Source organism: Hyphomonadaceae bacterium BL14, assembly GCA_027627705.1.
In the GTDB taxonomy this organism is placed as follows: domain Bacteria; phylum Pseudomonadota; class Alphaproteobacteria; order Caulobacterales; family Maricaulaceae; genus Oceanicaulis.
On sequence record CP091242.1, the window covers coordinates 2,317,200 to 2,426,828 of the forward strand.

The 109,629-nt window shown below is 66.6% G+C and carries 114 protein-coding genes and 1 tRNA gene (1 of these 115 cut by a window edge); 59 read left to right on the forward strand and 56 right to left on the reverse strand.

The window, feature by feature from the left end:
• On the forward strand, nt 1–4 hold the end of the coding sequence (locus tag L2D00_11280) for an undecaprenyl-diphosphate phosphatase (protein ID WBQ12425.1). It extends 797 nt beyond the left edge of the window; only the last 4 of its 801 coding nucleotides appear in the window; its start codon lies beyond the left edge, outside the window; it ends in the stop codon at nt 2–4.
• A gap of 9 nt (nt 5–13) precedes the next feature.
• Here the strand turns inward: L2D00_11280 and L2D00_11285 are convergent, their stop codons facing one another.
• Entirely contained in the window at nt 14–865 is an 852-nt protein-coding gene (locus L2D00_11285; GenBank protein ID WBQ12426.1) for a LytTR family transcriptional regulator, read from the reverse strand.
• Nucleotides 866–1,053: 188 nt separating this feature from the next.
• Here L2D00_11285 and L2D00_11290 point away from each other — a divergent pair, with 188 nt between their 5' ends.
• Entirely contained in the window at nt 1,054–2,193 is a 1,140-nt protein-coding gene (locus L2D00_11290) for an acyltransferase (protein ID WBQ12427.1), read from the forward strand.
• Here L2D00_11290 and L2D00_11295 read toward each other — a convergent pair.
• Entirely contained in the window at nt 2,190–2,987 is a 798-nt protein-coding gene (locus L2D00_11295) for an outer membrane lipoprotein carrier protein LolA (protein ID WBQ12428.1), read from the reverse strand. The genes L2D00_11290 and L2D00_11295 overlap by 4 nt on opposite strands.
• A 221-nt stretch (nt 2,988–3,208) precedes the next feature.
• Here L2D00_11295 and L2D00_11300 point away from each other — a divergent pair, with 221 nt between their 5' ends.
• The 9 genes from L2D00_11300 (at nt 3,209) to L2D00_11340 (ending at nt 11,484) form a co-directional block, all read left to right on the forward strand.
• Nucleotides 3,209–3,781, forward strand: coding sequence for a DUF2244 domain-containing protein (locus L2D00_11300; protein ID WBQ12429.1), 573 nt, complete (start codon nt 3,209–3,211; stop codon nt 3,779–3,781).
• A 16-nt stretch (nt 3,782–3,797) separates the two neighbouring features.
• Nucleotides 3,798–4,676 carry a bifunctional helix-turn-helix domain-containing protein/methylated-DNA--[protein]-cysteine S-methyltransferase gene (locus L2D00_11305; protein ID WBQ12430.1) on the forward strand — a complete coding sequence of 293 codons (879 nt, stop codon included), beginning with the start codon at nt 3,798–3,800 and terminating at the stop codon, nt 4,674–4,676.
• A gap of 9 nt (nt 4,677–4,685) precedes the next feature.
• On the forward strand, nt 4,686–5,282 hold the full coding sequence (locus L2D00_11310; protein WBQ12431.1) for a hypothetical protein: 597 nt from the start codon (nt 4,686–4,688) through the stop codon (nt 5,280–5,282).
• Nucleotides 5,283–5,293: 11 nt separating this feature from the next.
• A complete protein-coding gene (locus L2D00_11315) occupies nt 5,294–5,761 on the forward strand; it encodes a VOC family protein (protein ID WBQ12432.1) in 468 nt (155 codons plus the stop codon).
• Nucleotides 5,762–5,867: 106 nt separating this feature from the next.
• Nucleotides 5,868–6,158 carry a hypothetical protein gene (locus L2D00_11320; GenBank protein WBQ12433.1) on the forward strand — a complete coding sequence of 97 codons (291 nt, stop codon included), beginning with the start codon at nt 5,868–5,870 and terminating at the stop codon, nt 6,156–6,158.
• Between the two features lie 121 nt (nt 6,159–6,279).
• Entirely contained in the window at nt 6,280–9,054 is a 2,775-nt protein-coding gene (polA, locus tag L2D00_11325) for a DNA polymerase I (protein WBQ12434.1), read from the forward strand.
• Between the two features lie 204 nt (nt 9,055–9,258).
• Entirely contained in the window at nt 9,259–10,326 is a 1,068-nt protein-coding gene (gene hrcA / locus L2D00_11330) for a heat-inducible transcriptional repressor HrcA (GenBank protein WBQ12435.1), read from the forward strand.
• Between the two features lie 45 nt (nt 10,327–10,371).
• Nucleotides 10,372–11,037, forward strand: coding sequence for a nucleotide exchange factor GrpE (gene grpE, locus L2D00_11335; GenBank protein WBQ12436.1), 666 nt, complete (start codon nt 10,372–10,374; stop codon nt 11,035–11,037).
• A 120-nt stretch (nt 11,038–11,157) separates the two neighbouring features.
• Nucleotides 11,158–11,484 (forward strand): hypothetical protein, encoded by a 327-nt coding sequence (locus tag L2D00_11340; GenBank protein WBQ12437.1) that lies wholly within the window; start codon nt 11,158–11,160, stop codon nt 11,482–11,484.
• Nucleotides 11,485–11,561: 77 nt separating this feature from the next.
• Here the strand turns inward: L2D00_11340 and L2D00_11345 are convergent, their stop codons facing one another.
• Entirely contained in the window at nt 11,562–11,930 is a 369-nt protein-coding gene (locus L2D00_11345) for a YMGG-like glycine zipper-containing protein (protein ID WBQ12438.1), read from the reverse strand.
• Nucleotides 11,931–12,075: 145 nt separating this feature from the next.
• Nucleotides 12,076–12,726 (reverse strand): alpha-ketoglutarate-dependent dioxygenase AlkB, encoded by a 651-nt coding sequence (locus L2D00_11350; protein WBQ12439.1) that lies wholly within the window; start codon nt 12,724–12,726, stop codon nt 12,076–12,078.
• Between the two features lie 294 nt (nt 12,727–13,020).
• Here L2D00_11350 and dnaK point away from each other — a divergent pair, with 294 nt between their 5' ends.
• From dnaK to queG, 5 genes are all read left to right on the forward strand, one after another.
• Nucleotides 13,021–14,937 (forward strand): molecular chaperone DnaK, encoded by a 1,917-nt coding sequence (gene dnaK, locus L2D00_11355; protein ID WBQ12440.1) that lies wholly within the window; start codon nt 13,021–13,023, stop codon nt 14,935–14,937.
• Nucleotides 14,938–15,023: 86 nt separating this feature from the next.
• Nucleotides 15,024–16,217 (forward strand): molecular chaperone DnaJ, encoded by a 1,194-nt coding sequence (gene dnaJ / locus L2D00_11360; protein ID WBQ12441.1) that lies wholly within the window; start codon nt 15,024–15,026, stop codon nt 16,215–16,217.
• An 80-nt stretch (nt 16,218–16,297) separates the two neighbouring features.
• Nucleotides 16,298–17,119, forward strand: coding sequence for a 4-hydroxy-tetrahydrodipicolinate reductase (gene dapB, locus L2D00_11365; protein WBQ12442.1), 822 nt, complete (start codon nt 16,298–16,300; stop codon nt 17,117–17,119).
• Nucleotides 17,116–17,805 carry a glutathione S-transferase family protein gene (locus L2D00_11370; GenBank protein ID WBQ12443.1) on the forward strand — a complete coding sequence of 230 codons (690 nt, stop codon included), beginning with the start codon at nt 17,116–17,118 and terminating at the stop codon, nt 17,803–17,805. Before dapB ends, L2D00_11370 begins: the two co-directional genes overlap by 4 nt.
• A 156-nt stretch (nt 17,806–17,961) precedes the next feature.
• A complete protein-coding gene (gene queG / locus L2D00_11375) occupies nt 17,962–19,089 on the forward strand; it encodes a tRNA epoxyqueuosine(34) reductase QueG (protein ID WBQ12444.1) in 1,128 nt (375 codons plus the stop codon).
• Nucleotides 19,090–19,107: 18 nt separating this feature from the next.
• On the opposite strand, the gene L2D00_11380 is transcribed toward queG, so the two are convergent.
• The gene (locus tag L2D00_11380) at nt 19,108–20,565 is read right to left on the reverse strand and encodes a penicillin-binding protein activator (protein WBQ12445.1); all 1,458 of its coding nucleotides are present in this window, start codon (nt 20,563–20,565) and stop codon (nt 19,108–19,110) included.
• Nucleotides 20,566–20,676: 111 nt separating this feature from the next.
• On the opposite strand from L2D00_11380, the gene L2D00_11385 reads away from it, so the two are divergent.
• The 4 genes from L2D00_11385 to L2D00_11400 all read left to right on the forward strand — a co-directional run bounded on the left by L2D00_11385 (nt 20,677) and on the right by L2D00_11400 (nt 23,222).
• Nucleotides 20,677–21,066 (forward strand): YraN family protein, encoded by a 390-nt coding sequence (locus tag L2D00_11385; protein WBQ12446.1) that lies wholly within the window; start codon nt 20,677–20,679, stop codon nt 21,064–21,066.
• 102 nt (nt 21,067–21,168) lie between these two features.
• On the forward strand, nt 21,169–21,828 hold the full coding sequence (locus tag L2D00_11390) for a BON domain-containing protein (GenBank protein ID WBQ12447.1): 660 nt from the start codon (nt 21,169–21,171) through the stop codon (nt 21,826–21,828).
• 128 nt (nt 21,829–21,956) lie between these two features.
• The gene (locus L2D00_11395; protein WBQ12448.1) at nt 21,957–22,727 is read left to right on the forward strand and encodes an ATP-binding protein; all 771 of its coding nucleotides are present in this window, start codon (nt 21,957–21,959) and stop codon (nt 22,725–22,727) included.
• A gap of 165 nt (nt 22,728–22,892) precedes the next feature.
• Nucleotides 22,893–23,222 (forward strand): hypothetical protein, encoded by a 330-nt coding sequence (locus L2D00_11400; protein ID WBQ12449.1) that lies wholly within the window; start codon nt 22,893–22,895, stop codon nt 23,220–23,222.
• A gap of 153 nt (nt 23,223–23,375) precedes the next feature.
• Here the strand turns inward: L2D00_11400 and L2D00_11405 are convergent, their stop codons facing one another.
• The 4 genes from L2D00_11405 to L2D00_11420 all read right to left on the reverse strand — a co-directional run bounded on the left by L2D00_11405 (nt 23,376) and on the right by L2D00_11420 (nt 27,749).
• Nucleotides 23,376–23,864, reverse strand: coding sequence for a translation initiation factor 2 (locus L2D00_11405; GenBank protein ID WBQ12450.1), 489 nt, complete (start codon nt 23,862–23,864; stop codon nt 23,376–23,378).
• 165 nt (nt 23,865–24,029) lie between these two features.
• Nucleotides 24,030–24,692, reverse strand: coding sequence for a recombinase family protein (locus tag L2D00_11410; protein ID WBQ12451.1), 663 nt, complete (start codon nt 24,690–24,692; stop codon nt 24,030–24,032).
• A 432-nt stretch (nt 24,693–25,124) separates the two neighbouring features.
• Nucleotides 25,125–25,895, reverse strand: coding sequence for a hypothetical protein (locus tag L2D00_11415; GenBank protein WBQ12452.1), 771 nt, complete (start codon nt 25,893–25,895; stop codon nt 25,125–25,127).
• Nucleotides 25,896–26,060: 165 nt separating this feature from the next.
• The gene (locus L2D00_11420) at nt 26,061–27,749 is read right to left on the reverse strand and encodes a recombinase family protein (GenBank protein WBQ12453.1); all 1,689 of its coding nucleotides are present in this window, start codon (nt 27,747–27,749) and stop codon (nt 26,061–26,063) included.
• 105 nt (nt 27,750–27,854) lie between these two features.
• On the opposite strand from L2D00_11420, the gene L2D00_11425 reads away from it, so the two are divergent.
• On the forward strand, nt 27,855–28,769 hold the full coding sequence (locus tag L2D00_11425; GenBank protein ID WBQ12454.1) for an ATP-binding protein: 915 nt from the start codon (nt 27,855–27,857) through the stop codon (nt 28,767–28,769).
• Between the two features lie 48 nt (nt 28,770–28,817).
• Here the strand turns inward: L2D00_11425 and L2D00_11430 are convergent, their stop codons facing one another.
• Nucleotides 28,818–29,951 (reverse strand): beta-lactamase family protein, encoded by a 1,134-nt coding sequence (locus L2D00_11430; protein WBQ12455.1) that lies wholly within the window; start codon nt 29,949–29,951, stop codon nt 28,818–28,820.
• 77 nt (nt 29,952–30,028) lie between these two features.
• Entirely contained in the window at nt 30,029–31,657 is a 1,629-nt protein-coding gene (locus tag L2D00_11435) for a PfkB family carbohydrate kinase (GenBank protein ID WBQ12456.1), read from the reverse strand.
• A gap of 24 nt (nt 31,658–31,681) precedes the next feature.
• Between L2D00_11435 and L2D00_11440 the strand changes: the two genes are divergently transcribed.
• Both L2D00_11440 and arsC read left to right on the forward strand, forming a co-directional pair.
• Nucleotides 31,682–32,581 (forward strand): CoA ester lyase, encoded by a 900-nt coding sequence (locus L2D00_11440; protein ID WBQ12457.1) that lies wholly within the window; start codon nt 31,682–31,684, stop codon nt 32,579–32,581.
• 6 nt (nt 32,582–32,587) lie between these two features.
• Complete coding sequence (arsC, locus tag L2D00_11445; GenBank protein ID WBQ12458.1) at nt 32,588–32,929, forward strand: arsenate reductase (glutaredoxin); 342 nt, start codon at nt 32,588–32,590, stop codon at nt 32,927–32,929.
• Nucleotides 32,930–33,108: 179 nt separating this feature from the next.
• Here arsC and moeB read toward each other — a convergent pair whose 3' ends face one another.
• Nucleotides 33,109–33,855, reverse strand: coding sequence for a molybdopterin-synthase adenylyltransferase MoeB (moeB, locus tag L2D00_11450; protein ID WBQ12459.1), 747 nt, complete (start codon nt 33,853–33,855; stop codon nt 33,109–33,111).
• Nucleotides 33,856–33,957: 102 nt separating this feature from the next.
• Here moeB and L2D00_11455 point away from each other — a divergent pair, with 102 nt between their 5' ends.
• The 3 genes from L2D00_11455 (at nt 33,958) to L2D00_11465 (ending at nt 35,676) form a co-directional block, all read left to right on the forward strand.
• Nucleotides 33,958–34,380: a hypothetical protein gene (locus L2D00_11455; protein WBQ12460.1), complete on the forward strand. Its 423-nt coding sequence runs from the start codon at nt 33,958–33,960 to the stop codon at nt 34,378–34,380.
• Between the two features lie 367 nt (nt 34,381–34,747).
• A complete protein-coding gene (locus tag L2D00_11460; protein ID WBQ12461.1) occupies nt 34,748–35,377 on the forward strand; it encodes a hypothetical protein in 630 nt (209 codons plus the stop codon).
• A complete protein-coding gene (locus L2D00_11465) occupies nt 35,377–35,676 on the forward strand; it encodes a transcriptional regulator (protein ID WBQ12462.1) in 300 nt (99 codons plus the stop codon). The genes L2D00_11460 and L2D00_11465 overlap by 1 nt, the downstream gene beginning before the upstream one ends.
• 153 nt (nt 35,677–35,829) lie before the next feature.
• On the opposite strand, the gene sucD is transcribed toward L2D00_11465, so the two are convergent.
• The 10 genes from sucD to L2D00_11515 all read right to left on the reverse strand — a co-directional run bounded on the left by sucD (nt 35,830) and on the right by L2D00_11515 (nt 45,729).
• Nucleotides 35,830–36,738 (reverse strand): succinate--CoA ligase subunit alpha, encoded by a 909-nt coding sequence (sucD, locus tag L2D00_11470; GenBank protein ID WBQ12463.1) that lies wholly within the window; start codon nt 36,736–36,738, stop codon nt 35,830–35,832.
• 23 nt (nt 36,739–36,761) lie between these two features.
• Nucleotides 36,762–37,172: a PIN domain-containing protein gene (locus L2D00_11475; GenBank protein WBQ12464.1), complete on the reverse strand. Its 411-nt coding sequence runs from the start codon at nt 37,170–37,172 to the stop codon at nt 36,762–36,764.
• The gene (locus tag L2D00_11480) at nt 37,162–37,413 is read right to left on the reverse strand and encodes a DUF6364 family protein (protein WBQ12465.1); all 252 of its coding nucleotides are present in this window, start codon (nt 37,411–37,413) and stop codon (nt 37,162–37,164) included. The genes L2D00_11475 and L2D00_11480 overlap by 11 nt, the downstream gene beginning before the upstream one ends.
• A complete protein-coding gene (locus L2D00_11485) occupies nt 37,410–37,649 on the reverse strand; it encodes a hypothetical protein (GenBank protein WBQ12466.1) in 240 nt (79 codons plus the stop codon). The genes L2D00_11480 and L2D00_11485 overlap by 4 nt, the downstream gene beginning before the upstream one ends.
• 85 nt (nt 37,650–37,734) lie before the next feature.
• On the reverse strand, nt 37,735–38,928 hold the full coding sequence (gene sucC, locus L2D00_11490) for an ADP-forming succinate--CoA ligase subunit beta (protein ID WBQ12467.1): 1,194 nt from the start codon (nt 38,926–38,928) through the stop codon (nt 37,735–37,737).
• 129 nt (nt 38,929–39,057) lie between these two features.
• The gene (locus L2D00_11495; GenBank protein WBQ12468.1) at nt 39,058–39,396 is read right to left on the reverse strand and encodes a hypothetical protein; all 339 of its coding nucleotides are present in this window, start codon (nt 39,394–39,396) and stop codon (nt 39,058–39,060) included.
• Nucleotides 39,393–40,664: an MFS transporter gene (locus L2D00_11500; GenBank protein WBQ12469.1), complete on the reverse strand. Its 1,272-nt coding sequence runs from the start codon at nt 40,662–40,664 to the stop codon at nt 39,393–39,395. The genes L2D00_11495 and L2D00_11500 overlap by 4 nt, the downstream gene beginning before the upstream one ends.
• A gap of 109 nt (nt 40,665–40,773) precedes the next feature.
• Nucleotides 40,774–41,310, reverse strand: a complete 537-nt coding sequence (locus L2D00_11505; protein WBQ12470.1) for a hypothetical protein — start codon at nt 41,308–41,310, stop codon at nt 40,774–40,776.
• A 116-nt stretch (nt 41,311–41,426) separates the two neighbouring features.
• Nucleotides 41,427–42,683, reverse strand: coding sequence for a 2-oxoglutarate dehydrogenase complex dihydrolipoyllysine-residue succinyltransferase (gene odhB / locus L2D00_11510; GenBank protein ID WBQ12471.1), 1,257 nt, complete (start codon nt 42,681–42,683; stop codon nt 41,427–41,429).
• Nucleotides 42,684–42,732: 49 nt separating this feature from the next.
• Entirely contained in the window at nt 42,733–45,729 is a 2,997-nt protein-coding gene (locus L2D00_11515; protein WBQ12472.1) for a 2-oxoglutarate dehydrogenase E1 component, read from the reverse strand.
• A 229-nt stretch (nt 45,730–45,958) separates the two neighbouring features.
• On the opposite strand from L2D00_11515, the gene L2D00_11520 reads away from it, so the two are divergent.
• Both L2D00_11520 and L2D00_11525 read left to right on the forward strand, forming a co-directional pair.
• Nucleotides 45,959–46,201, forward strand: a complete 243-nt coding sequence (locus L2D00_11520) for a hypothetical protein (GenBank protein ID WBQ12473.1) — start codon at nt 45,959–45,961, stop codon at nt 46,199–46,201.
• Complete coding sequence (locus L2D00_11525) at nt 46,198–46,695, forward strand: BLUF domain-containing protein (protein ID WBQ12474.1); 498 nt, start codon at nt 46,198–46,200, stop codon at nt 46,693–46,695. Before L2D00_11520 ends, L2D00_11525 begins: the two co-directional genes overlap by 4 nt.
• On the opposite strand, the gene L2D00_11530 is transcribed toward L2D00_11525, so the two are convergent.
• Nucleotides 46,658–47,194, reverse strand: coding sequence for an NUDIX hydrolase (locus tag L2D00_11530; protein ID WBQ12475.1), 537 nt, complete (start codon nt 47,192–47,194; stop codon nt 46,658–46,660). The two genes, L2D00_11525 and L2D00_11530, sit on opposite strands and share 38 nt — an antisense overlap.
• Before the next feature lie 124 nt (nt 47,195–47,318).
• On the opposite strand from L2D00_11530, the gene L2D00_11535 reads away from it, so the two are divergent.
• Entirely contained in the window at nt 47,319–47,867 is a 549-nt protein-coding gene (locus tag L2D00_11535; protein ID WBQ12476.1) for a MarR family transcriptional regulator, read from the forward strand.
• 105 nt (nt 47,868–47,972) lie between these two features.
• On the opposite strand, the gene L2D00_11540 is transcribed toward L2D00_11535, so the two are convergent.
• The 8 genes from L2D00_11540 to L2D00_11575 all read right to left on the reverse strand — a co-directional run bounded on the left by L2D00_11540 (nt 47,973) and on the right by L2D00_11575 (nt 54,719).
• Nucleotides 47,973–48,536: a DsbE family thiol:disulfide interchange protein gene (locus tag L2D00_11540; GenBank protein ID WBQ12477.1), complete on the reverse strand. Its 564-nt coding sequence runs from the start codon at nt 48,534–48,536 to the stop codon at nt 47,973–47,975.
• Entirely contained in the window at nt 48,533–48,727 is a 195-nt protein-coding gene (ccmD, locus tag L2D00_11545) for a heme exporter protein CcmD (GenBank protein WBQ12478.1), read from the reverse strand. Before ccmD ends, L2D00_11540 begins: the two co-directional genes overlap by 4 nt.
• Entirely contained in the window at nt 48,724–49,470 is a 747-nt protein-coding gene (locus tag L2D00_11550) for a heme ABC transporter permease (protein WBQ12479.1), read from the reverse strand. The genes ccmD and L2D00_11550 overlap by 4 nt, the downstream gene beginning before the upstream one ends.
• A 75-nt stretch (nt 49,471–49,545) precedes the next feature.
• Nucleotides 49,546–49,986 (reverse strand): large conductance mechanosensitive channel protein MscL, encoded by a 441-nt coding sequence (gene mscL / locus L2D00_11555; protein WBQ12480.1) that lies wholly within the window; start codon nt 49,984–49,986, stop codon nt 49,546–49,548.
• A gap of 189 nt (nt 49,987–50,175) precedes the next feature.
• The gene (locus L2D00_11560; protein ID WBQ12481.1) at nt 50,176–50,460 is read right to left on the reverse strand and encodes an integration host factor subunit beta; all 285 of its coding nucleotides are present in this window, start codon (nt 50,458–50,460) and stop codon (nt 50,176–50,178) included.
• 140 nt (nt 50,461–50,600) lie between these two features.
• Nucleotides 50,601–52,313 carry a 30S ribosomal protein S1 gene (gene rpsA, locus L2D00_11565; protein ID WBQ12482.1) on the reverse strand — a complete coding sequence of 571 codons (1,713 nt, stop codon included), beginning with the start codon at nt 52,311–52,313 and terminating at the stop codon, nt 50,601–50,603.
• 267 nt (nt 52,314–52,580) lie between these two features.
• Complete coding sequence (locus tag L2D00_11570; protein WBQ12483.1) at nt 52,581–53,918, reverse strand: hypothetical protein; 1,338 nt, start codon at nt 53,916–53,918, stop codon at nt 52,581–52,583.
• 138 nt (nt 53,919–54,056) lie between these two features.
• Nucleotides 54,057–54,719 (reverse strand): DUF1134 domain-containing protein, encoded by a 663-nt coding sequence (locus L2D00_11575; protein ID WBQ12484.1) that lies wholly within the window; start codon nt 54,717–54,719, stop codon nt 54,057–54,059.
• A 466-nt stretch (nt 54,720–55,185) separates the two neighbouring features.
• Between L2D00_11575 and lepA the strand changes: the two genes are divergently transcribed.
• The 3 genes from lepA to accD all read left to right on the forward strand — a co-directional run bounded on the left by lepA (nt 55,186) and on the right by accD (nt 58,888).
• On the forward strand, nt 55,186–56,994 hold the full coding sequence (gene lepA, locus L2D00_11580; GenBank protein WBQ12485.1) for a translation elongation factor 4: 1,809 nt from the start codon (nt 55,186–55,188) through the stop codon (nt 56,992–56,994).
• A gap of 139 nt (nt 56,995–57,133) precedes the next feature.
• The gene (trpA, locus tag L2D00_11585; GenBank protein WBQ12486.1) at nt 57,134–57,928 is read left to right on the forward strand and encodes a tryptophan synthase subunit alpha; all 795 of its coding nucleotides are present in this window, start codon (nt 57,134–57,136) and stop codon (nt 57,926–57,928) included.
• Between the two features lie 81 nt (nt 57,929–58,009).
• The gene (gene accD / locus L2D00_11590; protein WBQ12487.1) at nt 58,010–58,888 is read left to right on the forward strand and encodes an acetyl-CoA carboxylase, carboxyltransferase subunit beta; all 879 of its coding nucleotides are present in this window, start codon (nt 58,010–58,012) and stop codon (nt 58,886–58,888) included.
• A gap of 165 nt (nt 58,889–59,053) precedes the next feature.
• On the opposite strand, the gene L2D00_11595 is transcribed toward accD, so the two are convergent.
• The 4 genes from L2D00_11595 to L2D00_11610 form a co-directional block, all read right to left on the reverse strand.
• Entirely contained in the window at nt 59,054–59,392 is a 339-nt protein-coding gene (locus L2D00_11595; GenBank protein WBQ12488.1) for a hypothetical protein, read from the reverse strand.
• A gap of 232 nt (nt 59,393–59,624) precedes the next feature.
• On the reverse strand, nt 59,625–60,422 hold the full coding sequence (locus tag L2D00_11600; protein ID WBQ12489.1) for a DUF1295 domain-containing protein: 798 nt from the start codon (nt 60,420–60,422) through the stop codon (nt 59,625–59,627).
• Between the two features lie 670 nt (nt 60,423–61,092).
• Nucleotides 61,093–61,560, reverse strand: a complete 468-nt coding sequence (locus L2D00_11605; protein WBQ12490.1) for a YeeE/YedE family protein — start codon at nt 61,558–61,560, stop codon at nt 61,093–61,095.
• 8 nt (nt 61,561–61,568) lie between these two features.
• The gene (locus L2D00_11610; protein WBQ12491.1) at nt 61,569–61,997 is read right to left on the reverse strand and encodes a YeeE/YedE family protein; all 429 of its coding nucleotides are present in this window, start codon (nt 61,995–61,997) and stop codon (nt 61,569–61,571) included.
• A 156-nt stretch (nt 61,998–62,153) separates the two neighbouring features.
• Between L2D00_11610 and L2D00_11615 the strand changes: the two genes are divergently transcribed.
• Both L2D00_11615 and L2D00_11620 read left to right on the forward strand, forming a co-directional pair.
• Nucleotides 62,154–62,534 carry a metalloregulator ArsR/SmtB family transcription factor gene (locus L2D00_11615; GenBank protein WBQ12492.1) on the forward strand — a complete coding sequence of 127 codons (381 nt, stop codon included), beginning with the start codon at nt 62,154–62,156 and terminating at the stop codon, nt 62,532–62,534.
• Between the two features lie 2 nt (nt 62,535–62,536).
• On the forward strand, nt 62,537–63,418 hold the full coding sequence (locus tag L2D00_11620) for an MBL fold metallo-hydrolase (protein WBQ12493.1): 882 nt from the start codon (nt 62,537–62,539) through the stop codon (nt 63,416–63,418).
• Between the two features lie 172 nt (nt 63,419–63,590).
• On the opposite strand, the gene L2D00_11625 is transcribed toward L2D00_11620, so the two are convergent.
• The 3 genes from L2D00_11625 to uvrB all read right to left on the reverse strand — a co-directional run bounded on the left by L2D00_11625 (nt 63,591) and on the right by uvrB (nt 69,622).
• Complete coding sequence (locus L2D00_11625; GenBank protein WBQ12494.1) at nt 63,591–64,376, reverse strand: hypothetical protein; 786 nt, start codon at nt 64,374–64,376, stop codon at nt 63,591–63,593.
• 1,141 nt (nt 64,377–65,517) lie between these two features.
• A complete protein-coding gene (locus L2D00_11630) occupies nt 65,518–67,299 on the reverse strand; it encodes an SIR2 family protein (GenBank protein WBQ12495.1) in 1,782 nt (593 codons plus the stop codon).
• A gap of 127 nt (nt 67,300–67,426) precedes the next feature.
• Nucleotides 67,427–69,622, reverse strand: coding sequence for an excinuclease ABC subunit UvrB (uvrB, locus tag L2D00_11635; GenBank protein ID WBQ12496.1), 2,196 nt, complete (start codon nt 69,620–69,622; stop codon nt 67,427–67,429).
• A 104-nt stretch (nt 69,623–69,726) separates the two neighbouring features.
• On the opposite strand from uvrB, the gene L2D00_11640 reads away from it, so the two are divergent.
• Nucleotides 69,727–70,230, forward strand: coding sequence for a response regulator (locus tag L2D00_11640; protein ID WBQ12497.1), 504 nt, complete (start codon nt 69,727–69,729; stop codon nt 70,228–70,230).
• 12 nt (nt 70,231–70,242) lie between these two features.
• On the opposite strand, the gene L2D00_11645 is transcribed toward L2D00_11640, so the two are convergent.
• Both L2D00_11645 and L2D00_11650 read right to left on the reverse strand, forming a co-directional pair.
• A complete protein-coding gene (locus tag L2D00_11645; GenBank protein WBQ12498.1) occupies nt 70,243–70,797 on the reverse strand; it encodes a lipocalin family protein in 555 nt (184 codons plus the stop codon).
• Between the two features lie 69 nt (nt 70,798–70,866).
• Nucleotides 70,867–71,886, reverse strand: coding sequence for a beta-eliminating lyase-related protein (locus tag L2D00_11650; GenBank protein WBQ14509.1), 1,020 nt, complete (start codon nt 71,884–71,886; stop codon nt 70,867–70,869).
• Between the two features lie 113 nt (nt 71,887–71,999).
• On the opposite strand from L2D00_11650, the gene L2D00_11655 reads away from it, so the two are divergent.
• Nucleotides 72,000–73,175, forward strand: coding sequence for an acyl-CoA dehydrogenase family protein (locus L2D00_11655; GenBank protein ID WBQ12499.1), 1,176 nt, complete (start codon nt 72,000–72,002; stop codon nt 73,173–73,175).
• A 60-nt stretch (nt 73,176–73,235) separates the two neighbouring features.
• Here L2D00_11655 and L2D00_11660 read toward each other — a convergent pair whose 3' ends face one another.
• On the reverse strand, nt 73,236–74,927 hold the full coding sequence (locus tag L2D00_11660) for a hypothetical protein (protein WBQ12500.1): 1,692 nt from the start codon (nt 74,925–74,927) through the stop codon (nt 73,236–73,238).
• Nucleotides 74,928–75,084: 157 nt separating this feature from the next.
• Here L2D00_11660 and L2D00_11665 point away from each other — a divergent pair, with 157 nt between their 5' ends.
• The 4 genes from L2D00_11665 to L2D00_11680 all read left to right on the forward strand — a co-directional run bounded on the left by L2D00_11665 (nt 75,085) and on the right by L2D00_11680 (nt 78,196).
• Nucleotides 75,085–75,789 (forward strand): response regulator transcription factor, encoded by a 705-nt coding sequence (locus L2D00_11665; protein ID WBQ12501.1) that lies wholly within the window; start codon nt 75,085–75,087, stop codon nt 75,787–75,789.
• Between the two features lie 4 nt (nt 75,790–75,793).
• Nucleotides 75,794–77,401: a sensor N-terminal transmembrane domain-containing protein gene (locus tag L2D00_11670; GenBank protein WBQ12502.1), complete on the forward strand. Its 1,608-nt coding sequence runs from the start codon at nt 75,794–75,796 to the stop codon at nt 77,399–77,401.
• Between the two features lie 121 nt (nt 77,402–77,522).
• The gene (locus L2D00_11675; GenBank protein WBQ12503.1) at nt 77,523–77,927 is read left to right on the forward strand and encodes a PTS sugar transporter subunit IIA; all 405 of its coding nucleotides are present in this window, start codon (nt 77,523–77,525) and stop codon (nt 77,925–77,927) included.
• A complete protein-coding gene (locus L2D00_11680) occupies nt 77,924–78,196 on the forward strand; it encodes an HPr family phosphocarrier protein (protein ID WBQ12504.1) in 273 nt (90 codons plus the stop codon). The genes L2D00_11675 and L2D00_11680 overlap by 4 nt, the downstream gene beginning before the upstream one ends.
• Here the strand turns inward: L2D00_11680 and L2D00_11685 are convergent.
• On the reverse strand, nt 78,173–78,724 hold the full coding sequence (locus L2D00_11685; GenBank protein WBQ12505.1) for an HAD-IIIA family hydrolase: 552 nt from the start codon (nt 78,722–78,724) through the stop codon (nt 78,173–78,175). The two genes, L2D00_11680 and L2D00_11685, sit on opposite strands and share 24 nt — an antisense overlap.
• A gap of 178 nt (nt 78,725–78,902) precedes the next feature.
• Between L2D00_11685 and L2D00_11690 the strand changes: the two genes are divergently transcribed.
• Genes L2D00_11690 through L2D00_11700 form a run of 3 tightly spaced genes read left to right on the forward strand, consistent with a single transcriptional unit; the run spans nt 78,903 to nt 81,804 of the window.
• Nucleotides 78,903–79,904, forward strand: coding sequence for an RsmB/NOP family class I SAM-dependent RNA methyltransferase (locus L2D00_11690; GenBank protein ID WBQ12506.1), 1,002 nt, complete (start codon nt 78,903–78,905; stop codon nt 79,902–79,904).
• A complete protein-coding gene (locus tag L2D00_11695; protein ID WBQ12507.1) occupies nt 79,904–80,989 on the forward strand; it encodes a queuine tRNA-ribosyltransferase family protein in 1,086 nt (361 codons plus the stop codon). The genes L2D00_11690 and L2D00_11695 overlap by 1 nt, the downstream gene beginning before the upstream one ends.
• Nucleotides 80,986–81,804, forward strand: coding sequence for a hypothetical protein (locus L2D00_11700; protein WBQ12508.1), 819 nt, complete (start codon nt 80,986–80,988; stop codon nt 81,802–81,804). The genes L2D00_11695 and L2D00_11700 overlap by 4 nt, the downstream gene beginning before the upstream one ends.
• Here L2D00_11700 and rsmI read toward each other — a convergent pair.
• Nucleotides 81,750–82,529, reverse strand: coding sequence for a 16S rRNA (cytidine(1402)-2'-O)-methyltransferase (gene rsmI, locus L2D00_11705; GenBank protein ID WBQ12509.1), 780 nt, complete (start codon nt 82,527–82,529; stop codon nt 81,750–81,752). The two genes, L2D00_11700 and rsmI, sit on opposite strands and share 55 nt — an antisense overlap.
• A gap of 130 nt (nt 82,530–82,659) precedes the next feature.
• On the opposite strand from rsmI, the gene L2D00_11710 reads away from it, so the two are divergent.
• Complete coding sequence (locus L2D00_11710) at nt 82,660–83,301, forward strand: inositol-3-phosphate synthase (GenBank protein ID WBQ12510.1); 642 nt, start codon at nt 82,660–82,662, stop codon at nt 83,299–83,301.
• A 13-nt stretch (nt 83,302–83,314) separates the two neighbouring features.
• Here L2D00_11710 and L2D00_11715 read toward each other — a convergent pair whose 3' ends face one another.
• The 5 genes from L2D00_11715 to L2D00_11735 all read right to left on the reverse strand — a co-directional run bounded on the left by L2D00_11715 (nt 83,315) and on the right by L2D00_11735 (nt 87,671).
• On the reverse strand, nt 83,315–83,830 hold the full coding sequence (locus L2D00_11715; GenBank protein ID WBQ12511.1) for a hypothetical protein: 516 nt from the start codon (nt 83,828–83,830) through the stop codon (nt 83,315–83,317).
• Nucleotides 83,831–84,662: 832 nt separating this feature from the next.
• Nucleotides 84,663–84,929: a ParD-like family protein gene (locus L2D00_11720; GenBank protein WBQ12512.1), complete on the reverse strand. Its 267-nt coding sequence runs from the start codon at nt 84,927–84,929 to the stop codon at nt 84,663–84,665.
• A gap of 165 nt (nt 84,930–85,094) precedes the next feature.
• On the reverse strand, nt 85,095–86,036 hold the full coding sequence (locus L2D00_11725; GenBank protein WBQ12513.1) for an FAD-binding protein: 942 nt from the start codon (nt 86,034–86,036) through the stop codon (nt 85,095–85,097).
• Complete coding sequence (locus tag L2D00_11730; protein WBQ12514.1) at nt 86,036–86,785, reverse strand: electron transfer flavoprotein subunit beta/FixA family protein; 750 nt, start codon at nt 86,783–86,785, stop codon at nt 86,036–86,038. The genes L2D00_11725 and L2D00_11730 overlap by 1 nt, the downstream gene beginning before the upstream one ends.
• 277 nt (nt 86,786–87,062) lie before the next feature.
• The gene (locus L2D00_11735) at nt 87,063–87,671 is read right to left on the reverse strand and encodes a YceI family protein (GenBank protein WBQ12515.1); all 609 of its coding nucleotides are present in this window, start codon (nt 87,669–87,671) and stop codon (nt 87,063–87,065) included.
• Between the two features lie 172 nt (nt 87,672–87,843).
• Here L2D00_11735 and L2D00_11740 point away from each other — a divergent pair, with 172 nt between their 5' ends.
• Complete coding sequence (locus L2D00_11740; protein WBQ12516.1) at nt 87,844–88,155, forward strand: autorepressor SdpR family transcription factor; 312 nt, start codon at nt 87,844–87,846, stop codon at nt 88,153–88,155.
• Complete coding sequence (locus L2D00_11745) at nt 88,152–88,571, forward strand: hypothetical protein (protein ID WBQ12517.1); 420 nt, start codon at nt 88,152–88,154, stop codon at nt 88,569–88,571. Before L2D00_11740 ends, L2D00_11745 begins: the two co-directional genes overlap by 4 nt.
• A gap of 11 nt (nt 88,572–88,582) precedes the next feature.
• Here the strand turns inward: L2D00_11745 and L2D00_11750 are convergent, their stop codons facing one another.
• Nucleotides 88,583–89,158 carry a cob(I)yrinic acid a,c-diamide adenosyltransferase gene (locus tag L2D00_11750; GenBank protein ID WBQ12518.1) on the reverse strand — a complete coding sequence of 192 codons (576 nt, stop codon included), beginning with the start codon at nt 89,156–89,158 and terminating at the stop codon, nt 88,583–88,585.
• Between the two features lie 90 nt (nt 89,159–89,248).
• Between L2D00_11750 and L2D00_11755 the strand changes: the two genes are divergently transcribed.
• Nucleotides 89,249–90,301, forward strand: coding sequence for a beta-lactamase family protein (locus tag L2D00_11755; GenBank protein ID WBQ12519.1), 1,053 nt, complete (start codon nt 89,249–89,251; stop codon nt 90,299–90,301).
• Here the strand turns inward: L2D00_11755 and L2D00_11760 are convergent.
• Nucleotides 90,298–90,468, reverse strand: a complete 171-nt coding sequence (locus L2D00_11760) for a twin transmembrane helix small protein (protein ID WBQ12520.1) — start codon at nt 90,466–90,468, stop codon at nt 90,298–90,300. The genes L2D00_11755 and L2D00_11760 overlap by 4 nt on opposite strands.
• 214 nt (nt 90,469–90,682) lie before the next feature.
• Between L2D00_11760 and L2D00_11765 the strand changes: the two genes are divergently transcribed.
• A complete protein-coding gene (locus L2D00_11765; GenBank protein WBQ12521.1) occupies nt 90,683–91,315 on the forward strand; it encodes a TetR/AcrR family transcriptional regulator in 633 nt (210 codons plus the stop codon).
• On the opposite strand, the gene L2D00_11770 is transcribed toward L2D00_11765, so the two are convergent.
• Nucleotides 91,302–92,243: a DMT family transporter gene (locus L2D00_11770; GenBank protein ID WBQ12522.1), complete on the reverse strand. Its 942-nt coding sequence runs from the start codon at nt 92,241–92,243 to the stop codon at nt 91,302–91,304. The two genes, L2D00_11765 and L2D00_11770, sit on opposite strands and share 14 nt — an antisense overlap.
• A gap of 151 nt (nt 92,244–92,394) precedes the next feature.
• Here L2D00_11770 and L2D00_11775 point away from each other — a divergent pair, with 151 nt between their 5' ends.
• Nucleotides 92,395–93,807, forward strand: a complete 1,413-nt coding sequence (locus tag L2D00_11775; protein ID WBQ12523.1) for a sodium/proline symporter — start codon at nt 92,395–92,397, stop codon at nt 93,805–93,807.
• Nucleotides 93,808–93,825: 18 nt separating this feature from the next.
• Here L2D00_11775 and L2D00_11780 read toward each other — a convergent pair whose 3' ends face one another.
• A complete protein-coding gene (locus L2D00_11780) occupies nt 93,826–95,616 on the reverse strand; it encodes an ABC transporter ATP-binding protein/permease (protein ID WBQ12524.1) in 1,791 nt (596 codons plus the stop codon).
• Between the two features lie 338 nt (nt 95,617–95,954).
• Here L2D00_11780 and L2D00_11785 point away from each other — a divergent pair, with 338 nt between their 5' ends.
• The 3 genes from L2D00_11785 (at nt 95,955) to L2D00_11795 (ending at nt 97,229) form a co-directional block, all read left to right on the forward strand.
• Nucleotides 95,955–96,590, forward strand: coding sequence for an LON peptidase substrate-binding domain-containing protein (locus L2D00_11785; protein ID WBQ12525.1), 636 nt, complete (start codon nt 95,955–95,957; stop codon nt 96,588–96,590).
• Nucleotides 96,591–96,655: 65 nt separating this feature from the next.
• Complete coding sequence (locus tag L2D00_11790) at nt 96,656–96,865, forward strand: Trm112 family protein (GenBank protein WBQ12526.1); 210 nt, start codon at nt 96,656–96,658, stop codon at nt 96,863–96,865.
• Between the two features lie 4 nt (nt 96,866–96,869).
• On the forward strand, nt 96,870–97,229 hold the full coding sequence (locus L2D00_11795; protein ID WBQ12527.1) for a DUF971 domain-containing protein: 360 nt from the start codon (nt 96,870–96,872) through the stop codon (nt 97,227–97,229).
• 19 nt (nt 97,230–97,248) lie between these two features.
• Here the strand turns inward: L2D00_11795 and L2D00_11800 are convergent, their stop codons facing one another.
• Complete coding sequence (locus L2D00_11800; protein WBQ12528.1) at nt 97,249–98,301, reverse strand: pilus assembly protein; 1,053 nt, start codon at nt 98,299–98,301, stop codon at nt 97,249–97,251.
• Between the two features lie 237 nt (nt 98,302–98,538).
• On the opposite strand from L2D00_11800, the gene L2D00_11805 reads away from it, so the two are divergent.
• Complete coding sequence (locus tag L2D00_11805; protein ID WBQ12529.1) at nt 98,539–99,771, forward strand: lytic murein transglycosylase; 1,233 nt, start codon at nt 98,539–98,541, stop codon at nt 99,769–99,771.
• On the opposite strand, the gene L2D00_11810 is transcribed toward L2D00_11805, so the two are convergent.
• A complete protein-coding gene (locus L2D00_11810) occupies nt 99,768–101,078 on the reverse strand; it encodes an MFS transporter (GenBank protein ID WBQ12530.1) in 1,311 nt (436 codons plus the stop codon). The two genes, L2D00_11805 and L2D00_11810, sit on opposite strands and share 4 nt — an antisense overlap.
• Nucleotides 101,079–101,099: 21 nt before the next feature.
• Complete coding sequence (locus L2D00_11815) at nt 101,100–102,545, reverse strand: hypothetical protein (GenBank protein ID WBQ12531.1); 1,446 nt, start codon at nt 102,543–102,545, stop codon at nt 101,100–101,102.
• Nucleotides 102,546–102,982: 437 nt separating this feature from the next.
• Here L2D00_11815 and L2D00_11820 point away from each other — a divergent pair, with 437 nt between their 5' ends.
• The 6 genes from L2D00_11820 (at nt 102,983) to L2D00_11845 (ending at nt 109,379) form a co-directional block, all read left to right on the forward strand.
• Nucleotides 102,983–104,296 (forward strand): ATP-grasp domain-containing protein, encoded by a 1,314-nt coding sequence (locus tag L2D00_11820; protein WBQ12532.1) that lies wholly within the window; start codon nt 102,983–102,985, stop codon nt 104,294–104,296.
• Nucleotides 104,289–105,026 carry a gamma-glutamyl-gamma-aminobutyrate hydrolase family protein gene (locus tag L2D00_11825; GenBank protein WBQ12533.1) on the forward strand — a complete coding sequence of 246 codons (738 nt, stop codon included), beginning with the start codon at nt 104,289–104,291 and terminating at the stop codon, nt 105,024–105,026. The genes L2D00_11820 and L2D00_11825 overlap by 8 nt, the downstream gene beginning before the upstream one ends.
• Nucleotides 105,027–105,135: 109 nt before the next feature.
• Entirely contained in the window at nt 105,136–106,002 is an 867-nt protein-coding gene (gene motA, locus L2D00_11830; GenBank protein WBQ12534.1) for a flagellar motor stator protein MotA, read from the forward strand.
• A gap of 56 nt (nt 106,003–106,058) precedes the next feature.
• Nucleotides 106,059–107,939 carry an FAD-dependent 5-carboxymethylaminomethyl-2-thiouridine(34) oxidoreductase MnmC gene (gene mnmC, locus L2D00_11835; protein ID WBQ12535.1) on the forward strand — a complete coding sequence of 627 codons (1,881 nt, stop codon included), beginning with the start codon at nt 106,059–106,061 and terminating at the stop codon, nt 107,937–107,939.
• A 61-nt stretch (nt 107,940–108,000) separates the two neighbouring features.
• On the forward strand, nt 108,001–108,843 hold the full coding sequence (locus tag L2D00_11840; GenBank protein WBQ12536.1) for a WecB/TagA/CpsF family glycosyltransferase: 843 nt from the start codon (nt 108,001–108,003) through the stop codon (nt 108,841–108,843).
• 56 nt (nt 108,844–108,899) lie between these two features.
• Nucleotides 108,900–109,379: an acyl-CoA thioesterase gene (locus L2D00_11845; protein ID WBQ12537.1), complete on the forward strand. Its 480-nt coding sequence runs from the start codon at nt 108,900–108,902 to the stop codon at nt 109,377–109,379.
• 8 nt (nt 109,380–109,387) lie between these two features.
• Here L2D00_11845 and L2D00_11850 read toward each other — a convergent pair.
• Nucleotides 109,388–109,464 (reverse strand) — tRNA-Val (locus L2D00_11850).
• Between the last annotated feature and the right edge of the window lie 165 nt (nt 109,465–109,629).

The window sequence follows — 109,629 nt, forward strand, 5'->3', positions numbered from 1 at the left end:
CTAGAGGCAGGCGTCAAAGGCTCGCACGGTAGCGCCGGCTCACAGGCAATTCCTGGCCGCCGGACAGGCGCACCCGGGCGCCGCCATCGGCGCCGGGGATGATTTCGCGGATGGCGGCCCGGGTGGCCAGGTGCGAGCGGTGCAGGCGCACCGGATCGGCGCCGGCCTCCTCCAGCATGACAGCGAGCTCCGACAGCGGGATGCGGGCCAGATGCACGCCGCTTGCGGTGCGCACCTGCGCGTAATTGCCTGCCGCGCTCGCCGACACGATCTCGCCTGCCGGCAGGCGGATTTCCCGTCCGCCGCAGCGCAGCGAGACCAACCCGCCTTCGCGGGCGTCGCGATGCATGGCCGCCGCCGCCATGCGCGCGCGCGTCAGGGCGCGCAGCAGCATGAGCACGGCCTGAAAGCTGATATAGGACAAAGCGTCCTTGCGCAGCTCATAGATGAAGGTCTGCACAAGCGGGCCAAAGCCCTGATAGGGCCGATCCAGAAGCAGCGGCCAGAGCAGGCTTCGAAACCCTGTCATCAGTCCCGTGTGAAGGGCGGCGAAGGCGAGAAGGCCGGCGCCATGCACGACCAGGCTCATGCGCCAGCGTCCCGGCTCCAGAGGGAAGGCTGCGCCCAGCGTCAGAGCGGCGGGCAGAAGCAGCAGGATCGCCGCGCCGCTGGCGCCCTCCAGAACATAGGGGTAGAGGCCCGGCGCGCCGCCGCCGCGGGCCATCTCGTCGGCCAGTGACAGGGCGTTGATGGTCACCGCCGCCACCACGCCGATGGCGCAGGTTCCCAGCGCCATGAGCCAGGCGTGCCGGTCGGCGGCCCGGTCGCGGTCATGATCCTGACGTGTCAGCTGGTTGAGGCGCATGGCGCCACAGTGTGCCGCGACGGCGCAACGCGCGCCAGTGGCGTTCATCCCCTGAGTGCGGCGTTTCGTCCCGGATAGCGGCGTCAGCCGCCGCCGCCCGTCACGCCGGGCTGGCGCCTGTCCCCGGGGGCGCGACCGGGGCGGCGCCGCGGGGCAGATTATCGTCGCTGACACTTCCGGAGCCCGTGATGACGCCGCCAGAGCGCAGACCTGATCTCGACGCCTTGCGCGTCTTCGCCTTCGCCGTCCTGATTTTTTATCACACAGGCATGGGATACGTGACCTGGGACTGGCACGTGAAGAGCGTCTATGCCGGGCCCGTGCTGGAATCTGTGATGGCGCTGTCCAGCCCCTGGCGCCTGCCCCTCTTGTTCTTCATCTCCGGCGTGGCGATGGCCAGCCTACACGCAAAGCTCGGCGCCGCCGGGTTTGCGCGCGACCGCGCAGCGCGTTTGCTGGCGCCGCTGCTCCTCGCCATGGCCGTGATCGTGGTCCCCCAGGCCTATGGCGAGCTGCGCCAGTCGGGCGAGATCGAGGCGGGATATCTCATTTTCTGGGCGCGCTATCTGTCATTCCAGGGCGGGTTCTCCATCATCACTCCGACTTGGAACCATATGTGGTTCGTCGCCTATCTGGCGGTCTATGCACTGGCGCTGGCGCCGGTGATCGCGATGCTCAGCCGGGCGGGCGCCCGCGCGCTGGATTCCTGGCTCACAGGACGGCGCGCCGGGTGGGTGATGCTCATGGCGCCGATTGCGCCGCTCCTCCTCATCCGCTTTACCCTCTCGGAATTCTTTCCCGTCACCCATGATCTGGTGAATGACTGGGCGACCCACGCCTTCAGCCTGACCTTTGTCCTCTATGGAATCGCCATCGCCCGCTCGCACTCCGCCTGGCGGGCGGTGGACCGGATCGGCCCGGCGGCGGGCGCCTTGTGCCTTGCCGCCGGGGCGGCGCTGACTGTGGTCTGGCAGAACTGGGATGTGATCGCCGCCCAGCCGCTTCAGGCCGCGGGCTGGCGCGCCCTCCGGCTCGCCTATGCATGGTGGGTGATTCTCGCCCTGTTATGGCTGGCGCGCCGTCTGGTGCGCCGCAGCGGGCCGGTCCTGCAGCGCATGAGCGCCCTGATATTTCCGGTCTATCTCATCCACCAGACCATCACGGTGACGGCGATATACTGGGTCACATCGGCAGGCTTGCGCCTTGGCGCGGTCGCGGAGTTCACGCTGGTGGCTGGGGCGACGCTTCTGGGCTCGATCGTCTTTGCACTGGCCGCTGAGCGCACCGGCCCCTTGCGGGTCTGGTTCGGGCTGAAGCCGCGGTCCTAGCGGCGGCGGCTGCGGCGGCGCTCGGGGATCACGTCCTCGTCATCCAGGACGAACAAGCGCGGCTCCAGAGCCACGCCGGTCTCCACATCGCTGAGCAGCACTTCGGTCAGGCCGCCCATGGCGTCCACCGCGTACCAGCCGGCCAGCTGCAGGGTTTCGGCCGGCAGGGCGGGGTCCGGATCCTCGAACACCAGGGTCAGGCGCACATCGGTTTCGCCATCGGGATCATTGAGGGTGATGTACAGGCGCCCGCGGCTGTGGCCCGCATCGGTCACGGCACCGGTCTCGCTCAAGGCCGGGCCGGCCCCCAGCACATAGCGCAGCGGGGTGGATGCGATCGGCGCGCGGTCAATCGTTTCCAGATCGAAATCGGCGATCGCCACGGTGGACCCGTCAGCCACCATCAGCACGGGCGTGGGCGCATCATAGGCGAAACGGGCCCGGCCCGGCTTGCTCAGCGCCACATTTCCGGTGGTCAGGCTGCCGTCCGGTGCGATCTGTTCAAAGCGGGCGCGCAGGGTGGTCAGACCCTCAAACCAGGCTTCGGCGCGGGCGACGCTGTGGGCGCGCTGTTCTGCGCCCGTCGCGTCCACTCCGGACGGCAAGGGAACGATGGCGTCAGAGGACGGGTCCGGTTGGGCCACATAGACATAGGACCCGCGCACCGGAATCGCCGCCGCGGCCGGCGCTTCCAGCGGTGCGGCGGCGCGCGGGGCCAGAGGTGCAGGCGGTGCGCTGGCGGCGAAGGCGGCCGCGCTCAGGGCGGTGGCGGTCAAAAGGGCGGACAGGGTCATGGCATCGGGCCTTGATCTGATTGGGACGCGACCGGAGATGCGTTAGACTGCTCCCGGTCGCCATGAAAACAAGTTTCACTGCTGATTTTGGCGCGAGAAAGGCGTGTGCGTTCATATTGCATGCAGCATGCAGCGCCCCGGGAAGGACGGCGGCCCAGCGGCATGAGACGCGCGGTCGCAGCCTCTGTGCGCTCACGGCTGATCGCACTATTGTTCGCCTCATGGAGCATCGCCGCATCTACGAAACCTGGCCGGCCGAACCTGCACCGCCGCCCCTGGGGCCGGATGACGAGGTCGTGTTCAACGCCGAAGTCCGGCCCAATCGCTCCCTGCCCAATACGGGTTTCTACGCGCTCATGACTGCCATAGCGCTGGTCAGCTTCACCGCCGGGATCGCCTTCATGCTGGCCGGCGCCTGGCCGGTCCTGGGCTTTTTCGGCCTCGATGTCTTGCTGGTCTGGCTGGCTTTCCGCTTTTCCTACCGCGACGGGCGGCGGCGGGAGACCATAGAGATCACGCGCCGTGAGATCCGCGTGGGCCGGTGCTACCCGACCGGCCACCAGACCTGGTTCCGCCTGCCCAGCGCCTGGACGCGCGTCTCGCTGGCCGGGGCGGGCGAACCGGATGTGCAGGCCCATCTCACCGCCATGGGCAAGACGCTGATCATCGGTGCCATGCTGTCGCCCAAAGAGCGCGAAAGCCTGGCTGCTGCAGTGCGCGAGGCGCTGGAGACGGCGCGGCGGCCCGGCATTGCCCGGGAGGCGCAAGAATCAGGTGGCGGCACCCCGGCCTGACGGGCAGGTTGCGCTCATGAGCGATTCGCGTGCCCTCGCCCGCCCCGATGCGCCCGCCTCGCTGGATGAGCGGGCACGCGACTATCCGCGCATTGTCGCGGCGCTGGATTTTCTCAATGCGCACTGGCGCGAGCAGCCGGACCTGGCGGCGGCTGCAGCGGCCGCCGGCCTGTCGCCGGGCCATTTCCAGCGCATGTTTACCCGCTGGACCGGGGCCAGCCCCAAGCGCTTTGTCCAGGCGCTGACCCATGCCAGCGCGCGGCGCCTGCTTGTAGACGGGGCGAGCGTGCTGGAGGCCGCACTGGACACCGGCCTGTCCGGCCCGTCACGCCTGCATGACGTGTTTATCGCCGAAGAAGCCGTGACCCCGGGTGAGGCCAAGGCGGGCGGCAAAGGCATGGAATTTCGCTGGGGCCAGGCACCGACGCCGTTCGGCGCGGGTGTGTTTCTGTTGGCGCCGCGGGGCCTGTCGGCGCTGGCCTTTGCGTCGCCGGAGAGACTCGACGACGCCTTCGCCGATCTGGCGGCGCGCTATCCCGGTGCAAGGTTCGAGCGTGATGATGCGCTGGCGGACGACTGGGCGGGTCGGATTTTCGATGCCCACGCCGGCGAGGCGGCCCTGCCGCTGGCGCTCTATGGCACGCCCTGGCGCCGCCAGGTCTGGCGGGCGCTTCTGCGCATCCCGTCCGGGTGCACGGTAAGCTATGGTGACATTGCCCGCGAAGTCTGCACGGCCGGCGCCAGCCGGGCGGTCGGTGCCGCCGTGGGGGCCAATCCGGTCAGCTGGCTCATCCCGTGTCACCGGGTGCTGGCGGGAGATGGGCGGCTGACCGGCTATCACTGGGGAATCGAGCGCAAGCGCGCCATGCTCGCCTATGAGGCCGCAAGGCGCTAAAACGCCCCCATGACCGATATCAATCCCGGACTGCTCCTGATCGCCGCCGTTATCGCGGCCTTTGTTCTGGTCTGCCTCGTGCGCTGGGGCCTGGCCGTGCGCGCGCTCGGTGCGGATGCCCGGGCCGAATATGCCGAGCGCCTGCGCGACAAGCCCGGCAGCGTCGCGGGATTGAGCGAAGCCGATTTCACGGCGCTCTATGTCACCAGTTTTCAGCCGCGCTGGGCGCTCTACGCCGCCATTGCGGCCGGTGCCGCGCTGGTGGTGACGCCGGTGGCGCTGACGATTGCGGGGTCCGCCTATGAGCTGATCTGGCGATCGGTCGGGGCACCTGAATGGGGCGGGCCCATCGGTTATGTTTATCAGTTCTCGCTATTCTTCGGGACCATTGCCATCCTGGCGGTGATCGCCGGGGTGGTGGCGCGCGCCTATTGGCGCCGGGCACCCGAGCCCTGGACCCATGCGCTCGCGCGGGCGCGCGGCGAGCCGATCCCGGAGGAAACCGGCTGGCGGCGCCGGCCGAAATGGGCGCGGCGCGCGCGGCCGGACGGTGACGACCGCGACGACGACAACCGCACAGGCACAGGCCCGGACGCAGCCCGCTAAAGGAGACGGATATGGAATACCTGCACGCCATGGTGCGCATTCGCGATGTGGATGCGTCCCTGCACTTTTATTGCGACGGGCTGGGCCTCAAGGAAATCCGCCGCAAGGACAGCGAGGCGGGGCGTTTCACCCTGATCTTCCTGGCCGCCTCCGATGATATTGCCCGTGCCGGGCCGGCGGACCTTGCCGAGGGCCCTCTGCCGGCCGGCCTGCCGATGATCGAGCTGACCCATAACTGGGATGCCGAAGATTATGGGAGCGGTCGCAATTTCGGCCATCTGGCGTTCCGGGTGGCGGACATCTATGCGCTCTGCGCCCGGCTGCAGAGCCTGGGCTATGTCATCAGCCGCCCGCCGCGTGACGGGCACATGGCCTTCGTACGCAGCCCGGACGGCATCTCCATCGAGCTCCTCCAGCGCGGTGAGGCGCTGGCGGCGGCCGAGCCCTGGGCGAGCATGCAGAATACCGGGTCCTGGTAGGGCGCACCGGGCGCCCGCTTCGGGGACGCGCACCGGAACATTAAAGGAACATCCTTGACAGGCGGGCATGTTCCACCTATGTTCTGCTCACAGAAGGAGCAGAACCATGCGCTACGCCCCTCATTCGACCGGATACGCCCGCAATGCCGGCACGCGCTGGCGGGTCGAGGATCTCGCCAAGCTGCGCACGCTGGCGCGCAATGGTGTCCCCGTCCGCCTGATCAGCCTGCGTCTGGGCCGTCCCGACAGCGCCATTCGCGCCAAGGCAGGCGAGCTGGGTCTGACGCTGTCCAGTGCGGAGCCGGTGGTGGCACCGCCGCCCATGCGTACGCTCACACGCACACCGCGCGCGTCTGCGCCGCTGGTGGCGCAAGGCGATCTGTTCGCCCATGCCTGACAGAATGGCGTGTCGTGGTGCTTTCGGGCCGTGCCCGGACGGGTGCCGCTCGCGCATTGCCCCGGCCCGCGGCCGGGCCTAGCTTGGCGGCTCTCATGCAAGAGCCAGCCGGAGCCTGACCATGGCCGTGACCCGCCCCGTTGACGCCCAGTCCCATGTCTATCTGGTGGACGGGTCGGGCTTCATCTTCCGCGCCTATCACGCCCTGCCCGCCCTGACCCGCACCGACGGCCTGCCCGTGGGGGCGGTGCAGGGTTTTTGCGCCATGGTGTGGAAGCTCTTGAACGATCTGCGCGGCGAAGATGCGCCGACCCATCTGGCGGTGATCTTCGATCATTCCGCCACGACGTTCCGTAACGCGCTCTATGACGGCTACAAGGCCAACCGGCCCGAACCGCCCGAGGATCTGGTCCCCCAGTTTGCGCTGATCCGTGAGGCGACCGAGGCGTTCAGCCTGCCCTCCATCGAGATGGACGGGTTCGAGGCGGACGATCTGATTGCCACCTATGCCCGCCTGGCTGCCGAGGCCGGAGCGCGCGTCACCATTGCGTCGTCCGACAAGGATCTGATGCAGTTGGTCAATGACCAGGTGACCTTGCTCGATCCCATGAAGGTGCGCCGCATCGGACGCGAGGAGGTGATCGAGAAATTCGGCGTGCCGCCGGAAAAGGTCATTGATGTTCAGTCGCTCGCAGGCGACAGCGTCGACAATGTCCCCGGCGTGCCAGGGATCGGCATCAAGACCGCCGCCCAGCTGATTGGCGAGTATGGCGATCTCGACACCCTGCTGGCCCGCGCCGGTGAAATCAAACAACCCAAGCGCCGCGAATCCCTGATCGAGCATGCGGATCATGCGCGCCTGTCGCGCGAGCTCGTGACCCTGAAGCTGGATGTGGATGTGGAGACGGGCCTGGACGCTTTCGGTGCCGCCGAGCCCGATGGCGAACGCCTGCTGGGCTTTCTGCGCACCATGGAGTTCCGGACGCTCACGCGCCGGATCGAGGAGGCACTGGGGGCCGGACCCGCTGACGAGACGGGCGATGCCACCGCGCCGATCGATCGTTCGTCCTACGCCACCATCCAGACCCTGGATCAGCTCGACGTCTGGATCGCCAAGGCCCGCGCTGCCCGTGTCATCGCGGTGGATGTGGAGACCGACGCCCTCTCGGCCAGCGCCGCCCGGTTGGTCGGCATATCGCTGGCCGTACGGCCGGGCGAGGCCTGCTACATCCCGCTGAACCATCTGGGCGGCGATCTCGCCGACGGGGGCGGACGGCCCAAGCAGATGTCAGAGGCCGACGCACTGGGGCGGCTGAAGCCGCTGCTGGAAGACCCGGCGATCCTGAAGGTCGGCCAGAATTTCAAATATGACCTGGCGGTGTTCGCCCGCTATGGCGTGTTCCCGACGCCCATCGATGACACCATGCTCCTGTCCTATGTCCAGCACAGCGGCCTGCACGGCCATGGCATGGACGAGCTGTCCGAGTTGCATCTCGGCCACAAGCCCATGAGCTTCAAGGACGTGTGCGGGACCGGCAAGGCACAGAAATCCTTCGCCGATATCGATCTCAAGACCGCCACCGAATATGCCGCCGAGGACGCGGACGTCACCTTGCGCCTGTGGGAGATTCTCAAACCCGCGCTGGCCACGGGCGGCCTGGCCACTGTGTATGAAACCCTGGAGCGGCCCTTGCCGGCAGTGCTGGCGCGCATGGAACTTCACGGCGTGAAGGTGGATGTGGCCCAGCTCTCGCGCCTGTCGTCTGTCTTCGCGCAGAAAATGGCCGAGGCCGAAGACGCCGCGTTCGAAGCGGCGGGCACCCGCTTCAACCCCGGCAGCCCCAAGCAGATCGGCGACATATTGTTCGGCGGTATGGGCCTGCCCGGCGGCAAGAAGACCAAGTCGGGCGCCTGGTCCACCGATGCGGCCGTGCTTGAGGAGCTGGCCGCTGCCGGCCATGCTCTGCCGCGCGCTTTGCTCACCTGGCGTCAGTTCGCCAAGCTGAAATCCACCTATTCCGATGCCCTGAAAGAGGCGATCAACCCGGTCACAGGACGGGTGCATACCAGCTTCTCGCTGGCGGCCACGTCCACCGGGCGGCTGTCCAGCTCGGAGCCCAATCTGCAGAATATTCCCATTCGCACCGAGGAGGGCCGCAAGATTCGCGAGGCCTTCGTGGCCGAGCCCGGCCATGTGATCGTGGCGGCGGACTATTCCCAGATCGAGCTCAGGCTGCTGGCCCATATTGCCGGTGTGGACGCGTTGAAAGATGCCTTCCGCGCCGGACAGGACATTCACGCGATGACGGCATCGGAAATGTTCGGCGTACCCATCGAGGGCATGGACCCGATGGTGCGCCGCAACGCCAAGGCCATCAATTTCGGCATTATCTACGGCATCTCAGCCTTCGGTCTGGCCAATAATCTGGGCATTTCGCGCGATGAGGCCAAGACCTATATCGAGAGCTATTTCAAGAAATTCCCCGGCATCGCCGACTATATGGAAGCGATGAAGCGCGAGGCGCGCGACCGCGCCTATGTGGAGACCTTGTTCGGCCGGCGCATTCATCTGCCCGGCATTCGCGACAAGAATCCGGCCATGCGCCAGTTCGCCGAGCGTCAGGCGATCAATGCGCCCATTCAGGGCACCGCCGCCGATATTATCCGCCGCGCCATGGCGCGCATGGATGCGGCCATCGACCAGGCCGGCCTCAAGGCGCGCATGCTCTTGCAGGTCCATGACGAACTGGTGTTCGAAGTCCCCGAAGCCGACGCTGCGGCCCTGATTGCGCTGGCGGGCGAAGTGATGAGCCAGGCCGCTGCGCCCGCAGTGGCCCTGTCGGTGCCGCTGGACGTCGACGCGCGCGCCGGTGCCACCTGGGGACAGGCCCACTAGGGACCCGGCCCAGTTTCGGCGCGGTGCCCACAGGGCTGTCGCAATTGGGCTTTGAGCGCTTAACCCCAAACCCCCGAGGGGGGAGGGAGAAGACAGCCCGGGCTGCCCCAATCGGACAGCACGCGTCCAAATGCGATCGCCCGGCGGGTGGCGATGGGGGCCTGCCCGATTGCGCCTGACCGCCATCGTGCCTAATTGAACGCCATGACCGGGTTTCCTCCGACAAACACCACGTCTCTGGCCGAGCTCGATGCGCGCTCGCGCGATATCTTCCGCGAGCTGGTGGAGGCGTATCTGGACACGGGCGAGCCGGTCGGCTCGCGCACCCTGTCCAAGCGGTCGGCCCTGAACCTGTCACCAGCCTCGATCCGCAACACGCTGGCCGATCTCGCCAGCGCCGGTTTGCTCTCGGCACCCCACACCTCGGCCGGGCGCATGCCCACCCATGCAGGCCTGCGTCTGTTCGTGGATGGTTTGCTGCAGATCGGCGATCTCGATTCCGATGACCGCAAGGAAATTGACGACCGGGTCGCCGCCGTGGGCCGCCGCACCGAAGATGTGCTCAGCGAAGCCTCGACCTTGCTGTCGGGGCTGGCCGGCGGTGCTGGCCTTGTGGCGGCAGCGGCCAGCGAGGCCCCTTTGCGCCATGTTGAGTTTGTCGCGCTTGCCCCCGGCGAGGTGCTGGCGGTGCTGGTGAGCGAAAACGGCTCGGTGGAGAACCGGCTGATGCGCGCGCCGGTGGGCATGCCGCCGGCGGCGCTGATCGAGGCCGGAAACTTCCTGTCTGCCCGCCTGCGCGGTCGCACGCTGGCCCAGGCGCTGAGCGAGATCCAGACCGAGATCGCCGAACGCCGCGCCCAGCTGGACGAGGCCGCATCCGAGCTGGTGCGTCAGGGCGTGGCCGACTGGACCGGGCCGGAAACCCGCCAGCTGATCGTGCGCGGTCAGGCCCGGCTGCTGGAATCGGTGCAGGCGGTGGAGGATATCGAGCGCATCCGCATGCTGTTTGACGATATCGAGCGTAAGGAAGGCCTTCTGGCCCTGCTGGACGAAGCCCGCGCGGGCCAGGGCGTGCGCCTGTTCATCGGATCGGAGAACCCGTTATTCTCGCTGTCGGGCTCCAGCGTGATCGTGTCGCCCTACCGCAACAGTGACAACCGTATCATTGGCGCCATCGGCGTCATCGGACCCACCCGGCTCAACTATGCCCGGGTGATCCCGCTGGTCGATTACACCGCCCAGGTGGTCGGCCGGCTCCTCGGCGCGCGCTGAGGCGAAACCTTGACCTTGTTCCAACCTGACGTGAAGACCTGACCCATGACCGATAAAGACCAGATCCACTCCGACGACGACGCGCTCCTGAACGCCGGCGCCGATTCTGATGCCATTGACGCGGACGCTGACGAGGCCCGCGCCAAAGCCGAGGCGCCAATTGCGCCCGAAGCTGTGATCGAAGGCCTGCGCGACCAGCTCCTGCGTGCCCTGGCCGAACAGGAAAACACCCGCAAGCGCGCCCAGCGCGATGTGAAGGATGCGCGCGATTACGCCGTCACCGGCTTTGCGCGCGACATGCTCGACGTGGCCGATAATCTGGCCCGTGCGCTGGCCGCTGTCGGTGAGGACGCCCGCGCCTCGGCGGGCCCGGCGCTGGCCAATCTGCTGGAAGGCGTGGAGCTGACCGAGCGGCGTCTGGCCGCCACGCTGGAGCGTCACGGGGTGAAGAAGCTGTCGCCGGAGCCCGGCGATCCGCTGGACCCCAACCGCCATCAGGCTGCGGCGCAAGTGCCTGCGCCCCAGCCCAAGGGCTCTATCGCCCATGTCATGCAGCCGGGCTATGTGATCGGCGAGCGCACATTGCGCGCCGCCATGGTGGTGGTCAGCGCAGGACCGGCGGACGGCGTGGCCCCCGACGGCGCAGCGGCCAAGCCGCAAGCCGGCAACGGCGCCGGCAAGCCGGGCAGCGGGCTCGACGTGGAAGTCTGACCGCGCCGCCACGCGCACCTCACCCGGTCAATACCGATTGCCGGAACCCTGGCGCAGGCGTAAGGATTTCGCCGCCGCCCGGCGGCTCATCGCAGGGGCGGTTTTCAGGAGTTCACGTCCATGTTCAACCGCATCGCTGCCGGCGTTGTCGCCGCTGCCTGTCTTGTTATCGCGCCGGCCTTCGCAGAAGACGTCAACTACGCGCTCCACAACGAGACATCGTATGTGGTTATGGAGTTCTTCACCTCCCCGGCCAATGACAGCCAGTGGGGCGACGACCTTCTCGGTAACGACGTCCTGGGCGCCGGCGAGAGCGCCCGCGTGACCATCGCCGATGGCAGCGACCAGTGCGTTTATGATTTCCGCTTCGTGTTTGAAGATGGCGATGTCGTGGAAGATTTCGGCGTCGATATCTGCGAACTGGCAGAGTACACGCTGACCGATTAGACCGGCCCGTTCCGGTTCCAATAAAAAAGGGCGGCCCGGTCGGGCCGCCCTTTTCCTTTAGGCCCGGGCGCTAGTGCCTAGCGGCGGCGCGGGGCGGTGCGCGGTTCGCCGTTCTGCCAGAAGGTCGCGCCAGTATCGTAATCCTCGTACCAGTAGCGGCCCGAATACTGGTCATAATACAGCTCGGAGTGACGGCTGTTGTTCGGGTTGTGCCGGCAGCCGCCGGCCCGGTTGCAGGCGATGGCTGCGCCGGCGACCGCGCCGCCAATGCCGCCGATGATGGCACCGGTGCGGGCGTCGCCGCTGCCGGTGTTATTGCCGATAATGGCACCGCCGACGGCACCGATCGCGGCACCGGTGGCCGCGCCGCCGACAGCCGGTGAGGTCGTGGCGCAGGCGGCGAGAGCGAAGGGGGCGACGAGGGCGAGAGCAAATGTGCGGATCATGAGGTGGACCCTTTCGGTTGCGGGTTGTCTGGCTCGGCCGGATGCGCCCGGCCTGTATGTCATACTTTAGCACTCTGAAGGCTGAATTGAGGCTGAACGAGATCAGCTGATTCAATGTTTCCACAGGGGATTGGTTCCCCGGGCCTCAATTCACACGGCGCAGGGTGAGATTGATCCGGCCCGGCCGCCAGGCGTCCGGCAGCAGGCGCGAGCCGCCGGGATAGATCCGGTCCACGCCGTGAAAGCAGCGCCGGGCCGGGCCGCCCAGCACCACCACATCGCCGGAGCTGAGCTTGAGCGAAGCTGTGGGATCGCTGCGCTGCAGCCCGCCGATCCGGAAGCGGGCGGGGTCGCCCAGAGACACCGACACCACCGGCGCGTCCCGTGCGGCTTCATCTGCGTCCACATGCAGGCCCATGCGGCTGGTCTCGCGATAGAAATTGATCAGGCAGGCCTGGGGCGGCTGCGGCCAGCCCGACACCGTCTCCCACAGCGCCAGCAATGCCTCGGGCATCGCCGGCCAGGGCCGGCCCGTTGCCGGCTGGACCGGCTCATAGCGATAGCCGCGCTCCTTGTCGGTCACCCAGCCCAGCGGCCCGCAATTGGTCATGGTCACGCTCAAAGGTGTTCCCGTGCGCGGCATGGACGGCTGGTAGAAAGGAGCCTGCGCCTCGATGGCGCACACGACGTCTATGAGCGCACGCTGGGCGTCCGGGCTGAACCAGCCGGGCAGCACGCGAAAACCCTCCGGGGCGATGAAAGGCTGACGGGTCCGGGAGGTGTTGGCGGCGGCCATGGGTGATCCGTTCGGCGCGGCGTCTGGAGGATGGGCGGCATGCTCGCCCGGCGCGCGCTCCGCGGCAAGCGCGCCTGTGCGCCGGCGGGGGCAAATCACGCCTTCGCCCTTGCGCCCACCGCCGCGCCTCCCTAAATCGCCGCATGACGCGCATGGGTATCACAGCACAGTGAGCTCAGGCGCTGTAACAACAAACGCGAGCCCAACCGGGGGGTGGCTCCCGGCCGGCCGAGAGTGCTTCGGGCTCTCGTTTCCGGCGCCGCCCCGCCGCAACAATCAGGAGACATGCACGCGATGAGCAAGGTAATCGGCATTGACCTCGGCACCACCAATTCCTGTGTGGCGGTGATGGAAGGCGGACAGGCCAAGGTGATCGAGAACGCCGAAGGCATGCGCACCACCCCGTCCGTGGTGGCTTTCAGCGAGGATGGCGAGCGCCTGATCGGCCAGCCCGCCAAGCGCCAGGCCGTGACCAACCCCGACCACACCTTCTTCGCCATCAAGCGCCTGATCGGGCGCAATATGGCTGACCCGATGGTCAAGAAGGACAAGGACATGGTCCCCTATGCCATCGTGGAAGGTGCCAATGGCGACGCCTGGGTGAAGGGCCGCGACAAGAATTACGCGCCGTCGGAAATCTCCGCCTTCATCCTGCAGAAGATGAAAGAGACCGCCGAGAGCTATCTGGGCGAGAAGGTGGAAAAAGCCGTCATCACCGTGCCGGCCTATTTCAACGACGCCCAGCGCCAGGCCACCAAGGATGCGGGCAAGATTGCCGGCCTTGAAGTGCTGCGCATTATCAACGAGCCGACGGCCGCCGCGCTGGCCTATGGCCTCGACAAGGACGTCAACAAGACCATCGCGGTCTATGATCTGGGCGGCGGCACGTTCGACGTGTCCATTCTGGAGATCGGCGACGGCGTGTTCGAGGTGAAGGCCACCAATGGCGACACCTTCCTGGGCGGCGAGGACTTTGACCTGCGCATCGTGGATTATCTCGCCGACGAGTTCAAAAAGGACAACGGCATTGATCTGCGCAAGGACAAGCTGGCCCTGCAGCGCCTGAAAGAAGAGGCTGAAAAGGCCAAGAAGGAGCTGTCCAGCGCCACCTCCTACGAGGTCAATCTGCCCTTCATCACCGCCGATGCGTCGGGTCCCAAACACCTGACCATGAAGCTGTCGCGCGCCAAGCTGGAAAGCCTGGTCGAGGACCTGATCAAGCGCACCATCGACCCGTGCAAGGCCGCGCTGAAAGATGCCGGCCTGTCGGCCAGTCAGATCGACGAGGTCGTGCTGGTGGGCGGCATGACCCGCATGCCCAAGGTGCAGGAGGCGGTGAAAGCCTTCTTTGGCAAGGAACCGCACAAGGGTGTGAACCCGGACGAGGTGGTTGCCATGGGTGCAGCCATCCAGGCCGGCGTGCTGCAGGGCGATGTGAAAGACGTGCTGCTGCTCGATGTTACGCCGCTGTCGCTCGGCATCGAGACGCTGGGCGGCGTGTTCACCCGCCTGATCGACCGCAACACCACCATCCCGACCAAGAAGTCCCAGACCTTCTCCACCGCTGATGACAACCAGACCGCGGTGACCATCCGCGTGTTCCAGGGCGAGCGGGAAATGGCGGCGGACAACAAGATGCTGGGCCAGTTCGATCTGGTGGGCATTCCGCCCGCCCCGCGCGGCATGCCGCAGATCGAGGTGACGTTCGATATCGATGCCAACGGCATCGTGAACGTGTCGGCGCGCGACCAGGCCACCGGCAAGGAGCACGCCATCCGCATCCAGGCCTCGGGCGGTCTGTCCGACGCCGATATCGAGAAAATGGTGAAAGACGCCGAGGCCAATGCCGACGCCGACAAGCAGCGCCGTGCGCTGGTCGACGCCCGCAACAATGCCGAGGCGCTGGCTCACCAGACCCGCAAACAGGTCGAGGAGTTCGGCGACAAGGTCTCCGCGCAGGACAAGGGCACGATTGAATCCGCCCTGGCCGATCTGGAAAGCGTCAAGGATGGCGAGGATGTGGAAGCCATCCAGCAGAAGACCCAGGCCCTGATGCAGGCCGCCATGAAGCTGGGCGAGGCCATGTATGCCGCCCAGCAGCCGGGCGCCGGCGATGACAGCGACGACGGCGGCGCGTCCAAGACCGAAGACGGCGTGGTCGACGCCGAATTTACCGAGGTCAAGGACGACGACGAGAAGAAGAGCGCGTAAGGCGCAGCACCCGACGAGGAGCGCGGCCCCGTCCCTTCTGGGGCGGGGCCGCACCCTTTCAGTCGCCGGTTTGAGCGGACGGATTTATGAGCAAGCGTGATTATTACGAGGTTCTGGGCGTGGCCCGGGATGCCGATGCCAAGGCGATCAAGAGCGCCTACCGCAAGCTGGCCATGCAGCATCACCCCGACCAGAATCCGGACAATCCCGAGGCCGAAGCCAAATTCAAGGAAGTCGGCGAGGCCTATGCCGTCCTGTCCGACGCCGACAAGCGCGCCGCCTATGACCGCATGGGCCATGCCGCGTTCCAGAATGGCGGCGGCGGTGGACGCGGACCCTTCGGTGCGGGTGCCGGATCGGCCGCGGATTTTGCCGATATTTTTGAACAGGTGTTCGGCGACGCCTTCGGCATGGGCCGCCGCGGCGGCGGTGGCGGGGCGCGGCGTGGCGGCCCGGCGCGCGGCTCGGACCTGCGCTATGACATGGAGATCACGCTGGAGGAATCCTTCCACGGCAAGGACGCCACCATCCGCGTGCCCACCACCGTGACCTGCGAGCGCTGCGAGGGATCGGGTGCCGAGCCCGGCACCGGCGTCACCAATTGCGAGACCTGCTCCGGGACCGGCCGCATCCGGCGCACCCAGGGCTTCTTCACCATGGAGCAGACCTGCCCCACCTGTGGCGGGCGCGGGGCCTATGTGGAATCGCCCTGCCAGGCGTGCGACGGCGCGGGCCGCGTGCGCCAGATGCGCGATCTGCGCGTCCAGATCCCAGCGGGCGTGGAGGACGGGATGCGCATCCGCCTGTCCGGCGAGGGCGAGGCCGGGGCCCATGGCGGGCCGCGCGGCGATCTCTACATTTTCGTCTCGGTGCGCCCCCACGATATATTCGAGCGCGACGGACCCAATCTCTATTGCCGTGCCGCTGTGCCCATGGTCACGGCGGCGCTGGGCGGCACGATCGATGCGCCCACCATCGACGGCGGCAAGGTGCAGATCAAAATCCCGGACGGGGCCCAGACCGGCGAGCGCATGCGCCTGAAACAGAAGGGCATGGTCCGCCTCAATGCCGGCGGCGCGCGGGGCGACATGTTCGTGGAAGTCTTTGTCGAGACCCCGCGCAAGCTCACTGAACGCCAGAAAGAAATCCTGCGCGAGTTCTGCGACATTTCCGGCGAAGGCTGCAATCCCGAAAGCGACGGCTTCTTCCGCAAGGTCCGCCGTTTCTGGGACGAAGTGCGCGGCGACGACCACCCCGACGGGCCACGCCCGGGGGCGTGAGATGGCGTGTGGGGCCGGTCGCGATACGGTTTCTTCACCGTATCGGCGCATGAACGCTCTCAGGACGAAAGAGGGCCGCCATGTCTGACACGCCATTGAAAGTCTGCGTCGCCGGAGTGTCCGGGCGTCTGGGCCGGACCATCGCCCATGAGCTGTTGCGCCGCCTCGATACCGAGCTCACGGGCGCGCTGGTCAGCGCGGACTCGGTCCATCGCGGCGCGGATGCCGGCGAGATCGCCGGGCGCGGCTATATCGGACTGGAGGCGGGCGTGTCGCTGGAAAGCGCCTGCGCCGGTGCCGACTTGGTGATCGACGCCAGCCAGCCCGCCTTCACCGCCGCCATGGTGACCCGCCTGGCCGAGGCTGGCGGGCCGGGCCTGGTCACCGGCGTCACCGGGCTCTCGGATGATCAGCAGGCTGCTGTTGAAGCCGCAGCGCGCGCGATCCCGGTGCTGCAGGCGAGCAATTTTTCTCTGGGCGTGGCGGTGCTGGAACGGCTGGTGGCGCAGGCGGCACGGCTTCTGCCTGCCGGAGAGTTCGATCTGGAGATTGTCGAGACCCATCACCGGTCCAAGCCCGACGCGCCGTCGGGCACGGCCCTGTTGCTGGGCCGCGCTGCGGCGCACGCGCGCGGCGTTGATTTTGACGCGGCGGCGTCGTTCAGCCGGCCGCGGACAGGCCGCGCGCGCCCAGCCGGCGACATCGGGTTCGCCGCCATACGCGGCGGCGGCGTGGTGGGCGAGCACGAGGCCCGCTTTCTGGCCACGTTCGAGGAGATCAGCGTGAGCCACCGCGCGTTCGACCGTTTCATCTTCGCGCGCGGCGCGGTCGCGGCCGCCCTCTGGCTCAAGGGCCGCCCTGCCGGGCTGTATTCCATGCAGGATGTGTTGGGGGCGTCGTGACGGCCCGTTTGCGTCTGTATCATTTCGCCCTCGACCCTGCGTCGCGTCAGGTGCGTCTGGCGCTGGCGGAAAAAGCGATCGCCTTTGACCTGATGGACGCCTCGCCCTGGGACCCGGACGGGCCGCTGGCCTCGCGCAATCCGTCCGGCCTGCCGCCGGTGCTGGAGCGGGCCGATGACACGGGCGTGCGGGTGATCGCCTGCGGGGCGCGCCCGATTCTGGAATATCTCGAGGAGGTCAGCCCCGATCCGGCGCTTCTGCCTGGCGGCGCGGAACAACGCGCCGAGGTGCGCCGGCTGATGGACTGGTTCGACACGATTTTCGATTCCGAAGTGAACGCCTTCCTGCTCCACGAAAAGATCGAGAAACGCCTGCAGGGTCTGGGGTCGCCCGAACCGGTGAATATCCGCGCCGGGCGCGACGCGCTGCGCTGGCATCTCGACCATATCGACGCCCTGCTGGACGCGCGCGAAGGGCTGGCGGGCCCGCGCTTCTCGCTGGCCGATATCGCGGCGGCGGCGCATCTGTCGTGCGTGGATTATATCGGCGAGGCATCCTGGGAGTCGCATCCGGCGGCCAAGGCATGGTATCAGCGCATCAAATGCCGTCCCTCCTTCCGCGCCATCCTCGCCGACCGCCTGCCCGGCCTGCCGCCGGTGGACGGCTATCAGGATCTGGATTTCTGACCCTGCTCCATGTTTTCCCGGAATGGGCGCAGCCCATATCCGGACCCATCCCGGCGCGTCTCCTCCGCGCGGGTGGCGGAGTGGTTTGGTGGACGGGTCCCGGGTCTGGCTCCGCTCGCCCGCGAAAGCAGTGTGGGTTGATTCCGGCGGCGCCCCATGACTAGTGAACCCGCTACCCTCGCCGACCGCGCCCGCGCCCTCGCCCTCGAGGCCGGCTTCTCAACCGCCCATATCGCGCGCGCCGATGAACCCTGGGACGCGGGGGATCGCCTGCGCGCCTTTGTCGAGGCGGGCCGCCACGGCAGCATGGACTGGATGGAAGAGACGCTGGAGCGGCGCGTCCATCCCACTGCGATGTGGCCGGAGGCGAAATCGGCTGTGGTGGTGGGGCTCGATTACGGGCCGGACAGCGATCCGCTCGAAGCGCTGAAACAGACCCGTGAGCCGGCGATCTCGGTCTATGCGCAAAACCGCGATTATCATGATGTGCTCAAAAAGCGCCTGAAAGCGCTGGCGCGCGCCTTCCACGCCGAGACCGGCGCCGGCGTGAAGGTGTTCGTCGACACCGCCCCGCTGATGGAAAAACCGCTGGCCGAGCGGTCGGGCCTCGGCTGGCAGGGCAAGCACACCAATCTGGTCAGCCGGTCCTTCGGCTCCTGGCTGTTTCTGGGCGTGATGCTCACCGAAGCTGATCTCACCCCCGACGCGCCCGAGGCCGATCATTGCGGCTCGTGCCGGGCCTGCCTTGATGTGTGCCCCACCAACGCTTTTCCCGCGCCCTACCAGCTCGATGCGCGGCTGTGCATCTCCTACCTCACCATCGAGCACAAAGGCCCGGTGGCGCGTGAATTGCGGCCCCTGATGGGCAATCGCATCTATGGCTGTGATGACTGCCTGGCGGTGTGTCCGTGGAACAAGTTTGCGCAAGCGACCGCCGAGATCGCCTTCCATCCGCGTGAAAGCCTGACGGGATTGACGCTCGCCGGGCTCAGCGCGCTGGACGACGCGGCGTTTCGCGCCCTGTTTACCGCCTCGCCGGTCAAGCGCATCGGGCGGGAGCGGTTTGTACGCAATGTGCTCTATGCGCTGGGCAATTCGGGCGCGCCCGATCTCGCCCAGGCGGCGGTCGACCGGCTCGATGATGACAGCGCGCTGGTGCGCGGCGCAGCGGTCTGGGCGCTGGCGCGGCTGGACCTGGCCCGGTTCGGGGCCGAACGCGCGCGGCGCGCGGCGGCAGAGCCGGACCCGCAGGTGCGCGAAGACTGGGCGCAGGGGGCTGCCTGAAACCGCCTGATCCCTAGATCAGCTCGGGCCGGTGCGGTCCATCGCGCGCGGCGGCGGCGCATCGTCGAACCGGTCCGGCGCGGGCGAGATCACCCGGAACTGGCCGCCCTGGATAGTGTACACTGACAGCGCCCGCTCGATCGTGCCGTCTGGGCGGAAGCGGAACAGCCCGTCCACGCCATAAAACCCGCCCGGCTGCTCGATGAAGGGCCGTGCATCGCCGCGTCCCGGCTCACGCGCCAGCATCGCCGCCAGCGAGACCGCGTCATAGGCCAGGCCCGCCAGACGCGAAGGCGAATCGCTATAGACCGCTTCATAGGCCCGCTCAAAGCGCCCGCGCGCTTCAGGTTCGGCGCTGGCGAACCAGCCATGGGCGAGCGCCGGCTCGCGCGCCAGGCTGCCATCACGCCACAGGCCGGTACCAATGAATTTCACCAGAAGCGGGTCGATATCCTCGAACACCAGAACCGGTGCCAGCATGCGCAGGCGGTCGCCACCTTCGGGCAGCAGCACCACCTGGAAGGGCGAGCCTTGCGAGGGCTGCCAATTGGCACCGCTCATGGTCGCCGCCCGGCGGGGGTCGAGACGCTCCACGCCCAGACGTGCCAGCCGGCGCGCCGCCTGGGTCATGGACTCCACATCGCCGCTATAGGTTTCGCTGCCCACCAGTCCGGTCCGGAAGCTGCGCTCCACCGTGCGCGGTGCCGTCCCGTCGGGCGCGCCATCGGGCACAGGCAATTGCACAGACGACACTTCCGCCAGCGGATCAAACCCCAGCCGCGCGCCAATGGTCGCCGCGTAGGTGTCGCGCGCCAGCTGCCCATAGGCGCTGTCCGGCGTCACGGCGGCGAAGCGGGTGGCACCCTGATCGAGCGCATACTCCGTTACGCGCCGCACTTCCTCTTCCGGCGGAAAGCTCAACAGATACAGCCCGTCCCCGGCAACGCTGGCGTCGGTGGAAAATGCGATCACCGGAATGCGCGCAGCGCGGGCGATCTCTCCCACGCTGCCCGCCGCAGCGCTGAACAAAGGTCCGATGATCAGGTCCGCGCCGTCGGCGATGGCCGATTCCGCCGCCTCGCGCCCGCCTTCCGGCGTGCCGCCGGTGTCCTTGGGCAGCAGCAGCATGGCCGTACCGCCCTGTTCGAACAGGGCCAGCTCCGCCGCGCGCAAGAGGTGGGACGCCTCGGCGCGGGCGCCGGCATTCCGGGAGCCGAAGGGCAGCAGCAGCCCGACCCGCACCAGCTCACGCTCGCGGCCTGCCAGATGCGCGGGCGTATAGACGCGCTGGCTCATGTCCGCCGCAGCCGTTGCCGGTTCGGGCGGCTCGCCGACCACAGGGCGCGACGGCCCGGTCGGGACCTGACTGGAGGGTGTGGTCGCGCCGCAGGCCGACAGGGCGAGCGCAGCCGCCGTGACAAGCGCGCCGGCAAGGCTTGGCCGCAGGCGCGCGCTGATGGAAACTGGCGCTGTCATGATGCTTGATCCGTCCTGTCTGTCCGCCCGCCTGACGGCGCGCCCCTCGCGGCCCGAAGCTACCCGCGCGGGGCGGGCGGGGCAACCGTTCGCGCGCGTGGAGGGCGGGTTTTGAGCCGCGCCCGCCGCCGCGCCGCCGAGCGCCGGGGCCGCCGGGCCGAGGCGCTGGCCGCATTGTGGCTGCAGCTCTCCGGCTGGCGCATTCTGGAGCGGCGGGCGCGCACGGCGGCGGGCGAGCTCGATCTGGTGGCGCGGCGCGGCGGCGTGCTTGCTTTCATCGAGGTCAAGGAGCGCGCCAGCCTGGAAGCCGGCCTCGAAGCGGTCAGTCCGCGCCAGCGCGCCCGCCTCATCCGCGCCGGTTCGCTCTGGCAGGGACGCCGCGCCGATCTCGCTCATCTGCAGCCGCGCCATGATCTCATCGTCATCGCGCCCTGGCGCTGGCCGGTCCGGCAGACGGGGGCATTCGACGCGGACGCGCCGGGCCTGCGCAATCTTCTTTGAGTGGGCCTATGGTCAACAGGGCGTTAACGGGATTTTGGCGAAACCTGCGGCAAGGTCCCTGGCGGGGGGCGTGCGCCATGCGCCCAAAAAGGTCTGATCATCATGACGCTTCGCCAGCTCTGTGTCCTCGCCGCCTGCCTTGTGGCCCTGCCAGCCTGCGCCGCCACCCAGGATCAGCGCGCCGCCGGGCGCCAGATCGACGACACCAATGCCTCCATCTCGGTCAAGGCCGCCATGCTGCGCGCCGAAGGCTTTGATCTGTCCGGTGTGGATGTGGAGATCACCGAAGGTGTCGCCCTTCTGGGTGGAACCGCGCCGCGCGAAGTAGACCGGCTCTATGCCGAATGCCTGGCCTGGTCGGCACCGGCGGTGCGCAGCGTCGCCAATCATATCGAAGTGGGTGAGGCGCGCGGCTTCCGGCGCGGGGCCAATGATGTCTGGATCACCCAGCGCGTGCGCGCGCGGCTGGCCGGCGACCGCTCGGTGCGGTCGGTCAATTTCAATATCGAGACCCATGGCGGCGTGGTGTACCTGCTGGGCTTCGCGCGCGACGCCAATGAGCGCGAGCGCGCCTCCCGGCATGCCGCGCTGGTCAATGGCGTGGAGCGTGTGGTGGTGCTGGTGCGCACCGGCGGCGAAGCGCCCGACCTGCCCCCGCGCGGAGAGCTGCGTGCGGAGCTGTGCGACGCCGTCGCGCGCGGCGAGCCGGTCCCGGCCGGTGCGCCGGCCCGGCCGGAACTCGCGCCTCAGGATGATCGTTAGGATATTTACGCTTGGGGGTTGACGGCACACTCCACCTGTTCCAATAATGTTCCTGCTTTGATCGCTCTTCGTCGGGCGAGCTGTGGATATCTGCCCTTGAGCAGATGGTGACAGGGGGCAGGTGCGTCATGAGTTTCAAGACCTATTCGGCAGCCTTCGAAGGCGCGGTCGCCCGCCCTGTGGATGTGCAGGTACAGATCGCGGGCGGCCAGGCGAATTTCTCTGTCGTTGGGCTCGGTGACAAGGCGGTAGCCGAAAGCCGCGAGCGCATCCGCGCCGCCTTCGCCGCCATCGGCCTGGCGCTGCCGCACAAGCGCCTCATCGTCAATCTCGCCCCGGCCGACCGGCCCAAGGAGGGCGCCCATTACGATCTGCCCATCGCCATGGGGCTGATGGCCGCCGTGGGCGTCTTGCCCCGCGATGTGCTGGAGGGGCATCTGGTGATGGGGGAGCTGGGCCTCGACGGCTCCATTGCGCCCTGTCCCGGTGCCCTGCCGGCGGCCATGCTGGCCAGCGAAATGGATCTGGCCTTCATCTGCCCGGAAGCCTGCGGGCCCGAAGCGGCCTGGGCGGGGGGCGATCTGGCGATCCTGGCGCCGGCCTCGCTGATCCAGCTCGTCAATCATTTCAAGGGCGGGCAAGTGATCGCCCGTCCGGCGCCCGGCGATCTGATCGAGGGCGGCCCGGTCCCGGACCTGCGCGATGTGCGCGGCCAGGAAACCGCCAAGCGGGCTTTGGAGATCGCTGCCGCGGGCGGGCATAATCTCCTCATGATGTCTGCGTCGAGACCCCTTCGCTGCCATCGAGTTTTCCACAGCAACTCAATTGCTGGTGGATTGTGGCAACAACCTCATGGACTCTCGGGGGCGGATTATGTGGAATCTCTTGGAGCGCGGTGATTCGAGGCCGCTGGGGCCAGCTACCAACTACCCCCAGCGACCTCAGTTGGCCGCGTTGCCGCTGAATGTCTTCACAGCGGCACGTGCGCTCCGAACGACGCCATCTTTGCGATGGCAGGGCGTCACGTCAATCCGGAGGCTATTTTTTGTAGAAGGAAGGACGCGATGAGCGCTCTCTACACTATCACCTACGAAGGTCTCCCGGCTTCAGTTGGCTGGGGCTCACTCTACATCGGCCACGGAAGCATCTTGGGGGCGGATGCTGGCGGCGGGCGTTACCAAGGGACTTATCAGGAGGCGGCAGGGCGGCTCAAAGGAACCGTCCTGTTGACCGCTGCGCCCGGCACTCCGCTTGTCACCGGCCAGCCTGTTACAGGCCCTATCGAGCTGTCGATTGACTGGCCAGACACGTTCACTCAGCAGGTCCAGACAGTGATGGTTCAGGGCCATCCTGTGCGCGTCGCGCTGGAGCGGGTCGGAAACATCCCCGTCTAGTCCGGCACAGCACTTCCTCGGTCACTCGTTGGGGGGTGGCCGGGGAAGTGCGACATGCTCCCCGGCGCACCTTGTTGACAAGCCATCGCCACGGCACTGCCCAATACGGGTATGCCCTGCATAGAATCGCCGTGGCGACGGTGAGTCAGTACTCTACTCGCCCGTAAGATCGCTCTCGGCCATGCCACCATCGTCCGTGGCGGCATCGTCCAGGACTTCAGTTTCCGCAGGTGCCGGAGCAGCGGCAGTGGTGGCGCTAACTGGCACAAGAGCAACGTGCACAGGGTTTGGCACTAAGTCATTCATGGAGCCTGAGTAGGCATCCACACCTGCGCCGATGAGGCCGCCAACAAGGACGTTGCCCGCCATGGCAGTGCCGCCAGCCGTGGAGGCCTGATAGGTCACGTTGACTCGATGGGTCTGATAACCGTCAAGCGTGATCGTTGCGACGAACTCAGAGCGACGTGGCATCTTGATGGCGCAGGGCGTTGATTCGCACTGATAGCCGTTAGATGTGCTTACGCTTGCTCCCGCTGGGGTCGTCTCGACAACCCACGTATCGTTTGATCCCCGTGTGATGGTTCCGCAGCCCGCCAGCAGCGCACCGCAGCATGCCATCGCTAACATTTTAGATTTATACATAAGCCCCTCCCGTTGCTTGCGCTTCTGGCATACACGCTGAAGGATCGTCTGTCGATTGGGTAAAACCTCATCGCTTACGTGTCCGGCGGCTGTTGACCGGGCTCGGCCTGTTGGTCGTCGCGTTGGCCCTTCTTTGGCGGCCCAAAACGACAGGCGCTCACGCCCTCACACCGCCTCCAGCCTCGCCATCACCCGGCTGACGGTGTTGGGGTGCCAGCGCCCCCCGCCCCGTGTCTGCACCCCAGCGGCGTTGAGGGCCTCAGCGATCTCCCTGAGGCTGGCCCCGCGTTCCTTCAGGGGCCTCACGATCCCCTCCACGGTCTGGGCGAAAGCGTCCGCACGGCGGCGCTTGGCGGCGTTGATCTGGGCTATGTTGCCTCTGTCGCCCCCCAGCTTCACGCCACGGGCCTTGGCGGCGGCCAGCGCTTGCTTGGTCCTGAGGGAGATGAACTCTCGCTCTTGCTCCGCCAGCGCCGCGTAGATGTGGAGCTGGAACTTGTCCGCATGGGGCATGGACGCCACCCGGAGGTTCACCCGCTTGTCATCCATCACCGACGCGATGAACGAGACCTTGCGGGATAACCGGTCCAGCTTCGCGACCAGAAGGGTGGCTCCCCGGCTACGCACGAGGTCCAGCGCCGCCTGGAGCTGAGGCCGGTCATCACCCTTCCCGGAGAGTACGTCGGTGAACTCCCCGATGATCTCAAAGGGCGTCTCGGCGTAGGTCTCCAAGAACAGGGCTATGTCCCTGTCCTGCGCCTCCAGCCCCAGACCGGAGCGGCCTTGCTCCTCTGTGGACACACGGCGGTAGATGACGAACTGGAGCATGGCCCGGCCTCCCTCACGGCTGACTGTGAGAGGGTCTCTAGCATCGCCTGTTACGGAATGCAACGTCGGTTGCGGGCGTAACATCTCCGCCCCTCGCGCCCTCGGCTGGCCTGACGGTTGGAGCCTGTGGAGGCCGCAATGCTGGCGCTGGAGGCCGTCGCCTAGCCCCCCCTGCGCCCTGTCCCCCATCAGGCGCTTCCCGCGCGTTTCTGGGGGGCCTACGGGGGGTATCGCGCCCGGCGATCTGTCCGGAGGGGCGCTCAGATTTTTGGCCCGAAATCGGCCCCCTCGCCGCGCGGTGCGGTGTTGGGGTCCGATCCCGGTTTCTCCTGTCAGCACGGGCGCGCCCGGCCATACTGTTGCCTAGCGGTGTACGAACCGTACACTTCGGCTCCTCCGGGCCTGTCTCAAAAGGCCCCCTCGTGAACGCGCCTAGAAGCAATACCCGTCATCTGGGGGGGTTGCACGGGGCTCCGCCCCAGCCAGCTTCCAGTACGCCTTCGCGGCAGCTGCCTTGGCCACCTCCAGGGTCGCCTCAGAGCTGCCGAGCGCGATCAATCGGTCCCGGAGCTGGGCCGCCTGCCGCTCCGCTTTGACCTCCCGCCAGTCTCGGAGGCCGCCTGTGGTGTTGGTGCTCTCTGGGTCCTTTGACATGGTCGCGGCGACGGCGGGGAAGTCAGCTATCATCCAGTCACGGAGGGTGGTGTGCTTGGTTCCCGGCAATTCTGCGGCCATCTCCCGGTAGCTCTTAGGGTTGCCCCGGCGCCTCTCGCCCTTGCGATGCGCGCCAGCTTGCACGTACCGCCGGAACGCGTCTCGCCGCTCTCGCCGGGTCAAGGGCTTGTGAACCGTCCAGTTCGCCCGGCTGGCCCACCAGCGCGCCTGCTGCGCACTCTCCGCCTTTCCTATGGAGACTACGGGGAACCTGTGTCTCTCACTGCCGTCCGTCTCTGCGGCCTGCGCGAAGGCCTCATACCGGTGCAGGCCGTCGATCAGGGTCCACCGCCCGTTCAGCATGGCCACCTTGGCGGGCTCCACGTCCGCCCCGACTCTGAAGGCCTGCGCGATCAGCTTCACCAGCCCCGGCTCTGTCTTCCCGCGCCAGCGGCAGGTGATCTCCGGGTCAACGTGAAGCCACTCCAAGGGCAAGAGGGCGGAGACGCCGGTCTCCAGCGACGGCGGGGTCGTGTTCGTGTCAGTCATGGTGGTTGATCCTTTCGCGGGGTTGCTGTCGCCCCCCGCGGTGCCCCCGGAACGACAAAGCCCCCACCGGTCAAACCGATGAGGGCCTTGAGGCTCTGGCGCGCCCCGTCAGGCGCATGTCCCCCGCGAGGGGTCTGGTTGAGGGGCTATGCCCCTTCAATGACGCTACCTCTTGGCGGGCGCGGCGGGTGTCTCTCGCGGTGCGCCGGGAGCGGGGGAACCGCTAGTCGCTGCCGCTCCGCTGCTCGCCCCCTCTACAGCCGCCGCGAACGTGTACAGGATCGAAGAACTCTCCCCGTGCTGCCACTCTATCAGGAGCGTCCCGGCGTCGTAGTTGACCGTCACCTCCCGCACCGCCGTCTTGAGTAGGGCGTTCAGCTTGCCCCTGTCCAGATCGCTGGGGGCCTTGATGAACGTCTCTTGGGCGGCGTCGAACCCCTGCGCAACCCGGTCTAGCCGGTGCGTCACGAGTGCACTGGCAGTGCGCCGCACGTCCTCCTCCGCTGCAGCAATCTCCTGTTGGAGCTGCGCGAGTTCCGCTTGGCGCTGCGTAAGGCGGTCCCGGAGGGCAGGGCTCGCGTCGCCGCGCTCCACAGCATCTACCAGCCGCTCGATCCCTGAGGTTAGAGCGTCGGCAGCTCCCTCCAGTCCGGCAAGAGCCGCCTCAGCCGCCGCTGCGGAGCCCCCTATCGGGACGGTATGGGAGAGGGCGGGCAACGCCCGGACAAGCGCGGCTTCTACCGCGTGCTGATCGACGCTGCGGTACACGCATCCGGCCCCCGCCTTCGCTCGGGAACAGACCAGCTTGGGCGCACTGCGTCGCCCCTTGGAAACCCGGCCCATCGGTCCACCGCACTTGGGGCAGCGAGACAGGCCTGCTAGGAGGCTCTGAACCGTCGCGCCGGGCGCTGCATGGCGGCCCCGTGGGCTCTTAGCGGACCTTATGCTCTGGACCGCCGCCCATTCCCCCTCCGTAATGATCCGGGGGTAGTAGTCGGGGATGGGCTTCCCCGGTGTCCTGACCCGCTTCCCGCTCCCGTCAATCTCCAAGGTGTGAGGGGTGAACTCTCCGATCACGGCAGCGTTGCCCAGCAACTTGGAGACATACGAGGGATGCCACTGGGCGGCCCTGCCGAACCTCGGCACACGGCGAGCGTTCAGAGCGTGGGCGATCTGGTGCTTGCCCTGTCCGTCTATGGCCATCTGAAAGACCTCCCTGACGACCGCTGCACGGTCCTCAATGATCTCCCAGCCCCCGTCTTTTGCGGCCTTAAGCCACCCTGGCCCTCGCGCCGTCATCCTCTCGCCGGACTGGTGCGCCCTGAGACGCTTGTTCGCCCATGCCGATCCTACACGCTCACTCTTGACCCGGCTCTCCTCGTGGGCGCGGGCGTACTGCAGGATGGTAGCTAGGAACTCAATGGTCCCGTCCTGACCGGAGTACGTCTCCCGGCTATGGACGCGCTCGTCTGAGAGGGTCACTACCGTGATGCCTTCATCTAGGAGCGTCTGTAGCTGAGCAGCGGCCTTCGCCACGTACTCGCGAGACAGCCGGTCTAGGTTCTCGACCAGTAGGAACGAGCCCTCAGGAACCAAGCCGTCCTCTACAGCCCGCCTGAACATGGCCAGAGCACCCCTCTGGGAGTTCCCGCCCCTAAAGGCAGAGACCCCCAGATCAGCTAGGTTCAACTCGTCATCGAGAATGAGCCCATGCTTCGCGGCGTACCGCTCGGCTGCTGCCGTCTGGCGTCTCAGGCTGTCGCCCCTCGCCTGCTCTGGGGAGCTGAACCGGACGTAAGAGTACGCTCGGGGCCTCTCAGGGGCCGGAGGTCTGGGGTCACTTTCGCGGGGCATGGCCGTCCTAATCGCAGTGTCTTGGCAGGGTTTAGGCGGGGTCCGCCGAGCTTGTCGAGAGCCGGTTTCACCCTTCGTGGCGACCTAGGTCTCCACGATCTAAACATGCTCATGATCGGCCCGCCGGGCGCAGGCAAATCCATGCTGGCGGCGCGCGCCCCGGGCCTGTTGCCGCCGCTGGATGCGCGCGAGCTCTTGGAAGTGTCCATGATCCAGTCCGTGGCCGGTCTGGTGGAGCGCGGCCGCCTGTCGCGCACGCGCCCCTTCCGCGCCCCGCATCACTCGGCCTCCATGGCCGCCATGGTGGGCGGCGGATCGCGCATCAAGCCGGGCGAGGCGTCGCTGGCCCATCACGGTGTGCTCTTCCTGGATGAGCTTCCGGAGTTCCACCCCCAGGTGCTCGACAGTCTGCGCCAGCCGCTGGAGACAGGGGAGATCGCCGTGGCCCGCGCCAATCAGCGCGTCACCTTCCCGGCCCGCTTCCAGCTTATCGCCGCGATGAATCCCTGCCGCTGCGGCTGGGCCGGGCAGAATGGCCAGGCTTGCGGGCGCGGTCCGCGCTGTGTGGACAGCTATCAGGCGCGGGTGTCGGGACCGATGATGGACCGGATCGACCTCCAGATCGACGTGCCGCCGGTCACGCCGGCCGATCTCGCCTTGCCCCCGGCACCCGAGGGTACGGCGGAAGCCGCCGCTCGGGTCGCCCGGGCGCGCGCCGCCCAGACCGAACGCGGCGGGCTCAATGCCCGCCTGTCCGGCGACCGGCTCGACAGCGCCACCGCGCCCGATGCGGCCGGGCGTGATCTGCTGGCGCGGGCGTCTGAGGCCATGGGCCTCACCGCGCGGGCCTATCACCGCATCTTGCGCGTGGCGCGCACCATCGCCGATCTCGACGGCGCTGACGCCGTGCGCCGCATCCATGTCGCCGAAGCGCTCAGCGCCCGCCGGGTGCGCGCGGCCACCGAAGCGGTGTCACGCCCCGGCGCGCGCAGCGCCTCGTCCGCGCTCGGGCTGCGCTAGCGCCGGGCACCGGCATGCGGCGCGGTACAGCCAGGGTCACAGGCAGCGTCAGAGGCAGCGATACGATGCGTCAATCAGCGCCTGGGCGCGGGCATCGCCGACCAGCACGTCCATCTGCCGGTTCATCACATAGGCGCCCGACAGGCCGCGCACCGGATCGGCGAACACGCAGCTGCCGCCAAACCCGTAATGACCTACCGTGCGCGGCTCGGGCCCGAACGCGCCGCTGGCGCGATTGATCATCACGCCGGCGGCAAAACTCAGATCAAAGGGCAAAACCCGGTCAGGTCCCGCCGCGCGGGGTTTGAGCGCGGCGGCGAGCGTGTCGTGCCCCAGGAACGCCTCGCCATCCAGCCGTCCCTCACAGGCGAAGGGTGCCATCAGCCGGGCCAGCGACAGGGCCGTGGCGTGGGCGTTGGCCGCAGGCAGCTCGGCGCTGCGCCAGGCCGCAGCGCCCTTGCGTCCCGGCGAGGAGCCGGGATTGAGGAAGGCGGCCTGTTTTTCCGGCGTGATGGTCCCCAGATTTGGCGCGCGCGCCGGCAAGACATGCTCGGCGGCGCGGGCGTGCTCGGCCTCGGGCAGGCCGATATGGCAGTCAATCCCGCGCGGGCCGGCGACCATCTCACGCAAAATTCCGCCTACCGAACGACCGTTCGTATCTGCCCGGCGCGCAATAGCGTCGGCCAGCACGCCGAAGCTCAGCGGGTGGTAGCCGGACCCGTCGCCCGGCGTCCACAGGGGGACCATGGCAGCGAAATGGGCTTCCATCCTGCCGCGGTCAAACCAGTCGGCGGGCTCGATGCCCGCTACCGGGCCGGGCAATCCCGCCTGATGGGACAGGGCCTGGGCGATGGTCACATCCCCCTTGCCCTCAGCGGCGAAGTCGGGCCACAGCGCGCTGACCGGCGCGTCATAGTCAAGTCGCCCCTGATCAACCAGCCAGGCCATGACCAGCGCCGTCACCGCCTTGCCGCTGGAGAAGACCGGGACAAGCGTGTCCGGTGCCCAGGGCCGGGTGCGCGCCCGGTCTGCCCAGCCGGCGCGGAGATCGCAGAGAACCTCACCGTTCCGGATCAGCGCAAACGCCGCGCCCAGCTCGCCGCGGGTGGCGAAATTCTCTTCAAAGACTGCGCGCACCGGCTCAAAGCCGGGCGCCAGCGCGCCATGGATCTCGATGCTCATGGGAGCGGGCTAGCGCGCCGCGCGCCCCAGTGCAAGCGGGCGTGCAAGCCAGTGTGCAAGCGGGTGTGCGAGCGCGCTTACGCCCAGATCGCCATGCGCAGGCCGCGCGCGTCGCGCGGCGGGTCCTCAGGCACGTACAATGCCGCTCCCGCCGCGATGCGCTGTGCCGTCAAAAGGCACAGGCCGGCATCAATGAGATCATCGGGCGCGGCCTGGGCCTTCCTGAACGGATGCGGCTCGAACAGGTTCGCCGCCAGACCATGGGCGGCCAGCAGGGCCAGCCGCTCAGCCCGGCCTTCGGGCGTTTTCTTGCTATGGATTGCCGGCGCGCCGGTGAGGGCGGCGATGGTTGTCTCAGGGTGGGTCTCAAATACGCAGCCTTCGAGCAAGGGCGTCATCGCCGCGTCGATTTCCAGAATCTTTTTGAACAGGGCAAAGGACTGGGCGGCCACGCCCTTGCCTCCGGCGGCCCGGTTCAGCGCATCGGCCTCGGCGCGGGTGCGCCCCTCAAACGCTGCGCGCAGGGGCGTGGGAAAGATGGAGCTGCGCCGCGCGCCCAGCATGGCCTTCGCCGCCCGCTCGCAGGCACGCCCGCCCAATCCGTCGGGCTCCGGGCGCTCGGGCAGGCCAATGGGCATGTCCACGGCGATGATCTGGGCGCCGGTGTCCAGCGCCTCGGCAAAGCTCGCAAAAAACCCCACGCGCAGCGCTTCGATCCCGTTCATGTCCGCCATCACCCCGATCCAGCCGCCGGGACAGCCGTCCAGCCCCATGGCGAAGGCGGGCCGCCGTGCGCCCGCGCGCCCGGTCTGCCCGGCGGGCGCGGGTGTGAAGGGGGCCGGGTCCGTCAGGCTGTCCTGCGAGATTGCCAGCGCCGGGGCACCCGCCGGGGTCCGGCTCAGCACATGGCTGACCCGTCCGGCTGCGGTCCGGGCGGCGCCGGCCCAGCTTGCGCCGGACAGCCGCGCCGCCAGAGCGCTGGCGGCGAACAGATCGCCCGTGCCATTGGGTGTGCGCGATCCGGCACCGAGGCGGGCGGTCTCGAAACCCACCGCTGGCTGGCTGCCCTCCAGCACCAGCACGCCCAGCCTGTCCGGCCCGGCAGGCGACGAGGTGATCAGGGCCGCCGGTGCCAGCCCGCGCGCCGCCGTCCCGGCCTCTTGCGTCGTCGTGATGGGCCGGCCCGCGAGCCAGGCCAGTTCGAACACATTGGGCGTGATCAAGTCGGCCAGCGGGATCAGGCGCGTGGCGATGCCCATGGCCGTGGCCCGCGGCACATACAGCCCGTCATCGCGCCCGTCCGGGGTGCCGTCGCCCATAATCGGGTCGACCATGACCAGAAGGCCCGGGTTCTGCGCCCGCGCGCCCGCTATGAAGCGCGCCGCAGCCTCGGCCTGACCGGGGCTTGCCATATAGCCGGTCAGGATGGCGCGGGCTATGCCCGGCACCCCCGTAGCGGCCAGCGCATCCAGCAGGCTTGCGAAATCGGCGTCCGGCAGCGCCGCCCCGCCTGTGGGGCCCAGCCCCGGATGACGGCCGAAATTGACGGTGGGTGCCAGGCAGGTCTCGATCCCCGCGCCATGCAGGACACGCACGCTGAGGCTCCCGCCCACCGGGCTGCCAGCCAGCTGGGAGCTGATCACGATCACCGTGCCAATGTCGCGCTTGGCGGGGGCGGGCTGAAGCGGGCGGCTGGCGCGGGTCATGCTGGTCTTGTAAGGCTTGCAGTCATGACTGGCGAGCCGTCATCCATGCTTTACCCGCGGCGTTTGCGCTCGGCGCTTTACACGCCCGGTGACCGTCCGCGCGCCATCGCGAAAGCTGCAGGGCTGGATGCGGACGCCCTGATCCTCGATCTGGAAGACGCCGTGGCGCCGGACCGCAAGGCCGAAGCCCGCGCCGCCGCGCCGGACGCCATCGCGGCGTTTCGCCAGGCCGGGCGGTATAGCGTGCTGCGCATCCATGCGCCGGGCGACCGGGAAACCGCTGCCGACCTGCCCTGCGTGGCCGCGGCACAATCCGATGCGGTGCTGGTGGCAAAGGCCGAGGATTGCGGCGCGCTGGCCGATCTGCGCTCGGGCCTGACCTCTGCCGGCTGGTGCGGCCGGCTCTGGCTGATGATCGAAACCCCGCGCGGCGTGTTCCTGGCCGAGCAATTGGCCACCGCGCCGGGCCTGGCGCAGGCGCTGGGCGTGTCGGTGCTGGTGGCGGGCGGCAATGATCTGGCCGAAGGCCTGCGCCTGCCTGCCGGCTCCGCCCGGCGCGCCGGTCTGGTGCCGCATCTGGCCCGGCTGGTGCTGGCGGCGCGCGCGGCGGACCTGGCTGTGCTCGACGGGGTGTATAACGCCCATACCGACGCGGCGGGGTTCATTGAAGAGGCGCAGGAGGCGCGCGCGCTGGGCTTTGACGGCAAGACGCTGATCCATCCCGCCCAGATCGATCCGTGCCATGCAGCCTTCAGGCCCGGCGCGGATGAAATCGCGCACGCGCGCGCCATCATCGCCGCCTTTGACGATCCTGCCAGCGCCGGGCGCGGTGCCATCGCGGTCGATGGCGTGATGGCAGAGCGCCTGCATCTGGATGCCGCCCGCGCCCTGTTGGCTGCCGCAGAGCCCGGCGAGAAAGGCTGAAAATCCATGGAAATCTGGCACAATCCGCGCTGCTCGAAATCACGCGAGGCGCTCGCGCTCCTGCGCGGGACAGGCATTGATCCCGAGGTGCGCCTCTATCTCGACCGGCCGCCCACAGTGGCCGAGCTGGACTCCGTCATCGCCGCGCTGGGGCTTGCCTGCGCCCACGACCTGATCCGCACAGGCGAGCCGGATTACAAGGCGGCCGGCCTGTCACGCGGCTGCAGTGACGCCGAGTTGATCGCCGCCATGGCCGCCCATCCCAAGCTCATCGAACGCCCGATCCTGATTGACAGCGGCCTCGCCGTGATCGGCCGCCCGCCCGAGCGGGTGATGGAGCTGGTTTAGGGTGGCTCCTGGCAGGTCGGGACACCAATACGTTTGTTTTCCCGGCCGACCGCAGGGAGCGCCGGGACCCATCCACCGATCATCTCCGCTTGTCGAGGCGGCTCAATCCTGTGGGGATGGGTCCCGGGTCGGCTACGCCGCCCGGGAAAACAGGATTGCAGCGAACAGGAGCTGCCCCCTCACCCCGCGCCGCACGCCTTGCAATCGGGATCGCGGTGCAGGCGCACGGTGCGGGCGCGGCCTGACAGGCCGTCATGGATGACAAGGCGCCCGATCAGCGGCTCGCCCGCGCCGGTGATCAGCTTGATGGCTTCCAGTGCCATCAGCGATCCGATCACCCCCGTCAGCGCCCCGACAATACCGGCCTCAGCGCAGGTCTCCGCATCGGGCGGACTGTCCGGTACCCAGCATTGATAGCAGGGCGCGTCCGGTGCCCGATGCGGCGCGAACACGCCTACCTGCCCGTCCCAACGCCCTACCGCGCCGGACACCAGCGGAATACGGGCGGCCAGCGCGGCGCGGTTCACAGCGAAGCGGGTCGCAAAATCATCGCAGCCGTCCAACACCAGGTCGGCGCCCGCCAACAGGCCGGGCAAGGTCGCATCATCGGCGGCGAGGACGCGCGCATCAATGTCCAGCGAGGGGTCGAGATCGGTCAGCGCCTCGGCGGCGCGCTCGGCTTTGCGCCGCCCCACATCCTGCGTCCGGTACAGGATCTGGCGCTGGAGATTGTCCAGGCTCACCACATCGGGCTCGGCGATGCGGATCGCGCCGACCCCCGCCGCAGCCAGATACAGCGCCGCCGGCGCCCCCAGCCCACCCGCGCCGATGATCACGATCCGCGCACGCGACAGGCGCTGCTGGCCGGGGCCGCCGATCTCCTTCAGCAGGATATGGCGGGCATGGCGGACGGAATGGACGGGCAAGGGGTGTCTCCTGTTGGCCGCGCGTCAGTCAGCTTGGGTTCAGCCTTGCTGTCTAGGCTTATGACGGCGATAACACAGTCCATAGCCTTCAGGAGAGGTCCCATGCGTCACATTCTGATCCTCGCGGCAAGCGCGCTGGCGCTGGCAGGCTGCGCCACCTCGGAAGGCTACCGCCAGCAGACCGAGCAGTTTCTGGGTGCCCATTCCGACACGCTGGTCCTGGAATATGGCTCGCCGCGGGCGCGCGACCGCCTGTCAGACGGCTCGGAAGTATGGACCTATCTGTCGCGTGAACAGCGCTATCAGTCGGGCGGCTACCGCTCCATCCCGCGCGAGCGGCGCATCAGCTACCGCGATGAGCAAGGCCGCGTGCGCGAGCGTATCGAGCAATATACCGACACCGTCTACGAGCCGCCGCGCGAATGGACGGTGCAGTGCGAAACCCGCTTCGTGATCGCGCCCGACCGCCGCGTGGTGGATTTCCGCTTCCAGGGCGAGGGCTGCATCGCGCCGGAGATTTACTGAAGAGAGGCTTTTCGCTCCCTTCCCCCTAAGGGAAGGGCGGGCAGCCCCATAAAGCCTGCTTTCCCGGGCGAGCGGAGCGAGACCCGGACCCATCCACCGATGCTTTCCGCCGCCTGTGCCGCCCAGACTTCGCGAGATGGGTCCCGGATATTTGCTGACGCAAATTCCGGGAAAGCACGGCTCTGCACCCAACCCCGCCTTGTCTTGGCGAAACCCGGACCCGCCAAAGCCGTTCGCAGATTCACAGAGTGAATGCGAGTGCCCGCCCTCACGCAAAAGTACTTTACATCGCAAAGTGCATCATGATATCCAGTCCTCAAGCCCGGCGATCCAGCCTGGCGCATAGTTGAGGAAAGGACACACGATCATGACGGCACGCGACACAAATCCCTCGGGCGACGACCTCGCCTATCTCAGCGCCATCGCCCGCTCGGGCGAGGATGCGCCGCTGCTCGGCGGGCGGTTTCTGATTTGGTGGGCGGGGCTCACCAGCCTGGTCATCCTGGCCCACTGGGCGTCCATGATGGGCTTTGGCCCGCTCGGCACCGGGGCGGTCTGGCCGCTCTGGATCGGCTATATCGTGATCGGCTCGGCCGGACAGGCGGTCCTGGTTTACTCCATCCGCCACAAGCCGGGTCAGGGTGCGCCGGCCAACCGCACTGAAGCCGCCGTCTGGATGAGCGCCGGCCTGGGCATTGGCGCGATCTTTCTGGGTGTCGTGGCAGGCGTGCAGGGCGGGCTGCTGCAGCCGGTGTATTTCAACGTCCTCCTGCCGGTCGCGCTGGCGGCTTACGGGACAGCCTGGATGACGGTGGCGCAGGTGTCGCGCCGGGTCGGGCTGTATGCGCCCGCCTTGCTGGCCTTTGCCGGTGCCGGTGCAGGCATGGCGTTCGCGGCGACCCACTGGGTCTATCCGGTTGCGGCGCTGGCGCTGTTCGGGTCGTCTGTGCTGCCGGGCTTTGTGATGCTGCGCAGCGAGCCGCGGAGCCTGAGCTGATGGGCGCGTTCGATCCACAGGGGCTCGATGACGTCATCCACGGCAAGCTGCGCCTGGCGGTGATGAGCTATCTGTCCGCGGTGGACGATGCCAGCTTCACCGAGCTGCGCGAACGCACCGGCGCCAGCGACGGCAATCTCTCGGTTCAGCTGCGCAAGCTGGAGGAGGCGGGATATGTGGACCAGGACAAGCAATTCGTCGACCGGCGCCCCCATACACGGGTGCGCATGACGCCGGACGGACGCAAAGCCTGGATCGCCTATCTCGACGCCCTGCGGGAAATGCTCGGACAGGGGTGAGGGTTGCTTGCCCCCTGTTTTCCCGGAATGGGCGCAGCCCATGTCCGGGACCCATCCCCCATAGCGTCCAGCCGCCTCAACCGTTGATGCGATGGTGGATGGGTCCCGGCTTGGCTTTCAGCCAGCCGGGAAAACAGAAGAAGAAAGCGCCTCCTACCCCTTCAACACCTCTACCAGTGTCGCGCCCATGCGGGCCGGGCTGTCGGCCACAGTGATGCCGGCCGATTTCATCGCGTCGATCTTGTCGTCAGCACCGCCCTTGCCGCCCGCCACGATGGCACCGGCATGCCCCATGGTGCGGCCCGGCGGGGCGGTGCGCCCGGCGATGAAGCCGACCATGGGCTTCTTGCGGCCCTTCCTGGCTTCATCCTTGATGAACTGGGCGGCCTCTTCCTCGGCCGCGCCGCCGATCTCGCCGATCATGATGATCGACTGGGTGGCGTCATCGGCCAGGAACAGCTCCAGCATGTCGATGAATTCGGTGCCTTTCACCGGGTCGCCGCCAATGCCCACCGCCGTGGTCTGGCCGAGACCCACGCGGCTGGTCTGGAACACCGCTTCATAGGTGAGGGTGCCCGAGCGCGACACCACGCCCACGCTGCCCTTCTTGAAGATGGAGCCCGGCATGATGCCGATCTTGCACTCTTCGGGCGTCAGCACGCCGGGGCAGTTGGGCCCCAGAAGGCGCGAGGCGGAGCGGTCGAGACGCGCCTTCACCCGCACCATGTCCATCACTGGAATGCCTTCGGTGATGCAGGTAATCAGCTCAATGCCCGCATCGATCGCCTCGATGATGGCGTCGGCGGCGCCCGCGGGCGGGACATAGATCACCGAGGCGTCGGCCCCGGTGGCCTCGCGCCCTTCAGCGACGGAGGCGAAGATCGGCAGGGAGGCCGCGCCGTCCAGCCCGCTGGTCCAGCTCTCGCCGCCCTTCTTGGGATGCACGCCGCCCACCATGCGGGTGCCGTAATAGGCCAGCGCCTGTTCGGTGTGGAAGGTGCCGGTCTTGCCGGTCAGGCCCTGGACGAGGACTTTGGTGTTCTTGTTGACGAGAATGGACATGGGATTCCTTTGATACGCAGCGGTCAGATGAACGGGTTGATCACGGTCACATCGCCATAGGCCTGACCGTGATTGAGATCTTCGGAATAGACGGTCCTGGCGCCGAGCTTTTCTGCCGCGGCGAGGATGGCGGCGTCCCAGTAGCGGATCTGGTAGCGCTGGGCGAGCGCCATGGCGCGAAACACCAGCGGCGCATCAATCGGCTGGAACGGTTTTCGCGACAATTGGCGGACCCAGACTTCCGCTGTCTCCGGCGCCATGGGCGGTTTGCCCTTGCGCACCGCGTTGAAATAGAACTCGCCCAGTGTTTGCGCCGAAACGCCGAAATCCGTCGTCAGGAGGCCCTGCGCGATTGCATGCTTTTCCGGGGCGCTTCTCTGGGCGCCCGCTGCGTAGAGCAGGATGTTGGTGTCCAGAAACGTCTCAACGGTCAAAGCGCGGGCTTCCTGAATAGGTCTCGTCCCGGCTGGGCGTCCAGTCCCCCATGTCCCACGATCCTTCGCGCGACAGCTTCAAAAGCTCCTGCGTCACCGTGTCGCCTTCGCGCTCTTCCTGCACGACCCGTTCCAGATATTCGCGCACCATCGCATTGACCGTTGTGCGCCGCACGGCCGCGACCACGCGGGCGCGGTCCAGCAGATCATCGTCGATGGCGAGGGTGAGGTTCTTGGTCATGGGCGGCGAAATCCCACATAAATGTCCGCGCGCAGCGGACGATGGCGGCCCGCAGCGCGCTCATATCTGGCGACAATCTCGAGCAGCGCCTCGTCTGCCACGCCCGGATCAGCGTGCGCCTCGGCCATGGCGGAAAGCAGGTCCGCCGCCAGCGCGTCCACGCTCACGCCCATCGCCTCCGCCACGGGCCGGGCGCGGAGGATGATGGCGTCATCGATGGCAAGACTTTGGGTCAAGCGGCGCTCCACGGATTATGTGTAACACATAACCCGTGGACAGTCCGCGTTCAAGACCGAGACCGGGCGGACCAGGCGTGGAGCCCTACCCCCGCACCGCCTTCACGATCTTTTGCGCCGCGTCATCGAGATCGTCGGCGCTGGTGATGTCCAGCCCGCTCTCATTGAGAATCTTTTTGCCGAGCTCGACATTCGTGCCTTCCAGGCGCACCACCAGCGGCACTTTCAGGCCGACTTCCTTCACCGCGGCGACCACGCCCTCGGCGATGACGTCGCAGCGCATGATGCCGCCGAAGATATTGACCAGAATGCCTTTGACGTTTTCGTCGGCGGTGATGATCTTGAAGGCGTGGGTCACCTTCTCCTTGCTGGCGCCGCCGCCCACATCGAGGAAGTTGGCCGGCTCCGCGCCATAGAGCTTGATGATGTCCATGGTCGCCATGGCCAGGCCCGCGCCGTTGACCATGCAGCCGATCTCGCCATCGAGCGCGATGTAGGCAAGGTCGTATTTGGAGGCCTCGATCTCCTTGTCGTCCTCCTCGGTCAGGTCGCGCAGGGCGCGCACATCGTCGTGGCGGAACAGGGCGTTGCCGTCAAAGCTGACCTTGGCGTCCAGCACGCGCAGGCGACCGTTCTCCATAACGATGAGCGGGTTGATCTCCAGCATGCTCATGTCTTTTTCGGTGAAGGCCCGGTACAGGATCGGGGCCAGCGCCAGCATGTCCTCGCGCGCCGCACCGTCCAGATTCAGCGCCCGGGCGAGAGCGTCACCATCGGTTTCGGTGACGCCCGCTTGCGGGTCGATATTGACCGTGATGATCTTCTCCGGGGTGTGCTCGGCCACATCCTCGATGTCCATCCCGCCCTCGGTGGAGACCACGAAGGCCACCCGGCCGGTGTCGCGATTGACCAGCAGGGACAGGTAAAGCTCGCGCGCGATATCGGCGCCGTCCTCGATATACAGCCGGTTCACCTGACGGCCCGCCGGGCCGGTCTGGTGGGTGACCAGCGTATTGCCCAGCATCTCACGCGCATGGGCCTCCACATCGTCCTTGGTGAAGGCGAGCCGCACGCCGCCCTTGGCGTCGGCAGGCAGCTCCTTGAACTTGCCCTTACCGCGCCCGCCGGCGTGGATCTGGGATTTCACAACCCAGAGCGGACCGGGAAGCTGATCGGCAGCCTGACGCGCCTCTGCGACGGAAAACACAGCGATGCCGTCGGCGACGGGTGCGCCAAAGGATTTCAGCAGGGCCTTGGCCTGGTGCTCGTGGATGTTCATGGGGCCGGACACTCTTTGTCTTGGAGGAGAAATCGGAGGGTGCGGACGCGTTGTCCGCAACGGTGGAAATGCCGGTGGCGGTTATAACACCGCGGCCCGCGCTGGCAACGCACCTGTCTGTGACAGCGGTCAGCCGCGGGCGGGTGCCAGCCGCGTGCTGATGGCGCCAGCCGCCCAGCCCAGCCCACCCGCCAGCCCTGCGGTGAGGGCGAGCACCACCGGCAAGGGATCGCCCGCGCAGGCGCCCGAGGCGTTGCCCGCTTCACAGGCCTCCAGCGCGCGCTCGATCCCCGATGCCAGCGCCAGCGCCCCCAACTGCCCGGCCAGTACCGGCAGGCCGGTGCCCAGCAGCGTCCAGCCCAGCCAGGCGGTGAAGCTCAGGGCTTTCAGGCGCGCCCGCAGCCACAGCGCGGCACCCACGCCGAGCGCCGCCGGAACCACGATCGCCAGAATCGCCAGCACGGTCATGGCTGCGGGCCCGATGCGGGTACGGGCTCGGGTTCAGGCTCCGCGTCGGGCGTGTCGATCTCGGCCAGCTCTGCCGAGGTGGCGCTGAGATAGACGAAGGGCTCCCGCTCCTCCTCGCGCACCGGCTTGCGCACCGAGCGGCGCCACAGCATGCCGGCGGCCAGAATGGCACTGAACACGGCGGCGAACAGGAACAGGCCGCGCGCCCCCAGCGGCCCGGCATAGGCGATGCCGGACAGTATCGGGCCCAGCACTGCGCCTGCCGCCCAGACCAGCAGTGTGCCCGAGGCGATAGCGGGCAGGTCCTCCACCCGCGAGCGGTCGGCGGCATGGGCGACCCCCACCGCGTAATAGGCCAGACTCGATGCGCCCCACAGACCCGCCAGAACCGCCCCGCCAATCAGGCCGGGATTGAGCAGCACCGCCAGCAGGATCGCGAACAGGGCCGACAGGGCGGCCAGGCCGGCAATCACCAGGCGCCGGTCAAGCCGGTCGGAAATCCAGCCTGCCGGCCACTGCACCAGCATGGCGAGGGTATAGACCACCGCCAGCACAAGCGCCGCAGCCCCAGCGGGCGAGTCCGCCTGCAGGGTTTCAGCCCAGATCGGTATGAAGGCGAGCGTGCCGGTATTGACGATACCGGCAAAGAACACGGCCGCCGCGGCGGCCGGCGCGATGGTCAAAAGGCGCAGCGGCGACACCGTCGTCCCTGTAGGCAGGGCAGGCTGGCCGCGTCCGGTGAACACGATGGGGATCAGGGCCAGCGACAGGAAAATCCCGGCCACCACAAACGTGTCGCCCAGCATCAGCCCGCTCAGCGCAATCACGAAGGGCCCCAGGATCAGGCCGAAGCGCCCGACAATCTGATAGGCCGAGATCACCGTCCCGCGCCGTTCCGACGGGGTTGCATCGGCGATCCAGCTTTCGGCCACGGCGAAAATCCCGGCTGCGCAGATCCCGAAGGCAAAGCGCGACAGCAGCCACCAGATGAAATCGGAGCCCAGCGCCAGCGCCAGCGTCGTGGCCGCCGCGCCCCCGGCATAGGCCGCATAGGCGCGGATATGGCCGATGGAGCGGATAATGCCCGGTGCGGTGAACGCCCCGGCCATGAAGCCGGCGCTATAGCCCGCCACCACCGCGCCGATGGACAGGGCCGACCACTGGGCCGCGTTCATTACCAGCGGCAGGGCTACACCCAGCGCGCCCAGCGCCACCTGCAACAGCAAGGTGGCGGCCATGACGGTGGCGACATTGCGATAAATCATCATGGCGGGCGGAGCCTCGCTCGGGCGGTGCGAACAGACCGGGGCAACACATCACGGACCCCGCTGTGGCGCAACCCGCCGGGTCTGCCCGGCCTGCTGATCCCGGCTGCGCTTAACCCAGGCGCGCCAGGCGCGCGGCCATCCAGTCCAGTGAGGCGGGCCCGGCACCGCGCAGCGCCAGATACAGACCCAGCGCCCCCCACGCCAGCGTGGTGGGCCAAGCCTCGGGCAGGATGAACAGGATATGCCACAGCGCGCCCGCCGCTGCCGCCAGCCCGGCCAGACGGGTCAAAAACCCCAGCGCCAGGCTCGCCGTGATCGCCAGCGCCAGCGCCAGCAGCGCCATGGCCGTCAGCTGCGGGTCGATCTGATTCTGCGTCCAGATGCGCGCCGCCGCCACCAGGCCCGGCTCCGGCGCGATCCAGGCCCGCCAGTCCATCGCGTCGGCGAGCGGCAGGGCATTGGCGCGGCCCCAGGTCCAGAACTGCGCCCCCAGCGCAAAACGCGCCAGCAACCCGGCCAGCAAATCCACGCCGCTGGCCCCGGCACGGCGCCCGCCGTCCGGCTGCGCCGGATCCGCATGCGCCAGTTCCGGGCCTTCGCCATCATACAGCGCCGCAAAGCGCGTCTCGGGTTTGTCGTCGGCCATGTCCCCTCCGGCCCTCACCGCACCATGGCGCTAAAGGCACGCGCAGTTCAACAGGTTGCGCGGCTGAGTCTGGGCCAGCGTGGCGGCGGGGCCACAGGCAGGGTGTCAGGCTGCCCCTAGATATCCAGCAACAGCCGCTGCGGGTTTTCCAGGCTGTCCTTGACGCGCACCAGGAAGGTGACGGCTTCCTTGCCGTCCACGATGCGGTGGTCATAGGACAGGGCCAGATACATCATCGGGCGGATTTTCACCTCGCCATTGATGGCCATGGGGCGGTCCTGGATTTTGTGCATGCCCAGAATGCCGGCTTGCGGCGCGTTCAGGATGGGCGAGCTCATCAGCGAGCCGTACACGCCCCCGTTGGAGATGGTGAAGGTGGCGCCCTGCATGTCCTCGATGGCCAGCTTGCCGTCGCGGGCGCGCTTGCCCAGCTCGCCGATGTCAGACTCGATTCTCGCCAGGGACTTGACGTCACAATCGCGCGCCACCGGCACGACCAGGCCCTTGTCAGTGCCCACGGCCACGCCGATGTCGTAGTAATTCTTGTAGATGATGTCAGTCCCGTCGATCTCGGCATTGACGGCGGGCACGTCTTTCAGCGCGGCGACGCAGGCCTTCACGAAGAAGCTCATAAAGCCCAGCTTCACCCCGTGCCTGGCGGTGAAGTCGTCCTGGACCTGTTTGCGCAAATTCATGATCGCGCTCATGTCCGCCTCGTTATACGTGGTCAGCATGGCGGCGGTGTTCTGGGCGTCTTTCAGGCGGCGCGCGATGGTCTGGCGCAGGCGGGTCATTTTCACGCGCTCTTCGCGCGGGCCGGTCTCGCGGGGCTTGGAGGCTTCCGATTTGGGCGTCTCGGCCGTGGCCGCCGGTGCCGCTGCGCCGCCTTCCAGGGCTTTGAGCGCATCGCCCTTAGTCACCCGGCCATCCTTGCCGGTGCCCTCGACGGACTTGAGGTCCAGATCGTTTTCCTCAGCCACCCGCCGGGCGGCGGGCATGGCCTTGTTTGCGTCGCCAGACACCGCGCTTTCAGCCGGTTTGTCCTCAGGCTTGGCGGGCTTGTCCTGCGCGGCCTTGGCGTCGGACTTTGTCTCCTGCGCAGTCTGGTCTTTGCCGCTGTCAGCGCCCTTGCCAGGCGCGCCGGCCTCGATCTCGCCCAGCACCGCCCCGATCTCGACGGTTTCACCTTCCTTGGCCGTGATTTTGGAGATCACGCCATCGTCCTCGGCGCGCACTTCCACGGCGACCTTGTCGGTCTCCAGCTCCACCAGCACGTCGTCGCGCTTCACGGCGTCGCCTTCGGATACCTGCCAGGCACCGACAGTGGCTTCGGAAACGGATTCGCCCAGGGTCGGGACTTTGATCTCGGTCATGTCAGGTCTTTCTTCACACGAGGGGGTGTGCGGCGAGGTTTGCGGCGGCTCAGGACGGGTCGTCGCCCAGGGCGGATTCGATCAGGGCCTTCTGCTGAGCCTGGTGGCGTGACAGCAGGCCGGTGGCGGTAGAGGCGGACGGTGCCCGGCCGGCATAGCGCGGACGCGCACTGCGGGTGTCGGACTTGTCCAGGCAGAACTCGATATAGGGCTCGACGAAGGTCCATGCGCCCATATTCTTGGGCTCTTCCTGGCACCAGACCACGTCGGCATTGGGGAAGCGCTTGAGCTCGTCGATCACCGATTTGGCCGGGAAGGGATAGAATTGCTCGACGCGCAGCAGATAGGCATCATCCTGACCACGCGCCTCGCGCGCCTCGAGAAGGTCATAATACACCTTGCCCGAGCACAGCACGACGCGGCGGATCTCCTCGTCGGGCTTCAGCGTGATTTCGGTGCGGCCCGGCGCGATGTCATCGCGGCCTTCGCGCACCCTGGCGTCGGCGTCATCCCACAAGACGCGGTGGAAGCTGGAGCCCGGACCGAACTCGGCCAGCGCGCTGATGCAGCGCTTGTGGCGCAGCAGGCTCTTGGGCGTCATCAGGATCAGCGGCTTGCGGAAGCCGCGATGGATCTGCCGGCGCAAAATGTGGAAGTAATTGGCCGGGGTGGAGCAATTGGCCACCTGCATATTGTCTTCGGCGCACTGCTGAAGGAAGCGCTCGAGGCGTGCGCTGGAGTGCTCGGGACCCTGACCCTCATAGCCGTGGGGCAGAAGCATCACCAGGCCCGACATGCGCAGCCATTTGCGCTCGGCCGAGGAGATGAACTGGTCGACGATCATCTGCGCACCGTTGGCGAAATCGCCGAACTGGGCTTCCCACATCACCAGCGTGTTGGGTGCGGAGGTGGAATAGCCGTACTCAAAGCCCAGCACCGCCTCTTCCGAGAGCATGGTGTCGATCACTTCATAGCGCGCCTGGCCCTCGGCCAGATGGTTGAGCAGGGTATGGCGCTCCTGGGTGTCCTGGTCGATGATGTGCGAATGGCGCTGGGAGAAGGTCCCGCGACCGGAATCCTGGCCCGACAGGCGCACCGGGAAGCCTTCGTTGAGCAGCGTGCCAAAGGCCAGATGCTCGGCCGTGGCCCAGTCAATGCCGTCGCCCTCCTCCAGCACCGCCTTGCGCCGGCCTTCGATGACGCGCTTGAGGGTGCGGTGGATATTGATGCCGTCGGGAATCGTGGTCATGGCGTCGGCGACGGATTTGAGCGCATCCAGCTCCACCGCCGTCTGGCCGCGCCGGTCGTCTTCTTCGGGCAGGCCCAGGCCTGACCAGACGCCATCCAGCCAGTCGGCCTTGTTGGCCTTGTAGTCCTTGCCCGAATCGAACTCGGCGTCGAGGAAGTCATTGAACTCGGCGACCCAGCGGTCAATGTCGTCCTGGGTGACGACGCCTTCGTCGATCAGGCGCTGGCCATACAGCTCCAGCGTCGTCGCGTGGTTGGCGATGGCCCGGTACATGATGGGCTGGGTGAAGGACGGGTCGTCGCCTTCGTTGTGGCCGAAGCGGCGGTAGCAGAACATGTCCACCACCACGTCCTTGCCGAAGAGCTGGCGGTATTCGGCCGCCACTTTGGCGGCGTAGACCACCGCTTCGGGATCATCGCCATTGGCGTGGAAGATGGGCGCCTGCACCATCAGCGCCACGTCGGACGGATAGGGCGAGGAGCGCGAATCGCGCGGATCGGTGGTGAAGCCGATCTGGTTGTTGACCACGAAATGCACGGCCCCGCCGGTGCGGTGACCCTTCAGGCCCGACAGGCCGAAGCACTCGGCCACAATGCCCTGGCCCGCGAATGCCGCGTCGCCATGAAGCAGGAGCGGCAGGACCTTGTGGCTCGACGGTTCGCCCGTCTCGCGCAGGAGCTTGCTCATCTTGGCGCGCGCCTTGCCCAGCACCACCGGATTGACGGCTTCCAGGTGGGACGGGTTCGGGCTCAGCGACAGATGGACCTTGTTGCCATCAAACTCGCGGTCCGATGACGAGCCCAGATGGTATTTCACGTCGCCCGACGCATAGTCGGCATTGCCCAGCGAATCCCCGCCCTGGAACTCGTGGAAGATCACGTGATAGGGCTTGGCCATCACCGCGCCGAGCACGTTGAGCCGCCCGCGATGGGGCATGCCGATGATGATTTCCTCGACGCCCATGGCGCCGCCGCGCTTGATCACCTGTTCCAGCGCCGGGATCAGCGACTCGCCGCCGTCCAGACCAAAGCGCTTGGTGCCGGGATAGCGCTTGTGGAGGAAGCGCTCGAAGCCTTCGGTCTCGATGATCTTGCGCAGGATGGCGCGCTTGCCCTTCTTGGAGAAGGCCACGCCCTTGTCCGGCCCCTCGATGCGTTCCTGCAGCCAGGCTTTCTCTTCGGGGTTGGAGATATGCATGAACTCCACCGCAAAGGTGGAGCAATAGGTGCGCTTGAGAATCTCCAGCATCTGGCGGACCGTGGCGGTCTCCAGCCCCAGATAGCCATTGATGAAAATCTCCCGGTCCATATCCGCTTCGGTGAAGCCGTAGGTTTCCGGCTCCAGCTCGGGTTGGGGACCAAAATCGGTCAGACCCAGCGGATCAAGATCGGCCGCCAGATGACCGCGCATGCGGAAGGCACGAATCAGCATGATGGCGGCAATGGAATCCTTGACCGCCTTGTGCACGTCGGCGGGCGACGCTGCGGGCCCTGAGCGCTTGGCGATCACATCCGGCAGGGCGGGCAGTACCGCCTCCACATCGCCCAGCGCGCCGATCAGATCGCCCTTGGCGCGGCGTGGCCAGTCCTTGCGCCGCCAGGCCGGACCGCCGGCCGCATGGGTCTGGTCAGCGGCCGCGTCGCCCATCTCGTCAAAGAAAGCACGCCAGGACGCCGGTACGGACGCCGGGTCCTCGGCGTATTGAGCGGCCATCTGTTCGAGCCAGGCGGCATTGCCGCCGAACAGGAACGCTGTGTCGAGAAACGTCTGATTCTGGGAGGAGCGAGCGTCAGCCATAAAAACCATGTGTCCGCGAACGGAAGACGCGCCCCGGGGCGCGCGGGCGAAGGGTTGCACGCTATGTATGACCGTTTGTGGCGAAACGGAAGCCTGACGCGCGCCAGTTCGGCGCCTTTGACGGCATTAAGTCGCCCGGCGGCGCGCACGGGTGCGCAGCGCGCCATTAATCCGTCATGGGGCACAAATACACCGTGCCGGAGCGCATGACCCCCCCTTCGCTTGAGCCATGAACCGGTGTGGAACAGGTCTGGCGCGCCTGCGTACCGATGCCGCCCGGCTGGGCGCGCGCTGTGCGGTGAGTGGCTGCGCGCGTACCGATCAGCTGACTGCGGCCCTGGACGCGGGCACCCATTACGTTTCAGGCCCTCTCGTGGGGCCCGTGGTGCGCACGGTGTGCGCGCCCTATAAACTCGACCCGGCCGCCGCGGCCAATCCGGCCCCGGCACCGCAAAAAGGGATATCCTCATGACCAGGCCATCCGGCGAACCGCTGATCCGCGTCGTCTACCAGTCAACCAGCCTGATCAGCCGCATCGAAGTGGCCTTTCGTGCAGAACTGGCCTCGATTCTGGAATCCAGTGCGCGGCGCAATCCGGCGCTCGGCATTACCGGCGTGCTGATCTATGAACGCGGACGCTGGATTCAGTTGCTCGAAGGCCCGGCCAGCTCGGTCGACGCCTTGCTCGATTCCATCGAGATCGATGTGCGCCACGGCATGTTCCAGATTCTCTGGCGCACACCGGCCGGGACGCGCATGTTCGAAAACTGGTCCATGGCCTTCATGGATGCGGGTGCGGTGCCGCTGCCCGCAGACGCCGCCAGCCCCTGGGAGCGCGCCGGGCCGATGGAGCTGGCTGCCCGCCTCGCCTTCGCCGCTGAACATTTGTCCGTGCTCAGCGTACCCGGATCCGACACCCCGGCTGATGTCAGGCAGCGCTTCCATCAGCCGTCTGCGTGCGCATGACCGGAACCGGCGCAGCCTCGCCCCGGGCTGCGCGCCAATCATCCAGCGCCCAGCGCACAGACGGGAAAGCCAGCGCGCCAAACGGCAGATCGTCCCAGGCCCGCAAGGCAACCTCCAGGCTTTCCGGACCCGGAGCGACGCTTGAGACCAGGCTGGCACGGAAGAAGACCTGCACCTGGGAAATGCGCGGTACGGAATAGACGGCGATCAGGCCCTCCAGAGTGATATCGGCCATAGCCTCCTCGCGGGCCTCGCGCATGGCGGCCTGCTCCACGCTTTCACCAAGCTCCATATAGCCTGCAGGCAGGGTCCAAAGGCCCTTGCCGGGCTCAATTGCGCGGCGGCAGATCAGGATACGGCCCTGATCGTCCGTGACCACCGCGCCCGCGACGATCTTCGGATTGACATAGTCGATGAAGCCGCAATCGGCGCACACGCGCCGCGTGCGGTCCTCGCCGTCAGGGGTTTTCAACTCGAACCGGGGTGAGCGGTCTGCCATGGCGAGGCTCTCCGTAAGCGGCGGCGCGCCGTGTCCTTCATCCGTACAAGGAGCGGGATATAATTGAATCGTCACGAAAAACGCGTAGAGTGCACACAATCGGTGGTCTGAGGGCAGGTCAAGCATGGGGCACGCTGGCAAATCAGAGGCGCTGAGATTCGATCTTGCAGCGTCTCCCGGGCACTTGCTTCATCGCGCCCAGCAATTCGCGTCCGAGCGCTTTTCCGAGGCGACGGGGGGCGTGGAGCTGACCCAGCGTCAGTTTGCCGTGCTGTGCGCGGTGCATGACGCTGAAGGCCTGACCCAGACCCAGCTGGTCCAGGCCACCGGCATAGATCGCTCCACCCTGGCCGAGCTGGTCTCGCGCATGGCGGCCAAGGGCCTGCTGCTGCGCGAAAAGGCCGAAGGCGACGGGCGCGCCAACGCCGTGCGCTTCACCGATGAGGGCCGCGCCCTCTACCAGACCGCCATTGACGGCGCGCGCGCCGCTGACGAAGCGATCCTTTCGGCCCTGCCCAAGAACAAGCGCGCCAGCTTCGCCGAGGCGCTCGCGCGCATTTCCCGCGCGGTGGATCTGGGTGCCGAGGCGGCCCGGGCGGAAGCCAAGGACGCCAAGTCGGACAAGAAGGCCGGCGACAAGAAAAAGAAAAAGAAGAAGAAAAAAGACAGATGAAGCGCCATCGGCAAAAGCGGGAACCGGCTTTCGGGACCATGGCGCGTCACAACAGACAGCCAAAATGTACCGCCTGACGCTGTCAGGCTGCAAAACGTTTTAGCCCTACCAGCGCGAGGCTTCGCGCAGTGCCTCGTGGTCCACGGGCGCGCCGCCGGCTTCGCGCCAGGCCGGTTCCAGATGGCGCATCCAGACAATATCGGTCAGCGCCCCGCGCCAGCGGGCACGGATGCGGCCCTCACCATCAATCACGAAGGTTTCCGGCGCGCCGGTGACGCCCAGCTCGAACGCGGCGCGCCCTTCCGGATCATCGGCCAGCCCCGCAAACGGATCGCCCAGCTCGGCCAGAAAGGCGCGGGCGCGGTCGGGCCGGTCCCGGTAGACAATGCCATAGATCGGCGCGCCTGAGGCATGCAGCGCCATCAGCACCGGATGCTCCACCCGGCAGGGCGGGCACCATGATCCCCAGATATTGAGCAGGTACGGGCCTTCCACGCTCGCCGGATCATAAGGGCCGCGGCCGCCGCGAAATTCTTCGAGCGCCATCGTGGGCAGGGGCCGGCCTTCATGAATGTCGTGACCGGGCGAAGGCGCCAGCAGCGCCACCGCCAGCGCCGCCAGAATGAGCGCGATCACCGTCAGCGGGGCCCAGACGATCAGCCGGTTCATGGCGCGCTGTCACCGTGCCGGGGGGGCTGTGCCATCTCGGCCTCCAGTGCCGCCAGCCTTGCCCGTGTCCGGGCGCTGTCGCGCAGGATCAGCAGGGTGAGCGCGCCGACGCACAGCGTGGTGACGCCCCACGCCCCCCAGACCCATCCCGCATACCCGCCCATGGCGGCCCATTCGGCCACCGCACTCATAACGCCAGCTCCTCGGCTTCCAGGCGCTGTTCGCGCCGGCGCAAAAGGACATCGGCCCGGCGTTGCGCAATGAGCGTGCGCATGGCGGTGAGCACCAGAGCTGTCATCAGCGCCGTGAAGCCCAGCGCCATCACCAGCAGCGGCCAGAGCTGGCTGGCGTGAATGGTCGGGCCGTCAAAGCGGAAGACGCTGGCGGGCTGGTGCAGTGTATTCCACCAGTCCACTGAGAACTTGATGATCGGCAGGTTGATCAGGCCGGCCATTGCCAGAATGGCACCCGAACGCGCGGCCAGGCGCTCGTCCTCAATGGCGGCGCGCAGGGCGATATAGCCCAGAAACAACAGGAACAGCACCAGCATGGAGGTCAGGCGCGCATCCCATACCCACCACGCGCCCCACATGGGCCGGCCCCAGATCGCGCCGGTGACCAGGCACAGGAAGGCGAACACCGCCCCCACCGGCGCCAGCGAGCGGGCGGCAAGGTCGGCCAGGTTATGGCGCCAGACAAAATAGACGAAGCTCGCAACGCCCATGCCCGCATAGGCCGCCATGGCCAGCCACGCGGCGGGCACGTGGACATACATGATGCGCACGGTGTCCGACTGCTGATAGTCCGGCGGCGAGATCACCAGCGCCCAGGGGATGCCCACAAGGAACAACACCCCCGCCAGCGCCCACATGGCGGGCACGAGCACCCGCGCCAGGCGCTCGAAGCGTTCAGGATTGGCCAGATAGCTCCACATGTGTGCTGACCTAGCGGGCGCAGGCTGCGGCGGCAAGATCAACCGGGCGCCGGCAGGCTGCGGCCCTGCGACGCGCTATGGCTCTGCGCGCCGGGCCAGCAGGTCGCGAATCTCTTCCAGCAGCGCCACATCGGCGGGTTTTGCCGGCGCTTCGGGTGTTTCCGCTTCGGCCTCTTCCGCCTTGCCCACTGCGGCCAGCCGGTTCATGGCGCGCACCAGCATGAACAGGGCGAAGGCGACGATGATGAAGCTGATCACGGCATTGACGAACAGGCCGTAATTGATCGTCGCGGCACCCGCCTCGCGCGCAGCGGCCAGGCTGGGATACTCGGCCCGGTCCAGCGCCAGAAACAGATTGGAGAAATCCACCCCGCCCAGCAGCAACCCGATGGGCGGCATCAGAATGTCATTCACAAACGAGGTGACGATGGTGGAAAACGCCCCGCCCAGAATGAAGCCGACCGCCAGGTCGACCACATTGCCACGCATGGCGAAGGCTTTGAATTCATTGAGCATGTGTTGTGATCCGGATGGGTTGACCGGCCATCATCATGACCTGATCGCCTGGGCGCGGCAATGACTTGGACGTCGAAAAGAGCAAGCACAGCGCGGGCGGGGCCGCCGGTTCGCGGTGTGTCACGATGCGCTTGCGGTATTGCCTGAGCATCGGGCTGCGCAAAGCTCACGCCGTGAGCCCGCGGGCCTTCAGCTCTTGCCATCCACGCGTTCGCGCAATTCCTTGCCGGTCTTGAAGAAGGGCACGTGCTTTTCCTTGACCGACACCTGTTCGCCGGTGCGCGGGTTGCGGCCTTCGCGCGGCGGACGGTGGCGGACGGAGAAGGCACCGAAGCCGCGCAGCTCCACCCGGTCGCCGCGTTCAAGGGCGGCGGCGATTTCTTCCAGAACGGTGTTCACAACGCGCTCCAGATCCTTCTGGTAGAGGTGAGGATGAGCTTGGGCGAGCTGGTCGATGAGTTCGGATTTGATCATGAGGGGACCCCTTGTCGAGCACGACTTTAGGGAGTCCGGACAAGTGGCGTCAATCGCCAAAAATTCATCCCGGTAAAGAAAAACCCCCGGCGCAGGTCTGCGCCGGGGGCTGTATCGTCAACAACGATGGCGCGCAGGCGCTATTCGTCGTCGCCCTTGGTGGCTTCCTGCTTCTTCAGCGCAGCGCCCAGAATATCGCCCAGCGAGGCGCCGGAATCCGACGAGCCGTACTGTTCGACCGCGTCTTTTTCCTCGGCGACTTCGAGCGCCTTGACCGACACCGACACCCGGCGGGTGGCCTTGTCGATCTGGGTGACGCGCGCGTCCACCTTGTCGCCGACCGCAAAGCGCTCGGGGCGCTGCTCGGCGCGGTCACGCGACAGATCGGACTTGCGGATGAAGGCCTTGACCTGATTGTCCGGGCCCAGCGCCACTTCGATACCGCCGGTGGTCACTTCGGTCACGGTGCAGGTGACGGTCTGACCGCGCTTGTAGGCGCCGTCTTCCATCGGATCGCCGCCCAGCTGCTTGACGCCGAGGGAGACGCGCTCCTTCTCGATATCCACGTCCAGCACCTTGGCGCGCACGATATCGCCCTTCTTGTAGTCCTGGATGGCGTCTTCGCCGGCGCGGTCCCAGTCGAGATCCGACAGGTGCACCATGCCGTCAATTTCCTCGTCCACGCCGATGAACAGGCCGAACTCGGTGATATTCTTGACCTCGCCCTCAACCTCGGAACCGGTGGGGTGGGTTTCAGCGAAGATTTCCCACGGATTGCGCTGGGTCTGCTTGATGCCCAGCGACACGCGGCGCTTTTCGGAATCCACGTCCAGCACCATCACCTCGACCTCCTGGGAGGTGGCGACGATCTTGCCTGGGTGGATGTTCTTCTTGGTCCAGCTCATTTCCGAGACGTGCACCAGGCCTTCGACGCCCGGCTCCAGCTCCACGAAGGCGCCGTACTCGGCGATATTGGTCACGCGGCCGGTGAAGGTCGCGCCCACCGGATACTTGGCGCCCACGCCTTCCCACGGGTCGGACTGCAACTGCTTCATGCCCAGCGAGATGCGCTGGGTGTCCTTGTTGATCTTGATGATCTGGACTTTCATCGTCTGGCCAACCTCGACCACTTCGCTGGGATGGCCCACGCGGCTCCAGCTCATGTCGGTGACATGCAGCAGGCCGTCAATGCCGCCCAGGTCCACGAACGCGCCGTAATCGGTGATGTTCTTGACCACACCTTCGCGCACTTCGCCCTCGGCCAGCTGACCGACCAGCTCGGCGCGCTGCTCGGCGCGGGATTCTTCCAGAACAGCGCGGCGCGACACCACGATATTGCCGCGCGGACGGTCCATTTTCAGGATCGCGAAGGGCTGTTCCTTGTTCATCAGCGGGGTGACGTCGCGCACCGGGCGGATGTCCACCTGGCTGCCCGGCAGGAAGGCGCTGGCACCGCCCAGATCGACGGTGAAGCCGCCCTTGACCCGGCCGACAATGGCGCCGGTGACCGGCTCCTTGCCTTCAAACTGCTGCTCCAGACGGTCCCAGGCCTCTTCGCGGCGCGCCTTGTCGCGCGACAGGACCGCTTCGCCCATGGCGTTCTCGATGCGCTCCAGGAACACTTCGACCGTGTCGCCCGCCTTGGGAGCGCCGCCGCCGGGTCCGGTGAACTCGCGCACGGAAATGCGCCCTTCGGTCTTCAGACCGACGTCAATGATGACGATGTCGTTTTCAACGGAGGTGACGCGGCCCTGAACGACCGAGCCTTCCATCAGGTCGCGGCCGGCCAGGCTCGCTTCCAGCATCTGGGAGAAGTCATCACGGCTCGGGGCCGAGGTGGAGGTTTGAGACATGGGTTGCTTTCTGAAAAGAGACGGTTTCGGTTTGCTGAAACAAGCCGCCCCTTCAAGGGCGGCGCGCGGGGCTGCGTGGAGCAGCGCGGCGGCGCAAACGCGGGGTCTGGCGCTGCCCGTCCCGGTCTTGCGGGCGGTCAGGCGCGGGTTGAAGACATGGACGGCACGAAGCCGCCCGGCGAGGGGCCTCCGGCGGGCCGGAAGCGCGCGCGTACTTACGCTATCGCCGGGTTGAGAGCAAGGGCGAGGCGGCGCCGGGCCTGGTGTCTACAGCCCCCCGCCGACCCGGTTCTTCCAATAGCCCACATCCTCGGCATACTTGCCCACAACCTCGCCCAGCACGGCGTTAAGGCGCAATGTGTGGAAGCTGATCCATTCGCCCTGGTCGATCTCTTCCAGGCACTTCATCGAGCTGGTGAGGAAAAACGCGTAGAGCGCGGCCACCAGGATGAAGAGGATGATGAACACCCAGCCCAGCGCCGCAATGGTGTCAAACGGGCTGAGGCCGGTGAAGGAGGCGAGGATGGCGAGCAATCCCACCAGCGCGCCAAGGAAGGCCGCCGGCACGAAGATCAGGTAATAGCTGGAATTGCGCCGGATCTGGAACACGGTGTTGCGCACATAGGTCTCGATGAAAAACACCCGCAGGGCGAACCAGTTGATGTTCAGCGCCCACAGCCGGGCCTCGTCGGCCAGCTGTTTGGAGTCGCGCTCCTGACCCACCGTGACGGATTTGGCCTTGCCGATGGCGGTGCGGTAATGATCGTTCACCCGGGCGAGATAACGGGTGAGGAAATTGGCCGTCTCGCGCGCGGTGTTGCGCTGATACGGGCTGTACTCGGCATAATACAGCGCCCACATCACCAGCGCGGCCAGCGCGCACGAGCCCGCGCCCGCGATCAGCGAGGACAGCTGCGCGCCGGTGATCGGCCCGGCGGCCTCATCGGCGATCGGGCTCATGGCCGCGATCACACCGGTGTCGTTCAGCACGATATTGAGCAGCAGCACCCCGCCCAGAATGAGCGAGAACCAGATCGCCAGCTTGCGCACATTGGCGTTCATCAGCTTGCGGCTCTCATTCAGGAGATACAGAACCCCGCTGTCGGAGTCATGGAATTGCCGCGCGATCACCGCGCCCTCCACATCCTCGAACAGGGCGCGCGGGTCGGCCTCGATGGGCACCCGGCCGGCCAGGAAGGTGTTGGCCAGCTTGGCGTAGTCTTTCGCCAGATCGTCGGTCAACTCCTCGGGCATGCGCATGTATCCCACGCGCACCGACATCCAGTTGAAGAACACGCCCCGGCGCGAGATGAAGCTTTCCTCGTGGGCGAAATCATCGCCCAGCGCCGTTTCGGTGAGGGTGTGGTGGCTGGACACGGCGGCCGCTGCAACCGCCTCCACCGCCTCGTCGCCCACATTCAGCGCCGTGCGCCGCCCGGCACCCAGAAGCCGCAGGATCAGCCGGTAGGGGAAGGTGGCGGCGCGCAGGATCGCGCTGATCAAGGGCCGCGCGCTGGCGCGGGCGATGAACACCACCAGCGCCAGGATCAGCCCGGCGGCCAGGCCGGCGATAAACCAGGTTGTCACAGACAGGCCTTCGCCCATGGGCGCACTCTCCCCTCCTGCTCGCGCTGGCGCCCCCTCAGGCCCGCACAGCACTCAGGGGCGGCAGTCTAGCCCGGCGCGGGCACCGGGGCGAGGGGCGTTAACCCTTAAATCGCGTCAAGGCTTCAGACGGGCGCTTCAGAAGGGCACCCAGTTGCGCCGCCGCGAATAGGCGAGATAGCCCACATTCGCCCCGGCCCGGAAACCCACGCCCGAGCGGATCGGGGCCAGGGTGATGTCGTCGGCGCGCTGATAATTCACGCCCAGGCCCGCCACGAAATAGGCCGAGCCCTCCACGCCGGGAAAGCGCTGGTAGAGCAAATCGGTATTGTCGAGATTATAGACCAGGGTGAACACCCGGCTGGCATTGCCGCCGGCGTCAAACCCCACCGACGGGCCCTGCCAGTATACCTTGCGGCGCGCCTCGCCCGACTTCATCACCAGCCAGCCTTCGCCATAGCGCAGGCCCACGCCGATAGCGGCGGACAGCTCCTCGCCCGCGATATAGCCCACGGGCCGGCCCAGATCGGAGAACACCCGTTCCAGCGCGCTGGCGGCGGCTTCGGCGGTGACGCCGAAGAAATCAGCCGCCGCCTCCACCAGCTCGTCTTCCGAATAGGTGTCGATATTGTCCTGATAGGCGCTGGGCTGTCCGTATTCAGGCTGCCCCGCCGGAGACGCATCGGCGCGCGCGCCGGACTGTGCGGATCCCGATTGGCCCGAACCGCTGGCGCTGCAGGCGGCAAGCACGGCCGCCATGGCCAGGGCAGCGGCGGCGCGAAGGGGGAGGGAAAGGGTCATCAGGGCGGTCCTTAACTGGGCGCGTCGGCGCGCAAATGTCTCACATCGACCCTCACGCAGGATTGAGGCAGGCTTTGGGCGTGAAGGTTAGCGCTGGGTTAACGGGCGGGCGCGCACGCCGGCTGACGCCGTGCATCCATTACGACCCCATCCGCCTTTCGATCCTTGCTGAGCCATTTTCGCAAGCGTCGCAGCCAGTCAAGGACGGCCCTCCGGGCCGCCGCCGTGCGGCGACCGAGCTCAGCTCGGTCGTCCTTGACAGGCTGCGATCGCCTTGCGGTTTCCTCCAGCATGGAACGATGGGGAGGATTGACCCCCGGCGCCCGCCAAGCCTTGGGCGTCGCTCCCGGTCAAATGCATTTCCCCGGCCCTCCAGCCCGGCCGCGGCGCCCCCCGGCCGCTATTGCGCGCACCTCACCGCCTGTTCCGCTTGGCGCGGGGCGGCGCCAGTGCTAACTCCCGCGCCATGAGCACAGATCCCGCCCTGATCCGCAATTTCTCCATCGTGGCCCATATCGACCACGGCAAATCCACCCTGGCCGACCGTCTGATCCAGATGACGGGCGGGCTGACCGCGCGCGAGATGACCGAACAGGTCCTCGACAATATGGATATCGAGAAAGAGCGCGGCATCACCATCAAGGCCCAGACCGTGCGGCTGGAATACCCGGCCAAGGACGGCAAGACCTATGTGCTCAACCTGATCGACACGCCCGGACACGTCGACTTCGCCTACGAGGTCTCGCGTTCGCTCTACGCCTGCGAGGGCGCGCTTCTGGTGGTGGATGCCGCGCAAGGCGTCGAGGCCCAGACGCTGGCCAATGTGTATCAGGCCATCGATGTGAATCTGGAAATCGTGCCGGTGCTCAACAAGATCGACCTGCCCGCCGCCGATCCCGACCGGGTGCGCGAGCAGATCGAGGATGTGATCGGCATCGAGGCCCATGACGCGCTGGAAATCTCCGCCAAGACGGGGCTGGGGATCGACACGGTGCTGGAAGCCATCGTCACCCGCCTGCCCGCGCCCAAGGCCGGCGATCCGAACGCGCCGCTCAAGGCGCTGCTGGTGGACAGCTGGTATGACCCGTATCTGGGCGTGATCTGCCTGGTGCGCATCATGGAAGGCACGCTGAAAAAGGGCATGCGCGTGCGCCTGATGGGCGTGGGGGCGAGCTATGGCGTGGACGGGGTGGGTGTATTCCGCCCGGCCAAGGAAACCGTGGCCGAGCTGGGGCCCGGCGAGATTGGCTTCCTCAACGCCTCCATCAAACAGGTGCGCGATGCGCGCGTGGGCGACACCATCACCGAGGAAAAACGCCCCACGGCCGCCGCCCTGCCGGGCTTCAAACCGGCGGTGCCGGTGGTGTTCTGCGGCCTGTTTCCGGTGGATTCAAACGACTTTGACGATCTGCGCGATGCCGTGGAGCGTCTGGCGCTCAACGACGCCTCGTTCAGCTTTGAAATGGAATCGTCGGCCGCGCTGGGCTTCGGCTTCCGCTGCGGCTTCCTGGGGCTCTTGCATCTCGAGGTCATCCGCGAGCGGCTGGAGCGCGAATACAATGTCGACCTGATCACCACCGCGCCCTCGGTGATCTACAAGATCAACCTCACCGACGGCGCGGTGCTGGACCTGCACAATCCCGCCGACATGCCCGACCCGGTCAAGATCGAGACCATCGCCGAACCCTGGATCAAGGCCACCATCCTCGTCCCCGACGAGTATCTGGGCGGCGTTCTGAAACTCTGCGAGGACCGGCGCGGCATCCAGCGCGACCTCACCTATGCGGGCAGCCGCGCCATGCTGGTCTATGAACTGCCCCTCAACGAGGTGGTGTTCGATTTCTATGACCGGCTGAAATCGGTCACCAAGGGCTATGCCAGCTTCGACTATCAGTTCATCGAGCACCGCGAGGGCGATCTGGTACGCATGTCGGTGCTGGTCAATGAAGAGCCGGTGGACGCCCTGTCCATGATCGTGCACCGCACCCGCGCCGACATGCGCGGCCGCGGCATGTGCGAGCGCCTCAAAGACCTGATCCCGCGCCACCAGTTCAAAATCCCGATCCAGGCCGCCATTGGCGGCCGCGTGATCGCCCGCGAAACCATCGCCGCCCTGCGCAAGGACGTGACCGCCAAATGCTATGGCGGCGACGCCAGCCGCAAACGCAAACTGCTGGACAAACAAAAAGCCGGCAAAAAGAAAATGCGCCAGTACGGCAATGTGGAAATCCCGCAGGAAGCGTTTATTGCGGCGCTGAAGATGGATCAGGATTAGGGGGTGGGTGCCACCCCATCCCCCTGCATCCCCCCGCTTGACCCCTGCGCCGCCATCGTGAAGCTGGCGCGCTTCCCGGCCTTCGGCGTCCTGCGCCGCCACGGGGGCTCACGGGACGGCATCCATCGAAGGAATTCACATGACGCGGCTGGCGGCGGTTTTTGAAGGGTTGCGGGCTGAAGGCCGGGCCGGGTTTGTCGCCTATGTCATGGCCGGCGATCCCGATGCCGATACGACACTGGCCATGATGCGGGGCCTCGCCGATGGCGGGGCGGACATACTGGAGCTGGGCGTGCCGTTCACCGATCCCATGGCCGACGGCCCTGTGATCCAGCGCGCGGCGATCCGGGCGCTGGCCGGCGGGATGACTCTGGCGGGCGTGCTGGACCTGACCAAACGCTTTCGCGCCACCCACCCGGACACGCCGGTCATCCTGATGGGCTATGCCAACCCGTTTCACGCCATGGGCTATGAGGCGTTTGCGCTGGCCGCGGCTGAGGCCGGGGCCGACGGGGTGATCTGTGTGGATATTCCGCCCGAGGAGGATGCCCCCCTGCGCACGGCGCTGGAGGCCGGCGGGCTCGCCTTTGTGCGCCTGGCCGCCCCCACCACCGATGATGCGCGCCTGCCCCAGGTGGCGGCGCATTGCTCGGGCTTCGTCTATTATGTCTCCACCACGGGCGTCACGGGTGCCGGATCGGGCGCCACATCGGACATCGCCGGCGCCGTGGCGCGGGTACGCGCTGCCAGCGGGCTTCCCGTGGCGGTGGGTTTTGGCGTAAAAACACCCGGACGCGCCGCGGAAATCGCAGCTGTAGCCGACGCTGTGGTGGTCGGATCGGCCATTGTCGAGGCGCTGGAGACACACGGGGCGCAGGCCGCGCTGACCATTGCGCGCGATCTGGCCGCCGCCACCCACCAGGCGCGCCAATAGGACGACGCACGACGGACGGGCTATTGACGGCACAGCGCGCCATCCAACCCCGCCCGAGGATCAGACAGGAGCAATGCATTCATGAGCTGGCTGCAGAGACTGACCCCGCCGGGCGTCCAGAAAATGTTCGACAAGCGCGACACGCCGGAAAATCTCTGGGTGAAATGCCCGGTCTCGGGCGAGATGGTGTTCACCAAGGATCTCGAAGCCGGCCTTCACGTCACGCCCGCCGGCCATCACATGCGCATCGGCCCGGCCCTGCGCTTCAAATACACGTTTGACGGCGCCTGGGCCGATATCGCCCTGCCCGAGGTGGCGCGCGATCCGCTCAAATTCCGCGATGACAAGCCCTATACCAGCCGCCTGACCGCCGCGCGCAAGAAGACCGGCCGCGACGACGCCATGGCCATCGGCGTGGGCTCGATCCGCGGCGTGGAAACCACCGTGCTGGTGCAGGATTTCGCCTTCATGGGCGGCTCGCTGGGCATGGGCGCGGGCGAGGCCTTCATCCGCGCCTGCGAGACGGCCGTCGCCCGGCGCACGCCGCTGGTGGTGTTCACCGCCGCAGGCGGCGCGCGCATGCAGGAGGGCTGCCTGTCGCTCATGCAGATGCCGCGCACCACGCTGGGGGTGGAAATGCTCAAAGACGCGCGCCTGCCCTATATCGTCGTGCTCACCGACCCCACCACGGGCGGTGTCACGGCCAGCTACGCCATGCTGGGCGATGTCCACATCGCCGAACCCGGCGCCCTCATCGGTTTTGCCGGCCAGCGCGTGATCGAACAAACCATCCGCGAAAAACTCCCCGAAGGCTTCCAGCGCTCCGAATACCTGCTGGCCAAGGGCATGGTGGACAAGGTGGTCGCCCGCAAAGACCTGCCCAAGACGCTGGGCAATCTGTTGCGCGTGCTGCTGAAGCGCCCCGCTGCGGCGCAAGTGCCCGCGACGGTGGAGGCGTAAGGGGGGTGAGCTCCACTTTGTTTTCCCGGGCGGCGCAGCCGGCCCGGGACCCATCCACCGATGCTTTCCGCTGTCGCGGCGGGTCAACTGTGTCGGGGTGGGTCCCGGATAACCGCTTCGCGGTTTCCGGGAAAAACACGGGGGGAGGCGAGCGCCACCGTCAGATCACCTCAACCCCGGAAAGCTCTCCACCGCCTGAACCCGCAGATCGGGGAAGCTTGTCACGTACTGGATGGTGAAGTCGGGGAAGCTGTCCACTTCGCGCCAGCGGCCGCACCGGTCGGGGAAGCTGTCCACCCATTGCACGCGCAGGTCCGGGAAGCTGGAGACGATCTGGACGCGAATGTCGGGAAAGCTCGTGACCACTTTCACCCGGCCCTGCAGCACCTGGCCGTTATAGGTGCAGTCCGGGGCGATGTCCGCCGCGTGCCCCTGAGTGAGCCCCTGAACGTGCGCCGACGCCAGCGCCAGCGCCGCCAGCGTGTTGAGGCCGCCTATGAGCATCCCCGCCTCCCCTATCGCGAATGAAGGGGGAAGGCTGGCGGGGCGGGGATGAATGCGGGGTGAACTCACACCTGTTTTCCCGGGCGCCCCGGCCGTGAGCCGGGGCGAACCGGGACCCATCCACCCTGCCTCTCCACCGCATAAGCGGCTCAAAAAATTGGGGGATGGGTCCCGGATAACCGCGTCGCGGTTTCCGGGAAAACAGGGGTTGGGTGGAGGATGAGACCCCCCCTCACCCCCGCTTCGGCGGCATCGGCACAAACGCCGACACCCGCGCCACATACGCCTCATAGCCGGGGCGCGATTTCTTCAGGCCGCGCTCCAGCAGCGGCGCGCCGGACCAGCGCATCAGCGTCCAGGTGACAAACAGCGGGCCGATCACCGCGAACAGGCCGGGCGTGGTTTCGGCGGCAATCAGCCAGATGCCCCACCAGGCGCAGGCCTCGCCGAAATAATTGGGGTGGCGGCTCCAGCCCCACACACCGGTATCGAGCACCTTGCCCTTATTGGCGGGGTCGGCCTTGAAGCGGGTGAGCTGGATGTCGGCGATCGTCTCATAGGCGATCCCGAACACGGCGAGTGCCATGCCGGCGAAGGCGAGAACGCCGAAGGCCGCCGGCTGCGCCGCCACCTGGCCGAGCTGAACGGGCAGGCTGGCGATGAACAGGAGGCCCGCCTGCGGCCCGAACACGAACAGGGCGGTGGTCTTGCCAAAGCCCCAGCCGCGCTTTTCGTGCGCCTGGCGCACCAGGGCGGCATAGCGCTTGTCGGCGCCCTCATGGCGCCAGCGCCAGAACAGATACCCGCCCAGGCGCAGGCCCCAGACCAGGGCGAGGCCGGCAATCACCAGCTGGCGCATCTCCCAGCCATCGGCCAGCACAAAGCTTGTCACCGCCATCAGCGTGATGCCCAGCGCCCAGAACGCATCCACGAAGCTGGGGTCGCGCGTGCGCTGGGCGGCGAGCCACAGCGCGGCGAACAGCACGATCACGATGGCCGCGTTTGCGGCGAGCAGGGCAAGGGCGGACATGGCGGCTCCGGGTCAGGCGGGATTCGAAGCGTGGAGCCTAGCGGGGGCGGGCGGCGATGTCGCGGGGGGATGTGAGGGGGGGGGGTGCAAGCATTCTTCCCCTCCCCCTCTTGCGCTGGGGTGGGGGACTGAAGCTGGGCAAGCAGCAGGAAGCGACCCTATCACGCAACGCATGCTGTCGAGCCCCCTCTCCCCCATTTATGGGGGAGAGGGTAGGGTGAGGGGGCAGACCTCTCCGCCGCATCTGGCGCCGCCGCGTTGGGCTGGACCGTCGGTGCACCCCTCACCTTTATCCTCTCCCCTCTGAGAGGGGAGAGGGGGCCTTGACGCAGCGTTTCTTCCGGAATTGCCATAGCCCGGCTTCAAGCCGCCTCGGCGGCGGAGGGGAGCGGTGGATGGGTCCCGGGTCGGCTATGCCGCCCGGGAAAACAAAGAGGCGAAACGGGAGGCATCCCGATCATACGCCCAGTCCTGCCCCTAACCCCATGAAAGCCGATTGTCGCAAGCGCTCCGGCGGGTCAAGGCTGACCGGGCTCCGCCCGGTCACCGCATGCGGCGCCCCGGATTTAATCCGGGGTGGCCTTGACGCGCCGGAGACGCCTTGCGGGAGACTCGGCATGGGGTTTGAGGGGCATGTGGGTTCTCTTTCCCACTAGCCCAGCACAAACCCCTACCTCACCAGCCACCGCCAACCGCCCATGCCGGCGAGCATGGCGGCCAGGAAGATATACACCTCGCCCATGCCCAGCGCTGCTGCGGACAAGGCCGGGCCGGGGCAGAAGCCGGCCAGGCCCCAGCCGGCGCCGAACAGGGCCGCGCCGCCGATCAGGCGCGGGTCCAGCTGGCGGGCGGTGGGCAGGGAGAAGCTGCCGGCGAAAAGCGGCTTGCCGCGCGGAAGGATGAGCCGGTAGCCGATGGCGGTCACCCCCATGGCGCCGCCCATGACGAAGGCCAGAGACGGGTCCCATGTTCCGGCCACATCCAGGAAGTTGAGCACCTTGGCTGGGTTGATCATGTCGGAGATGACGAGGCCCAGCCCGAACAGCAGGCCGGCCCCCAGCGCGGCCAGCGGCAGGGCCAGAGCGGCGGACGGGGCGGGCGCGGAGGGCGCGGGGCGGGTGGTGTGTGTGTCGGTCATGGCGGGCCTCATGCAATCAGATGGCGGGTGATGAAGACGGTGGCGGCGCCCGCGGTCATGAACACGGCCACGGAGACCAGGCTGCGCGGGGAGAACAGGCTCAGCCCGCACACGCCGTGGCCCGAGGTGCAGCCCGAGCCCATCTGCGTGCCCACGCCCACCATGAGGCCGGCGGCGATCAGGGTCAGGGGGCCCGCCTCGATGGTCACAGCCACCGGTCCGGCGGCGAGCATCACGATCAGCGGTGCGGCGATCAGGCCGGCGACGAAGGCGAGGCGCCAGAGCCGGTCGGGCACGGACGGGCCGATCAGCCCGCCGGCAATGCCGGATATCCCGGCAATGCGGCCATTGGCGGCCATCAGCCAGACAGCCGACAGGCCGATCAGCGCGCCGCCGATCAAGGCGGAGACCGGGGTGAAGGGGGTGACAGCGTCCATGGGCAATCCTTTCGTGAACGGGGGGCGGCTCGCGAACCGGGTGAGGCGTCTCGCCGCGCCACGGCCCCTTGATTATCAGTTTTGATAAATGATATATGTGAGGACGAAACGCAAGAGGCTTTGCATCACGCAAGGCCCGAACGCCAGGACGCCGATATGGACCGGACCCACACACTGACGCCGTACGAGGCCACCTCTTCCCCCGGCATCGACATCGCCCAGCTGCGCACGCGCGCCGGGGAGGTGAGCGGCTTGCTCAAGCTGCTCGCCAATCCTGGCCGCCTGCTGATCGCGTGCGAGCTGATGGATGGCGAGCGCACGGTCAGCCAGATCGAGCAGCGCACCGGCGTGCGCCAGCCCAATCTGTCGCGCGATCTCGCCCGCCTGCGTGCCGCCGGCCTGGTCGCCACGCGCCGCGACGGCAAGGCGGTGCATTACCGCCTCGCTGACGGGCGCATCCAGCGTCTGATGACCGCCCTGTGCGCGGCGTTTGCGTCAGACCTCAAGACACCCTCCCCCGAAGACAAGGACCTCTGATCATGACCCACCAACCTGCCCGCCAACCCGACGTCAAAGCCTTCTTCGACCCGGCCACCAATACGGTGAGCTATGTGGTCTCGGACCCGGCGACGAAACACGCCGCCATCGTGGACTCCGTCCTCGACTACGACCCCAAATCCGGGCGCACCTCCAAGGCCAGCGCCGACGCCGTCATCGCCTTTGTGCGCGAGCAGGGCTTCACGGTGCAGTGGATCCTGGAGACCCATGTCCACGCCGACCACCTGTCGGCCGCGCCGTATCTGAAGGACCAGGTCGGCGGCACGCTGGCCATCGGCTCCAATATCCGCACCGTGCAGGACGTGTTCGGCAAGGTGTTCAATGCCGGCACCGAATTCGCCCGCGACGGCTCGCAGTTTGACCGCCTGTTCGAGGATGGCGAGACCTTCATGCTCGGCCAGATCGAGGCGAAGGCCCTCCACACGCCGGGCCACACGCCCGCCTGCATGACCTATGTGATCGGCGATGCGGGCTTTGTCGGCGACACGCTGTTCATGCCCGACTACGGCACCGCGCGCTGTGACTTCCCCGGCGGCGACGCCCATGAGCTCTACCGCTCGATCCAGAAACTCTACGCCCTGCCGGACGAGACGCGCCTGTTCCTGTGCCACGACTATCTGCCCGAGGGCCGCGACACCTATCAGTGGGAAACCACAATCGGCGCCCAGAAGGCGGGCAATATCCACGTGCACCAGGGCGTCAGCGAGGCGGCCTTCGTCAAGATGCGCACCGCGCGCGACGCGACGCTCGCCATGCCCGTGCTGATCCTGCCCTCGGTGCAGGTCAACATGCGCGCCGGCCACATGCCCCCGCCGGACGAGAACGGCCTCACCTATCTGAAAATCCCGGTGGACGCGCTTTAGGGCGAGGAAGTCGCTCGCAAGCGCCCCTCCCTCCCCTTGAGGGGAGGGTTGGGGTGGGGTGATGGTGCCGCGCGTGTCAGATTCCAGCTGGCCGCCTGACGGCGGCGCCCCCACCCCGGCCCTCCCCCGGTGGGGGAGGGAGAAGGGGCCTCGGTGTGGCCCTCACGCCCCCTCACCCCTCCTGCGCATTGTCCTCCCAGGTGTACTGGTCCTCATAGAGCGTGCCCTTGAGGAATCCCTTTTCCTTCGCCCAGCGGGGCAGGTTTCTGACGTTTCCGCACAGGGCGAGATAGACCAGATTGTGCATGCGCCGCCGCACCTCCAGCGCCGCCTCTTCCTGCCGCCGCTGGTACTCCGGGTCCGCCCTGGCCGGCAGGGGCAGGGCCTCCAGCACGCGGGCCGCGCCCAGCAGGCGCTCGGCCAAATTCATCGTCTGGGTGGCGGCTTTCAGCTCGCCGGCCTGCATCAGCGCTTCGGCCGCCCTCAGCGCCTGCTCCCCCGCCGCCCGCGCCTGCAGCGGATGGATGAAGACATGCGGCGGCTCATCCCCGGCCTCAGCCCCGGCCTCAGCCCCGGCGCAAGCCCCGGCCTCTGCGTCCGTCCCGGCGCCCGGCTCCGCGCCCCGGTCCTCGCCAGGCAAATCCAGCAGCTCGTCCATGATCCGGTCGGCCGCGTCCGGCGCGTCTGGCGGGCCGCCCGCGCCTGCGCCGCCATCGCCACCGGCCGGTGCCAGCGCGGCGCGCCGCGCCCGGTCCTGCGCCGCGCTGAACACAGCCCGCGTGCGCGCCGAGGCGAGGTCCATGGTGCGCCAGCCCCGCTCCGCCGCCCAGCGGTGCAGGGTAGAGACCGGCACGCCCAGCTGGCGCGACACCTCATGCATCACCACCCCCGCCTCGCGCATGGCCCGCGCCGCCGCGATCAGGTCCGCCCGCTCATCATCTGTCCGGAAATTCATCATGGGCGGGAGTATGGGGGCGGTTGGCAGGGAGGGGGGTAAGCTCCTTTCTCCCGCCACGCCCCCACCCCCTGTTTTCCCGGAATTTGCGAAGCAAATATCCGGGACCCATCACGACACCTCTAAACCGCCCAGGCGGCGGACAAGACCGGTGGCTGGGTCCCGGGTCTCCCTCCGGTCGCCTGGGAAAACACCGGTGTTTGATCTAATCACCACCACACCCCCCACACCTGCCTTCCCGGAAACCCCGGCCTTGAGCCGGGGTTATCCGGGACCCATCTCGACACCTCTGAACCGCCTCGACGGTGGAGATGATCGGTGGATGGGTCCCGGGCCTCCCTCCGGTCGCCCGGGAAAACAGGGTGAGTTGGTTTGAGCCCCCATGGCGCATGGCGAGAGGGGGGGGAGGGGTGGGGAAATGGGTGTGTCCCGGGTTTCCCCGTTGGGCAAGCTAGCGCCGCTATACCTAGATTGAAGACAAAGCGTCGTCCAAAAGTTCTATCTGCCTCTCAAATTTGATTTGCTCACCTTTCAAAGTCCTTTGATTTGAAAGCTTATGAACTCGATCAGCGGCAATATTACGAAACAGTAAACATTTATTTATTACAGTCGAATTCAGGTCAGGTTTCTTCCTATTAACCATCTGGACAAGTGGCTCCAAAGCGCGTAGTGGATAAACAAGCTCATGTTCATTGCAGTTCTCTATATTATCAATAATAATATTAAGTGCTTCTTCGGCCGCCTCATTTAAATCAATGCCGATTTCACTGACCGCAGCTGGCCTTAATAGGAATCTTGCAATTTGATTATTAACTTGCTTGAGATCTTAATTAACACCCTTCATGCGCCCGTAGCGCCGAGAGTTTAGAAATCGCTTGTAGGCCGGTTCGAAATTCCCCACTTCACAATCAGACATACCATACTGTAACCAGAACTGGTCATTAGTTCGAAACCCAGGTTCAGAAGATAGATGTTGATAAAACCGATGAACAGATTGAGCCCGGTTCTCCGAAGCCGAAAACACTTCACGGACAAAGCGAAACTTCATGCATTCAATAAAAAGTTGTTTTATTTTAATATCGAATAACGAAGCCTGATGAAAACTGATCATAATTTTCGCAAGCAGTGGAACTGTGTCTAAATCTCAAAATGGGTCTGACTGTAACAAAAATGTACACAAAGCTCTCGATTTAGGAATAACAAGTTTAAATCCATCGCTAGTAAATATATCATTTGCCCTAATATTCATAATGGCGGCATGTATTTGTCCAATATCAAAGTCCAGCCATCCCAAAATATCCTGAGCGGAAAAAGTTCCGCCTGAGCGTGCCATGCCGGCTATCAGCAACCCTGCGATCGGACGCTTATCAAGATCGTTCTGTAGGACCATTTCTTGAAATAGCTGATTGATGCGCCGACCAGCAGAACCTTGCTTAAATAGATAGCTCACCAAGCTGCGAAGTTCGCGCCCGCACCTTTTAATAATAAAGTCTCTGGTAGGGCCTCGCCAGTCAGGCATCTCACCCCAAAAGCCAGTTCTCTCTAAAAGAAAATCAAATTGTTCAACCTCATAATCATCAAGATCAGAGACATCGTGCATTTCAAAATTTTTAATTCCAGATAGAGTCTTGCTTACGTCTGAATGTCGTTGTCTCATAAAGTGAGTATCGAATACAGCAACAAGTCGATGTGTAGTGCGAAGGCTTTCAGAAACAGTTTCAAGTTCGTTTAGATGCCTGGAGGCGTCATCGAAAATAAAAACAGCCTTTTCTATGCGCTTCTGGATTTCATGGATCTCACTCATAATATATGGATCTAGATTGTCAATATAAAAAGCCTGACACCCCTCGGAAGCAAATAAGATCGATATCTGCTCTGCGACGAATGTCTTGCCCGAAACAGCGTTCCCATAAATAATAAAGCGGCGTAGATTGTCAGAATGCCTATCAATTACCTTTCTTGTTGCTGTGCGGACAGGAAATAATTTCTCGGCATTTGCGTCAGAAATTTGATAAGCGAATGCCGAATAGTCAAATAATGAATTGATGAATACGTCAGAAATCTCGAAATTCTCATATGGTTCGGGTGACCATTTAATTTCTTCTACGAGACTCGGTGTGATCAGATCAATTTCATCGACTTGAAAGGCGGAAATGCTAGCGGCAAGATCCTCTGCAGTCTGAAGCACAATTTTGCCGAGGCGCGCCAGTCTCTGTATATCGCGTTGCGAGCTATCCGGGTGAATAAAAAAATGGGTTTTCTGTCGGAGTTCTGGTCTAGATGAGAGGATATCTCGGACAGCAGCATCATTCGCGGAGTATCCTATAAACACGATTGCTTCACAAACGCTCAACTCACGCGAAAGCTTCTTAAACAAAGGGGAGTCTCTATTGCTTCTTTCAATATATGAATTAGTCGAAAGAACCAAGTGAGGTGGCTCTTGTGAATCATTGATGTCCGCCGCCCTGCCGTTCAGGTATACAAGTGGCGTCAAATTCAATCGAGCAGTCTCTAGATCAGTGTATCGACTAATGGGGTAAAATCGTTGATCACGTGACTCGCCACCGATTTCGAGGATATTATCGAAGTTTGTTGTGAAACATGATCGCCATGGTAAACAGGTAAGCACGGAATGAAATGCCTGAAGCTTGACCGCCGTAAGCTGGTGATACAAAAAGGAGCGTACTTTGTCCGCGCCAATTTTGTCTTCAAGAAGTTGCGAAAGCTCGTAAAACTCAATGAACTCATGCTCTGAAAATGAAAGCAAACTTTTAAACTGTTCAATTAAGGTGCTGGTACTTGGAACTTTTCCGTCAGAGTGCTCTGCGCCTATAGAAAATCCAGCACCAAAAAAGGCGACAGCGCGACCGAGAAGAATTTTAGTTAGGAGATGTGGGGGCGCTGAATTGTCGAATTCCTCGTTCAAAGACAAGCCTTTATCTTCCTAAAGCAGAAAATAGCATTATCATACTTTCCATTTTTGACGGTTGGCAAGGCGACTGAGTGACGACATTTAACTTCGAGATGATTGTGCCCCAGCCAACGGCACCCCCCTACTCCCCCAGCCGCTTGATCTCATCCCTCAGCCTTGCCGCCTCCTCAAATTCCAGATTCGCCGCCGCTTCGCGCATGCGCTTTTCCAGATCCGCGATCACCGCGCGCAGGTTATTCGGTTCAAATGGAGCGTGTTCTTCTGCAACCGTCAAGCGCTTCCCGTCACGCCCTCTTCCGCGCGCCTTAGCGCTGCGGCCCTTGGCCGTCTCCTCCATCACGCCCTTGAGCACGTCGGAGACGCCGCGCACCACGGTGGTGGGGGTGATGCCGTGGGCGGTGTTGTGGGCGATCTGTTTGGTGCGGCGGCGTTCGGTCTCGTCCATGGCGCGCTGCATGGAGCCGGTGGTGCGGTCGGCGTAGAGGATGACCTTGCTTTCGCTGTTGCGGGCGGCGCGGCCGATGGTCTGCACGAGGCTGGTTTCGCTGCGCAGGAAGCCTTCCTTGTCGGCGTCCAGAATGCCCACCAGCCCGCATTCGGGGATATCCAGGCCCTCGCGCAGGAGGTTGATGCCCACCAGGACGTCGTATTCGCCCAGGCGCAGATCGCGGATCAGCTCGATGCGCTCGACGGTGTCGACGTCGGAATGCATGTAGCGCACTTTCAGCCCCTGCTCGTGCATGTATTCGGTCAGGTCTTCGGCCATGCGTTTGGTCAGCGTGGTGATCAGGGTGCGAAAGCCCTTGTCCGCCGTGGCGCGGGCCTCGGCGATGATGTCGTCCACCTGGCTGAAGCCCCTGGCGGCCACGGGGCGGATCTCCACCGGCGGGTCGATCAGGCCGGTGGGGCGGATCACCTGTTCGGTGAAGGCGCCGCCGGTCTGGTTCAGCTCCCATTTGCCGGGGGTGGCGGAGATGTGCAGGGTGGGCGGGCGCATGGCCTCCCACTCCTCGAATTTGAGGGGGCGGTTATCCAGGCAGGAGGGCAGGCGGAAGCCGTGCTCGGCCAGGGTGCGCTTGCGGTTGAAGTCGCCTTTGAACATGGCGCCCAGCTGCGGGATGGTGACATGGCTCTCGTCCACGAACACCAGGGCATTGTCGGGCAGGTATTCGAACAATGTGGGCGGCGGCTCGCCGGGTTTGCGCCCCGTGAGATAGCGTGAGTAGTTCTCGATGCCGTTGCAGGAGCCGGTGGCTTCCAGCATCTCGATGTCGAAGGCGGTGCGCTGGGCCAGGCGCTGGGCTTCCAGCAGCTTGCCATGGGCCTCCATCCACTCCAGGCGGTCTTTCAGCTCGGCCTTGATGGAGGCGATGGCCTGGTTGAGGGTCGGGCGCGGGGTGACATAGTGGGAGTTGGCGTAGACGCGGACCTTGTCCAGGCTCGCTTCGGCGCGGCCGGTCAGCGGGTCGAACTCGTCGATGGACTCGATCTCGTCGCCGAAGAAATTGATCCGCCAGGCGCGGGTGTCGGCGTGGGCGGGGAAGATTTCCAGCACATCGCCGCGCACGCGGAATGTGCCGCGGGTGAAGGCCGCGTCGTTGCGGCTGTATTGCAGGGCGGCGAGCTGGCGCATGACCTCGCGGGGATTTCTCTCCTCCCCCCGCTTCAGGTCGAATACCATGGCGGTATAGGTCTCCACCGAGCCGATGCCGTAGATACAGCTGACCGAGGCGACGATGATGACATCATCGCGCTCCAGCACCGACCGCGTGGCCGCATGGCGCATCCGGTCAATGGCCTCGTTGATGGAGGATTCCTTCTCGATAAAGGTGTCGGTGCGCGCCACATAGGCTTCCGGCTGGTAATAATCATAATAGGAAACAAAATACTCCACCGCATTCTCAGGAAAAAAGGATCTGAATTCGCCGTAAAGCTGCGCTGCCAAAGTCTTGTTCGGTGCCAGAATCAGGGCGGGTCTCTGAAGGGTTTCAATGACTTTCGCCATCGTGAAGGTCTTGCCTGACCCGGTCACGCCCAACAGCACCTGGTCGCGCTCGCCCTCGCGGACCCCGGCGCACAGCTCCGCAATCGCGCCGGGCTGGTCGCCCGCCGGTTCGTACTCGGCGTCCAGCACAAACGCCTTGCCGCCCTCGGACTTGTCGCGCGCCGCGGGTCTGTGGGGGGTCCAGTTGGCCGGCAGGCTCAGCGGATCGGATATCCCCGGGGGCAGGGCACCCGGCTCCGCCTCGAAGGGCGTCTGGCCCATATCCCCGACGCCGTCGGGCATGAGCGTGTCGTCTGCGGTGATCCGGGCCATGAGCGACAATATGGCCCTGCCACCCCGGCTTGAACAGACGCGCAAGTGTTGGTTAACCGGGCCGGGGCAGTGTAGCTGCCAATCCACGCAGGTGCGGGAAGGTCATGTCAGGCAGTTTTGAACGGGTGCGGGTCCTGATTCTTGAGGACAATGTGCACATGTCGACCATCCTGCGCACGATCCTGCAGGGGTTTGGCGTGCGCACGATCACCGAAACCCGCGACGCTGCGGACGCGTTCGAGATGATGCGCAATGCCAATCCCGATCTGGCGCTGGTCGATTACATGCTCGGCGATGTGGACGGGCTCGAGTTTACACGGCTGATCCGCACTGCCACGGACAGCCCGAACAAATACCTGCCCATCATCATGGTCTCCGGCCATACCGACCGCAGCCGGGTGATGGAGGCGATCAATGCCGGCGTGAATGAGTACCTGGCCAAGCCGGTGCGGCCAGTGGATCTTTACAACCGCCTGGTCTCGATGATCGAACGCCCGCGCCGCTTTGTGAAGGCTCCGGGCTATTTCGGTCCCGACCGCCGCCGCCGCCAGGATCCGCGCTATACCGGCCGGAAGCGGCGCTCGACCGACGTTCCCGACGAGGAGTGAGGCAACGGTACGCTAGGGCGCGCCGGCACTGTCCCGGTGCACCGGATATACCAGTGCCCCGGTGTCAAAGCCCAGCGCCTCGAGCCCGGCCAGGCGCGCGGCCAGCACGCTGTCGTCCATGTGCCGGGTGCGTGAGAGAACCCAAAGATAGCGCCCGCGCGGCTCGCTCACCACGGCCCACTGGTACCCGGCCTGGTCCAGCTCGATCACCCAGTAATCGCCCCAGAAGGGTCCAAAGAAGGACACCTCCAGCTTCGCGTTGCCGGAGCCGGGGATGATGCGGGCGCGGCCGCGCGCCTCTTCCGCCCGTCCGTCCAGCCCGTCACGATAGCAGGTGTTGACCACGGAAAGCAGCCCGTCCTCCCGCATCGCATAATCGGCTGTCACGCCGTCGCAACCGCGCTCGAACCGGCTGTCATAGCGCGCGATCTCATACCAGCGGCCCAGATAGCGCTCCAGATCCACCTGGGTAACGGTGGTCAGTGGCGCGTCGGAGCTGCGGCGTTCGGGCTGGGGCGCACAGGCGGCAAGTGCCGCCAGCGCGGCCAGAAGGACAAGGCGCATCATGGAAAAAGCTCCTAGTCTGGGGTGACAGACCTGAACCTAACACATGAACCGCCAAAACCGTTCGCGGCGTTACTGCGCAGCGTCCAGCAGGGCGTCGATCTCGGCGTTGGTGGTGCACCAGCTCGCCACGAAGCGGGCCGAGCCGTCCGGCCAGGCATAGAAGCCTGCACCGGCAGCTTGGAGCCGCTCGGCGACGGCCGGTTCAAGCCGGGCGAAGACTTCATTCCCGTCCACCGGGTGGGCAAGGCTGACCCCGTCAATGCGGCTCAGGCCATTGGCCAGATGCCCGGCGGCGCGGTTGGCCTGGCCGGCGAGCTTCAGCCAAAGGCCGCCATCCAGCCAGGCATCCAGCTGGGCGGCGATATAGCGCATCTTGGGTGCCATGTGGCCTGACCGTTTCTGGCGTGCCTGCAGGCGCGCGAAGCGGTCCATGACGGAAGGGAACAGGATCACCGCTTCCGCCGCCAGCGCCCCGGTCTTGGTGGCACCCAGGCACAGAATGTCCACGCCGGATTTCCAGGTCAGTGCCGCCGGACTGCACCTCAGACCTGCCAGCGCACTGGCGAAGCGGGCACCATCCATGTGGATGCTGAGGCCCGCCGCCCGCGCCGGAGCGGTCAGCTGTGCGATCTCGTCCAGCGTGTAGGCACCTCCGGCCTCATTCAGCTGGGACAAGCTCAGCACCGCCGGGGGCGGCGCATGGACGAAGTCTGCCGGCCATTGGTTCAGGGCATCTTGCAGCGCTGCCGCGTCAATTTTGGCGTGGGCCCCGGGCAGGGGGAGGAGTTTGGCTCCGCCGGTAAAGAATTCCGGCGCGCCCCGTTCGTCGCGGTGGATATGAGCTTCGTCATGGCACAGCACCATGGCGTCCGACGGGCACAGCACGGACAGCGCCAGCGCATTGGCCGCGGTGCCGGACACCGCGAACACCACTTTCAGATCGGTCTCGAACAGGTCCTTCAGGCGCGCTTCCACCCGCGGGCTGATGGCGTCTGCACCATAGCTGGGCGCGAAACCCTCATTGGCGCGGGCGATGGCCTCGATCAGAGCGGGATGGGCGGGGGCGGTGGTGTCGGACAGGAAATTCATGATGCGCAATCGAGCGCGCCCGGGCGGCGGCGTCAATGCCTTGCAGCCGCACTGGATTGAACGCACCCCGGACACCGCTAGACTGCGGCGGTCATTCGACCGAAGGAGCCGCCATGCCCGTGTCTGATCCCGTCGCCCGGCCGTTTGATACGCCCGAGCGAAAGGCGTTCCGCGACAGCGTGGAGCGGTTCATCGCGCGCGAGATCGCGCCCCATGGCGATGACTGGGATGAGGCAGGGGATTTCCCGTGGGCCCTGCATGAGAAAGCTGGCGCGTTGGGCCTGTTCGGGTTCGGGATTTCTGAAGATTATGGCGGTTCAGGATTTGACGACGCCTTCATGCGCCTCGATGCCGGTACGGCGCTGGGCTATGCGGGCGTGGGCGGGGTGAATGCGTCGCTCGGCTCGCGTAATATCATGACCGGACCTATCGCGCGGCTTGCGCCCGAGGACGTCAAACGCGCGGTGCTGCCCGGGATCGTGTCGGGCCGCACCGGCGGGGCGCTGGCGATGACCGAACCGTCCGGTGGATCGGATCTTGCCCGGATGAGAACCCGCGCCCGGCGCGACGGTGATCACTGGATGATCGATGGCGAAAAGACCTTCATCACCGGCGGGATGAAGGCGTCCTGGTTCGTGGTCGGCGCGCGCACGGGCGGCGACGGGTTTGGCGGGATTTCGCTGTTCCTCGTGCCCGGTGATGCGCCGGGTTTCACGCGTGCGGCCATCGCGCGCAAGATGGGCTGGTGGTCTTCGGACACGGCCACGCTTCACTTTGAATCCTGCCGTATTCCGGCGGATGCGCAACTGGGCGAGGAGGGCAGCTGCCTCTTCGCGATCATGGACAATTTCAATTACGAGCGCCTCGCGTTGGCAGCAGGTTGCCTCGGCATGGCCCGCCGCTGCCTCGATGATGCGGTAGACTGGGCCCGGGTACGCGAGACCTTCGGCAAGCCGCTGATCCGCCATCAGGTCATCCGCCACAAGCTGGCCGAGATGAGCGCGCGCATTGATGCGCTGGACGGGTATCTGCAAATCCTCGCTGCCGCGATCAACGCGGCGCTGGAGACGGGAGGCCCGCTCCCCGCTGCCGGCCTGGCGAAAGCGAAATTCCTGGCGTCGGGAACCGCCGAGTATTGCGCCAGCGAGGCGATGCAGGTGCTGGGCGGCGCGGGTTATCTGCGCGGCTGCGCCATCGAGCGCATTTACCGCGAGGTCAAGGTGATGGCCATTGGCGGCGGGTCGGAGGAGATCATGCGCGACCTCGCCGCCCGCCAGATGGGGCTGTAGCCCCTCAATCAAAAGCGTTTTCGAACCGCGAAACCGGTTTCCGAGGTGCTGAAAAACGCTCTAGGCCACGGCGCCTGGCTGATGTGGTGGCAGGAGGCTCTTGATCGCAGAGAGCTTGTCTCCGGCGTCCGGCTGTGCGGATTCCTGCCGTCCCATTTGCGAGGCGAGCAGGCGCATCGCACGGGCCTGCGCATCCTGGCGGCAGCGCCCCACCGGCAGGACACCTGAAGAGGCGAGCTTCAGCAAGGCAATCGCCCGGTCCAGAGCGGCCTGGTTCAACGCCTCGATGCGGGCCAGAATCTTTGTTTCGTCCAGCGTCTGCAGGCCCAGCGCGTCGAACGCATCGGCCAGTTCGGCCTTGTCCGCGGCCGGAAAGGCACCTTTCAGGGCGCGCGCCTGCAGGCGGGTCAGGCACGACAGGCGCTCCAGTGGCTGACCCGGACCGCGCACGAACCAGGCTTGTGTCTCGGTGGTGGTCAGGCGGGCGCGCATGTAGCCCGCGAGCTTCTTCTTGTTGGCCTCGCCCACGATATTGTCCTCCATGGCGAACAGGCGCTCGAGGAGCGCCGGCACGCCGTCTGCACCCGCCAGCGCCTCACTGACCGCTTCGGGCGAGAGCAAGCGCCCGGATCTTGCTGTGAAGGCCTCGACCAGCGCCGTCGGGTGCAGGTCCGGACCTGACACTCTGATCAGGCGCTGGGCGAGCTGCCGCGAGAGCTCGACTTCCGCCATTACGCTGCGCGGCCGCAGGCGCTTGGGCGAGCGCAAATGCGCGAGTATCCGGCTGGCGATTTCGCCGCGGCTGTCCGGCAGGTCGCCTGCCGCGAACCGGGCGGCCATCCGGTGCGCTGCAGGCGGCGCGCCCGCGAGGTCGGCATGATCTGCCCGGCCTTCATAAAGGCTGGTCAAGCGCTCCAGGATGACTCCGGTGTCATCCCCATGGCCGGTGATCGCATTCATGGCGGGGTCGAACGTCAGAAACTCGGCCAGAAAGGCGTCAGCCTGGGCCAGCGCAAAACTGCGCGCCTCAGGTTTGGCAGGCAGCGAGTCGAGCATATCGAGGATGCGCGCCGTTTTTGTCTTGAGGTCAGGCGCATCCGCCAGCCGTTCCGCAATCGCCCGCCGCATCCGTCTCTCAGGCCCGCCCTCGTCGAGAATTTTCTCGGTCAGTTCAGCGAATGTCCGCGCTTCGGGCAGCGCCTTTGCGCTGGCGGCCTCGCGCCGGGCTTCAGTGGCCGCGCGCTCAATGAGGGCGTTAAGCTGCTTCATGAAGGCCTGCACCGGCGCGCCGGTGGACTGGGCGCGCGCTATGGCGACCTTTTGCACGGCGTGCTGGAGATCGGTCTCTGATCCGTCCAGATCCTCGATAAGATCGGGGCGGCTGAGCAGCTCGAGCGGACAGATCTGGCGGCGTTCCAGCCAGCCGGACAGGACGCGCCTGATCGTGTCGCGTGCCGCCGCGCCAAAGAAGTCCGAAGGCGTGACGCAGGGCAGGCTGGCGTCTGCCTCGGCGTTTTTGTCGTTGGCGAATCGCTCCGGTCCCGCCTCGAAGATCGGGCCGCCGCGGAACGCGCCCTCTTGTGCGTTCCAGACCTCGCGCACCACGCGCACCGATCCGTCGGGCAGGGAGTCTTTCAGCTTTTGGGCCAGCTTCAGTGCCGCTTCGCGGCTGGACAGCGCCTCGACCATGGACCAGGAGGCTTTGCGGTGTTTCTTGACGAACACCTCGAAATGAATGTCTGAACCCGTCATCGCCTGCTCGCCCCCAGGAAGAAGCCCGGCTCAACCATGGCGCCATGGGCTTAACCTTGCGTAACCATGTCTTGCCGGGGCAGTGTGCATGGATAAGCTGCATCGTTAGAGCTTCAGGGCCGCGACTCGCTTGCGGCGGCAGACAAGGGCGCGCACCATGGCCACGATCACGCTGGTGGATGATGACGAGAACATCCTCACCTCGGTCTCCATTTTTCTGGAGAATGAGGGGTACAAGGTGCGCACCTATACAGACGGGGCCACGGCCCTGCCCGAACTGACCGCCCAGCCGCCCGATCTGGCAATTTTCGACATCAAGATGCCGCGTATGGACGGGCTTGAGCTGCTGCGCCGTGTGCGTCAGTCCTCCAATCTGCCCGTTATTTTTCTTACGTCCAAGGACGGCGAATTTGACGAGGCGCTGGGGCTGGATCTCGGCGCAGACGACTATATCGCCAAGCCCTTCTCCCATCAGCTGCTGGCGCGCCGGGTCAAGGCTGTGCTGCGCCGGGCGCAATTTGATCCTGAACTGGGCGGCACGCCGGGCGATAGCGATCACAAGGCGATCCATCGCGGCAAGCTGACCATGGACCCCAACCGCCATGCCTGCGCCTGGGAAGGACGCCAGGTCCGCCTGACCGTGACAGAATTCCTGATCCTGCAGGCCCTGGCCCACCGGCCTGGCTTCGTGAAGAGCCGCGACAATCTCATGGACGCGGCCTATGACGATCAGGTCTATGTCGATGACCGCACCATCGACAGCCACATCAAGCGTATTCGCAAGAAATTCCGCGAGGTGGATTCGACCTTTGACGGGATCGAGACCCTTTATGGCGTCGGCTATCGTTACAAGGAGGCTTAGGCGCATGCGCGCAGGCGCGCGCTGGCTACTGCAGCGGGCCCCGCGCCTGCGGATGCCCCGGCTGTGGATGCTGATTGCAGCGATCAACGCGGCCGTGCTGTTCGTGATGCTGCTGGGCCTCGTTGCCATCACCGAAGCCCGGCGCGGCGTCGTGGCGGCCAAGCTCGATTCCCTGACTGCCCAGGCCGAAATCATCGCCAGCGTCATCACCGAGACGGCGGTCTATGGCGATCCGCCCGGGCCGCGCATGGACAATGACTCCGCGCGTGAAGTGCTGCGGCGCCTGTCCTCGCTCTACGTGCCCGATCAGTCGCGCGCCATCCTGCATGCACCCGGACCGGCGCGTATCGCTGACAGTGACCTGATTGCGGGTCAGGTCGAGATCACGCCGCTCCCGCCGCCGGGCCAGGCCCTGGCCCCGCCGTCCCGACCGCTGGGCAACTGGTTCGGCGCAATGCTCGAGCCTTTTTCCATACTTTGGACGACGCCTGAATCGCGCGCCTATCTGGAGCTGACGCTCAATGAAGAGGTGGCGCTGGCTTTTGAGACGGGCGAGCCTCAGCGCGGGGTGCGGCGCGGGGCCGACGGGGTGCGCGTGGTCTCGGTGACCCTGCCGATCCAGCTTATTCAGGCCGTGGTCGGTACAGTAACCTATGAATCCTACGATCTGGACAATCTGATCGCCGAGGAGCGGGTCTTCCTGCTGGTCTTCGTGCTGTTCGCTGCCGGGATCATCGCGGTGGGCACGATTGTGTTGACCGTCTCGATTGCCGGGCCGCTGGCCAGATTGTCCGAGGCGGCCAGGCGGGTGCGTCTGGCGGGCGGATCACGCGTGCCGCTGCCTGATTTTGGCGGGCGAAGCGACGAGATTGGGGCCTTGTCGACGGCTTTCAGCCAGATGACCAACGCGCTCTACGACCGGCTGGATGCTATTGAAAGCTTCGCCGCCGACGTCGCCCACGAAATCAAGAATCCGCTCACCTCGATTCGCTCTGCGGCCGAAACCCTGCCGCTGGCGCGGGACGACGCCCAGCGCGCGCGGCTGATCGCGGTGATCCAGCATGATGTGCGCCGGCTGGACCGGCTGATCACAGACATCTCCAACGCCTCCAGGCTGGATGCGGAGCTGGCGCGCGAGGATCTGGCGCTGGTTGATGTCCGCCGCCTGCTCGGCGATATCGCCAGCCTGCACCGCCAGGATGCGCAAGACGCACCGGCGCGCGTGGTGGTGGATGCAGGGTCAGGCGCTCTGCTGATGCGCGGCCATGAAGGACCGCTGAGCCGTGTATTCATCAATCTGGTGGACAACGCCCTCACATTCTCCCCGCCCGGGGGCGTGGTTCGGGTGACGGCGCGTCGCTTGGGCACCGCCGACGGACGGCTCATCGTGACGGTTGAAGATGACGGCCCGGGCATTCCGCCTGAAAGCCTGGAAGCGATTTTCGATCGTTTCCACACGCGCCGGCCGGAAGGAACGGCCTTCGGTTCCCACTCCGGTCTGGGCCTCGCCATCGCCCGGCAGATCGTCAGCGCGCATGGCGGGGTGATACGCGCCGGAAACCGGGCTGAGGGCGGCGCAGTGTTCACCGTTGACCTGCCGGCCGCCCGCTGACGCGGCGCCGGGGCCACACCGTGTGGCTCTTCTGCCCGCGAGGCCTTTTCGCGAGTGCGAAACCTAGCTTACATATGACGGATCCATATCCGCCTGAGGAACAGGAATTGTACGCGTCGCCATGATCGGCATCGTCGTCGTCTCACATGGCCGTCTGGCTGACGAGCTGATCCTGGCCGCCGAGCACGTGGTGGGGCCGCTTCAGGCGTGCAGCGCTGTCTCGATCGGGCCGGACGATGATATGGAGCTGCGCCGCAATGACATCCGGGCGGCCATCGAGGCGTCTGACGGCGGCGAGGGCGTCATCGTGATTACGGACATGTTCGGCGGCACGCCCTCGAACCTGTCGATCTCGTTGCTGGAGCGCGGCCGGGTCGAGGTCATCGCCGGTGCCAATCTGCCCATGATGATCAAGCTGGCCGAAGCGCGCTCCCGCTTGCCGCTCAGCGCTCTGGCCGACAGCGTCAGTGCGGCGGGCAAGCGCTATATCGCCGTGGCCTCGCAGCTTCTCGACGGCCCGGCATGACCACGCAGCGTACGGTGACCATCTGCAACCCGCGCGGGCTGCATGCGCGGGCTTCGGCGAAATTCGTCGCCCAGGCGGCACCGTTTGATGCCCGGATCACCGTGGTGCGCGAGGGCGAGGAGGTGGCCGCCGATTCGATCATGGAGCTCTTGATGCTCGCCGCCGGACCCGGCTGTGAGATTACCATCCGGGCTGAGGGCTCAGAAGCGGAGGCGGCAGTGATTGCGCTGGCAGACCTGGTTGAATCAGGGTTTGGCGAGCTCGGCTGAGCTGCGTTCTTCCAGTATCGCTGCCACCAGGGCGTCGAGCGGCTGGCCACCGTCATGCAGATATCCCGGCACGCCGGCACGCCGGGCCGCTTCCAGATCACTCGCCCTGTCGCCCACCATGAAACTCGTCTGCGCGGGCGCGCCAGCGTCGGCCAGCGCGCGCAGTACCATGCCGGGGTTGGGCTTGCGGTCGGGGTGGCTGGCGGCGCGATAGCGCGCCACCACCGCCTCGGCATGGTAGGGGCAGTAATACCAGGCGTCCACGCGCGCGCCCCGGGTGTCCAGTGTCTGCGCCATGGCACGGTGGAACGCCTGCACATCGGCTTCACTGCACAGCCCGCGCGCCACGGCAGACTGGTTTGTGACCACGGCGATCTGAAATCCGGCTGCCCGCGCGAGAATCAGCGCGGCGGCGGCGCCGGGCATCCAGGTGATCTGATCCGGGTCGGTCTGGTGTGGCTTGTCCACAATCAGCACGCCGTCGCGGTCGAACAAGGCCAGAGGGGGTCCGGAGGCGGGAGCCAACATCAGGGGTATCGCGCTGTGCAATCAAAGATCGATTACTTATAATGCCCCCTGCTCCGGTTGTCGCGCCGTCCTGATCCCGCTGTGCGCTCTGTGGCGGCGGGCTGGACAAGACGGTCGCGTACGGCGAGAGGTGACACCGGAATCCGGTCCGTATAGCGGAGCTTTGAGAGGCGAGGCGATGGCGCGCGGCGCAAAACGCAAAGGCACCAGCAGCGCCAAGCCGGGCAATCGCGGCGGTGGCGGCGCCGGTGCGCGCCGGCAGCAATTCCTCACCCGCGCTGCGCGTGTGTTCGATGTGCCCGAAGGCGTCGCCGAGGCGATGATGAGCCAGGGCCGGCGCCAGAGCCTGCGCTTCAATCCGCTGGCGGGCGTATCGCGACCTGACTTTGACGCGCAATTGGCACCCTGGGGCGAGGCCCTGATTCCGATCGACTGGTGCGACGGTGCCTGGCATCTCGATCTGGAGCCGGGCCAGGCTTTGCCCGATCCGCTCTTCTCCAGTGGTCAGGCCTTCATCCAGAACGCCTCAAGCTTCGTGCCGGCCCTGGCGCTGGACCCGCAGCCGGGCGAGCGCATTCTCGATCTGTGCGCGGCCCCGGGCGGCAAGACTTCCCACATTGCCGCGCTTACCGGCAACAGGGCTGAAATCTGGGCCAATGACGCCCTGCCCGCGCGCTTGCCCAAGCTCAATGAAGTGCTCGGTCTTCTCCATGTGCGCACCGCGTCCGTGACCGCCCACCCCGGCCAGTTCATTGACCGGTTCCTGGAGGGACCGTTTGACCGCATTCTCATCGATGCCCAGTGCACGGGCGAGGGGATGATTGACCTGCGCCGCGCGGCGACCTTGCGCTACTGGTCCATGGAGCGTGTCGTCGAGTACAGCCGCCTGCAGCGCAAGATGCTGATGGCCGCCTCCAGACTGCTCAAGCCGGGTGGGGTGCTGGTGTATTCCACCTGCACGCTGGCACCGGAAGAAAACGAAGCATCGGTGAACCACCTTCTCACCCACGCCCCGGATATGAGCCTGGAGCCTATTGAAATCGCAGCCCTCGGCCTGATCCCCGCCCGCACCCGCTGGGAGGGCGAGAGCTTTGATCCCAGCCTGACCATGGCGTGCCGCGTCTCGCCCAGCCGGTTCATGGAAGCGTTCTTTGTCGCGCGCCTGCGAAAGGACGCCTGATGGAGTTGCGCCCCACCTTGCCCCTCGGTGTTGTGGACAGCCCGCTCTTCGTGCCCGATGCCACCTATGGGGCGATCAAGGGGCTGGGTGCGGACGAGCTGCCGGCGGCGGGCGTGCGCGTCCTGATGGCCAACGCATTCCATTTGATGCGCTCACCGGGGGTGACGCGGATCAAGGCGCTGGGCGGGCTGAAAAAAATGATGGGCTGGTCCGGCGTGCTGATGACCGATTCCGGCGGCTTTCAGGCCCTGTCTCTGATCCGGGAGAATGCCGGGCGCGGGCGAATCACGGCGCGTGGGCTGGACTTTGCTTTCGAGGACGGCGCGAAAGTGCAGCTCACCCCGGAAAAAGCCATCACCACCCAGCTGCGTCTGGGCGGGGACATATTATTCTGTCTGGATGACTGCACCCGGCCCGAGGACCCCGAGGCCGAGCAGGTCCTGTCTGTCGAGCGCACCATCGCCTGGGCGCGCGCCTGCAAGGATGCCTTCGCCGCCCAGCTGGGCAAGCGCGAGCGCGATCCGGACCGGCCCCGCCTGTGGGGCGTGGTGCAGGGCGGGCAATCGCCGGACTTGCGCCGACAGTGCGCTGAAGCCCTGCTGGAAATCGGGTTTGACGGGTACGGCTTCGGCGGCTGGCCGCTGGATTCCGATGGCAAGCTGCTCACCGACACGCTGGCGCTGGTGCGTGATCTGATCCCGGCGCAGTTTCCGCTGCACGCGCTGGGCGTCGGCCACCCGGTCTCGGTCGCGGCGTGCGGGCGCATGGGCTATACGCTGTGCGACAGTGCCCTGCCGACACGGGACGCCCGGCGCGGGCGCCTCTACTGCTTCCGTGGCGATGTTCCCGCGATTGAGGGCGATGACTGGTTCAAGACCCTGTACCTCGCCGACGAGGTGCATGCGCGCAATGACGCGCCGATCTCGGAACAGTGCGAATGCCTGACCTGCCGCACCTATAGCCGGGGCTATCTGCACCATTTGTTCAAGCGCGACGAACCGCTCTACTGGCGCCTGGCCACCATTCATAACCTCTGGTTCATGCGCCAGGTGACGGATCTGGTCGCGGCGGAGCGTGCGGCGTGAGCGCGCCGGAGCCGGGCGCATCCAAACCAGGCGCGCTGGACGAGGTGGTGGCGCAGGTGCGCGCGGCGTCGAAATCGCGCGACATCCTGCCTGCGCTGATCGAGCGGCTGGCCGCGCGCGAGCTGTCCGCCGGTATCGCTCCGCGCGAGGCGGTCAAGCGGGTCAAGCGCCAGCTCCACCAGTCGGGTGGGGCGTATTTTGCCGGCAAGCCGGCCTATGCCCGCTGGTTGAAGGCGCTGGAGGCGGCGGACTCGGACGCGCGCCAGGCCGAGCTCAAGCGCCAGTTCACCATTCACCGCTCCATGGCAGAGCGCGCCGGATCGCTGGAATCCTATTACGCAGGGCTGTTTGCCGGGATTGATGCGCCGTCCTGCGTCCTTGACGTCGCCTGCGGGCTGAACCCGCTGGGGCGGCCGTGGATGCCGGTGCAGCCGGAGCGATACCGCGCCTGTGACATCTATCTCGACATGCTGGATTTCGTGGCGCGCGCCTCGGTGCTTTCAGGCTATGGGGTCGAGACCTTCGCTCACGATCTTGCTGCCGGTGCGCCGGACGAGGATGGCGCGGATGTGGTTCTGGCGCTGAAAACCCTGCCCTGCCTAGACCAGATCGAGCCGGGTGCGGGCGCGCGGCTCGTCGCCGGGCTGACGGCGCGCCACATCATCGTGACCTATCCCCTGCTGAGCCTGGGCGGGCGTGAGAAGGGCATGGACGCCCATTACCGGCGCAGTTTTGAGGCTGTCGCACACGCGAGCGGGCGTCAGGTGTCGGAATTGTCGCTGCCGGGCGAGCTGGGCTTCCGCCTGTCGCGCTGACGCTTTTTCGTTCCGGCGTCGGGGTCAGGCGGCGGCACGCTGGCGCCGTCGAACACCACCATCACCTCGCCGCGTGGCGGCTCGGGGAAGCGGGTGATCAGGGCGCTGACCGGTCCGCGGGCCGTCTCCTCGAACATTTTCGTGATTTCCAAGCATACCGCGGCCTCGATATCGCCGAACACGGCCAGCGCATCCTCCAGCAGGCCTGGCAGACGGTGGGGGGCCTCCATCATCACTAGCGTCGCCTGATGGCGCCGAGCGCGGTCCAGCCAGTTGCGCCGCTGGCCGCTCTTGCGCGGGGGAAAGCCCAGAAACACGAACTCGTGGGGGGGCAGATTGGACAGAACCAGCGCGCTGAGCACCGAGGACGCGCCCGGGATCACCCGTACGGGCAGCGCGCGCTCGTACACGGCGGCCACCACACGAAAGCCCGGATCATTGATCCCTGGCATGCCGGCATCGCTGCACAGCGCCACGGTCTGTCCGCGCGCGATCAGATCGGCAATGCCGCCAGCGCTGTGGCGCTCATTATGGTCGTGGCAGGCGATCAGGCGCTGGGGCGAAATGCCGTAGTGATCCAGAAGCTTGCGCGTATGGCGCGTGTCCTCGGCAGCCACCACGTCCGCCTCCTTGAGGATGCGCACGGCGCGGTAGGTCATATCTTCCAGGTTGCCGATGGGCGTGGCCACCAGATAGAGCGTTCCGGGCTCCTCGCGTCCATCCATCACAAGCGTGCTCCTGGCTCGCCGCCGGTCAGGGGCAGGCTGCTAACAGCTTATCAGAGAAAACGGAAGCCGGGTCGGGCGGAACCGCCGCGCGTGCAGCGGATGCAGCGGCTGTGCCCATGGCGGCCAGTTGGGTGCGGCCGCCGGATCGGGCCGGCCCTTTGTCAATTTCACGCCCAGCCAGGCCGCCGACATTGCCCCGATCGAGGCGCTGGCGCGCGCCCACGGCGCGCCGCTGGCGGGCAAGGATGGCAAGACTGGCCAGACGCTGGTGAAGACGGCGCTGGCACCGGCCCTGCGCGACCGGGCTTTGCGTGTGGAGGGGTGGTACTCCACAAATCTGCTGGGCAATCTGGACGGCTATGTGCTCGACGATCCGGACTCGCGTGCGTCCAAGATCGGTGCCAAGCGGTCGGTTCTGGACCAGATTCTGGGCTATACGGTGGACAACCACATCATCAATATCTGCTACCATCCGCCCAAGGGCGACATGAAGGAAGCCTGGGACAGCATCGACCTGGCCGGATTTCTCGGTCAGCCCATGCAGATGAAGATCAACTTCCTGTGCGCGGACTCCATCCTGGCGGCGCCCCTGGTGATCGAGCTGGCGCGCCTGTGCGATATCGCCCAGCAGCGCGGCCTGTCCGGCTGCATCCGCGAGTTCGCCGTGTTCTTCAAATCGCCCCAGGGCTTCAACGGCACCGTGCCTGAGCATGGGTTTCACGCCCAGCAATCCATGCTGGACGCCTGGCTGGCCCGTCACGCGCAGTAGGCCGCACGGGCGTCTAGCCGTCGCGCTTGGCCTGGGCTTTCTTGATCTGCTGAGACACCCGCCCGGCCTCGCGCGGATCGGCGATCTGCTCGCGCTTGTCGCTGGTATTCTTCTGCATGCCCTTGCCGGCGGTGCGCGATCCCGGACGCGCGGTCTTCGGGGCGGCGCGCTTCATGGCCAGCGCCTTCTTCATGCCCGACCGGGTCTCCTCGCGTCCGGCAGACGCGCTGCGCCGGGCATGTTCGGCGTTCAGGCGCTTGAGCGCGCTGGCCAGCGCCGCGGCTTTTTCCCTGGACCCCAGATTATCGGCTGCCGGCTTGGCGCCCTGGGCCTGGGCCTTGCCGCGCATCTCGCGGCGCTGGCGCTTGGAGATATCCAATGCGCGCTGGCGGCGTTCGCGCACCAGCTTGCGGGTGTCGGCCAGCGTCTTGTCGTCCAGCGAGGACAGGGCGGGGTGGTGCGAACGCTCGACCAGCTCCAGCTCATCCTTGGTGAACAGGCGGGCTTCGTCCTTGCGGCTGACGGCCATGGGCTTGTCTCCTTCAATCAGACGTCTTGTCCTATCATCCTTGTAAATCGCGCCCATTGCAAAGGCGCGGCGTTGCTAAGGACTGGTCGGTGGAGCGGGCGTTCGAGGCGGTGGAGCAGGAGAGACGCCTGCTCAGCGTACGGACCCTGGCTCGCTGTACGCTGAAAGGTCACCCGTATAGTCCCGCCTGATCCATGCGGGAGGGCCGGGACGGACATCAACCAGCCGCCCCTGGTCAAAGGTGAGGACAAGCTTGGGGCTCTGCGCCGCCACCGAGTTGTCATAGACGAGACCTTTGTCGGCCAGCCTCACCGCTGCCGGGACAAGCCGGGCCGTCCGGTTATGCCGCTCGCGGATTTTCGTTTCCGGAACAGAGTGTCCGCCCGTCGCGCTCCGGTAAGCAACTCGCGCCACGGAGAGGTCGGGGCTGTCGATCCCCACATGCATCACCCAGACGGTGTAGCCCTGCGCTCGCGCCGCCTGCACGAGTTCAAGCTTTGAGGGATGCGAGAACACGGCCTCCGTGACGAAGTCACGCCCTGCGAGAGCATCGCGTTGCGCCTCTCGGTGCCGATCTCGGCGGCCTTGTATGCGGCCTACGGGCTGGGATCGCAGAGCTCGTCGCGTTGAATTATGTCGGCATTGATGAAGGGAGCTTTGAAGGCGGGCGCCACACGGGTCAAATACAAGGCCGATTTGCCGGCGCCGTTCGGGCCGGCGAGCAGTATCAGGGTCGGATTCATTCCTCAGGCGGAGCGTCCGCTTGGACGATCCTGCCCGACGCATCAAGGCCGGGCGCTTGCCCGCTCCCGCGCAGCTTGGCAAAGAACGCTTACTCGTCCGGGCCGGGCTCGGACATCCTGACGAGAAAGCGCTCAGACCAGATCGCTTTTTCGTCTGCGGAGAGGCGGCCTGTCTCGAGTTCACCACTGAGCGCCTGCGAGATTTTTGCGTGATCCAGTCTGCCTGATCGCTCAATGGCGCGGCCAAGACGCGCCCAGTGGGTGATCTGGCCGGCGAGCGACCGGCTCTGCACTTCGGCTTCGGTGCGCGCATCGTCGATGAGCGACTCGTCGGCGAATTTGACAGACTTGGCCATAGGGCACCTCCAGTCATCAAAGGTGGCGTTTTGCCACCCGAGTGTCAAGGCGTCAGCAATTGGCGTATCCTGACCGCGATCTGCGCCCATCGCGGCAATAAAAAACCCCGGAGCCGTGAAGGACTCCGGGGTTTTGCAATGTGCCCGCCGGGAAGGCTTGGGAGCCTAGTAGCCAACCTTGCCGAGCTCTTCTTCCAGCTCGGGGACGGCCTTGAACAGGTCTGCGACCAGGCCGTAATCGGCGACCTGGAAGATCGGGGCTTCCTCATCCTTGTTGATGGCAACGATGACCTTGGAATCCTTCATCCCCGCCAGGTGCTGGATGGCGCCCGAAATGCCCACGGCGATGTAGAGCTGGGGCGCGACCACCTTGCCGGTCTGGCCGACCTGGTAGTCATTCGGCACGAAGCCCGCATCCACCGCCGCGCGCGAGGCACCCACGGCGGCGCCCAGCTTGTCGGCGACCTTCTCGATGATGGCGAAATTCTCGCCCGAGCCCATGCCGCGCCCGCCGGAGATCACGATCTTGGCACCGGCGAGTTCCGGGCGGTCAGATTTGGACAGCTCCTCGCCGACGAATTTCGAGACAGGCTTCGGTGCCGGGGCCTCAATCGTCTGGACTGACGCCGAGCCGCCATCGCCGGCCTTTTCGAACGTGGTCGGACGCACGGTGATGACTTTTTTGGCATCCCTGGACTTCACCGTCATCATCGCATTGCCCGCATAGATGGGCCGCACGAAGGTGTCGGCGCTTTCCACCGAGGTGATGTCGGAAATCATGGCCACATCCAGCATGGCCGCGATGCGGGGCATGAAATTCTTGCCCGATGTGGTGGCCGGGGTGAGGATCGCGTCATAGCTGTCAGCGATGCTCAGAACCAGCGCCTCCATGGCCTCGGCCAGGCGCTTTTCCAGCCCGTCCGCCTCGGCGTGCAGGACGGTTTTCACGCCGTCGAGCTTCGCTGCAGCCTCGGCCACGGCCTTGGCGCCCTTGCCGGCGACCAGGACATGAATGTCCCCGCCGATTTTGGCGGCGGCGGTGACCGCGGCGCGCGTGGCGTCATTCAGGGCGGCGTTGTCGTGTTCGGCAATAACCAGGACGGACATTACAGCACCCCCGCTTCATTCTTCAGCTTGGAGACGAGCTCGGCGACGCTCTCCACCTTCACGCCGGCCTGGCGCTTGGGCGGCTCGGCGACTTTCAGCACTTCCAGGCGCGGCGCGATGTCGACGCCGTAATCGTCAGGTGTTTTCGCGTCGATGGGCTTGCGCTTGGCCTTCATGATGTTCGGCAGCGACGCATAGCGCGGCTCGTTCAGGCGCAGATCGGTCGTGACGATGGCCGGCAGGGCGATATGGATGGTCTGCAAACCGCCATCAATCTCGCGCGTGACTTTCAGCCCGTCACCGTCCTTCTCCACCTTGGAAGCAAAGGCCGCCTGCGGCCAGCCCAGCAGGGCGGCGAGCATCTGGCCGGTGGCATTGGTGTCGTCGTCAATCGCCTGCTTGCCCAGAATGACCAGGCCCGGCTGTTCCTCTTCGACGATAGCCTTGAGGATTTTGGCCACAGCCAGCGGCTCGACAATGCCGTCGGCGGCGACATGAATGCCGCGGTCGGCACCCATGGCCAGCGCCGTGCGGATCGTCTCCTGCGCCTGGGCCGGACCGACAGAGACGGCGACGATTTCCTCGGCCAGTCCCTTCTCCTTCATGCGGATCGCCTCTTCCACGGCAATCTCGCAGAACGGATTCATGCTCATCTTCACATTGGCCAGATCGACCCCGCTCTGGTCCGGCTTGACGCGGACCTTCACGTTATAGTCGACCACCCGTTTGACGGGGACGAGGATCTTCATCAACGGCTCCGGTGCTTTCTGGTTGAACGTCTGGATCGCTGGTGCGGTGCCCGTCAGGCGCGCCGCTGTCAGCGCTGGAATCTAGGCGCGGAACCTGCCCCCGCCACCTGTCGATGTCAACGGACGGTGCACAAATGTCCGGACAAATAGAACCGGCCGCCCGGCGGCGGGTCCGGCAGGGCCATAAACGCGCACGGCCGGCGCTCGGGGGAGCGCCGGCCGGCAGGGATAGGCGCCGCCTCGGGGAGGGGCAGGCGCAAGGGTCGTTGGAGAGCGGCTATTCTTCGTCGGTGACCAGGGCCAGCTCGGTCTCGATCTCGATGGTGATCGCGTCCGACACGTTGGGCACGGCAAAGCCCATGCCCCAGTCGGAGCGCTGGATCACGCCCGAAGCCGAGAAGCCGGCCACTTCGCGCCCGCTCATCGGGTGCGGGCCGCGTTGGTTCAGCGTCACGTCCAGCGTGACCGGTCCGGTCTGGCCCAGAAGGGTCAGTTCACCGGTCATCACGCCGGTTTCGCCGTCTTCGGTCTGAAACCCGGTGCCGACGAAGCGTGCCGTGGCGTGCTCGGCGATGTTGAACAGGTCAGGCGAGTTGAGGTGATTGACGAAGCGGTCCTGGTCCGCGCCCACCCAGAAGCCACCATCCAAATTGAAAGTGACGTCGACGGTGGAGTTTTCCGGCGCTTCGAAATCCAGGATCAGCACGCCGTCATAATCGGTGAAATGGAGCGACTGGCGCGACAGGCCCAGATGGTCCCAGGTCGCACGGATCGTGGTGTGGCTCTTGTCGAACGCATACTCTTGCGGTTCGGCGAATGCCTCGGCGGACAGGGCCGGGGCGAGGAGGAAGGCTGCCAATGAGGCGGCTGCATAGGCGGTCTTCATGGGACGTCCCTTTGCTCTGCGAGTGATCACACGGACCAATGCGGCCATGCGCCGCACGCCTCAGGAGATATGGGCGCAACAGCGCGGGCGCCAGAGGGGGGGCGCGAAAACCTGTCTTTCCGGTGCGGAAACGCCGCTTGACTCATTTAGATAATTAGCTAAATAACAATTCATGAACCGCGTATTCAAAGCCCTCGCTGATCCCACGCGCCGCACGGTGCTGGAATTGCTGCGCCGCCATCCGATGACGGCAGGGGAGCTGTGCACCCATTTCACCGTGTCGAAGCCCACCATGTCGGCGCACTTCAACGTCCTCAAGGAAGCTGACCTCATCGAGGCGGACAAGCAGGGCGCAACCATCACCTACCGGCTGAAGCTGTCAGTGCTCGAAGATGCGCTGCTTGGCTTCGCCCAGACTTTCGGCATCGGCCCCGCCGCCGCGCCTGATAGCGGCCGCTCTCCCGAGGAAGGACCTCAATCATGACCCGCTTGCTTCCCGCCATCGCCCTTGCTGTCGCGTTTCTGGCTCTGGCCGCCGGCCTGAAAATGGCTGAATCCGCTGGCCTACTGGGCGCTGACACAGCCCAGCGCGCCGTTCAGGTCATCATCGGCCTGGGGCTGGCCGGCTTCGCCAACATGATGCCCAAGCGGATCGCGTCGCGCCGGATGTCGCTGCAGGCCGAGGGGCGGATGCAGACCGCCCGGCGCATGGGCGGCTGGTCCCTGACGCTGGCCGGTCTCGCCCACGCGGCCATCTGGGCGTTCGTACCGGTGAGCATCGCGGCGATCGCCTCGATGACAGTGGTTGGCGGGGCGCTCGCCGTCACCCTGGTGTTTGCAGTCCGGGCATGCCGCAGCGCGGGCAAGGATGCCCCGGCCGGGCCGGCGTCCGGTGACTGAGACGGACCTGTCTACGGTGCCTTGCCCGGCACCCATTTCACATCGGCGCGGCCGTCGTCATTGGCGATGCGGGCGGCAACGAACAGTAAATCCGACAACCGGTTGAGATAGGTGATCACGGCCGGACTGACATTGCCGCCTGCGGCCATCAGCGCCGTGACACAGCGCTCGGCGCGCCGGGTGATGGTTCGCGCCAGGTGCAGGCGCGCGGACGCTTCGCTGCCACCGGGCAGGATGAAGCTGCCCAGCGCATTGAGCCTTGCGTTGAAGGCGTCGATGACGCCTTCGAGGCGCACCGTCTGTTCAGGCTTCATCCGAAGCGGCGTCCAGCTGCGCGGCGCCTCGCTCTCGGGCACGCACAGATCGGCACCCAGATCGAACAGATCATTCTGAATGCGCGTCAGCTCGGCGTGCAGCGGATCCTCCGGCTTCATCGCGGCTACGGCCAGCCCGATGGCGGCATTGGCCTCGTCCACCGTGCCATAGGCTTCCACGCGCGGATCATGCTTGTCGGCTTCGCTCATATCGCCCAGCCGCGTGCGGCCGTCATCGCCGGTGCGGGTATAGATGGTTGTCAGCTGCACCATGGCAGGCCTCCTCGGGATCGCTACCGACACACTTGTGCCATCGGGCCGTGGATTCAATACGGGCAGACGCTTTAGCGAAGGGAAACATCCATGCTCGCCATCCTCATCGCCGCCGCAATGCTTCAGGCCCCCCAGGACGTGGATGCCCGCGCCCGGGTGCTGCTGGAGGCGGCCGGCTCGCCTGGCGCCATGGTCGCCGTGATCGATGCAGACGGTGTCCGGGCCGGTGTGGCCGGCGTGCGGGTGCATGGCGGGGCGGTGGCGGTTACGCCGGATGATCTGTGGCATATGGGCTCCAACACCAAGGCGATGACGGCGACTTTGGCGGCGCGGCTGGTGGAGCAGGGCGTGATCGGCTGGGACAGCACGATCGGGGACACGCTTGGCGCGCTCGATCTGGAGATCCATCCGGATCTGGCCGGCGCCGACCTTGTCAGCCTTCTGTCCCATCGCTCCGGCCTGGTGGCCAATGCCGGCATGCTCACGGCGCTGCGGCTGGCGGGGGCGGACACAGACCGGGATGCCGCCGCCGACCGGCTGGTCTATGCCCGCGCCGTCCTGGGCGCGCCGGGCGAAGCGCCGGGCGAATTTCTCTATTCGAACGCCGGCTATGTGATGGCCGCGCTCATGCTGGAGACCGCGGCGGGGGACACCTATGAAGCGCTGATGGCGCGCGAGGTGTTTGGTCCGCTGGGCATGGCCAGTGCCGGCTGGGGCCCGCCGGGGGTTGCCGGAACAGCCGATCAGCCACGCGGCCATCGCGGCGGCCTGTTCGGCCTGACCGTGGCCGAGCCGGGTGCCGGCGCCGATAATCCGCCGGCGATGAATTCTGCCGGCCGGGCCCATATGAGCGCTGCCGATCTCATGGCCTTCCTCGACCTTTACCGGCGCGGCGCGGCGGGAGAGGACACGGGATATCTCAGTGCGGACAGCTTTGCCCGGCTCCATGCCCCCGTGGGCGACTATGCGCTGGGCTGGGGCGTGCGGGCGGACGGGACGCTGACGCACTCGGGGTCGAACACGATGTGGCTGGTCACCATGGTGGTGCATCCGGGCGAGGGCTGGGCGGGGGCCGCGGGCGTCAATGACGGGCGCCTGGAGCGGGTGTCAGGTCCGGTGCGCGCGGCGCTGGAGCGCGACTAGCCGCCGAACTGCTGCTTGGCCCAGACCGCGCCCAGAACAGCCAGAATGGCGATGAACTGAAACAGCACACGCGCGCGCATCAGCTTGTTCGACCAGGTGCGCCCGAATTCGCCGCCCCGGAACAGGGCATAGATGCCCGCGGCCAGAATCACGAAAACCGCGGCCATTGCGCCGTATACGATTATATCTAGAAGTGTTGTCATGCCGGTGCAGATAGGCTGTCAGCGTTTGCGTGGCAATGGCTGCGCCAGCGGTCATATGAGCGTGTAACCCGGTGTGCATATTGCTGGCAGTGCTTGCAATGCACCGCAAAGCTGTATATCGGCCGCGCGCACTGCAGCCGGGGGGATGCGAACCAGGTATAGTGGGCGGGCTGATTGAATGCGGGATAATCTAGGCAAACGTAACACCCGGCGCGACGTGCGGCGCGAGGCCACACGCGGCGTTGTGCTCGAGGCTGCGCGGGAAGTTTTTCTGTCGGAAGGCTATCAGGGCGCGACCATCAAGATGATCGCTGACCGCGCCGGCGTCTCGGCCGGCACGGTGCTGAACGCCGAGCCGTCCAAGGCGGCGCTGCTCATGGCGATCATGCGCGGCCATTACGAGGGTGTGGCCGAGACCCTCGGCAATCTGGAATCGGCTCTGTCAGGCCGGGCCGGTGACCGCCTGTCGGCACTGCTTCAGCAATTGCTGGATGCGCAGCTGCGTCAGGCCGAGCTGGCCAGTGCGGCAATCGGCCATAGCTGGCTGGTGCAGGACGAGGCTTTCCAGCGCGCGTTCGATTCCATGGAATTCGTCTGGGAGCCCGTCAAGCGGGTCCTGGCGGCGGGTGTGGAGGCCGGTGAGCTGCGCGCCGATCTCGACCAGGGCACGGCATTTCTCGCCATTGTGGACCTGTTCTCAGGGGCCTTGCGTGAATCACGCAAGGCCTATGGGGAAGACCCACGCACGGCCCTGAGTGCACGGATTTCGCTTCTGGTCCGTGGCATGGCGGCCAACCCTAGCGGGGCCTGACCCGAGGCGGCGGCGCGGGCAGGCGGGGCCCGGTGCGCTGGGCGATATAGATGCCGGCCAGCACCAGCCCCGCGCCGAACCATTGCAGGGTGACGAAGGCTTCTCCGAACAGAACCCAGCCTGCCGCCGCGGCCACGACCGGCTGCACCAGAATGATCAGCGAGGCGAGCGCGGCAGGTGTGCGGCCCAGACCGAACGCAATACCGCCCTGGCCCAGTGCGTGGATCACCACCCCCAGCGTGATCAGGGGCGCCCAGCCTGCCAGCGTATCGGGTAGGAGGCGCTCGCCGGCCAGCAAGGCGATCGCCAGCGAGAGCGGCGCGGCGGTGAGAGTTGACCAGAACATGACGCTGGCGGTCCCGGCCCCCTGAACCCGCGCGGCGCGCACCGCCAGCAGATAGGCCGCATACCAGAATGCCGTCAGCGCCGAGAGCGCATCACCGGTGAGGCGTTCGGGGGCAAAGCGGACATTGGCGGCGGTCAGCAGCACCGCCCCGCCCAGCGCCACAGCGGCCGCGATGACAAAGCGCACCGTAATGCGCTCCTTGAACAGCGCCCACGCCGCCAGGGCCACCAGAATGGGCGTCAGATTGGCCAGCAGCGTCGCATTGGCCGCGGTCGTGATCTTGATCCCGGCATGCCAGAAGGCGAGATCGCCGGCAAAGAACACGCCTGCCAGCATGAGGATGCGCCAGCGCCGCGCGGGCGGCGCTGCTGCCGGCCCGCCCGCCCGGCCCCGGTGCTGCTCGATCAGCAACCAGACGCCCAGCACGGGAATGGCAAAGGCCAGGCGCCAGAACGCAATGGCCTGGGGGCCGAGCCCGGACATCTTTACCAGGATCGCGGCAAACCCGATCACACAGGCCGCCGCCGCCAGCGCCAGCACGCCGGTCAGCGATGCGCCGGGCCGGGCGGTTTGATCTGTCATGAACCTCGCCCTCTCCGCCCTGTCCGCGCCCTGACGGCTGGACCCGGTTCTTAAGGTCAGGGCGCGCGCCTGCGCAAGCGGTGGGGGATGCCTTGCCAGACGGGCCGGGGACGGGGCTTATTGGCGGGGCCGCTCGGGGAGGGCTTTGCCTGTGTCCAACGCCGCCATCATCCTGACGACCCTGATCGTCTACAAAGGCCTGCTGATTGCCATCGGGGTCTGGGCCAGCCGGCGCACGGGCACCGAGGCCGACTACCTCATTGGCGGGCGCACGCTGGGGCCGTGGGTGGCGGGCCTGTCCTATGCGGCAACCTCGTCCTCGGCCTGGGTGCTGCTGGGCTTTTCCGGCTTTGTCTTCCTGGCCGGGCTGAGCGCGCTGTGGATGCTGCCGGGCATATGGGCGGGCTATGCCTTGCTCTGGATCGTGATGGGACGCGCCATGCGGCGCGAGGCCGAAGAGCGCGGCCACATCACGCTGGCCGATTATCTCGCCGGGGATGCCGGTGCGGCGGGCAAGCGCCTGATCGGGCTGATCTCGGCGGCTTTGGTGGTGTTCTGCTTCATCTTCTATGTCGCTGCGCAGTTACAGGCCGCCGGCACGGCCATGCAGAGCTATTTCGGGCTGGGCGTGGCCGAATCGGTGCTGCTGGGCACGGGCGTGGTGCTCATCTACTCGCTGCTGGGCGGTTTCTGGGCGATCTCGGTCACGGACATGCTGCAGGGCCTGGTCATGGCCTTCATCGCCGTCATCGCGCCGGTGGCCGCCGTCATTGCGGCGGGCGGACCTGAGGCCGTGCTCGCCGCGCTGGCCGCCGATTATCCGGGTCATCTCGAGGCTTTCGGGGGGCGGTCAGGCTTTATCGCTGCCGGCTTTATTCTGGGACTGGCGAGCATCGGTCTGGGCACGGCGGGTCAGCCGCAGCTGGCGGCGCGCGTGATGGGGGTGAAGGACGATGCCGCGCGCCGGCGCGCGTTTCTCATTTCGATCAGCTGGGCGATCATTGTGTTTGTCGGCATGGCGGTCCTGGGCCTGGCCGGGCGCACGCTGGCCCTGGGGCTTGGGCCGGGCGAGCACGAACAATTGCTGTTCGCCGCCATCGCCACCCTGTTTCCCCCGGTCATGGCGGGCGTCGTGCTGGCGGCGCTTCTGTCGGCCGTGATGAGTACGGTGGATTCGGTCTTGCTGAGCTCGGCCGCCGCCATCTCCCATGATGCGCGCGTGGCGCGCATCTTCCCTGGCCGCGAGGTGCTGATCGCGCGCGCGGTGATGGCTGCGCTGTGCGCAGCGGCGGTGGTGCTGACCCTGGCGGCACCGTCGGATATCTTCAGCCGCGTGCTGTTTGCCTGGAATGCGCTGGGCGCGGCCTTCGGCCCGATCATTCTGGCGCGGGTGTTCGTCTGGCGTCCCGGCGCGGTGGCGGTCATTGCTGCTATGATCGCGGGCTTTGGCCTCACCGTCTTCTTCAACCAGACCGGCCAGGGGCCGGGCGGGTTGTATGAGCGGCTGATCCCGTGGATCCCGCCCCTGATCATCCTGTTCGCGGCGCGCCGGCGCACGGCCTGAGCCGCGCGCTGCCACCGGTCAGGTCTGCGCCAGTGCGGCCAGCCGCAGATACGCCCCGCCGGGAATGGCGCTGAGCTGGGCGTGGGTGCCCTGTTCGACAATGGCACCGTCCCGGAACACCAGAATCCGGTCCGCATCCCGGATCGTGGACAGGCGGTGGGCGATCACGATGGCGGTCTTGCCCGCCGTCACCTCGGCCAGCGCCGCCTGGATGTCGCGCTCGGTCTCGTTGTCCAGCGAGCTGGTCGCCTCGTCGAACACCAGGATGGGCGCATCGGCCAGGATCGCCCGGGCGATGGCCACGCGCTGGCGTTCACCGCCCGACAGCTTGATCCCGCGCTCGCCCACCAGCGTGTCATAACCCTGGGGCAGCGCCTCGATGAAGGCGTGGGCGCGCGCCCGGCGGGCCGCCGCGATGACGGCCTCGCGGCTGGCACCGGGGCAGCCATAGGCGATATTCTCTGCCAGGGTTCTGTGGAACAGGGCCGGGTCTTGCGGCACCACCGCGATCGCGCGGCGCAGGCTGGCCTGGGTGACCTGGCGCACATCCTGCCCGTCAATGCGGATCGCCCCGCTGTCCACGTCATAAAGCCGCTGGATGAGCTTCACGAAGGTCGACTTGCCAGACCCTGTCGGCCCCACCAGCGCGATCTTTTCGCCCGCCCTGATGGTCAGGGCGAAATCCTCATAGAGCGGTGCATCCTGTCCGCCATAGGTGAAGCGGACCTGATCAAACTCGATCCTGCCGGCGCCGGGCCGGAAATCGGGAGCGCCGGGCGCGTCGGCGATCTGCATCGGTGCCGTCATGAAGCCGGCCACATCCTGAATGTCGTCGAGGCCCTTTTGCAGGCTCTGCACCTCCTCGCCGAACCGGCGCATGTATCCGGCCATCACCAGAAAGGCGGTCAGGGCGAACACGACGTCGCCTGCGGTCGCATCGCCGGCCTGCCACATGGACACAAGCAGCCCCGCCAGGCCGGCCTGCAGGGCAAGCACCAGCACGGTCTGCACCGCCCAGGTGTTGACGAAACGGAACCAGGTCTTGCGGATCTCCCGGCGCCAGTCCCCGGCGGCCCGCGCGAACCGCCCCGTCTCGCGCGCCTCGGCACCGAAGCTCTTCACAGTGGTGATCGAGGTCAGCGCGTCAGCCACCGCCCCGCCCAGATCGGCGTCACGGGCATTGGAGATCAGGTTTTGCGGGCGCACATAGCGCTCCATCATCAGCAATGTCAGCGCGATGAAGAGCGTGTTGACCGCCAGCACATAGGCCCCGGCCAGCGGCCAGTTGAGCAGCATGTAGATGCCCAGCCCGTAGGTGACGCCCAGGCCCGGCAGGATGCCGGCCCACAGATACATCGTGATCTCCTCGAATGCCCGCATGGAGCGGGTGATTTTGCGCACCAGCGCACCGGCGAAGGCATTGGCGTGCCAGTCGGCGGAAAAGCCCTGCACCCGCTCGAACGCATCGCTGGTCATGTCGGCCATGACGGCGCTGGTGGCGATGATCTCGATGCGCACCCCGATCTGGCGGGCGATGTTCACCCCGGCCGCCAGCGCCAGAAAAAGCGCCAGCGCCATCCAGTGGGCACCGCCCAGAGGGTCTGCGTCCGCGCCGCTGATGGCGTCGATGAGCCGCCCGGCGGCGACGGGGACGAAGACATCGGCGACGGTCGCCAGCGCCATGAACGCGACATAGGCGGTGTACAGGCGCGGCTTGCGCATCCATTGGCGCCAGACAAAAGCGATGACAGCAAGGTTGGAAAGGGCGCCCGCGCCGCGTTCAGGCGCGTCGGCGTCAAAATCGGTCATAAGGCGTATCCAGGCTGGTGCGTCCTTCTGCGGACGCGGCTGATCAGGCAGTGTGAGCGGCTGTCAGGTCGGGCTGTCCACCCGGACCATGCGGGCTGGCGTGCCGCAGGACTGATTCAGACCGGTCGCAGCATGGGTCAGCCGAGCCTCTGCCATCAGGGCGGGCGCTCCCCCTGACCGGCGCGCACCATGACCGACGGCGCGGCCCGGCGCCAGCGCTGAAACGTGAACCGCACCCATCGCGCGCGGCCGGTGTGTCCGCCGCGCCACGCCAGCCTCTGGCCACACGGGCGCGCCGTGCTACATCTGCTCAGACACAGAGGTGACGCCGGACCGCCATGAGCCAGATCGAAGACCTTCCCCTGGAAATCGCGCTGTTTCCGATCCGCGGCTGCATTTTGCCGCCAGGCGAGCATTTGCCGCTGAACGTGTTCGAACCGCGCTATCTCAACATGATTGACGACGCCATGGCCGGTGACGGCCATATTGCCATGGTGCAGCCGCGTGGCGACGGACCGCGCGATGCGCCCCGGCTGGAGCGGGTGGCGACGGCCGGGCGTATTGTCAGCCATACCGAGACCCAGGACGGCCGGTATCTGATCGTGCTGGCGGGCGTCTGCCGGTTCACCATTGCGGGCGAGGCGGTGCGCCGTACGCCTTACCGGATGGCCCGGGCGGATTATTCCGGTTTTGAGGGCGATCTGGCCCCCGCCCCGTCAGCCGACCATATGCGCACCCAATTGCTGGCGGTGATGCGCGCCTATTTCGAGCTCACCGGCCTGTCGGCGGACTGGGCGTCCCTGCTCAGCGCGCCGGTCAACACAGTGGTCGACCGGGTGGTTATGGCCGCGCCTCTGGAGTCTGACCACAAGCAGGCCCTGCTCACCGCCCATGCAGGACCGGACCGCGCGTCCATCCTGTGCGCCCTGATGGAAGAGGCGCTGGCGCGCGCCGGACAGACCGGCCGCGCCTGAGCGGCGTCACCGGCCAGCCGCACGCGCACTGGACGCGGCGGCGGCCTGAGACTATGTGCTGAGACATGAGCAAGACCGCTGACACCTCCCGCCCGGCTGAAGCCGGTCTCGATCCCAAACTGCTCGAGATTCTGGTCTGCCCGCACTCGCGCGGGCCGCTGGAGTATGACCGCGCCGCGGGCGAGCTGATTTCGCGCCAGGCCGGGCTCGCCTATCCGATCCGCGAAGGCGTGCCCATCATGCTGGTCGAGGAAGCCCGCGAGCTGGACCGGTAAGGCCATGACCACCGGTGCCCCCTGGCCGGAGACGCTGGCGTTCCGCGCCGGTGCCCGTGCACTCGACATCCGGTTTGACGATGGCCAGACCCTGTCCATCCCGTTCGAGCTGCTACGCGTGGAAAGCCCGTCTGCCGAAGTGCAGGGCCATGCTGCGCACCAGAAGAAGCTTGTTGCAGGCAAGGCCAGGGTGCAGGTCACCGGTGCCGAACCGGTGGGGCGCTACGCCGTGCGCCTGACCTTCGACGACGGCCATGATTCGGGAATCTATTCCTGGCGCTATCTGCGCGAGCTGGGCGAGACGGCGAGCGAGCGGCTGGACGACTATGCCCGGCGGCTCAAGGCCGCCGGGCTGTCGCGGTGACGGGCGGGCAGGGCCCGGTCTAGCGGATCAGGCGCACGAAGCGCTCACCGGTATCGTCGTATTGCGGGCATTCCATGATCACCCGGATATCGTCGAAGTCATTGTCGGTCCAGGCGACCTGGGTCCAGTTGGCGCTCGGACCTTCCAGGCCCGGCGGACGGTCCTCCCAGCCGTAATACATGAACTTGCCCGGCTCGCAGGGACGTGTCTCCCGGTTTGGCGTGCGGTCCCTGCCAGACGGGATGATGCCGCCCTCGCTGGCCGGCCGGCATTCCTCATACGTGTCGCACAGCATGGTCTCGACAATATTGAGCTCAAGCCCGGAGTGGTTCTCCACATTGTTCACCATGCGCGTATCGGTGTGATAGTTGAAACGGCACGGCGCGGGCCGGTGGTGGCACCAGGACTGGCCATCGGTGGAGGCGTCGTCCCATCGGGCCGGCGCGGTGCGCGAGAAGCGCACGTTGTACAGCTCGAAACTGATGGTCTCGCCGTCCTCGCAGCGCGGCCAGGTATAGGTATAGCTGGTCCCGGCATTGTCCTGGATCGCGGTGCGCTGGGTGCGGCGCTCTTCCATCGTCTTGCCCGCTGCCGGGTCCGGATCGAAGCAATAGACATAGATGCGGTTATAGTCCCCGGCCTCCGGGTCCAGCTCGCTGATCAGCGGCGGCTCGTACTGCAGAAGCGGCTGATGCAGGCGCGCCACGGCGTCGGCGCGAACGTTCACCGTATCGCTGAGGCCCGGCACGATATGCACCAGCGCCGTGGTCATGGTCCCCGTGATCGACACGGTGTAGTCCGCCCCGCTCCACGATCCGGTGACGTTCAGATTCTGCATGGCGCGGCGGTCCAGAATACGGTCGTGCGCGATGGTGCGGTAGCGCGCAAAATCACCGTCCGGCCCTTCGACCGCGCCGTTCAGCGCCGCCTGGTCGGCCTCATTCTGGAGCTGGGCGCGCACGCCCATCAGCTGGGCCGTATCCACCGCGACCCCGCCCAGGCCGCATAGCGGCACAAGGGCGAGCGCAAAGGTCACCGCCACATTCCCGGCCTTGTCCTTGAACAGTTTCATCTTGCATTCTCCCATCGCCGCTTCAGGCGCGTCTCGGGCCGTTAGCAGCAATCTCGATGCCAGATTACGCGCGCGCCGTTAACGCCCGCTTTGGAAGCGCGGTAAACATCGGGTAAACGGACGGGCTGTCTTTACAGGGACTTCACTTGGCCGTGAGGCTGATGCTGGCCTCTCGCCCCGGCCGCGTACGGGCTGTAGGATGATGCCTGCCGGGGGGCGAAGCAGACGGGACAAACCATGGCGTTATCAACTTTTTTGAAGGCGTGCCTGGCCGCTCTTGTGTTGGCGGCGGCTGCGCTGGCCGCTCCGGCCCGCGCCGACATGCCCGATCCCGCCACCTTCCCGGCCTGGCTTGACTCGTTTGCCGACCGCCTGGAAGCCGAAGGCGTCAGCGCACCGGTGCGCGCGTCGATGCTGGAGGGGCTCACACCTGATCTGCGCATTGTCGAGCGCGACCGCACCCAGCCCGAGTTTGTCCGCCCGGTCTGGCAGTATCTGGCGGGTGCCGCGTCGGCGGACCGGGCTGCGGGCGGCCAGCGCGCCGCGACGCGCCACCGCGATGCGCTGGATCAGGTGGAGGCGCGCTTCGGCGTGGATCGCCATGTGCTGACCGCCATCTGGGGTCTGGAAAGCGCCTACGGTGCGATTCAGGGCGATTTTGACGTGGTGCGCTCGCTGGCCACGCTGGCCTGGGAGGGCCGCCGCCGGGGCTTTGCCGAAGCCCAGCTGATCGCCGCCGCGCGCATGATCGAGCGCGGCTACGCCACCCGTGATGATCTCAAGGGCAGCTGGGCGGGTGCCATGGGCCAGACCCAGTTCATTCCCACCACCTATCTGGAACGCGCCGTGGACATGGATGGTGACGGGCGGCGCGATATCTGGGCCAGCGAGGCGGACGCGCTGGGCTCCGCGGCCAATCTTCTGGTCAATGCCGGCTGGGAAGCCGGCGCGCCGGTCGTGGTTCAGGTCGCGTTGCCCGAGGCTTATGATTTTGCCCGCTGGAGCGAGAACGCCCGCCGCCCGGTCTCGGCCTGGGCGCTGGATGCGGTGCGCCCGGCCAATGGCGAATGGGATTCAGATGACCTCTACCGTACGGCCCGCCTGGTGCTGCCCGCCGGGGCGCGCGGTCCGGCCTTTCTGGCGTTCGGCAATTTCGAAGCGCTGATGCGGTACAATAACTCCACCGCCTACGGGCTGGGCGTGGCCTATCTGGCCAAGCGCCTGTCCAGTGGGGTCACGCCGCCCGAAGGCTGGCCGGAAGATGATCCGCCCATCACCCGCAGCCAGTCGCGCGACCTGCAGGAAGCGCTCACCGCGCTGGGTTATAATACCGGCGGGGTTGACGGGATTGTCGGTGCCAATACCCGCGCGGCGCTGCGGCGCTTCCAAGCCGACAACAGCCTGATCGCGGACGGCTATGCCGGGCGTCAGGCCCACGACGCCGTGATGGCCGCTCGCGCGAACCGCTAGACCGGTCCGGGCCCGGCATCCTCGTGGGTGTCCACCGCCTGGGCCGCGGCGGCGCGAATGCGCGGATGGAAGACGGCCAGGGCGAACCCCGCTGCGCACAGCGCCGCGTTCAGGGCAAAGGGGGCCGGGGGTGCCACCGCCTGATAAAGCCACAGCCCGGTCAGCGGTGCGATCAGGAAGCCCACGCCCGCCGTCGCTGTCGTCAGGCCCGCCACACGCCCCTGCTCCTCGGGGTTCACCGCCAGCGAGGCACCGCCGGTAAAGCCGGACCGCCCCAATCCGAAGCCGAAACTGTTGAGCATGAAGGCCACGACTATGCCGGCATAATTGGGCGCAAACACGAGCCCCACATTGCCCACCGCCATCAGCACGCCGCCCAGGATCATCAGCACGCGCGGGCTGGTCTTCAGCGCCGGGATCACGGCGAGCTGGGCGAAGATCAGCGCCGCGGCTCCGGCCGTCAGCGCCACACCCGCCAGCTGCAATCCTTCATCCGGGCCAATTGCCAGGCGGTCCATCACGTAAAAGGACACGGCCTGCAGGCCGGCCGCCTGTGACAGCCAGATCGCGCAGCCAAACAGCATGAAACCGGTCAGGCGCGGATCCAGCGCAAAGCGGAACTGTACCAGCGGATTGATCGGCCGTCCCTGCTGACGCTTGGGCGGGGTCTTTTCCGGCAGGGTCAGGCGCACCACCAATGCGCCCGCGCCCACCAGCGCCGCAATCACGATCATGAAGGGGGCGATGCCGATGCGCTCCACAAAGGCCGCCGCCAGTGCCGGTCCGATCATGGCACCCAGACCGAACGCTGCCGTCAGCCCGGCCAGCGCGCTGGTTCGCTCGAACGGGCTGGTGCGGTCGGCGACATAGGCCTGCGCTGCCGGATTGGTCGCCGAGCCCAGCCCGCCGAACAGGCAGCGCGCCAGAGCCATGGCCACAATGGCCGCCAGCGGCGGCAGCAGCCCCGACTGCCCCGCCCAGGCACCGGCTGCGAACACCAGCGTCGACACCGCAAAGCTCGCCAGCCCGAACACGATCAGGGGCCGCCGCCCCACCCGGTCCGACAGCGCGCCCCAGACCGGGCTCATGGTCAGAAATAGCAGCGCCGACAGGGTATAGATCGCCCCGACATACACCTCCGCCACCTCCAGCTGGCGCGCCAGCGGCGGCAATATCGCGAACAGCATGGAATTGCCGATGCCCGTGGCCATCAGGCACACGAACAACAGCCGGAAGGCGCGCCGGCGCGCCTGCGGACTGGACTGATTGAGGGGTTCGGAAGCCGGGCTCATTGCCCCGTCAGCCATACGCCCGCACAGCGCCAGCGTCTATGGCGCGTCGGTGCAGGTCGCGAGACCTTCCACGCCATCCTGATCAGCCACCATAACCCAGCCGCTGCCGAAAATGGCGACGCGGCCTGGCGCGATTTCGCGCAAGGTGATCGGCTTGGCGGACAGGGTCGCGATGCGGGTGAGTTCGGACGGGGCACCGAAAATGGGCGTTTCGACATGATCGAGCGCACCGCCGCGTATCACGTAGCCGTCCCGGCCTGACAGCACCCAGACCCCGCGCGGTGAACGCGCCATCCCGATCACGTTGATGTGTGTGCTCAGCACCCGGCTGCGCGACCCGAAGCCTGTCGCAGTGAGCGCGCCGGACCACTGGCCGAAATCACTGCCCACCAGAAACGTGAACTCATGGGGAGCGAGGGTGACGATCCCGCCATAATCGGCGCGGATATCCGTATCCACACCCTCGAAATCCAGCCCGTCCCAGCGCCACGCCTGGCAGCCCGGGACGATGGTCCGGTCTGGATCGAGCCGGTCCGGACTGCGGTAAACCAGCGGGCTTTCGTCAAAGTCCAGGAAGAACAGCCGGGGTGCCGACCGTTCGAACAGGTCCAGCATGCGGTGATCGTTACGATTGTCCCCCAGGCGTTGGGCGCGTTCAGCCAGCTGCGCCTCAGCCCAAGCCTGGCCCGAGCCTTCCAGCGAACCGGTCTGCAGGCCATGCAGGGCGAGGGCGGCCTGGGCGCGCACGGCAGGCATCCAGTGATCACGGGCCGCCGCCTCCAGCGCAGCCTCGGCGGCCGCCTTATCCGGCGCGTCAAGCCCGGTGAGGCCCGCCGCAGCCTCAAAGCCGAGGCGCCAGTTGCGCCGCCAGTGCGCAGCGTCCAGAGCGTCGACGAATAATGGCGCCGCCTCGCTGCGGCGCTCTGTGGCGATCCTGCGCAGGAGCCAGTTCTGCTCCTCGGGCTGCAGGCCGGGCAATGTCGCGCGTACGGTCTCAAAGGCTGGCGCGGCGAGGTCAAGATCAAGCGCCCTGTCGTAGGCGCTCACACAGGCGTGGTGGGGCCTGCGCCAACCCTGATAAGGATAGTCCGGCTCGTCGCCGCAGCGCCTGAGAAGGATCAGCGCCGCCTCGCCATCGCCATGGGCGGCCAGACCATGCAAGGCGCTCAGCGCCACCATCGGCTCCCGGCTGGCGGCCTGGCGGCGCAGGACCGGCTGCACCAGAGCGTCATGATCGCGGACCCGGCGCACCAGCGCCAGCGCCGCCAGGGCTTCAGATACGCTGGCGTGCGGATCGTCCAGAACCGAGATGAAGGCGCGCACGACCGGTTCCGGCCAGGCCTGGGGCTCGCCCGCCGGAGGGTGGCCCATGAGGTCATCAGCCTGCGCCGCGACCGCGTCGAGCGCCGCCTGCGCCGGGTCAGCGCCCAGCGCTTCGGCGGCGCGCGTGAAGGCGTGCCCGTCCACCTGATAGCGCACCACGGCCCGCTGACACTCCGGGAGGGTGGCGCAAGCCGGCTCTGCGGAGCCAGCAAAGAGCAGAAGAGTCGCCAAACCTGAGAGCATGGTCAGTTTTCCATCTCGCCCCCTGATTATGGGGTCTTGCGCCCGAATCCCCAAGCAACAATCAACCGCCACGGCGCGAGCGTCTCTCCGATATCCGGACTCGCTGCTCCGCCAGTGTCTACGGCGCGTCCTGATGAGCGGTTGGCCGGCCCGCCTCGCGCAACTTGGCGATGGAATCGGGAACGTTGCACCCGCGCGGATCGTTGGCCTGGCGCCTGCCTGCCTGCTCTCGATCCCGCTACGCGGTTTCGCAACACATCCTTCATCGCCCGGCTGCGCCGGCGTTCAGACCCTCGCGCCGGCGAGCGCAACGGGTTAGATTGCCGCGCCTGCCCACCCCCACCGGAGAGTTCATGCCCAAAGAGATCAGGCCGCGCGTCCTCCTGACCTATTCGCGCTCGCTGATGGCGCTGACCGCGGCGCAATCCCTGTCCGATCATGGTATTGATGTGGTGGGCTGCGACAGCGTGGACATGACGGTGCTGCAGTTTTCCAAGCACTCGCGCGGCCACAAGCTGGTCGCCGATCATCGCGAGAAGCCGGACAAATTCATCACCGATCTCATCAAGGCGGCGGACGCGCTGCGCCCGCGCGGGGATGCGCCCTTCGTGCTGATGCCGATCTTTGAAGAGACTTCGATTATCGCGGCTCATGCCGGCCGCCTGCGCGAGGCGGGGCTGATCGTGGCGGCGCCTGATCACCGCTCCATTGTGCAGGTGGAGCCCAAGGACAAGCTGCCGGCCGCCGCTGAAAGCGCCGGGGTGAATTTCCCGCGCACGATCTATCCCGATTCCATGGAGGCGCTGGACGCGGCGCTGGACAGCCTCGCCTTTCCGCTCATCACCAAGCCGGCGCGCGGCGTGGGCGGGCGCGGCGTGGCGCGCCATGACAGCGCCGCCAGGCTGAAGGCCTGGCTGGAAGACAAGCCGCCGCGCAGCAAGGCCGAATGGCCGCTCGTCCAGGAGGCCGCGCCGGGCGATGACTTCTGCTTCTGCGCGCTGTGCGAGGAGGGCGAGCTGCGCGCCTGGATGACCTATCGCAGTCTGCATGGCTTCCCGCCCAAGCGCGGCGCGGGCGTGCTGCGCGAGACCGTGGACAGCGCTCCGTTCAGGGAGGAGGCGGCGAAACTCCTGCGTCATCTCAAATGGTCGGGCGTGTGCGAGATCGATTACCGCTGGACCGGGAAGGCGGACGACACACCGTCTCTGATCGAGGTCAATCCGCGCTTCTGGGCGGGCCTGTTCCAGTCGGTGGCCAGCGGGGTGGATTTTCCCTGGCTGCTCTACCGGCAGGTGACCGGCGATCCGGTGCTGGAGCCGCCCAAGGTGACCATTGGCCGTCGCTCCAAAGTGCCGCTGCTGGCCCTCCTGAGCGCGGCCCAGTCCATCGCCGAGGAGGATTCCTATTTCAAAAACCTGTCCGAGCGCTGGGACAAGCTGGCGGATCGGGATCAGAAAGGCTTTGGCGAATTCATCAACGGCCTGTTTGATGTGAAGTCGCTGGGTGCCTACCTCAAGGCGCTCGGGGAGACCCGCGACCTGACTGCCGAGGCAGCCACGGACTTCATCCCGCTGGATGATCCGGGCACCACGCTGGGCGTCCTGTTCGTGCTGTCATCCATGATCCGGCGGGGAGAATTGCCGCCAGAGCTGAGGTTTGATGAGTGACGCTAACGCCGCGCGCCGCCCGACCATCGCCGTGACCACGTCGGCGGGGACCGATTATGGCGTCTTCACGCTGATCTGGGCGGGCGTACGCCTGGCGGGCGGGCGGGCCGTGCGGGTGACGCCGCGCACCGCGGACACCCGTCCGGACGCGTTTGACGGGCTGATTCTGGCCGGCGGGCTGAACATTCATCCTGATGTCTACGGGCGGGATGTCAGCCCCGGCGCGCGCTATGACCGGGGCCGGGACGGGCTCGAGCTGGAATGGGCGCAGGCGTTCTGGGCGCTCAGGCGCCCGGTCCTGGCGATCTGCCGGGGCATGCAGCTTCTGAACGTCGCGCGCGGCGGGGCGGTCAGCGATATCCTCGACAAAAAAGTGCTGAACACCCTGCCGTCCACACCGCTGGGCTACATGCTCTACCGCAAGAAAGTCGACATTACGCCGGGAACACGGCTGGCGCGCCTGTGGGGGCGGACGCGGGCGCGGGTCAATTCCCTGCACCGTCAGGCGGTGGCGGATCTGGGCGAGGGGCTGCGCGTGAGCGCGCGCGGCGAGCATGGCGAGGCACAAGCCCTGGAAGGCCCGCCGGGCGTCTTGCGCATGGCCGTCCAGTTTCATCCTGAAATGATGCTCTACCGGCGCGATATGCGCGATCTGTTCCGCACGTTGGTGGAGGCCGCCCGGCACCGAGATGGTGAATCGCCTGCTAACGCCTCGCAAACCGGGCTTTAAGCATCGTCTGTCATAACCGTCCCGAAATCGGACGCTGCTCCACTGAAGCCTGACAGAGCGGGACGACCCGCCGGGGCGGAGAGCGGCCGGACAGAACGGGTGGTGGGATATGTTTCAGATTATTGGCATCGTAGCCGTGTTCGGCCTCGTGTTTGGCGGCTTCGTGCTGTCAGGTGGCAAGTTCGACATCATCGTGAAGGCGCTGCCCTTCGAGATGATGATGATTGGCGGGGCGGCGGTCGGCGCCTTCCTCATCGGCAATGCGCCCAAGACCGTCACCAAGACGCTGGGCGATTTCGGCAAGATCATCTCGGGCTCCAAATGGAAGCAGCAGGACTATATCGACCTGCTCACGCTTCTGTTCCAGCTCACCAAGACGATGAAAACCAAGGGTGTCATCGCGCTGGAATCGCATATCGAGAAGCCGCACGAGAGCGCGATCTTCACGGCCTTTCCGCGCATCCTCAAGGACCATTTCGCGGTGGATTTCATCTGCGACACGCTGCGCATGATGACCATGAATCTGGAAGATCCCCACCAGGTCGAGGACGCGATGGAAAAGCAGCTGGAAAAGCACCATCACGAAGCGGCCAGCCCCGCCCATGCCTTGCAGTCCATGGCCGACGCGCTGCCGGCGCTGGGCATCGTGGCGGCGGTGCTGGGCATCATCAAGACCATGGGCGCAATCGATTCGCCGCCAGCCTATCTGGGCAAGATGATCGGCGGGGCGCTGACCGGCACCTTCCTGGGCGTGTTCCTGGCCTATGGCTTTGTTGGCCCGTTCGCGGCCCGCATGCAGGCGGTCTATGACGAAGAGAGCATTTTCTACCATATTATCCAGAACGTGCTGGTCGCCCACCTGCATGGCAACGCTGCCCAGATCTCCGTCGAGATCGGCCGTGGCGCGGTGCCCAGCGCCTTCCAGCCAAGCTTCATGGAGCTGGAAGAAGCCATCTCCACCGTGCAGGCGGCCTAAACGACCGGCACCCGGGTCTTGCGTCCGCCGCGGCCATCGGCCATGGCGGACGCATCATGACCTCCCAACCCCTCACCCTGACACGTCCCCATGCGCGGCTGGACTGGGCGTCCGGTCCAATGGCGCGCGATCATGGCGATATGTATTTCCAGCCCGAAGACGGGCTGGCCGAGGCGCGCGCGGTGTTTGTGGCCGGCGCGGGGTATCCCGAACGCTTCCATGACGGCGTGACCATCGTGGGCGAGCTGGGTTTCGGCACCGGGCTCAATTTCCTGGCGCTGTGGGACAGTTTGCGCCGCCACGCGCCCGCCGGCGCGCGCCTGCACATGGTGTCTGTCGAGGGCTTTCCGCTGATGCGCGCCGACGCCGCGCGGGCGCTGGCGGTGTTTCCCGAGCTCGCCCCGCTGGCCGACGCGCTGCTGGCGGCCTGGCCCTCGCCCCATTGCGGCCCGCACCGGCGTGTGTTCGACGGCGGCCGGGTCTGCCTGACTCTCCATCATGACGAGGTCACCGCCGCGCTCGGCCAGATGGATTTCGCGGCGGATGCCTGGTTTCTCGACGGCTTCGCCCCGGCGAAAAACCCCGCCATGTGGACAGATGCGGCGCTGGCGGGTGTCGCCAGGCTGTGCGCGCCGGGTGCTCGCGCCGTGACCTTCACCGTGGCCGGGGCCGTGCGCCGGGGCCTCGCCGCCTCGGGTTTCGATGTGGCCAAGCGCCCCGGTTTTGGGCGCAAGCGTGAACGGCTTGAAGCCGTCTATGCCGGACCGCCGCGCCCGCCCCTGGCCGGGCCTTTTGCGCCGGGCGGCCGGATGGACGGGCCTGTGGCGATCATCGGTGGCGGGATTGCCGCGGCGAGCCTGGCTGACGCCTTTGCCCGGCGCGGGCGCGGCGTCACTGTCTTTGCGCATGGCGGCTGGGGTGCCGGCGCGTCGGGCGCGCCGCTGGGCCTGCTGACGCCGCGCCTCGAAGCGGCTGACCGGCCACACAATCGCGCCCTGCTGGCGGCGTTTGATTTTGCGGTTCAGCGCTATCGCCAGACCGGCGCGTTCGATGGCGCTGGCGTACTGCGCCTGGGCGAGGCCGAGCGCCTGCAGCGCCTGGCCGGGGCGCTGGACGATGATTTCACATGGCTGGACGGTGCCGCCAGCGCCGGCATCACTGGCTGGGACACACCGGGCCTGTTCATGGCGCGCGCCGGGACGTTCGAACCCGCGCGCCTGCTGGCGGCCCTGGGCGGCACGGCCGGACTGCGCGATGCGCGGGTCGAGGCGCTGGAGCCCGGACCGGATGGCGTCCGGCTTTTCGGTCACGATGGCGCAGGGCTGGGTGATTTTGCGGCGGTGATCCTGGCGGGCGGCGCGGCGGGACGGGACCTGATGGCGGGCCAGCTGCCACTGGAGGCGGCCGCCGGGCAGGTCGCGGTGTTTGACAGCGCGTTCGCGCCGGCCTCGGCAGCGGCCTGGGGCGGGTATGCCGCGGCCATGCCCGGTGGCCTGATGCTGGGCGCGACCCATGACAAGGGCGATGATCCCGGCGATGCGGCCCATGCCGGGACGGCACTGCGCGCCCTGGCGCAGGCGGGACCGGCGGGTCTGGCGCAGGCGCTGGGAGAGGTGCGCGGGCACTGGGGCGGTGTGCGGGCCGCCACAGCCGACCGGCTGCCGGCGGTGGGAAATCTGCCCGATGGGTCCTTCTGCGCGCTGTGGGCCGACCTGGCGCAGGGCCGTGCAGGTGCAGCTGTGCCACCGCCCGGTGCCGGGCTGTCACCGCGCGTCTTCACCCTCACCGGTCTGGGCGCGCGCGGTTTCGCCCATGCGCCGCTGCTGGCCGAGGCACTGGCCAGCCAGCTGTGCGGCGAGCCGCCGCCGCTGGAGCGCGCTGCGCTGCAGGCACTGCACCCGGCGCGCTTGGCCTGGCGGTCGCTGAAGCGGGGCTAACGGCCCGGCTCTTGCTCGCCTCCCGCAGCGAAACCCGCTGCGTGGAGCAAAACGGCACGCCATGACTGCACCCCAGACCCAGACCGCTTTTTGTGGTGCGGCACCGCTCGTGGAGCGGCGCACGGCCTCGCGCCATGTCTGGTTCCTGAACACCGCCTTTGACCGCATCGGCTTTGGCACCGCCCTCGAGCGCATCGCCACGCGCGCGGCGGATGCGCCTTTCGCCTTTGTGGTAACGCCCAATGTCGATCATCTGGTGCGCATGCGCCATGATCGGTCGCTGGCACCGCTTTACGCCCAGGCGTGGCTCACCGTATGCGACAGCCGTGTGCTGGAATTGCTGGCATCCCTGTCGGGCGAGGATGTGGACGTGACAGCGGGGTCTGACCTGACCGAGGCCCTGTTCGAGACCGCCATCGACCGCGATGAGCCAATTGTGGTCATTGGCGGGTCACAGGCGGTGATTGACGGGGTGAGGGCGCGTTACGGCCTGACGGATGTGCGCTGGCATGAGCCGCCCATGGGCCTGCGCCACAAGCCCGACGCGATTGCTGATTGCGCCGCCTTCATCGCCGCCAACCCGGCCCGCTTTGTATTTCTGTGCGTGGGCTCGCCCCAGCAAGAGATGATCGCCGAGGCCTGCCTGGAGCGCGGCGATTGTGTGGGCGTGGGGCTGTGCGTGGGCGCGTCGCTGGACTTTCTGTCCGGGCAGGCCCGCCGGGCGCCGCGGTGGATTCAGCGCTCTCGGCTGGAATGGCTGCACCGCCTGAGCGAGGAACCTGCCCGCATGTGGCGGCGTTATCTGGTCGAGGGGCCCAAGGTGCTGGTTCTGTGGTGGGAGTGGCGTAAAGCCCGCGCCCGGCTGCGCGCGTTCGAGCGCGACCTGCAAAAGCACTTTTCCTGACGGCCCGTCCGGGGCCAGTCTGGGCGACGCCCGGTACAGCGCGCCAGGAGGCCATCATGACAACATCCAGACCCGCACCGCCGCAGACGGCTGACTTTCCCTTCCGCCACCGGCTGCGCGTGCGCTGGTCAGAGGTGGACCCCCAGGGCATCGTCTTCAATCCCAATTACCTGGTCTATGCCGATGTGGGGCTTACCGAATTCTGGCGCGCCGCCGGGGTCGACTATGCCGATCTGCTGGAAACCAGCGGGGTCGACACCTTCATGGTCCATTGCCGCGCCGACTGGTTTGCCTCGGCCCATTTTGACGAGGAAATCGAGATCGGCATGCGCGTCGAGCGGGTGGGGCGCACCAGCCTGGTGTTCGGATTTGCGGTGTTTGGCGCGGGCGGCGCCGCGCTGGCGTCAGGCGCGCTGACCTATGTGTTCGCCCGCCCCGGTCCGCCGCGCGAACCGGCACCGGTCCCCGATGAGCTGGTGCGTGATCTCAAAGCGTTCGAGGACGATCTGCGAGCCGGTCGGGCTTTGTGCGGCTAGTCCAGGCATGGTGGGCGCGACAAGAGTCGAACTTGTGACCTCTACGATGTCAACGTAGCGCTCTAACCAACTGAGCTACGCGCCCGCACCAGACCTTGCGCTCCTGGACGGGACAACGCGCTGCGCCGTCTTCAGCAGGAGGAGGCGCGTCTTAAGCTGGCGGCGGTGAAGCTGTCAATCTCGCATCGCTGCCGGGCCGGTCCGGGACGCCGGCCGCGCACCTTACAGGCCCATGAAGACATTATGGCCT

Bases quoted from the DNA above. Each gene is read 5' to 3' on its own strand.
- L2D00_11655 (WBQ12499.1), top strand. From the start codon at position 72,000: ATGCCCGTGTCTGATCCCGTCGCCCGGCCGTTTGATACGCCCGAGCGA.
- L2D00_11750 (WBQ12518.1), bottom strand. From the start codon at position 89,158: ATGGTGCAGCTGACAACCATCTATACCCGCACCGGCGATGACGGCCGC.
- L2D00_11540 (WBQ12477.1), bottom strand. From the start codon at position 48,536: ATGAACCGGCTGATCGTCTGGGCCCCGCTGACGGTGATCGCGCTCATT.
- L2D00_11560 (WBQ12481.1), bottom strand. From the start codon at position 50,460: ATGATCAAATCCGAACTCATCGACCAGCTCGCCCAAGCTCATCCTCAC.
- dnaK (WBQ12440.1), top strand. From the start codon at position 13,021: ATGAGCAAGGTAATCGGCATTGACCTCGGCACCACCAATTCCTGTGTG.
- L2D00_11690 (WBQ12506.1), top strand. From the start codon at position 78,903: ATGGCGCGCGGCGCAAAACGCAAAGGCACCAGCAGCGCCAAGCCGGGC.
- L2D00_11790 (WBQ12526.1), top strand. From the start codon at position 96,656: ATGAGCAAGACCGCTGACACCTCCCGCCCGGCTGAAGCCGGTCTCGAT.
- L2D00_11480 (WBQ12465.1), bottom strand. From the start codon at position 37,413: ATGACCAAGAACCTCACCCTCGCCATCGACGATGATCTGCTGGACCGC.
- L2D00_11660 (WBQ12500.1), bottom strand. From the start codon at position 74,927: ATGACGGGTTCAGACATTCATTTCGAGGTGTTCGTCAAGAAACACCGC.
- L2D00_11680 (WBQ12504.1), top strand. From the start codon at position 77,924: ATGACCACGCAGCGTACGGTGACCATCTGCAACCCGCGCGGGCTGCAT.
- L2D00_11505 (WBQ12470.1), bottom strand. From the start codon at position 41,310: ATGGCCGACGACAAACCCGAGACGCGCTTTGCGGCGCTGTATGATGGC.
- L2D00_11685 (WBQ12505.1), bottom strand. From the start codon at position 78,724: ATGTTGGCTCCCGCCTCCGGACCCCCTCTGGCCTTGTTCGACCGCGAC.
- L2D00_11735 (WBQ12515.1), bottom strand. From the start codon at position 87,671: ATGAAGACCGCCTATGCAGCCGCCTCATTGGCAGCCTTCCTCCTCGCC.
- L2D00_11520 (WBQ12473.1), top strand. From the start codon at position 45,959: ATGAACCGGTGTGGAACAGGTCTGGCGCGCCTGCGTACCGATGCCGCC.
- L2D00_11310 (WBQ12431.1), top strand. From the start codon at position 4,686: ATGACCGATATCAATCCCGGACTGCTCCTGATCGCCGCCGTTATCGCG.
- trpA (WBQ12486.1), top strand. From the start codon at position 57,134: ATGACGCGGCTGGCGGCGGTTTTTGAAGGGTTGCGGGCTGAAGGCCGG.
- L2D00_11785 (WBQ12525.1), top strand. From the start codon at position 95,955: ATGAGCCAGATCGAAGACCTTCCCCTGGAAATCGCGCTGTTTCCGATC.
- L2D00_11300 (WBQ12429.1), top strand. From the start codon at position 3,209: ATGGAGCATCGCCGCATCTACGAAACCTGGCCGGCCGAACCTGCACCG.
- L2D00_11640 (WBQ12497.1), top strand. From the start codon at position 69,727: ATGTCAGGCAGTTTTGAACGGGTGCGGGTCCTGATTCTTGAGGACAAT.
- mscL (WBQ12480.1), bottom strand. From the start codon at position 49,986: ATGCTCAATGAATTCAAAGCCTTCGCCATGCGTGGCAATGTGGTCGAC.
- L2D00_11620 (WBQ12493.1), top strand. From the start codon at position 62,537: ATGACCCACCAACCTGCCCGCCAACCCGACGTCAAAGCCTTCTTCGAC.
- rpsA (WBQ12482.1), bottom strand. From the start codon at position 52,313: ATGTCTCAAACCTCCACCTCGGCCCCGAGCCGTGATGACTTCTCCCAG.
- L2D00_11675 (WBQ12503.1), top strand. From the start codon at position 77,523: ATGATCGGCATCGTCGTCGTCTCACATGGCCGTCTGGCTGACGAGCTG.
- L2D00_11840 (WBQ12536.1), top strand. From the start codon at position 108,001: ATGACTGCACCCCAGACCCAGACCGCTTTTTGTGGTGCGGCACCGCTC.
- L2D00_11400 (WBQ12449.1), top strand. From the start codon at position 22,893: ATGAGCGCTCTCTACACTATCACCTACGAAGGTCTCCCGGCTTCAGTT.
- sucC (WBQ12467.1), bottom strand. From the start codon at position 38,928: ATGAACATCCACGAGCACCAGGCCAAGGCCCTGCTGAAATCCTTTGGC.
- L2D00_11595 (WBQ12488.1), bottom strand. From the start codon at position 59,392: ATGCTCATAGGCGGCCTCAACACGCTGGCGGCGCTGGCGCTGGCGTCG.
- L2D00_11430 (WBQ12455.1), bottom strand. From the start codon at position 29,951: ATGAGCATCGAGATCCATGGCGCGCTGGCGCCCGGCTTTGAGCCGGTG.
- L2D00_11770 (WBQ12522.1), bottom strand. From the start codon at position 92,243: ATGACAGATCAAACCGCCCGGCCCGGCGCATCGCTGACCGGCGTGCTG.
- L2D00_11465 (WBQ12462.1), top strand. From the start codon at position 35,377: ATGGGCGCGTTCGATCCACAGGGGCTCGATGACGTCATCCACGGCAAG.
- L2D00_11315 (WBQ12432.1), top strand. From the start codon at position 5,294: ATGGAATACCTGCACGCCATGGTGCGCATTCGCGATGTGGATGCGTCC.
- L2D00_11525 (WBQ12474.1), top strand. From the start codon at position 46,198: ATGACCAGGCCATCCGGCGAACCGCTGATCCGCGTCGTCTACCAGTCA.
- L2D00_11290 (WBQ12427.1), top strand. From the start codon at position 1,054: ATGACGCCGCCAGAGCGCAGACCTGATCTCGACGCCTTGCGCGTCTTC.
- rsmI (WBQ12509.1), bottom strand. From the start codon at position 82,529: ATGGATGGACGCGAGGAGCCCGGAACGCTCTATCTGGTGGCCACGCCC.
- L2D00_11410 (WBQ12451.1), bottom strand. From the start codon at position 24,692: ATGCTCCAGTTCGTCATCTACCGCCGTGTGTCCACAGAGGAGCAAGGC.
- L2D00_11295 (WBQ12428.1), bottom strand. From the start codon at position 2,987: ATGACCCTGTCCGCCCTTTTGACCGCCACCGCCCTGAGCGCGGCCGCC.
- L2D00_11460 (WBQ12461.1), top strand. From the start codon at position 34,748: ATGACGGCACGCGACACAAATCCCTCGGGCGACGACCTCGCCTATCTC.
- L2D00_11615 (WBQ12492.1), top strand. From the start codon at position 62,154: ATGGACCGGACCCACACACTGACGCCGTACGAGGCCACCTCTTCCCCC.
- L2D00_11350 (WBQ12439.1), bottom strand. From the start codon at position 12,726: ATGGCCGCCGCCAACACCTCCCGGACCCGTCAGCCTTTCATCGCCCCG.
- dapB (WBQ12442.1), top strand. From the start codon at position 16,298: ATGTCTGACACGCCATTGAAAGTCTGCGTCGCCGGAGTGTCCGGGCGT.
- L2D00_11650 (WBQ14509.1), bottom strand. From the start codon at position 71,886: ATGAATTTCCTGTCCGACACCACCGCCCCCGCCCATCCCGCTCTGATC.
- L2D00_11305 (WBQ12430.1), top strand. From the start codon at position 3,798: ATGAGCGATTCGCGTGCCCTCGCCCGCCCCGATGCGCCCGCCTCGCTG.
- L2D00_11420 (WBQ12453.1), bottom strand. From the start codon at position 27,749: ATGCCCCGCGAAAGTGACCCCAGACCTCCGGCCCCTGAGAGGCCCCGA.
- L2D00_11825 (WBQ12533.1), top strand. From the start codon at position 104,289: ATGAGTGACGCTAACGCCGCGCGCCGCCCGACCATCGCCGTGACCACG.
- L2D00_11715 (WBQ12511.1), bottom strand. From the start codon at position 83,830: ATGGCCGTCAGCCGCAAGGACGAAGCCCGCCTGTTCACCAAGGATGAG.
- L2D00_11755 (WBQ12519.1), top strand. From the start codon at position 89,249: ATGCTCGCCATCCTCATCGCCGCCGCAATGCTTCAGGCCCCCCAGGAC.
- mnmC (WBQ12535.1), top strand. From the start codon at position 106,059: ATGACCTCCCAACCCCTCACCCTGACACGTCCCCATGCGCGGCTGGAC.
- L2D00_11765 (WBQ12521.1), top strand. From the start codon at position 90,683: ATGCGGGATAATCTAGGCAAACGTAACACCCGGCGCGACGTGCGGCGC.
- L2D00_11395 (WBQ12448.1), top strand. From the start codon at position 21,957: ATGAGTTTCAAGACCTATTCGGCAGCCTTCGAAGGCGCGGTCGCCCGC.
- L2D00_11345 (WBQ12438.1), bottom strand. From the start codon at position 11,930: ATGATCCGCACATTTGCTCTCGCCCTCGTCGCCCCCTTCGCTCTCGCC.
- L2D00_11805 (WBQ12529.1), top strand. From the start codon at position 98,539: ATGGCGTTATCAACTTTTTTGAAGGCGTGCCTGGCCGCTCTTGTGTTG.
- L2D00_11820 (WBQ12532.1), top strand. From the start codon at position 102,983: ATGCCCAAAGAGATCAGGCCGCGCGTCCTCCTGACCTATTCGCGCTCG.
- L2D00_11645 (WBQ12498.1), bottom strand. From the start codon at position 70,797: ATGATGCGCCTTGTCCTTCTGGCCGCGCTGGCGGCACTTGCCGCCTGT.
- ccmD (WBQ12478.1), bottom strand. From the start codon at position 48,727: ATGAGTGCGGTGGCCGAATGGGCCGCCATGGGCGGGTATGCGGGATGG.
- L2D00_11455 (WBQ12460.1), top strand. From the start codon at position 33,958: ATGCGTCACATTCTGATCCTCGCGGCAAGCGCGCTGGCGCTGGCAGGC.
- L2D00_11625 (WBQ12494.1), bottom strand. From the start codon at position 64,376: ATGATGAATTTCCGGACAGATGATGAGCGGGCGGACCTGATCGCGGCG.
- motA (WBQ12534.1), top strand. From the start codon at position 105,136: ATGTTTCAGATTATTGGCATCGTAGCCGTGTTCGGCCTCGTGTTTGGC.
- L2D00_11730 (WBQ12514.1), bottom strand. From the start codon at position 86,785: ATGAAGATCCTCGTCCCCGTCAAACGGGTGGTCGACTATAACGTGAAG.
- odhB (WBQ12471.1), bottom strand. From the start codon at position 42,683: ATGACCGAGATCAAAGTCCCGACCCTGGGCGAATCCGTTTCCGAAGCC.
- L2D00_11795 (WBQ12527.1), top strand. From the start codon at position 96,870: ATGACCACCGGTGCCCCCTGGCCGGAGACGCTGGCGTTCCGCGCCGGT.
- L2D00_11740 (WBQ12516.1), top strand. From the start codon at position 87,844: ATGAACCGCGTATTCAAAGCCCTCGCTGATCCCACGCGCCGCACGGTG.
- L2D00_11515 (WBQ12472.1), bottom strand. From the start codon at position 45,729: ATGGCTGACGCTCGCTCCTCCCAGAATCAGACGTTTCTCGACACAGCG.
- L2D00_11800 (WBQ12528.1), bottom strand. From the start codon at position 98,301: ATGAAACTGTTCAAGGACAAGGCCGGGAATGTGGCGGTGACCTTTGCG.
- L2D00_11320 (WBQ12433.1), top strand. From the start codon at position 5,868: ATGCGCTACGCCCCTCATTCGACCGGATACGCCCGCAATGCCGGCACG.
- L2D00_11495 (WBQ12468.1), bottom strand. From the start codon at position 39,396: ATGACCGTGCTGGCGATTCTGGCGATCGTGGTTCCGGCGGCGCTCGGC.
- grpE (WBQ12436.1), top strand. From the start codon at position 10,372: ATGACCGATAAAGACCAGATCCACTCCGACGACGACGCGCTCCTGAAC.
- L2D00_11530 (WBQ12475.1), bottom strand. From the start codon at position 47,194: ATGGCAGACCGCTCACCCCGGTTCGAGTTGAAAACCCCTGACGGCGAG.
- hrcA (WBQ12435.1), top strand. From the start codon at position 9,259: ATGACCGGGTTTCCTCCGACAAACACCACGTCTCTGGCCGAGCTCGAT.
- L2D00_11550 (WBQ12479.1), bottom strand. From the start codon at position 49,470: ATGTGGAGCTATCTGGCCAATCCTGAACGCTTCGAGCGCCTGGCGCGG.
- L2D00_11425 (WBQ12454.1), top strand. From the start codon at position 27,855: ATGCTCATGATCGGCCCGCCGGGCGCAGGCAAATCCATGCTGGCGGCG.
- lepA (WBQ12485.1), top strand. From the start codon at position 55,186: ATGAGCACAGATCCCGCCCTGATCCGCAATTTCTCCATCGTGGCCCAT.
- sucD (WBQ12463.1), bottom strand. From the start codon at position 36,738: ATGTCCATTCTCGTCAACAAGAACACCAAAGTCCTCGTCCAGGGCCTG.
- L2D00_11285 (WBQ12426.1), bottom strand. From the start codon at position 865: ATGCGCCTCAACCAGCTGACACGTCAGGATCATGACCGCGACCGGGCC.
- L2D00_11570 (WBQ12483.1), bottom strand. From the start codon at position 53,918: ATGGGCGAAGGCCTGTCTGTGACAACCTGGTTTATCGCCGGCCTGGCC.
- L2D00_11440 (WBQ12457.1), top strand. From the start codon at position 31,682: ATGACTGGCGAGCCGTCATCCATGCTTTACCCGCGGCGTTTGCGCTCG.
- polA (WBQ12434.1), top strand. From the start codon at position 6,280: ATGGCCGTGACCCGCCCCGTTGACGCCCAGTCCCATGTCTATCTGGTG.
- L2D00_11845 (WBQ12537.1), top strand. From the start codon at position 108,900: ATGACAACATCCAGACCCGCACCGCCGCAGACGGCTGACTTTCCCTTC.
- arsC (WBQ12458.1), top strand. From the start codon at position 32,588: ATGGAAATCTGGCACAATCCGCGCTGCTCGAAATCACGCGAGGCGCTC.
- uvrB (WBQ12496.1), bottom strand. From the start codon at position 69,622: ATGGCCCGGATCACCGCAGACGACACGCTCATGCCCGACGGCGTCGGG.
- L2D00_11670 (WBQ12502.1), top strand. From the start codon at position 75,794: ATGCGCGCAGGCGCGCGCTGGCTACTGCAGCGGGCCCCGCGCCTGCGG.
- L2D00_11390 (WBQ12447.1), top strand. From the start codon at position 21,169: ATGACGCTTCGCCAGCTCTGTGTCCTCGCCGCCTGCCTTGTGGCCCTG.
- L2D00_11600 (WBQ12489.1), bottom strand. From the start codon at position 60,422: ATGTCCGCCCTTGCCCTGCTCGCCGCAAACGCGGCCATCGTGATCGTG.
- L2D00_11405 (WBQ12450.1), bottom strand. From the start codon at position 23,864: ATGTATAAATCTAAAATGTTAGCGATGGCATGCTGCGGTGCGCTGCTG.
- L2D00_11725 (WBQ12513.1), bottom strand. From the start codon at position 86,036: ATGTCCGTCCTGGTTATTGCCGAACACGACAACGCCGCCCTGAATGAC.
- L2D00_11610 (WBQ12491.1), bottom strand. From the start codon at position 61,997: ATGGACGCTGTCACCCCCTTCACCCCGGTCTCCGCCTTGATCGGCGGC.
- L2D00_11435 (WBQ12456.1), bottom strand. From the start codon at position 31,657: ATGACCCGCGCCAGCCGCCCGCTTCAGCCCGCCCCCGCCAAGCGCGAC.
- L2D00_11535 (WBQ12476.1), top strand. From the start codon at position 47,319: ATGGGGCACGCTGGCAAATCAGAGGCGCTGAGATTCGATCTTGCAGCG.
- accD (WBQ12487.1), top strand. From the start codon at position 58,010: ATGAGCTGGCTGCAGAGACTGACCCCGCCGGGCGTCCAGAAAATGTTC.
- L2D00_11695 (WBQ12507.1), top strand. From the start codon at position 79,904: ATGGAGTTGCGCCCCACCTTGCCCCTCGGTGTTGTGGACAGCCCGCTC.
- dnaJ (WBQ12441.1), top strand. From the start codon at position 15,024: ATGAGCAAGCGTGATTATTACGAGGTTCTGGGCGTGGCCCGGGATGCC.
- L2D00_11780 (WBQ12524.1), bottom strand. From the start codon at position 95,616: ATGACCGATTTTGACGCCGACGCGCCTGAACGCGGCGCGGGCGCCCTT.
- L2D00_11760 (WBQ12520.1), bottom strand. From the start codon at position 90,468: ATGGCCGCGGTTTTCGTGATTCTGGCCGCGGGCATCTATGCCCTGTTC.
- L2D00_11340 (WBQ12437.1), top strand. From the start codon at position 11,158: ATGTTCAACCGCATCGCTGCCGGCGTTGTCGCCGCTGCCTGTCTTGTT.
- L2D00_11415 (WBQ12452.1), bottom strand. From the start codon at position 25,895: ATGACTGACACGAACACGACCCCGCCGTCGCTGGAGACCGGCGTCTCC.
- queG (WBQ12444.1), top strand. From the start codon at position 17,962: ATGACTAGTGAACCCGCTACCCTCGCCGACCGCGCCCGCGCCCTCGCC.
- L2D00_11810 (WBQ12530.1), bottom strand. From the start codon at position 101,078: ATGGCTGACGGGGCAATGAGCCCGGCTTCCGAACCCCTCAATCAGTCC.
- L2D00_11720 (WBQ12512.1), bottom strand. From the start codon at position 84,929: ATGGCCAAGTCTGTCAAATTCGCCGACGAGTCGCTCATCGACGATGCG.
- L2D00_11380 (WBQ12445.1), bottom strand. From the start codon at position 20,565: ATGACAGCGCCAGTTTCCATCAGCGCGCGCCTGCGGCCAAGCCTTGCC.
- L2D00_11665 (WBQ12501.1), top strand. From the start codon at position 75,085: ATGGCCACGATCACGCTGGTGGATGATGACGAGAACATCCTCACCTCG.
- L2D00_11500 (WBQ12469.1), bottom strand. From the start codon at position 40,664: ATGATGATTTATCGCAATGTCGCCACCGTCATGGCCGCCACCTTGCTG.
- L2D00_11575 (WBQ12484.1), bottom strand. From the start codon at position 54,719: ATGACCCTTTCCCTCCCCCTTCGCGCCGCCGCTGCCCTGGCCATGGCG.
- L2D00_11745 (WBQ12517.1), top strand. From the start codon at position 88,152: ATGACCCGCTTGCTTCCCGCCATCGCCCTTGCTGTCGCGTTTCTGGCT.
- L2D00_11605 (WBQ12490.1), bottom strand. From the start codon at position 61,560: ATGACCGACACACACACCACCCGCCCCGCGCCCTCCGCGCCCGCCCCG.